We start from the raw sequence: 83,462 nt of genomic DNA, 5'->3' as shown, positions 1-83,462 counted from the left end.
GCGGCCATAGCGGAGGGGAAACGCCCGGTCCCATTCCGAACCCGGAAGCTAAGCCCTCCAGCGCCGATGGTACTGCACTCGACAGGGTGTGGGAGAGTAGGTCACCGCCGTACATATTTTGCGAATGCCTCGCATCACGACTCCTTTCGGGGGGTTGTGGTGCGGGGCATTTCGCGTTTCCGGGGCCGGATGCGGGCTGTCGGCGGCCCTTCCCGGGGTTCGTCCCGGCGGGTGCACACCCGGCCGACCGGGCGCGACGACTGTGACGGTACGCACGGATACGAACGGTTCCGGTGGCGTTATAGTTGCGTAGTGCAACACGAACCGGCCGGCGCTGTCGCCGCCGTACACGAAGAGCTCGTTCAGCTGGTCCGGCAACTGATGACCGGAGACCGTCCCGACGAGGGGACTCCGACCTTCGCGCAACATTCGGTGCTCGCATACATCGCCCGCAATTCCGGCTGCCGCGCCACCGAGATCGCCGACGCCTTCGGTGTCCACCGTTCGACCGTCTCGCGCCAGGTCAGGGTGTGCGTGGAGTCCGGCTGGGTCCGTTCCGAGTCAGGTCCGATCCGCAACGGACACCCGCTGTGCGTCACCGATGCCGGCGCGAGCGTCCTCGCGGAGGCCGACCGTCTCCGGCGCGCCGAGGTCGACGAGCGCACCCGCTCGTGGTCGGATGACGAGACTGCAGAGTTCGCCCGCATGCTCCACCGGTTCCGCCTCGGCTCGCCCACGGCAAGTCCTACCCCGTCCACACCACCCGAGACCGTCGGAGATGACACCAGTGCGTGAGTACAAGTCCAACGCCACCTTCACCATCGCCGACGACGATGCCATCGTCCGCACGGTCTTCGCCCACGCCGGCAGGGACCCTGAGCTGGTCCTGTTCTCCCGACCGGTCGGCGAGCAGTGGGCGGACGTCACCGCCGCGGAGTTCGAGCGACTGGTCACGGGGGTGGCCAAGGGCCTGATCGCGTACGGCGTCGAGCCCGGCGACCGGGTGCTGCTGCTGTCCGCGACCCGGTTCGAGTGGACGCTGTTCGACTTCGCCATCTGGGCGGCCGGCGCGGCCTCGGTGCCGATCTACGACTCGTCCTCGCCGGAGCAGATCTCCTGGATCGTCGAGGATTCCGGCGCGACGGTCGCGATCGTCGAGACTGCGGCGCACGCAGTCTCTTTCGACGCTCCGGCCGTGCGACTGCTGCAGATCGAGGACGGCGCGGTCGAGGCATTGGTAGCAGCCGGACATGCCGTCGACGACGACGAGGTTCATCGCCGTGTCGACGCAATCCGCGCCGACGACCTGGCGTCGCTGGTGTACACCTCGGGCACCACGGGCAGGCCCAAGGGCTGCGTCCTGACGCACCGGAACTTCCTGTCCGAGGTGCGGGGCATCCTCTCCGCCTCCGTCGGCGAGGTGGCGAAGCCGGGCAACCGGATGCTCACCTTCCTTCCTCTCGCCCACGTGCTGGCCCGCGCGGTGTCGCTGGCAATGTTCGAGGCGGGTGGGGCGCAGGCACACTGGTCGAACTTCGGGACGATCGTCGGCCAGTTCGCCCGGTTCCGTCCGCACACGATTCTCGGCGTGCCCCGCGTGTTCGAGAAGGTGCGCGACGCCGCCGCGCAGTCCGCGGCCGACGGCGGCGCCGTGAAGAAGGCGGTGTTCGCGTTCGCGGAGTCCACCGCGGTGGAGTACAGCGAGGCGCTCGACCAGGGCGGCCCCTCGCTTCTGCTGCGGCTCAAGCACCTGGTCGCGGACCGCCTCGTCTACGCCAAGCTCCGCGCGGTGCTCGGCGGCGAGTGCTGGTGGGCGATCTCCGGCGGCGGCGCCCTGATGCCGCGCCTCGGGCACTTCTACCGCGGCATCGGGGTACCGATCTTCGAGGGCTACGGGCTGACCGAGACCACGGCCGCCCACTGCGTCAACGTGCCGGGTGCCCAGAAGATCGGCAGCGTCGGACAACCGATGGGCGGCAACAGCGTCCGGATCGCGGCCGACGGCGAGATCGAACTGGCCGGCGGCGTCGTGTTCGGCGGCTACTGGCGCAACGAGCTGGCGACCGCCGACGCATTCGACGGCGACTGGCTCCGCACCGGCGACCTGGGCGAGCTCGACGACGACGGCTTCCTCACCATCACCGGACGGAAGAAGGACCTGCTGGTCACGGCCGGCGGCAAGAACGTCTCGCCCGGGCCGCTCGAGGACCGGATGCGCTCGCACGCCCTGGTCTCGCAGGCCGTGGTGGTGGGCGACGCCCGTCCGTTCATCGGTGCGCTGATCACGGTGGACCCGGAGGAGTTCGGCCGCTGGCGTTCCGCGCACGGGAAGGCGGACGGCGAGAGCCTCTCCGACCTGCGGCGGGACCCGGAACTTCTCGCAGACCTGCAGAGGGTCGTCGACGACGCCAATTCCACTGTCTCGCACACGGAGGCGATCAAGAAGTTCGTCGTGCTACCCCGCGACCTCACCGAGGAAGACGGCGACCTCACCGCGACCCTGAAGATCAAGCGCAACGTCGTGTCCGAGCGGTTCGCCGACGACATCGACGGCCTCTACGCCTGACGCGCCGCACGGCGGCCCATCCGCGCGGGTGACCTACCAGAGCCGGAACGCGCTGTCGGACACGGTGAATCCATGGTCCTGACGCTCACACGTGACACCGGTGCGCTCGTCCACCGAGCAGGTGAACCCCTGGATCTTCAGGGTGCTGCCGTAGGGGAGGACACGGGCGGGGCCGTCGAACCGATGGAAGGCGGGATCGCCGAGGTGCACGAATTCGCCGGCGCGGTCTGAGGTCACCCGGACGGCGTTGGGCGCGAGCGGGGTTCCGCCCGCGCCGAGACGGCCCACGTGCGGCGCGTCGGCGGGGAAGGTGCCGTGGCAGCCGGCGACCGGGGTGGCCGCGGTGATGATCGCGCACTCGAACTTGGTCGACGGGCTGGTGAAGTAGTACGTCCCGGTCTGTTCGCCCGCGTAGTCCGCGACCTGCGCCGCAACGGGACTGGTGGTCGGGACCACCGTCGTGGTCGAACGCGGGGCAGCCGACGTGGTGGTCGGGCCGGTGTCGGTGGTGGTGGGAGGGATCGGGATCGGAGGATCTCCGCCGGAGTCGTCGCCGCATGCCGACACCAGCATCGATGCGGCCAGCGCCGCCAGTACCCATCCGGCTCGAGAAACACCCATGGCCGCCATCGTAGGTCCGGCTACCGGTGGGCCTCGAACTGCTTCACCGCCCGCCACAGCGGCGAGCCCGGCGGCAGTGCACCGTACAGACCGCCGGCCGCGCGCCGGGTCCGGTCCAGCAGCACCGGGAACCGGGCCTACCCGAACTCCGCCCGGAACGCGGCGACCAGGTCCGGCAGCACGGCGACGGCGGCGTCGGGGTCGGCGTCCAGGGCCTGCAGCGCGACCACCACGTCGGTGACGCCGAGAGCGATCTGCGCCGCGGCGTTCGCGATCGTCGACGGCAGGTCGATGCCGCCGTCCGGGCTCCGCTCGACGGTCAGGCGCCCACGCACCTGCAGTTCCTCAGGGTCCCGACCGGCCGCGGTGAAGGCGTCGTGCAGCAAACCGATTCCGGCGGCGAGGTCGTCGTTGGTGGCGCCCATGATGGGAATCCAGCCGTCGCCCCAGGTGGTGAGCCGGCGCACCACCGGCTTCGACAGGGTGCCGGACACCCAGACCGGGATGCGCCGGCCGACGGCGGGGCGCGGCGAGCAGTAGGCCTCGGAGAACGAGATGCCCGGGCGGTCGACCGCCGCCGGTGCGCCGTCCCACAGCGCGCGGCAGACGGCGAGGGTGTCGTCGAGGAGCGGACCACGCTTGGCGAAGTCGAGCCCCGCGGCCTCGTACTCCTTTGCCTGCCAGCCGGTCCCGACACCGAGGTCGAGGCGACCGCCGGACAACAGGTCCAGGGTGGCGGCCGTCTTCGCCAGCATCGCACCACCCCGCAGGGCCGCGATGACGATGCCGGTGCCGAGCCGGATCCGGCTGGTCTGGCCGGCCACGAGGGCGAGCACGGTCATCGGCTCGAGCCACGCGGCGTCCGGGTCGGTCGGGAAGGGACCCCACGAGTAGGCGCTGGTGTCCGGGCCCATCACCACGTGGTCCGTGACCAGCAGGCGGTCCACGCCCGCGGCGTCGGCCGCGCGGCACACCGCCAGCAGGTGCTCGAAATCGTCGGTGGCGAGCAGGTTCCCGAAGTTCGGGACGTTCAGGCTGAGCGTGGGCACGACAGTCCTTCCGAGGTGGTTCACGGGTTGAGGGGGCGGTTGGTCCAGCCGCCGGCGGCACGGGGCACCCAGCCGCCGGAGGCGTGGGTGCCGCCGTCGACGTGGATCGTGCTGCCGGTGACGAACCGGGACAGGTCGGAGGCGAGGAACAGGGCCGCGCCGGCCACGTCCTCGGGTTGGCCGGGGCCGCCGAGCGGCGACCAGTTCGGCCACAGCGCGCGCTGCTCGGTCGGTACCAGTTCGTCGTAGGGCACCTGCACCGACTCGATCAGGTCCGGCGCGACGGCGTTGACGCGGATCCCGGCCGGCCCGACCTCGGCGGAGAGCGACCTGGTGAACTGCATGAGCGCGGACTTGTAGGCGGAGTACACGGTGTGCCCGGGCATCGCCCGGTGCGCCTCGACGGTGGTGAGGTTGACGATCGACCCGCCGCCGCGGTCGGTCATCCCCGGCAGCACCGCGTGGGTCAGCCGCAGGGCGTGGCCGAGGTTCACCTCGTGCAGGTCGTGCCACAGGTCGGGGCTGGTCGCCGCGAACGGGTGGGGCGCGCGCAGGTAGTGCCCGACGTTGTTGACGAGGATGTCGGGGCGGTGCGCGACCAGCGGGCCGTGCGCCGACTCGTCCCGCACGTCGCAGCGCACCGACACGAGCGAACCGCCGGCAGCGGCGTCGAAATCGAGGTCGCGGACGGGGTCGACGTCGGCGACCAGCACGTGCGCCCCGTGGGCGGCGAACGACCGGGCCACGGCCGCGCCGATGCCGGCCGCGCCGCCGGTCACGACGGCGCGGCGGCCGACGAGCATGGCGCCTGGACTGAACGCTGCGCGAGATGACATGGGAGTCATTTCACGCTGTCGGCGGCCGGGACTGTGAGGGGAGTCTCGCCCAGCGGGAGGACGGCGTCGGCTGGGGAGGGTTTCCGCTGGTCGGCGGCGTGACGGGAATGTCGGTGCAACCGAGATGTCACCCCGCCTTGGTACGTTGGCGGAGGATCGACAGTGGAGCCAGGCGAAGGACCAGAAAACTTCCCCAGCCACCAGGAGGCGGCCGTGCGGACCGAGCTGGACACGAGCGCGACAGGCGAGCAGACGTTGACCGTCCGGACCCGGGACGGCGACGTCCGCGGCTACGTCGACGGCGGGGTCTACAGCTGGAAGGGCATCCCGTACGCGTCGGCCGGCGCGGCGAGGCGATTCCGGGAGGCACTGGCGCCCGAGCCCTGGGAGGGCGAGCGGGACTGCCGGGAGTTCGGTCCGACCGCGCCGCAGGCCCGGGCGATCCAGGTCCCGATGGAGCCGGGTATCGGAGCCGACGAGGACTGCCTGTCGGTCAACGTGTGGGCGCCGCGCCCGGACGGCACACCGAGGCCGGTGATGGTGTGGATCCACGGCGGTGCCTACTGCGTCGGTGCTTCCTCGCAGCGGCTCTACGACGGTCGTCGACTCGCCGAACTCGGCGACCTGGTGGTGGTCACGCTCAACTACCGGCTCGGGGTGCTCGGCTTCCTCGATCTGTCCTCCTTCTCCGACGGCGACCGCCACTTCGAGACCAACGTCGGGCTGCGCGACCAGGTGGTGGCGCTCGAGTGGGTGCGTGACTGCATCGCCTCGTTCGGTGGGGACCCCGGGAACGTGACGCTGTTCGGGGAGTCCTCGGGCGCCGGTTCGGTCACCACGCTGATGACCTCGCCGCGGGCCGAGGGGCTCTTCCATCGCGCGATCGCGCAGAGCTCGCCGGCCACGTCGGTGTACGGCGCGGACCGGGCGGCGAGCGTCGCGGCCCGGTACCTGGAACTGGTCGGGGTGGACGCGGCGGACGCCGACCGGCTCTTCGAGCTGCCGGTCGAGGACCTGATCGCGGCGGGGGACAAGCTGCTCGGCACGGTCTCGACCTCGGTCCCGGGCACCCTGGCGATGGCACCGGTGGTCGACGGAGACCTGGTGCCGCGGTACCCGGTTTCGGCCTTCCGGAAGGGATTCGCGCACCGGATCCCGCTGATCATCGGCACCAACAAGGACGAGGCGTCGTTGTTCCGTCTGTCCCGGTCACCGATCATGCCGGTGACCTCGGACGCGGTGAACCAGATGTTCACCGCGATCGCCGCGGACCATCCGAACCTGCCCGCGATCCGGGTGGCCGACATCATCTCGGCATACCCGGACTGGTCGAAAACCAGTGGTGTGCTGGCGGTCTCGCGGGACGCGGCCTTCCGGATGCCGTGCCTGTGGATCGCGGACGCGCACAGCCGGCACTCGCCGACCTGGGTGTACCGCTTCGACCAGGCCACCCCGATGCTCCGCGCCGCACGGGTCGGCGCCACTCACGCGACCGAATTGCCGTACGTGTTCGGCACGTTCGGCGCCTTCGCCCCGGACCCGACGTTCTGGCTGGGCGGACGGAAGGTCGCGCTGGAGGTGTCCGGGCGGGTGCAGCGGCGGTGGCTGGCGTTCGCGCGGTACGGCGTGCCGGCGGCGCTGGACGCCTCCAAGCACTGGGCGCCCTACCGCGAGGAGGACCGGGCCACCCTGCTGATCGACAAGACCGACACCCTGGCCAGTGATCCGGACCGGGGGCTGCGCGAGGCGTGGGGCGAGCGGGTGATGGCGTTCCGCTGACCTCGCCGGACGGGGTCGCCGCTCGCCAGGTGAAGTAGCGTCGTACACATGAGCAAGATGGACGAGGTCGGCGAACGCGAGTCGTGGCGCTGCTGGTTGTGTGACGAGCCGGTGGATCCGGACATGTCGGTCAACGACCCACGGGGCCCGAGCATCGACAGCATCAACACGGCAAAGAAGGGCAAGGGCGGCCCGGAGCGCCTGGCGCATCGCGCCTGCAACACCAAGAAGGGCGCGGTGAAGCCCGTGGTGCCCTGGTCGGACGCGTTGTTCGTGATCGATCCGGCGCCGATCATCGGCGTGGTCGAGCAGCTCACCCGCAAGCCGGGTCGGGTGGCCGTGGCCCGCTGCCCCTCGAAGTCCGACGCGCAGGACGCCTCCGACTGGCTGCTCGACCGGCTCTCGCGGCTGGCGCCGGAGCTGACGCTCGAGACGAAGATCGAGCCGGGCGGCGGCGGGTTCCTGCTGGTCGTCAGCCGCTGACCCGAACCCGTCGGCCGCGGCCGGACGCCGGCGCCTCACTCTCGGTACGAATGGGCCACCTCGGATTCGACGACCTTCGCGTCGAGTTCGCGCAGCGCGGGCAGGCCGAAGCAGACCGCCGCGATCCCCACCACCGGGACGGCGAGCACGAAGAACGTGGTGCGGATGCCGACCGAGTCGATCAGCGGGCCCGCCAGCAGGTAGCCGAGCGGTCCGGCCGCGTACGCCGTCGAGGTCATCACGCCGACCACCCGGCCGCGCATGTGCTCGGGGCTGCGGGTCTGCATGGCGTAGTTCGCGATCGGCCCGACGGGGCCGAACACCAGCCCGACCATCAGCGCCAGGGTGAGCAGCACCCACAACGGGGGCAGGAACGCCATGCCGACCATGCACAGTCCCAGCGCGGTGACGGCCAGCAGCATCAGCGTGCGCCGGCGGACGTGCGCGGCGAGCGCTCCGTAGGCGAGTGCGCCGATCACGCCGCCGACGGCCATCGCCATCAGCACCCAGCCGAGTTGGGCGGGTTGGTCGAGTTCGGTGAAGTACGCGGGGAACAGCACGCTCTCGACCGGCATGTACAGCGCGACGACGGCCATGTCGACCACGGCGAGGGTGCGTAGCAACCTGTTGTGCCAGACGAACTTCAGCCCGTCGAGGGTCCCGGTCCACATCGACTCCGGCCGGGTCTCGCGGTCGGGCTTCCCGGCGCCGTCGAGGCGCAGGAACGCGATGGTGACGATCGACGCGAGGAAGCAGGCCGCGGTCACCCACAGGGTGTTCACGGCGCCGACCGTCGCGATCAGCACGCCGCCCACGCCGGGGCCGATCAGGTACGCGACGTTGTAGTTCGCCTCGTACAGGCTGTTCGCCCGGTCCAGCGACCAGCGGGCCTCCTTGGTCGCGGCGGGGAGCATGGACTCGCGGGCCGCGATGCCGGCCGGGTCGAAGGTCGCGCCGAGCGCTGCCAGGGCCGCGAGCACCGGCACCGACAGGCCCGCGGTCGCCGCCATCAGCGGGATCAGCGACACCGAGACCGCGGACAGGAAGTCGGAGACCAGCGAGGTGCGACGGCGGCCGAACCGGTCCACCACGGTCCCGGAGAACAGGCTCGACAGCAGCAGCGGCAGGGTGGCCGCGCCCGCGACGATCGCGGCGTCGGTGGCCCGGCCGGTGCGCTCGAGCACCAGCCACGGCAACGCGACGATGGTGATGCCGTTGCCGGTCGCCGACAGCAGCGTCGCCAGGTTGATCAGGGCCAGCGGACCGAATCGGCGGGCGGCGGTGGCCGTCGTCGCAGTCATGTCGGGGTTCCTTCAGGACGGGGGAGACATGACCCGACGCTAGCGGTCCCGCCGCGGCCGCGCGACCGACTTTTCGTCAGTGCGTATCGGGCTGCACGCCGAGCCGTTCGCACGCCGCCTGGTAGAGCGCGACCACCTCCGTGCGGATCGAGCCGCGATCGGTGACCGGACCCAGCCACGGCACCCGCACCGTGGTCTCGACGCCGTCCACCTCGGCCGCCCACTCGCCGGCCTCGGTGTCCAGTCCGGTCATCCGGGCCGCGGTCGCGGACGGCTCGCCGAAGGCGCGCACGATGAGCAGGTTGTCGGCGGTGTGGTCGCCGTTCATGTGGCCGGTGACGGCGGCGATGACGGAGTCGTCGAAGGAGGTCATGGTCGGAGCCTAGGTCGGTGCGGGCCGCGGAACCGCACCGACCTCGCCTGCTACAGCCGCACAGACCCTGGCTCAGCCGTGCCGGCGCAGCGCTGTGCGGGTCGGGACCGCGATTGCGACCAGCCCCAGCAGGACGGTGATGCCGACGATGGCGGCGTAGACGGCGGGGGAGACCGCCGGCACCGGCTGCCCCGACACCCCGATGCTGACGCCGACCAGCGGCGGCACCGCGATCGCGGTGCCGACCACCGACGCGATCGCGGTCACCATCACGGCCTCGGTGCGCATCATCGCCCGCACCTGCCGCCGGCTCGACCCGACCATGCGCAGCAGCGCGAACTCGCGGCCGCGTTCGGCCGTCGCCATGACCAGCGTGTTGACCACCGCGACCGCCAGGTACGCCAGCAGCACCGACAGCGCGATCAGGCTGGTCCAGGACTGCGCGTCGCGCTCGGCCGCACCGGCGGCGCCCAGCCCGTCCCGGTCGGTGGTGACGAATCCCGCCGCGGTCAGCGCCGCGTCCGCCTCGGACTGCCGGCCCGCTTCGGTGCGGACGAGCACGTAGTCGTCGAGGCCGTCGGTGGTGTGGGCGCGGACCGTCTCGTTCGGCAGCGTGACGTCGCCGAAGCCGAGGCCGCGCCCGTAGGTGGCGACCAGCGTCGGCGCGATCGGGGTGCCGTCGCCGAGGCGCAGCGGAACCGCGTCGCCCACCCGCGCGCCCGCCGACTGCGCGGCATCCACGCTCAGCGCCACCGTGTCCGGGCCCGTGAGGGCCGCGATGTCACCGCTGACCACCTCGAGGTCCATCGTCGACGGAGTCGACGCCGGGTCGACGCCCTGCACCGCGTACGGCAGGGTGCTGGCGGTGTCGCCCTCCTGGCGGGTGAAGTACGCCTGGCTGCGGGCCACCGGATTCGCCGCCCGCACCCCGGGTGTCCGGGCGATCGCGTCGACGGAGTCGGGCGACAGGCCGGCGGCCCCGCCGGTGACCATGAGGTCCGCGGTGACGCCCTCCCTCGACTGGACGCCGGCCTCCGCCGCCACCGTGCTCTGGACGAAGATCTGCACAGACCCGATCGCGATCGCCAGGGCGAGCGGGGTGATCGCGGAGGCGAGGCGCCGGGCATTGCCGCGGGTGTTCGCGGCCGCCAGGAACAGGGCCGGCGAGCCCGAACGGCGCAGCGGACCGCCGAGCACGGCGATCGCGCCGGTGACCAGCCGCGGTCCGAGCAGCGCCACCGAGATCATCAGCAGCACAGCCGAACTCCCGGCGCCGGCCAGGGCCGCCTCGCCCGGCACCACTGCGGGCAGCAGCGAGACGGTGAGCCCGGCGGCGGCGAGCGCGAGTCCGGTGACCACCCGTCCGCGACCGAGGCCGGCCGGGGTCACCGACGCCTCCTGCAGGGCCTCGACCGGGTTGATCCGGGCCGGCCTTCGCGCCGCGACGGCTGCGGCCACGCGTGCGGTCGCGACGCTGAGCACCACCGCCGCGAGCGTCGGCAGCGGGCTGAAGGCCAGGGCGAAGTCGGCCGGCAGGATTCCCGCGCCGGCGAACCGCGCCCGCAGCCACGCGGCGAGCAGGAACCCGGGGAGGGCGCCCGCCGCGGCGGCGGCGACCGCGACCAGCATCACCTCGCGGCCGACCAGTCGGTGGATCTGCCCCGGCGTCGCACCGACCGCCCGCAGCAGCGCGAACTCCCGCCGGCGCTGCTGGATGGACAGCGACAGGGTGCTCGCCACCACGAACATCGCGATCAGCACCGCGGTGCCGGCGAAGGAGGCGCCGATCATCGCCAGTTCCGTTCGTGCGCCGCCGGAGTCGAGGAACTCGGCGTCCCCGCGTGCCCGCCCGGTGTACACGTCCACCTCGGGCAGGTGTTGGCGGATCGTGTCGGCCAGGGCCGCCGCCGAGATGCCGTCACGGCCGGTCACCCCGACGGCCGCGACCCGGTCGGGGTGCGGCGAGAGCGCGGCGGCCCGCTGGTCGGTGAGGAAGACGTGCGCGGCACGGTCGGGGCTCGTTCCCGCGCTGGCCGCCGCGACACCGACCACCGTGTAGTCGGCGGTGATCCCGCCGTGCGCCAACGGAACCCGGTCGCCGACCCGGGCCGGCTGGGCGTCGTCGACGACGACCTCGCGCGGGCCCTCCGGCGCCCGACCGTCACGAATCTCGTACGGCGTCAACGCCGCCGAGCTCCAACCGTGGGCCTCGACCGGCCGGCCGGACCAGGTCAGCGGGACCGTGACGTCGGCGACGGCCCGCGCCACCCCGGGGATCGCGGCCAGGTCCGCGGCGGTGCCCGCCGCCAGCGGCGCCCGTTCCGCGAACGGCTGGTCGACGTCCTCCCTGACGTCGAGGCTCTGCCGGCCGCCGACGACGACGTCGGCGCCCGCGTACCGCTGCGGCTCGACACCGCCGCGGATCCCGGACTCGATCAGCACCCCCAACCCGGTCACCAGCAGGGCCGCGAAGAACACGGCGACGAACATGCCGGCGAACCCGCCGCGATGGCGCCGAATGTTCGCCCCGGCCAGCGTCGTCACCGACGACCTCCGCACGGTCACCACTCCCCGAGGTGGGTCATGTGGTCGGCGACCTGCTGCGCGCTCGGGCGGTCGAGGTGACCGACGAAGGCGCCGTCGGCGAGGAAGAGCACCCGGTCCGCGTGGGACGCGGCGACCGGGTCGTGGGTCACCATCACCACGGTCTGGTCGAGTTCGCGGGCGGTGCGGCCCAACAGTTCCAGTACCTGCCTGCCGGTCCGCGAGTCCAGCGCACCGGTCGGCTCGTCGGCGAAGACGGCGTCCGGCCGGGTCACCAGCGCGCGGGCGATGGCGACCCGCTGCTGCTGACCGCCGGACAGTTCCGCTGGTCGTCGCCCGCGGAAGTCGGCGAGACCGACGGCACCGACCACGAAGTCGAGCCAGCCGTGGTCGGCCTCCCGGCCGGCGAGGAGCAGCGGCAGGGTGATGTTCTGCTCCACCGACAGTGCGGGCAGCAGGTTGTAGGCCTGGAACACGAAGCCGACGTGATCGCGCCGGAACACGGTCAGGGCCTTTGGCTTCAGCCGGGAGATGTCGGTGTCGCCGAGCCACACCGACCCGGTGGTCGGCCGGTCGAGGCCGGCCGCGCAGTGCAGGAAGGTGCTCTTGCCGGAGCCGGACGGACCCATGACCGCGGTGAAGGCGCCGCGGGGCAGGGCGAGGCTCACCCCGCGCAGCGCGGTGACGGCCGCGGCACCGGCGCCGTACTTCTTGGTGACGCCGTCGAGGCGGATGGCGGTGGGCGGGCCCGGCACGGGACGCGCCGCGGCGGTCGGCATGGCTTGTGTCATCATGGGCACCAACGCTATTGGCGGCGTGGGCGGGTCTCGATCCGGCGGACTACCGGATCGATGGTGTAGCTGGCTGTACCGACACGGCCGAGCTGGTGCGGCATGCTGGGGCCATGACTACGAGCGCACGACTGCGGCAGTGGGGGCGCGCGCTCGCCTACCTGGTGGTCGAGGGCGTCGCCGGGACGGTGTCGCTGCTGATGCTGATCGCCGGGCTGGTGCTGACGCCGTTCCTGCTGCTCGGACCCGGCTGGTTGGTCGCCCCGACGGCGGTGCGGGCGCTGCGCGGGTGGACGGCGCTGGCCCGACGCAGGGCGGGACGGTTCGCTGGGGAGCCGGTGGGCGAGCCGTACCCGCCGATCCCGGCCGACCCGACGTTCGAGGACCTGCGACGACTGGTCAGTGCGCCGTCGACGCTGCGGGACGCGGGCTGGGTGGCCGTGCACGCACTGGCAGCGCCGGCCGCGGCGCTGCTCGCCGTCGGGCTCCCGGCCGGCGCGCTGAACTCCCTGCTCGTCCCCGCGTACTGGCAGGCGATGCCGGCGGACGAGCCGGTGAGCAACCTGTACCCGGTGACCTCGTGGTGGGGCGCGGCGGGGATGCCGCTGATCGGCCTCGGGTACGCCGCGCTCGCGCTGTGGCTGGTGCCGGCGATGGCGCGCGGGATGTGCGCGGTGACGCTGCGACTGCTGGCCCCGACCCGGGAGTCTCAGCTGGCGCAGCGGGTGAGCGCGCTGACCGCGAGCCGCGCCGCGGCCCTCGACGCGCACGCCGCGGAGCTGCGACGGATCGAGCGGGACCTGCACGACGGCGCGCAGAACAAGCTGGTGGGGGTGGTGATGCTGCTCGGCATCGCGGAACGGTCCCTGACCACGGACCCGGAACAGGCGCTGCCGCAACTGCGCCGGGCGCAGGACGCCGCCACCGATGCACTCGCCGGGCTGCGCACCCTGGTCCACGACATCTACCCGCCGATCCTCGACGAGCTCGGTCTCGACGGCGCGCTGTCGGCGCTGGCCGGCCGGTGCCCGGTGCCGTGCGCACTCGACGTCGACGGCCTGCGCCGGGCACCCGCGGCGGTGGAGTCGGCCGCGTACTTCGTGGCGGCGGAGGGGCTGACGAACGTCGCCAAGCACAGCGGGGCGGGCACGGTCACCCTCACCGCGACCACCGACGTCGGCCTTTCCGGAGAGGTGCTGCGGATCGTGGTGGCCGACGACGGCGGCGGCGGCGCCACCGCGCGTGCGGGCGGCGGGCTGGCCGGGATCCGGCGTCGGGCAGAGTCTTTCGAGGGAAACGTGGAACTGGTGAGCCCCGACGGTGGGCCGACGACGTTGGAAGTGGAGTTGCCGTGCGGATCGTGATCGCGGAGGACGACGCGCTGCTGCGGGAGGGCCTCGCCCTGCTGCTGCGCAGTGAGGGATTCGATGTCGTTGCGGCGGTGGACAATGCGGACGGCTTCCTCGAGGTGCTGGACTCGGTGGACGCTGCGGTGCTCGACGTGCGGATGCCGCCGACGTTCACCAACGAGGGGCTGCGGGCGGCGGCGGAGGCCCGGCGGCGTCGACCGGGGTTCCCGGTCCTGGTGCTCTCCGCGTACGTCGAGGACCGGTACGCCGGCGGGCTGCTCGCGGACGGCGCCCACGGCCTGGGCTACCTGCTCAAGGAGCGGGTCGGCAAGGTTGCGGAGTTCGTCGATGCCCTGCGGCGCGTCGCGGACGGTGGCACCGTGATGGACCCCGAGGTGATCTCGCAGCTGATGAGCCGGCGCCGCGCCGACGACCCGATCCGCTCGCTCACCCGGCGCGAGTCCGAGGTGCTCGGACTGATGGCGGAGGGCCTGGACAACACCACCATCGCAGCAAGGCTGGTGGTCAGCGAGACCGCGGTGAGCAAGCACATCGGAAACATCTTCGCCAAGCTCGGGCTGTCCGCGGCCGACAGCGGGCACCGCCGGGTGCTCGCGGTGCTGGCTTACCTGCGGGGGTAGCCGTACGGTCGGGTGGTCGTCCCGAACGAGGGAGTGCCATGTCCGATCATCGAGGCCTGCCCGGCGTCGTATCCGATGCCGGCGTCGAGCGCCAGAGCGGCGTCAGGAAGACCCGGTGGGACCGGCTGCGCCACGAGTGGCACCACCGGCTCGACCCCAGCGAGCAGTCGGCGGTCATCTCCTGGGCCGCCTTCACCGCGACGTTCGGGTCGGTGCGGGTGCTGACCCACTGGATCCGCGCCGGGCACGGGCCGGCCGGGGGCGGAATCAGCCTGGGCGGACGACACTTCCACCACTACAACATCGGCATCGCGCTGCTCGGCGCGGTCGGCGCGGTGGCCACCCGCGGCTCAGAGAAGGACCGGCGGCACCCGGCGGTGGCGATCGCCTACGGCTCGGGCGGCGCACTGATCGTCGACGAGCTGGCGCTGCTGCTCGACCTCGAGGACGTGTACTGGGCCAAGGAGGGCCGCACCAGCGTTGACGCCGCCGTCGCGGTGATCGCGGCAGGGGCGACATTCTTTGCCGGACTGCCGTTCTGGCCGTCCGCAGGGAAGGTGCTGGGCGCGCCGGTCGACCGGTGAGGCCGGGGTCGGTCAGGCCCGGTTCGAGGCCGCCGAGGACCTGGCCTGACGCCGGGCCCGTCACCAGCCGGCGGGCAGTGCCGTGAAGTCCGGCGCCCGGCCCTCGGCGAAGGCGGTGAGCGCCTCGAGATTGGCGGGTCCACCCATGAGTTCGCGGAAGCACTCGTTCTCCCGTTCGCGGGCCGCGTCGATCTCGGCGCGCAGCGGCGCGGTCATGGTCCGCTTGACCGCGATCAGGCTCGAAATCGGCTTGGCCGCCAGCACTTCGGCGTGCTTCCGGGCCTCCGGAAGGAGGTCGTCGGGCTCACAGACCCGCCACACCAGGCCCATCTCCTTGGCCTGCGCCGCGTCGATCCACTCCGAGGACATCAACACCCACGCCGCGTTCTGCCTGCCGATCAGGGTGGGCAGCAGGTAGCTCGACGCGGCCTCGGGCGCCACGCCCAGCCCGGTGAACGGGCACTTGAGCCGCGCATCGCTCGACATGAACGCCAGGTCCGCGAACCCGAGGACGGTTGCGCCGATGCCCAGGCCGATGCCGTTGACCGCGCAGATCAGCGGCTTGGGGAACTCCACCAGGGCGTCGAGCAGTCCGGGGAACCCGTGCTTGCCGGGTTTGAAGTCCGGATCGGTTGTACGTGCGTGCATCTCGCGAAGGTCGGTGCCGGCGCTGAACGCCCGGCCGTTGCCGGTCAGCAGCACCACCGCTACGTCGGGGTCGGCGGCCGCGTCGAGCAGCGCCTCGGTGGTGGCGTCGTAGAGGGCCTCGTCGAAGGAGTTGAGCGCGTCGGGGCGGTCGAGGGTCAGGGTCCGGACACGCTTGTCGTCCGCAATGAGGAGGCTCATGTCAGCATGCTAGAACGCGTGTCAGTTTCTCGGAAGGGTTCGGCGGGCGGGCTGCGGCCGAAGCGTCCCCGCCTGATCTGTCAACCCTTCCAACCAGCGGAAAACTATAGCTAGCCAGCGGGGACTGCGGATCCTAGTTTTTGGGGCACTGAACGACACGCCTTCGAACAGGAGCCCCGTAGATGTCCCGCACCCGCCGACTGCCCCGAGCGCGCGCCGCGCTCGCGATCCTTCCCGTCGTCGCGTTGGTTGCCGCGTGCGGTTCGGGCAGTGACGACGCCGCCGCAGCGGCCGCACCCGGCGCCGAGCCGACCTTCGTCCTCAAGGTCACCGACCCCGGCAACGCCGGCCCGCTCGCGGTCGGCAAGCGCGACGGCACCTTCGACACGGCGCTGGCCCCGCTCGGCGCCAGGATCGAGTGGGTCAAGGCGCCGCCGGCGTTCAGTGCGAACCTCAAGCTCTTCAACGCGGGCCAGCTCGACGTCTCGGGCGGCGCCTACAGCCCGGTCGTCGGCGCGCTCTCCAAGGACGTCGCCGTGCGGATCATCGCGGTGGCCGACCCGGTCGACCAGGACCAGAGCGGCATCATCACCTCTCCCGGCGCGGGGGTGAAGGAGGTCAAGGACCTCGTCGGCAAGCGCATCGCGGTCAACCCCGCGGGCAAGGGCGAGTACATCACCCTCAAGGCGTTGCGGCAGGCCAACATTCCGCTCGACCAGGTCGAGCGGGTGCCGCTGCAGCCGTCGGACGCGGCGTCGGCGTTCTCCACCGGCCAGGTCGACGCGTGGGCCTCGTTCAACGACCCGTACCAGGAGGCGAAGGCCCGCGGCGGCGTCGAGATCGCGACCGAGGCGACTATCGACTCCAAGGACAACACCATCGTCGCCTTCCGCACCGCGGTGCTCGACGAGCGTCCCGACGTCGCGGCGAAGTACCTCGAGACGCTGCGGACCCTCACCGAGGGACAGCGCCGCAACCCCGAGGACTACCAGAACGTCTTCGAGAAGGCCGGCCCGCGGGCCCTGTCCGGCGACCGGCTGGCCCGGGCGGTCGACCTCGGGCGCCGGGCGTCGGTGCCGCACTACCCGACCGCGGACGACGCGGCGGACCTGCAGGAGGTCGCGGACCTGTTCTTCCAGAACGGGGTGACCACCCGCGCGCTCACCGCGAACGATGTCTTCTACCCGTTGCAGGACAAGCTCGCCCAGAGCCCGTCCGCGCCGAAGACGTCCGCGCCGGAGCCGTCCGCGCAGAACCAGTCCGCCCCCACCAAGGGGAACTGACATGGCCACCCTGACCGCGCCCCGCGCGCAGGGCGGGACCACGGCCTCCGGTCGCGGCGCCGCCGCCGGGCAGCTCGAGCTGGAGGAGCCGCGCTACCGGGTCGGCCGCAGTCGGCCGCGCTGGGTGTCGATCCCGCTGCGTTTCCTGGTCCCGGCGCTGATCGTCGCCGTCTGGTGGATCGGCTCGGCGACCGGCGCCGTGCCGGAGGAGATCCTGGCCGGACCGCCGAAGGTGTGGTCCGCCTTCACCGAGCTGTACCAGACCGGGCAACTGGTGGACTTCTCGATCGCGTCGTTCAAGCGTGCGGCCGTCGGTGTGTTGTTCGGCGTGGTGATCGGGCTGGTGCTCGGTGTGCTGGCCGGGCTGTCCAGCCTCGGTGAGGAGATCGTCGACTCCACCATGCAGATCAACCGGGCCATCCCGTTCCTGGCGCTGGTGCCGTTGTTCATCGCCTGGTTCGGCATCGACGAGACCTTCAAGGTGCTGCTCATCGCGGTGGCCACCGTCGGGCCGATGTACGCCTACACCTACCTCGGGGTCCGCAACGTGGACCGCAAGATGGTCGAGGCCGCACAGAGTTTCGGGCTGCGCGGCTGGCGGCTGGTGGTCGGCGCGATCCTGCCCGCCGCGTTGCCGGGGGTGCTGATGGCGCTGCGGATCTGCCTGTCCATCTCCATCACCGGGCTCATCGCCGCCGAGCAGGTCGGCACCCGCGAGGGCATCGGCTACCTGGTGACGCTGGCGCAGGAGTACAACCGCACCGACTACATGGTGCTGTGCGTGGTGCTCTACGCGGTGCTCGGGCTGATCTTCGACGCCGTCGTGCGGGTCATCGAGAAGTACGCGATGCCGTGGCGCGGACAGGTGGCGGTCCGGTGAGCACCGACACGCCCCTGCCGCCGTTGGCGATCCGCGAGCGCACCGCGACCGCGGCCAGCGCCCGCCGGGCCGGCGAGCCCGTCGCCGTGTCCCTGCGCGGGGTCCGCAAGGCCTTCGGCGACAAGACCGTCCTCGACGGCGTCGACCTGGAGATCCACCGCGGCGAGTTCGTGGTGCTGCTCGGGCCCAGCGGCACCGGCAAGACCACCCTGCTGCGGCTGCTCACCGGACTCGAAAGGCCCGACGCCGGAAAGATTCTGGTCCCCGGGCAGCGCACCACCGTCTACCAGGAACCGCGGCTGATCCCGTCCAAGCGGGTGCTGGCCAACGTCACCGTCGGCCAGCGGCGGACCGCCGAGAACCGGGCCCGCGCGGTACGGGCGCTGGCCGAGGTGAACCTCGAGACCAAGGCCAGGCAGTGGCCGGCCACCCTCTCCGGCGGCGAGGCCCAGCGGGTCGCGCTGGCCAGGGCGCTGGTCCGGGAGCCGGAACTGCTGCTGCTCGACGAGCCGTTCGCCGCGCTCGACGCCCTGACCCGGTTGCAGATGCAGGACCTGGTCGGCGACCTGGTGGCCCGGCACCGGCCCGCGGTGCTGCTGGTCACCCACGACGTCGACGAGGCCGTGCGCCTGGCCGACCGGGTGCTGATCCTCAACGAGGGCCGGTTCGCCGTCGACGTGGACATCGACCTGGCCCGGCCCCGTGACCGCACCGATCCCGAGTCGCTGCGTTACCGCGCCGCGTTTCTCGCCGAACTCGGAGTCGGCCGCGCCGCCTCCACCGAAACCACCTAGGAGCACGTGATGACCGCAGTAGCCGACACCTCCCTCGACACCCTCTGGTACACCCGCTGCCCCGTGCCCACCGCGAGCGGCCTCGCGCACAGCCTCGGCTGGCTCGCCGATGCCGCCGCCGACTCGGGGGCGCGCCTGGACGTGCTGCAGGACGCCGGCCCGGAACTGGCGGCCGCGCACTTCGACCACCAGCTGCCCGGGCTGGTCCGCGAGGGAGGCAACGTCCCCGCGATCGCCGCCCGCGCCCAGGGCTCGCCGACCCGGCTGATCGGGCTCACCTGGATCGACGAGGCGCAGGCCATCCTCGTCGGTCCCGGATCCGCGGTCGCGGGGCCGTCCGACCTGGCGGGCCTGCGGATCGGCGTCCCCGCCTGGGCGCAGGACCAGGCGCGCAGCTTTCCGCGGGCGATGGCCCTGCACGGCTTCGCGAATGCGCTGCGCCTGGCTGGCCTGACGCTGGCCGACGTGACCGCAGTAGAGGTGGACGCCGAACGGAACCCGCAGGTGCGCAGCGCGGTTCGGACCGAGCGCGGCACCACCACCTGGGGCGTCGACGAGCTGCTGCGCGGCGACGTGGACGCGATCTACGTCAAGGGCGCCCGTGCCCAGGAGGTGGCCCGCGAGCACGGACTGCGGGTCGCGGTGGACCTCGACGCCACCGACTCGAAGCGGCTGCGTGTGAACAACGGCACCCCGCGACCGATCACCGTACACGCAGACCTGCTCGAGTCCCGGCCCGAGCTGGTGGTCGGGTTCCTGGCGCAGAGCCTGCGCGCCGCGGACTGGGCGGCCGGCAACCTCGACCGGGTCCGCGAGGTCCTCGCCCGCGAAACCCTCTCCGGCCCCGAGGGGGTCGCGGCCGCCTACAAGGAGGGCTTCCACCTGAGCCTGCACCCGTCCTTGTCCGACGAGCGGGTCGAGCTGATCGACATCCAGAAGCAGTTCCTATACACGCACGGCTTCCTGGCCGCGGACTTCGACCTCGAGTCCTGGGTGGCCCGCGAGCCGCTCGAGCGTGCCCGCGAACTGCTGGACTTCGGAAAGGCGGCGTCATGACCGAGTTCATCTGGCAACTTCCCTCCCGCGGCGACGGCCGGCACGCGGCGCCAGGCACCCGCAACCGCGGAGGCTTCGGCGGACCGCAGGTGCCCACCGTGGCAACGGACCTGCGCCCCGGCAACTTCGGGCCCTTCGACGATCTCGGCCAGATCGTGCTGGCCGCGGAGCTCTCCGGCCTGGACGGGGTGCTCGCGCCCTACGACCCGCTGGGGGAGGAGTCGTGGATCGTCGGCGGCGGGGCCCTGCGTGACACCCGGCACGCCCGGGTGATCGTCGAGTTCCAGCCGGCGTTCGGAACCCCGGTGTACGCGGCCAAGGTGTCCGCGACGCTTCAGCGCTTGTCCGCCGGACGGTTGGGGTGGCGGATCCAGGTGGAGACCGACGAGGCCGACGCCCGGGCACGGGGCGACCGGGTCACCGGCGCCGATCGGTACGCCCGCGCCGCGGAGTTCCTCGCCGTGGCCCGCGGCGTGTGGAACGAGTCTCCGCTCGCCGGTGCCGGATTCGCGGGCACCGACTTCCACTTCACCGGTGAGTACTTCGACGTCGTCGACGGTGGGTTCCGCGGGATCCTGTCCGGTCTGCCGTTCCCGACGGTGTACCTGTCCGGTTCCTCGGACGAGGCGTTGGACCTGTCGGCGAGCCACGGCGACGTGCACCTGTTCACCGAGACGGTCGACGGTCTCGGCGACCTGGTCGGCGCGCTGGCCGAGCGGGCCGCCGCGCGGGGGCGCACCGTGCGCGCCGGGCTGGAGCTGCCGGTCATCGCCCGTGAGAGCGAGGACGAGGCCTGGGCGCGGGTCGAGCGGCAGTGGCGCGAGGTCCATCCCGACAGTCCCGTCGCCCACGAGCTCGACCTCGGCGACGGACGCTGGGCCGGGTTCACCGAGCTGGGCTACGACGAGCCGATCGGACTGGTCGGCAGCTACGAGCAGGTGGCGCAACGGCTCTCGGCCTACGTCGATGCCGGCATCGACAGCTTCGTCCTCACCGGGCGCCCGCACATCGAGGAACTGCACCGCGCCGGCGAGCATCTGCTGCACCTGGTGGACCCGGCCGGACGCACCATCGCAGGACAGGAGGCCACCGCATGAGCACCGACTTCTACTGGCGGATCGGGATGGAGGGCGACCACGCGTCGCTGCGCACCCCGCGCCGCTACAACCGCGGTCACGCGAACGGCTACGGCCCGGGCAACATCGCGCCGGCGATCCGGGGCGGCGAACTGGACGGCTACGGGTACATCGACCACATCGCCGCCGTGGCCAAGGCGTCCGAGTCGGCGGGGTTCCTCGGCGGGTTGCTGCCGTCGTTCCCGGTCACCGAGGACCCGTGGGCGGTGGCGTCGGCGCTGGCCCGCGAGACCACCACCTACAAGTTCATGGTCGCCTTCCAGCCGGGATTCCTGCATCCCGTCCAGGCGGCGCGGATGTCGGCGAGCCTGCAGCGGGCCACCGGCGGCCGGCTGGTCTACAACATCATCAGCGGCGGCGGGGGACCGGCGCAGCTGTGGTGGGGCGACAAGGTCGACCACGACGACCGGTACGCCCGCACCAGCGAGTTCCTCGACGTGCTGCGCGGCGTCTGGGACGGCGACCCGTACCAGCACGCGGGCCGGTTCTATGCCACCGACGGCGCCGCACTGCCTCCGGGCCTGGCCGGTCAGCCGTTCCCGGAGGTGTACTTCTCCGGGTCGTCGGCCGCGGCCGTGGGTGCTGCCGGGCGGCACTCGGACTACTACCTGTCCTGGCTCGAGCCGTTCGCGGATCTGCGCGCCAAGTTCGACGGGGTCCGCACCCACGCCGAGAAGCTCGGGCGGACACCGAAGTTCGCGGTCCGGATCGACGTCGTCGCCCGGCACACCGAGGAGGCGGCCTGGGCCGAGGTCGAGAAGGGCTGGGCCTTCGTCGACCGCGACGCGGCGAACAGGGCGGCGCAGGGCGACTCGGTCGGTGCCGCCCGCATCAAGGGCTGGGTGCCGGAGAGCATCACCGGCTACCGCGATCTCGAGGTGCAGCCGAACGTCTGGGCCGGGTTCAGCCTGATCCGCGGCGGCCCCGCCTTCGGTCTGGTCGGCAGCTACGAACAGGTCGCGCAGCGCCTCGACGAGCTGCGCGAGCTCGGCGCGGACGCGTTCATCCTCGCCGGCAACCCGCACCTCGAGGAGGCTTACCGCGTCGGCGAGGAGGTCCTCCCGCTGTTGCAGGCGACTGCGCCAGTGAGTCCTCTCGGTCCCCCCGGGGGCCAGACGGACTCGCGGCTCCTCATTCCCTGACCCACCCTCGACTACACCAGGAGAAACCCATGACCACCACCGAATCCCGTATCTCCGAGACCGCCGCCGCCTTCGTGGCGAGCGCCACCCGCGACGCGGAGAGGGCATTCCGGGTCTTCCGCGAGACCGGCACCGTCTCCGCCAACAGCACCGTCAACTTCGTCGAACGGGTGCCGGGCGAGGAGATCGCCGTCGCCCTCAACGAGCCCGGCCCGTGGGCGGACGACCGCACCGTCGAGCCCGTCGTCGCCACCTTCGACGGCGAGGTGCTCGCCGGCCGCGGCTCCGCCGGCTTCGTCACCGGCTACGCCAAGGTGTTCCGCGAGCACCCGGAGATCACCTCGATTGTGCACGTGCACACCCCGTGGCTGGGCGGCTTCGCGCAGACCCACAAGAGCCTGCCGATCCGGTACGCGGCCTCGCAGCGGCTGACCCTGTCCCGCGAGATCCCGCCGCACATCGACCGCAGCGTCGGCGCGGGCGAGTTCATCCTCGAGCAGTTGGTCCGCGACCCCGACCTGGTCGCGATCTTCGAGGCCAACGGCGGCGTCAACGTCATCGGCCGCGCCGGGCTGCTCGACCTCGCGAAGTTCGTGGTCCTGCTCGAGGAGGGCGCGCAGTACCAGGCCATCGGCGGTAGTCCCCCTGCCGAGAAGGCGCACCGGCACGCACCGCACTTCCCGTCTCGACCCAGGAGCAATCCCATGACCGTTCGCGTCGGCTACTTCCCGCACAACAACTCCCTGTTCGTCCTGCGGCACCGCGGGATCCTCGAGCGCGCCCTGCCCGACGTGGAATGGGTTGACCTGCGCGACCTTCCGGAGCCCGTAACGGTGGACGTCAGGACCGCGCTGCCGAGCCTGCACTCGGACTGGTTGTTCACCGAGGGCGGCTACGACGTCATCGGCACCGGCTTCACCCCGCCGCTCACCGCGCTCGCCAACGGTCGCGACGTGGTCTACGTCGGGATCTCGGGGCCGCGGATCGAGAACGGCCGCCTGGTCACCCTCGCCGGTTCCGGCATCGATACCGCCGCTGACCTGTTGGGCAGGCGCGTCGGCATCGCGCACGGGTCCTGGCAGACCAGCCTGCTGCTGCTCGCCCTCGACCGGGTGGGGCTGACGTGGGCGGACGTCGAGCCCGTGGACACCGGTGTGCACGAGGGCGGGGCCGCGCTGGTCGCCGGGGAGCTGGACGCCTGGGTCGGCGCGTACCCGGGCCTGGCTGCGGTCGAGAACGCCCACGACGTGCGCACGCTGGTCGACACGGAGTCGCTGTTCGGTCACCAGTCGCTGTGGTTCACCAGTGGCGACTTCGCGGAGCACAACCGCGAGGCGCTCGGGGCCGTCGTCGAGGCGCTGCAGGAGTCCGACGCCTGGATCGAGGCGAACCCCCGCGAGGCCGCCCGGTACTTCGTCGACGACGCCGTCGCCCGCGGCGGGCAGGCCGACCTGGAGACCTGGGAGCGGGCACTGCGCGGTCGCCCGTGGGGCATCGACCCGGTGAGCGAGTCGTTCCTCCGTCTGACGCGGTGACCGGTTCGGCGGGAGGGCAGACCGCACCGCCCGTCGAATCGATCTCGCCGAGGCGCGCCCGAGGCCGGCGTCGGTACCGTCGTGTGTAACGGTAGTGATCAGGCGCGCGCCCCGTCGGCGGCACGCCATTGGTCCGGCACAGCGGAGAAGGCGGTCAGTTCATGAAGAAGTACGTCCCCACCTGGCACGACGACGAGGTCCGTGCCCTGTCCGAGCTCGCGCTCGGGTTCTTCGAGCGCGAGGTGGTAGCGCACAACGAGAAGTGGGACGCCCAGCACCGCATCGACCGCGACGTGTGGCGCACGGCCGGTGAGCTCGGCCTGCTTCTCTGCTCGATCCCGGAGGAGTACGGCGGTGGGGGCGGCACCTTCGCCCACGACCTCGCCGTCTTCGAGGCCCAGGGGTACGCCGGCGACCTCGCCTTCGGCGTCTCGGTGCACAGCGGCATCGTCGCGCACTACATCGCCGAGTACGGCTCGGAGGAGCAGAAGCGGGCGTGGCTGCCGGGGATGGCGACCGGCGAGATCCTCGGCGCCATCGGCATGACCGAGCCCGGAGCCGGATCCGACCTCAAGGCGATCAAGACCACCGCCATCCGTGACGGCGACGACTACATCGTCAACGGGTCCAAGACGTTCATCACCAACGGCTCGTCCGCCGACGTGATCGTGCTCGCCGTCAAGACCGATCCGAAGGCCGGCGCCAAGGGCGTGTCCCTGCTGATCGTCGACCTGCGGGACTGCCCCGGGTTCGTGGTGGGGCGGGTGCTGGACAAGGTGGGCCAGCAGGGCGCCGACACCTCCGAGCTGTCGTTCACCGACGTCCGGGTGCCGGCCGCGAACCTGCTCGGCGACGCCGAGGGGCAGGGCTTCGGGCAGCTGATGACGCAGCTGGTGCAGGAACGGCTGATCATCGGCGCGCAGGCCGCCGGCGCGATGAAGCGCGCGGTCGAGGAGACCGTCGCCTACACCAAGTCGCGGCAGGCGTTCGGGCAGAGCCTCTTCGAGCTGCAGAACACCGCGTTCGAGCTGGCCGAGTGCCAGACCATCGCCCGCACCTGCGAGGTGTTCCTGGACCACTGCGTCCAGTCGCACCTGGCGGGCGAGCTCGACCCGTCCGAGGCGGCGATGGTGAAGTACTGGCTCACCGACAAGCAGTGCGAGGTGATCGACCGCTGCGTCCAGCTGCACGGCGGCTACGGCTACATGCGCGAGTACCTGATCGCGCGGATGTACCAGGACGCCCGCGTGCAGCGGATCTACGCCGGCGCCAACGAGGTGATGAAGTCGATCATCGCGCGGTCGCTGTGACCCGGTACGCCGAAGACCTGACGGTCGGCGAGGTGATCGAGCTGGGCTCGCACACCGTCAGCGAGGCCGAGTTGCTGGACTTCGCCGCCGCGTGGGACCCGCAGGACTTCCACGTCGACGAGGCCGTCGCCGCGGACGGCTACTTCGGCGGACTGATCGCCAGCGGCGTGCACACCATGGCTGTGTACCAACGACTCTCGGTGCTCGGCGCCTACCGGCACTGGAGCGTGATCGGCGGCCGCGGGCTGCGCGACGTCCGGTTCCTGCTTCCGGTCCGGCCCGGCGACACGCTCACCGGCACCATGACGATCGACGCGGTCGAGCTCGACGACCGCGGCCGCGGGCTGGTCACCACCACCGGTGACCTGCTCGACGCGGACGGGCGTGCGGTGTTCAGTCTGCTCACCGAGGCGTACCTGCGCCGCCGCTCCTGACGCCGTCGCCCGGACCCAGGTGCGTCTAGCCGCGCAGGCCCCGGAAGAACGCCCGCACGTCGCCGACCAGTAGGTCCGGCACCTCGAGCGCGGCGAAGTGCCCGCCCTCCTCGAACTCGCTCCAGTGCACCAGCGTCGGGTTCGCCTTCTCCGAGACGCTGCGGACCGGGCGGACGATGTCGTGCGCGAACACGGCCATTCCCAGCGGCGCGAGGCCGGTCGGTCCGCCGCCGCCGGGACCGCCGGACTCGAAGGTCAGCCGAGCCGAGGAGCCGGCGGTGCCGAAGAACCAGTGCAGCGACACGTTGGTGAGCAGGGTGTCGTCCGGGAGCGGGTGGGCGGGGTCGGTCCACTCCCGGACCTTGTCGGCGATCCAGGCCAGCTGCCCGGTCGGCGAGTCGGTCAGTCCGTAGGCGACGGTCTGCGGGCGGGTGGCCTGCATCCGCATGTAGCCGGGGGCGTTGGCCAGGAACTTCCGGATGACCTCCACGCGTGCGACGTCGTCGTCGGACAGCCCGTCGGGGTCGACGGGCCCGTGCGGCAGGTAGTTCACATGCACGCCGACGGCGGCGTCCGGCGCGGCCACCGCGAGCTGGCGGGAGACACCGGATCCCCAGTCGCCGCCCTGTGCGCCGTACCGCGGGTACCCGAGTCGCCGCATCAGCTCCGCGAACGCGCGCGCGACCCGGGCCGTGTCCCAGCCGCGGTCACGGGTGGGGCCGGACGGACCGAATCCGGGGATGGACGGGATCACCAGGTGGAACGCGTCGGCCGGGTCGCCGCCGTGCGCCCGCGGGTCCGACAGCGGGCCGACGACGTCCAGGAACTCGATGACCGACCCCGGCCAGCCGTGCGTGAGGATCAGCGGCGTCGCGCCAGGCTCGGGGGACCGGACGTGCAGGAAATGCACTGTGGCGCCGTCGATCTCGGCGACGAACTGCGGGTGCGCGTTGATCGCGGCCTCGTGGGTGCGCCATTCGTATCCCTCTCGCCAGTACTCGGCCAGTTCCTTCATCCGGTCGAGCGGGATCCCGTAGTCCCAGCCGGCGCCCGAGACCTCGTCGGGCCAGCGGGTGCGGGCGAGGCGCTCGTGCAGGTCGTCGACGGCGGACTGCGGGATCTCGATCCGGTACGCGGTGACGGTCTCGGTCGGAGCTGACATGTCGACCTCCTGAAGTAATCGTTGGTGTCGCCAACGTTAACACTATTTGTTGGTGTCGCCAACGGTAACTAGGATGGTGCTCATGCAGCCCTCCGACGACGCCCCGCCGACCGCCCTGCGCAGTTCCCCGAGCTGGCTCGTCAGCCAGGCCGGCATCTACGCGCAACGGCTGCTCAACGAGCGGATGGCGTCCGGCGAGGCGCACCGCCACCACCTCTCGACCCTGGCCGCGCTGGTGGAGGACGGCCCCCTCAGTCAGGCCGCGCTCGGCCGCCGCTGCCACCTCGACCGCAGCGACGTCGCGGCCATCGTGAGCGAGCTGGCCGACCGGGGGTACCTCGCCCGGGAGCCGGACCCGGCGGACAAGCGCCGCAACATCGTCACCGTCACTCCGGCCGGTGTGCGGCACCTCGAACGGCTGCGGAGCCTGGCGTCCGAGGCCCAGGCCGATCTGCTCGAGCCGTTGACGGTGGGCGAGCGTGATCAGTTGACCTCGCTGCTCGGGAAGCTGGTCGAGCATCACGCGGAGCTGCGGGGCGGCGGCTGGGCGTAGCGGCCGGGTGGGGCGCGGGCCACCCGTACTACCGGCCCGGTCAGCTCCCGAACCGGTAGTGCAGGTGAACCGTGCCGCCGCCGAACCGGCGTTCCGCCACGAGTTTCGAGCCGCGCCCGGACGCCGTCGGGCAGCGCCCGGGTCCCGCCGCCCACCAGGACGGGCACGAGGAACAGGTGACACTCGTCGACCAGTCCCGCCCGGATCGCCTGTCCGGCCAGGCCCGGGCCGCCGATGGAGAGGTCCCGCGCCGCCGACGCCTTCATCCGGCGGACCGCGTCGGGGTCGAACTCCCGCTCGACCCGGGTCCTGGCGCCGGGCGCCGACTCGAGCGTCGTGGAGTAGACCACCTTGTCCGCCGCCCGCCAGATCCGCGCGAAGTCCCGTATCTCGGCCGGCTCGTCCGGGCCGGTGGGCGCGGTCTCCCAGTAGCGCATCGTCTCGTACATCCGGCGCCCGTACAGGTTGGTGCCGACCGTCCTTTCGAGGTCGTTGACGGCGCCGTGCACCTCCTCGTCCGGTGCGGCCCAGTCGAAGTTGCCGTCCGCGTCCGCCGTGTAACCGTCGATCGAGGCGATCGCCGAATAGATCAGCCTGCCCATGGTTGGCTCCCTTCTCGTCCGTCCAGTGAACCAACGGATGCGCTCTCGCGCGCGGATCGGTGGCAGGATCTACGGATGTGACCACCGCGAACCTGACCCGTGACGAAACCGCAGCGCGCTCGGCGGCGATTACCGTCCGCGCCTACCGTGTGGAACTGGACCTCGCGGCCGCCCCCGACCAGGCCCGGCCGGGCTTCGCGACCACCACCACCCTCGAGTTCGACGCGACCGCCGCGCAGACGTGGATCGACTTCCTCGGCCTGTCCGTGGAGTCGGTGACGGTCAACGGCGAGACCGTGCCCGTGGAGTACGACGGCGCCCGCATCGCCGTCCGCGGACTGGGCCCGTCGAACGTGGTCACGGTGGCCGCGACGGGCGAGTACAGCCGTTCGGGGGAGGGGCTGCACCGCTTCCATGACCCCGTCGACGGGCAGACCTACCTCTACACCCAGTACGAGCCGGCCGACGCGCGCCGGGTGTTCGCCTGCTTCGAGCAGCCGGACATGAAGGCGCCGTTCACCTTTGCGGTCACCGCCCCGGCGGGCTGGGAGGTGGTCTCGAACCGGACCGCCGCCACCCGCGAGGTCGACGACACCCGGCAGGTCGTCGAGTTCGAGCCGACCCTGCCCATCTCCACCTACCTCACGGCGGTTGTCGCAGGTCCCTACGCCCGCGTCGAATCCTCCTGGACCCGAGGTGATCTCACGGTTCCGCTCGGCGTGCTGTGCCGCGCCTCGCTGGCGCAGTACCTGGACGCCGACACCGTCCTCGAGGTGACGGCGCAGGGCCTCGACTTCTTCGCCGAGCAGTTCGACTACCCGTACCCTTGGGGCAAGTACGACCAGGTCTTCGTCCCCGAGTACAACCTCGGCGCGATGGAGAACCCGGGGCTGGTCACCTTCACCGAGGCGTACGTGTTCCGTGGCGCCGCCACCGCCGCGCAGTACGAGGGCCGGGCCAACACGATCCTGCACGAGATGGCCCACATGTGGTTCGGCGACCTGGTCACGATGGTGTGGTGGGACGACCTGTGGCTCAAGGAGTCTTTCGCCGACTACATGGGCGCCCTCGCCAGCGCGGAGGCCACCCGGTGGACCGACGCGTGGGTGGCGTTCGCGAACCGCCGCAAGGCCTGGGCGTACTCGCAGGACCAGCTGCCGACGACGCACCCCATCGTCGCGGACATCGTCGACCTCGAGGCGGCCAAGCTCAACTTCGACGGCATCACCTACGCCAAGGGCGCCAGCGTCCTCAAGCAACTGGTCGCCCACGTCGGTCGCGAGGCGTTCTTCGAGGGCTCGCGCCGCTACTTCCGCGCGCACGCGTTCGGCACCGCGACGCTCGAGGACCTGCTGGCCGAGCTGTCGGCGACCTCCGGCAGGGACCTGACGGCGTGGGCGCAGGCCTGGCTGCAGACCAGTGGCGTCTCCACGTTGACGCTCGAGCGCCGCGGCAAGCGGCACGAGATCGTCCAGACCAACCCGCGGCCGCACACCCTCGCCGTCGGGCTCTACGACTTCGACGACGCCGGCTCGCTGGTGCTGACCGAGCGACTGGAGGTGGACATCTCCGGTGTGCGCACCCCGGTCGAGCTGACCGAGACGCCCCTGGTGCTGCTCAATGACGGCGACCTCACCTACGCCAAGGTCCGGCTGGGCGGGTTCTCGCTCCGCACCGTCGAGGCCTCGCTCGACCGCGTCGTCGACCCGCTGGCCCGCGGGCTGGTCTGGTCGGCGCTGTGGAACGCCACCCGCGACGGCGTGCTCCCCACCGAGCGCTACCTGACGATGGCCCGCACCTTCGCGCCCACCGAATCCAACATGGCACTGCTCACCGCGGTGCTGGCGAACGCGTCCTACGCCGTCGGGCACTACCTTCGCCCCGAGGCCCGCGACCGGTGGCGCGGCGAGTGGCTCGAATCCTCTTGGGCCGCAATGTCCGCCGCGGAACCGGGATCGGGGGAGCAGCTCGCGTGGGCCCGGGCGGTCGCGGCGGCGGCCACCGTCCAACGCGACCGCGCCGCGGACGTGCGCGCGGTGCTCGACGGCGGGGCGACGGTGCCCGGGCTGCGGCTCGACCCCGACCTGCGCTGGTCCCTGTGGACCGCGCTCGCCGCGACCGGGGACGCGGACACCGCGGACCTCGACGCCGAGCTGGCCCGCGACGACACCGCGTCGGGCCGCACTGCGCACCTGAAGGCGATGGCGGCGCGCCCGGACGAGGACGTGAAGGCGCAGGCCTGGGCGTCCGCGTTGGAGGACAGGTCGCTGACCAACGACCACCTCGACGCGGTCATCGGCGGCTTCCGGGCCGGCGCCCGGCGCGACCTCATCGCCCGGTACGACGGCGAGTACTTCGACTCGATCGGTGACGTGTGGGCATCGCGCAGCATCGAGATCGCCCGCCGCATCGTGGTCGGACTGTTCCCGGCCGCGGACTCCCTGCGCGCGGTCGACGCCTGGCTCGACGAGCATGCGGAGGCGCCCACGGCGCTGCACCGGTTGGTGCTCGAACAGCGTGACCACCTGGCGCGGGACCTGCGCGTGCGGGGAGTCCGCCGGTGAGGCACGGCCGGCCCCGGTAGCCGCCTGTCGGCGGGGGCCGGTTTCGTCGACACCGGCGGCCGGTTTCTGCCGCACGTGCCTCGCGGATCGAAAGATCCGCGGCGGCGAGAGATGAGGAGCAGTCGCCGTCGGACGACCGTCGGCGCGACGCTCCCTCCCGACACAGGAGCGTCCGGACAGATCCAGGGGGGATCATGCAGGACAGGGGATTCGGCGTCCGAAATCGGCGCCGACGCGTGCAGCGGTTGACGGTGGCGGGGGCGGTTCCGCTCGCGATCACGATCGGGTGGACCGGGGTGGCGGTCGCCGCGCCGACGGAGCAACCCGGCGTTTCGGTGCCGGAGGAGTCGCAGCCCGGTGTGGTCACGGCCGAGGCCGACCAGCCCGGAGTGGCGCCCGCCGAGGAGCCCGCACCGGAACCCGAGCCGGCGCCGCGTCAGTACTGGGTGGCGCCGCCGACGGAGTACCAGCAGATCGAGTACCAGCCGTACCAGGCGCCGAGCATGTACGACGTGCCCGTGTACGAGGAGCCCGTGCGCGACGAACCGCAGGTGCTGCACCTGCCGGCGGCGGTGGAGCCGGTCGCGCCGATCCAGGCGCCCAGGAACATGCTGCGCGCGGGCGACTTCATGGTCGACCAGCAGACGGTGCGGCTGAGCGACGACGACCTCGAGCGCACGAACAACCAGTTCGCCATCGCGGAGTCGCAGGTCGCGACCTTCTGGAAGTCCGTCGGCTTCGAGCCGGAGCGGGCGCAGAAGGTGGCGGCGGCGACCACCGCGGGCGCGGCGAGCGGGGCGCTGGCCGGTGGCACTGCTCTGGGTGCGCCGGCGGCGGTGGTGGGTGCGGTACCCGGCGCAGTCGTCGGCGGCGTCGTGGGCAGCTTCACCGGCGGCGCGCTCGGCACGGTCTTGGTTCCGGGAGTTGGCGCCGTTCCGGGCGGTGTGGTCGGGAGCGCAGGCGGTGCCGCTATCGGGGCGGCTGCCGGTGCAGCGGTAGTCGGCATTCCGGCCGCTGTCGTCGGAGGCACCGTCGGCGGGCTCGTCGGCGGCGCGGCGGGTACCGCGTTCGGCGCCGGTGACGTCGACGGCGAGCCGCTCGTCGACCTGACCCCGACTTCCACACCGGAGCCGGCCGCGCCCGCTCCGGTCGTGATCGACACCGCCGCGGTCACCGCTCAGACCCGGGCGGTCGTGACGCAGGTCGAGGCAGGGCCCGGTGGTCCCGAGGTGGTCGAGGGCGTGCGCGTCGTCGCCGACGCGGCGCCGCAGGTGGCCCGCGACGTGGCCGGCGCCGTGACCGGTCGGGTCGATGTCGCACGGACCGCGGCGATCTCGGTGCCCGGCGGGCTCGAGGGCGTGACCTCGCTCGAATCGGCCGTCGTGAATTCGCCGGTCGGCCCGGTGGGCGGCCAGGTCGCGGACGTCCTGACGGCCGTGCGCGCGGGCCTGGCCTAGCGGTCACGGCGGGTAGGGTCTCCGGCACCGTGGGTACGCGTCCCACCTGGCAGAGCGCCCGCGACGACTGGTTCGCGGGCGCGGAGCCCACGCCGGATGTCGGGGGCGCTGGTGCACGCGAAACGGCGAGCATAGAAGCGCCACAGGCGGATTCATCGGGCGGGCCCGAACCCGAGTGGATGCCGCCGGCCGAGGGCGAGCTGACCGCCTACGTCGACGGGTCTGTGTCCGGGCCGCCGCCGGCGCCCACTCGTCGGCGGCGGCGGGGCGCCTCGGTGGCCGCCGCGGCGGCGATCCTCGTCGTCGGTGGCGCGTTCGCCGTGGTGACTCTCGGGGACTGGGCCGGCCCGAATGGGGACTCCGTGGTCGCGGCAGCCAAGCCGTCCGGGGCGGGCGTCGACGCCGGCGTCCGCGAATCCGGCCAGGCGGCAACGGTTCCCGCCTCGGCGGAGGACCTTTGGTGTGCGGGACTCGCGCCGGGCGAACCCGCCACCATGGACTCGCCGGATCCGGGGGCGGCCGCGATCGCGGGGTTCGAGGACGCGTACTACGGAGCCCGGGACGGGGCCAAGGCCCGGACCTTTGTGGCAGAGAATGCGCGGGTCGGATCCGCGGAGGTCCTGACCCGGGGAATCGCCGAGTCGATCCCGGTCGGCACGACGCACTGCGTCGTGGTCAAACGGACGGGGGAGGGAGCCTACGCGGTCGACCTGTTCGAGCGTCGCCCAGACGGCGCCACCACGCGGTACCGGCAGGTGGTCACCACTGTCGGCAAGTCCGGGTCACCCACGGGCGAGGTCATCACCGGAATCAGCAGGCGAGAGGGGCAATGAGAGATGAAGTCTTGATGAGCTGCGATCGGCGCGGTGGAATTCGGCCTCGGGGGTGGGGGCGGCTGGTGATCACGTGCGGACGACAGCCTGTTCGCCCCGCGGTCCGAACAGGTGCAGGATCTCGACTGCGTTCGAATCCCCGGGGCCGAACCAGTGCGGCTCACTGGTATCGAACTCGGCGACTTCGCCTGGGCGAAGGATGAATTCGCGCTCACCGAGGATGAGGCGCAGTTCGCCCGCCAGGACGTACAGCCACTCGTAGCCGGCGTGGGTCACCAGCTTCGGCTCGCGGGGGGCGAGCACCTCCTTGAACACCTGCACGCGGCCCGGAAATTGCGTCAGCGGTACCAGGGTGGTGCCGCGGCGTTTGCGGATCGGGGTGAGGTGGACACGGGGATCTCCCGTGGCAGGCGCGGAGATCAGCTGTTCGATCGCGACGCGATGTGCGCGCGCGAGCGGAATCAGCAGGTCGAGGGTGGGCCGGCGCTTGCCGGACTCGAGCCGGGACAGCGCGCTGACGGAGATCCCGGTCTCGGCCGACAGGGACTCCAAGGTGAGGCCTCGGTCGTTGCGCAGCCTGCGCAGCCGGGGGCCGATGTCGTCGATGATCCGTTCCACGTCGCCGTCCACGACCACCATTTTGCGGTCTTCGCAAAATCACTGGGCCGTCGGAGGGCCACGCCGCGACCATTCGGGGATGGACAGACAGCGCCGGGTACGGCAGATGACGAACGAGACGACACTCCTCGCCCCACCGGGGTTGAGCCCGCGTCGACAGTGGACGGTGCTGGCGGTCTGCTGTTCGAGCATGTTCGTCGTGGGGATGGACACGACAGTCGTCAACGTTGCCCTGCCCGCGATCGGGCAGGACCTGGGCGCGGACGTGCGCAGCCTCGAGTGGATCGTGGATGCGTACACCCTTGCCCTTGCCGGCCTCCTGATCTCTTCCGGGGCGCTGGCCGACCGATTCGGACGACGGCGGGTGTTCCAACTGGGATTGGCGGTGTTCGCGGTCGCCTCGTTTGCCTGCGCACTCGCCCCTTCGCTCGGCGCGCTCGCCGCGGCCCGCGTTGTTCAGGGCGCGGGCGGATCGATGCTCAGCCCCGTGGCCCTTGCAATCGTCGTGAATGCGTTCTCCGATCCGAAGCAGCGGGCACGGGCCATCGGTGTCTGGGCGTCGGTCTTCGGGCTCAGCATGGCGGTGGGGCCCGTCGTGGGTGGTGCGCTCATCTCGGTTTGGGGTTGGCGAGCGGCGTTCTGGATCAACGCGCCGATCATCGTGACCGCTCTGGTGCTGAGCGCGGTGTTCGTGCCGGAGTCGCGAGCGCAGCAGCCCCGGAGCCTGGACGTCCCCGGTCAGGCCCTGCTCGCGGTCATTGTCGGTGTGTCCGTCGGCGTGCTGATCGAGGGGCCGCGAATCGGTTGGGCTTCGCCGGCGGCGCTGGCCGCGTACGCCGGCGTCGCCGGTGCGGCAGTCGCGTTCGTCAGGCTCGAATCTCGCCGACCCGAGCCGTTGATGGATCTGCAATTGTTTCGCAGGCCGGCCTTCACCAGTGCGGTGGTGGGGGCGGTGGCGGTGTTCGTCGCGCTGAACGTGACGTTGCTGATCAACACGCTGTATCTGCAACATGCCCGCGGATTGACGCCACTGGCCGCCGGCACGGCCACCCTGCCCCTCGCCCTCGGGGCGACCGTGTGTGCACCACTGTCGGGCCACCTGGTCGGGCGCCTCGGACCGCGACCACCCCTCGCGCTGGCCGGCGGCTTCATCACGGCCGGGGGACTGTTGCTTCTCGCTCTCGACAGCGGCACCGGAGTCATATGGCTCCTGACGGCCTATCTGCTCATCGGCATCGGTTTCGGTTTCGCCAATGCCCCGATCACCAACACCGCGGTCGGTGGGCTCCCGCCGGATCGCGCCGGTGTCGCCGGCGCGATCACGTCCACTGCTCGCCAGTTCGGGGCGGCGGTCGGTATCGCCGTCGCAGGCAGCATTGTCTCCGGCGTCGGTCCGGCGCAATTCGCACATGCGTCAGGCCCCGCCTGGCTTCTCGTCATCGCCTGTGGGCTCTTCCTGTTCGTCGTCGCGCAGGCATCGCGCCCCGTCGCGGACTCCGTCTCCGGTTCGGGTCGGTGATGCGGAGGGCGTGCTGTCAGGGATCGCCGGAGTCGCGGCCGGCGTGCTGGAGGATCTCGGGACCGGTCAGTTGCGGGCGGATCGGATCGACCACACGAGCATCGTCATGGTGAGTGGCGTTGACAGACATCGGATTTCCTCCTGGATTCGGGGACTCGCCCGATCTTCGGCGGGATGGTCGACCAGCTCATCCCGATGAAGCGCCCGCAGACCGTCGAGGACGTCGCCGGACCCGTCGCGTACGTGCTCTCGGCCGAGGCGGCCAACGTCAGGGACGTCCGAATCGGTCCAGGGGCCGGTGGGAGACGAATGACCGTCGAATGCCGGTCGGCGAGAGAGATGTTCGATGCGACGTGGCGTCGCAGCCGCTCCCTCACGCACTCTCGGTGAGTCGGTTCGCCGGCCACGGATTCCGGGGCGGGGAGCTGTTGCGTTTTCAAATCCGGCGCTAGCTCACGAGTCGGGTGGCCTCGATCTGTTCGCTGACCGGGTCGCTCGAGCCAACGGAGCCGTTCCCGCCGGTCTCGCCGGGAGCCGCGCCGCCGGCGGGTTCGCGCACGTAGGCGTACATCTGCGACGGGGAGGTGGACGTGCCGCCGAAGTAGAACCCGGCGTACCACTTGCCGGTGCTGGTCGGGTTGGCGGGACAGGACCGGGGCAGCATGGCCGTCGCGTGGATGTCCCGGCCGCGGATGGTGCCGTCGACGGCGAAACGGTAGACGGACCCGTCGATCTGGATCGAGTACCGCAGCGGCGCATTGGCCGCGAGGTCGTCGTGGGAGAGGGTGACGAGCGCGCTGTCCGGGTACTGGTGCACGCCGTCGGCATTGGCGTACGGCACCAGTTCGAGCACGCGGGGCGAGGTGTCGGTACGCCACCGCCACCCGAACATGGCGCCGTTGCGTGCCAGGTCGATGTCGCCGCAGTCCGAGAAGCCGGGCAGCTTGTTCCAGTCGAACTGGTCCTCGGGCTGGGTGGGCGCGGTGAGCACGTACTCCGCCGTCGGGGTCAGCACGAAGTCGTACGTCCGCGAGGCCCCGCCGGGGCTGACCCAACCCGCCAGCGGGCCGGCAACCCCGGCGGGGCTGCCCACCGTCGCGCTGTGCGCGCCCCGCTCGATGGTGTAGCTCGACCAGCCGGGGGGCGTGCCGGGGGCCAGGCAACCGCTGAGCCCGGTGGCCATCGCCAACACTGCCGCGGCGATGCCGACCTTGCGGACGATCGTGCGGCTCACGGCTGCCCCTTCCGGTTTCGTCCGGCCACCCTCCCACACGGTCCCCGCCGGCTGCGCCGTTTCCGCGCAGGCCCGTCGCGGACGGTCAGGACCGGACGGTCCGCAGCTCCCGCTTGAGCAGCTTGCCGCTCTGGTTTCTCGGCAGCTCCTCGACGAACACCACCCGCTTGGGCACCTTGAACGGCGCGATCCGCTCCTTGACGTGCGCGATCAGCGACTCGGACGTCACCTCGCCGTCCTCGCGCAGCACCACGACCGCGGTGATCGCCTCGATCCACTTCTCGTCCGGGGTGCCGATGACCGCGACCTCCGCGACCGCGGGGTGCGTGTAGATCGCGTCCTCGACCTCGCGTGAGGCGACGAGGATCCCGCCGGTGTTGATGACGTCCTTGATGCGGTCCACCACCGTGATGAAGCCCTCGGCGTCACGGGTGACCAGGTCGCCGGAGTGGAACCAGCCGTCGCGGAACGCCTCCGCCGTCGCCTCCGGGTTCTCCCAGTAGCCCTGGCACAGCTGCGGCGACCGGTAGAGGACCTCGCCGGCGACGCCGTCGGGGACGTCGTTGCCCTCGGCGTCCACCACCCGGGTCTCCACGAAGAACACCGCACGCCCGCAGGACGACGGCCGGTCCTGGTGGTCCTCGGGGCCGAGCACCGTGGCGAGCGGCCCGATCTCCGACTGCCCGAAGCAGTTGTAGAACCCGAGATCCGGGTACTTCTCGCGCAGCCGGTTCAGCACCGTCACCGGCATGATGGACGCGCCGTACTGCGCCTTCTTCAGCGACGAGAGGTCGCGGGTGTCGAGGTCCGGGTGGTTCGCCAGCGGCACCCACACCGTCGGCGCGAGGAACAGCGACCCGATCCGGTCGGCCTCGATGCGGCGCAGGATCTCCGGGATGTCCGGTGCCGCCATCAGATTCACGGTCGCGCCGACCGACAGGTACGGCATCATGAACACGTGCATGCCCGCCGAGTGGTACAGCGGCATGCAGATCAGCGGGTTGTCGTCGGCGGACAGGCCCAGCGCGATCACCGACGACACGTACTCGTGGACGAGCGCACCGTGGGTCATCATGGCGCCCTTGGGCTTCGAGGTGGTTCCCGACGTGTACAGCAGCTGGGTCAGGTCCGTCGACGAGGCCTGCTGCGGCAGCTCCGGCACCTCGCCGCCGCTGCCGACCGCGACCAGTGATCCGTCCGCGTCACGCAGCGCGAGCACATGCTCGACGGCGAGGTCCGGGCGCACCGAGTCCAGGGTGCCGGAGAGCGCGGGGTCGACCAGCACCGCCCGGGCACCGGACTGCGAGACCAGGTAGCGCAACTCCTCGCCCTTGAGCGCGTAGTTGACCGGCACCTGCACCAGTCCCGCCCGCGCGCAGGCGAGGAATCCGATCACGTACCCGTCGGAGTTGGTGCCGTACGCGGCGACCCGGTCGCCGTGCTCGAGTCCGAGCGAGAGCAGGTGGCCGGCCGCGCGGGTCACCGCGGCGTCGAGCTCGCGGTAGGTCCAGCTGCGACCGTCGAAGGTCAGCGCCGTGCGGTCGGGGAACTTGGCGGCCGAGCGGCGCAGCACGCCGTCGACGGTGTTGGTGCGCGGGTCCATGCTCATGCGCGCCAGATTATAGGACGTCCAACTATTTAGGAAGGGTTCCGAAGGGACTCGTGTCAGGCCGACGCCCGGATCATGTCGGCCGCCTTCTCCCCGATCACTACCGACGGCGCGTGGGTGTGGCCGCGGATGAGGGTCGGCATGATCGACGCGTCCGCCACCCGCAGCCGGTCCACGCCGCGCACCCGCAACTGGGGGTCGACGACGCTGCCGTCGTCCTTGCCCATGCGGCAGGTGCCCGCCGGGTGGTACAGGGTGTGCGAGTTCCGCTCGAGCGCGACCGCGAGCACCTCGTCGAGGGGCGTGTGCGCCGGCAGGTCGGGCCGGACCATCACGCCGAGCCGGGACCTCAGCGCGGGGGCCGCGGCGAGGGCGGTGCACAGCCGCAGACCCTCGAGCATCGCGCGACGGTCCGCGCCGCCGGCGTCGCTGAGGTAGCGCGGGTCGATGACCGGCTTGTCCTCCGAGAACGCCGACCGCAGCGTGATCTCCCCGCGGCTCTGCGGCCTGAGCACGATCGTGCCGATCACCGCGGCGTGCCCGGTGGCCGGCACCAGGCCCTCGTCGAAGTACGGGGCGGGGGCGAAGATCATCTCCAGGTCCGGCAGCGTGAGTTCCTCACGGCTGCAGGCGAACCCGTACGCCTCGCCGACGTTCGAGGTGAGCATCCCGCGCCGCCGGGCCAGGTAGTTCGCCAGTTCGGGGAGCCTCTCGGCGGCGAACAGCGAGTCGGCCTCGACGCGGTAGCCGAGCATCGAGACCAGGTGGTCGGCGAGGTTGCGCCCCACCTCCGGCAGGTGGTGTCGCACCGCGATCCCGTGCCGGCGCAGGTGCTGCTCGTCGCCGATGCCGGAGAGCATCAGCAGCTGCGGCGAGTTGATCGCGCCGCCCGCGAGGACCACCTCCCTGCGGGCCCGCACGGTGCGGCGCGCGCCGTCCTTCTGGTACTCCACCCCGACGGCGGCCGTGCCCTCGAAGATCACCCGGGTGGCCTTGGCCTCGGTGAGCACCGTCAGGGTGGGGCGTCGGCGTGCGGGCACCAGGTAGGCGTCGGCGGTGCTCCACCGGGCGCCCCGCTTCTGCGTCACCATGGTCTGCGAGAAGCCCTCGGGCCGAGCGGTGTTCGCCCGTTCCACCGGGTACCCGCACTCGCGCGCGGCCTCGAGGAACGCCGCGGTGAGGAGGCGTGGGCTGCGCTGCCGGCTCACCGAGAGCGGTCCGGAGGTGCCGGCGTCGACGGACGCCGTCCCCTCGACGTTCTCGATCCGGCGGAAGTACTCCACGACGTTGTGGAAGGCCCAGGACCGGTCGGCCAGGTCGGCCCACTCGTCGTAGTCGGCGGCGAAACCGCGGATCCACATCATCGCGTTCATCGACGACGACCCGCCGAGCATCTTCCCCCGCGGCCAGTAGACCCGGCGGCCCCCCAGGCCCGGCTGCGGCTCGGTCAGGTAGTCCCAGTCGAGTTCGCTGCGGAACAGCTTCGAGAAGGCCGCGGGGATGTGGACGAATCTGTTCTTGTCCGGCGGCCCGGCCTCGAGCAGGACGACGTCCTTGTGCGGGTCGGCGCTGAGCCGGCCGGCCAGCGCGGCGCCGGACGACCCCGCCCCGACCACGACGTAGTCGGCGACCGACTTCTCGCTGTTCATTTGTTGGCCTCCACTTCGAGAAGTACTGGGGAGAACCGTCTATCCACTTTGCAGCTAGCCCCGCAGCGCCGACGCGAAGATCGCCGGCAGCTTGGTCCACGACGGCGCGCCCGCGAAGCCGGTCAGCAGTCGCCCGGTGCGGGCGGCGGTGCGATTGCCGACGAACCACGGCGGCTTCGGCGAGATCGACGCCTCGCGGTGCAGCAACGACCGCGGCGACGGCCGGAACGGTCCGCGGACCACCGTGCGCTCCGGGCTGTCGATGAGCAGGGCGTTGTGCACCACGCCGATGCCGCTCTGCACGTCGTCGAGCGTGTGGCCGGGGAAGGCGCCCCAGGTCGCGGTGGCGGTGAGGTACCCGACGCCGGTCCAGGCGTTCACGGCGATGGTGCCGTACCGCAGGGACTCGAGCAGCGAGTCGAATCCGTTGCCCATCGCGTCGATGGTGCCGGGCTCGGCGATGATGTTGACGCCGAGCGTGCCGACGAACTGGTCGTTGACCATTTCCGCTGCGCGGGTGGCGAACTCGGCGCCGTCGTGCGGCAGGTCGATCACCCCGAGGACCGGGGCGAAGTATTCGGTCTGCAGCAGCGGGGTGCACTCGTCCGGCGGCAGACCGCTCACCAGGACCCGGCCGCCGCGCTCGCCCAGTTTCTCGGCGCGCGGGAAGGTTTCGGTCGCCGCGGCCACCCGGCTGTCGCTGCCCGGGTAGTAGGGCGCGCGGGCGGGGGCGCGGTCGACGGCCTTCCGGAGCGCCGCGACGAACTCGTCACGCTGGGGCCATGCCGACGAGAGCACCACCACCTGCGCCGCGACGCAGTTGTAGCCGCCGTTGTGCAGGCGTTGCGTCGCGACGTGCTCGGCCTGGAACTCGATGTCGGACCGGCTCCACTCGCCGGGCAGCACGATGGTCGGCGACACCCCGCCGAGTTCGCTGGAGATGGCCTTGTCGAGCACCGGCTCGCCGGCGGCCTTGCGGCGCGCGCCGTCCTCCCCGGTGCCGAACACGATCGCGTCGTGGGTGAGCGCGCTGCCCGTCATGTGCACGTGGTCGACGAGGCGGTGCCGCGTCAGGTACGTCCCGACGTCCGCGCCGCCGGTGAGCAGGCGGACCACGCCGATCGAGACCAGCGGTTCGAGCACCCGCTCCAGCACGGGCAGCAGTGGGTCGGTGATCGGGTTCAGCTTGAGCGCGACCACCCGGTTGTGGGCGATCAGCTCGTACAGCGTGTCGAGCGGGGCGATGGAGGTGATGTTCCCGGCGCCCAGCACCACGCCGACGCCGTTGGTCCGGGTCGGGTCCAGCTCGGCGAGTCCGGCGTCGCGCTGGGCCGTCGCCTTGTCGATGCCCGGCTGCAGCCACACCTCGGCGCTGAACCCGCTCAGCAGCAACCGGTCGAAGATGCTGCGGGGCAGCACCCGGACGGTGGTGCGGCCGCCGGGGGCGGTGCCGAAGTCGGCGTCGGCGAGCGGGCTGGCGCCGGACTCGAGGGCGGCGAGGCTCGACGACAGCGCGGTGAGCGAGGTGGCCATCGGGTACGGGCCGGACATCCATTCCTCGCCGACCAGCGGGGAGTCCGGGTCGAGCCGCTTGATCGCGACCGCGGCGGCCACCCAGTCGGCGGCGTTCGCCACCGTGAGCTCCCGCACCCGGTCGAGCAGTCTGCGGCGCTCGCTCAGGGGCAGGCCGGCCCAGGTCTTCTCGCCCTCCACCAGGTCGGTGAGGGCCTGGTCGACCTCCGGGTAGGCGGTCGGGGTTGCGGGATCACTCACTGCGGACTCCTGTCTCCGGGGACGGAAGCCCCCGAGGACGTCCGTCCGGTCGAGGGCGTGGGACGACCACGCCCTCGAAGGACCTACAGTTCCGATCTTCGTCGCTTTGGCAGTGATGCGCCATGGATCGGCGCAGCGGCTACCGCCGCGCGACGAACAGCGCGGGCTCGGTGCCCGGCACCTGCGCGACCTGCTCGCGGGTCACCAGGTGCCGCAGGTGCGCGGCCGCCTCGGACAGCGCCATGCCCTTGGCCATCGGGTGGAAGTCCGTCCACGGCCGGTACCACTTCATCCGCTGGGCCACCTCCCACACGGTGATCTGGTCGTCGGCGAACGCCTCGTACAGGTGGTCGAGCCGCTCCTCGTGGTGCTCGATCAGCTCCACCGCCCGGCCCGCGACGTCGTCGATCGGCAGGCCGTGCGCGCCCAGGCCCCGGGTGACGTCCATCGACTGCACGCGGCGCAGCGAGTCCAGGAACTCGGCGAGGCCGTCCCGCTCCTCGAGCGGGTAGACGAAGTTCCCGACGTGCGGGGTGGTCTTCTGCAGCACGTGGTCGCCGGTGAACATCACGTCGGCGTCCTCGAGGTAGAAGCACACGTGGCCCGGCGTGTGACCGGGTGTGAACACCGCGCGGAGCCCGCGGCCGGTCAGCGCGATGACCTCGCCGTCCTCGAGCTTGCGGTCGGGTGCGGCCTCGGGGCCGACCGGCGCGTCGCCGCCCGACGCCTCTTCGAACGCGGCGAGGTCCTCGGGTTCCGCGCCGGCCCGGGCCAGGTTCGCCAGCTGGTAGTCCATCCACTCCTGGTTGCGGCCCTCCGACATCTTCTCGAACATGTCGTGGTCCGACTCGTGCATGGCGATCCACGCGCCGGACGCCTCCCGGACCCGCCCGCAGAGGCCGGTGTGGTCGGGGTGGAAGTGGGTGAGCACCACGCCCTCCACCTCGGAGACCGAGTGCCCGATCGACTCGAGGCCGGAGGTCAGGCCCTGCCAGCCCTCGTCGTCGCCCCAGCCGGTGTCGACCAGGACCAGCCCGCCGGGGGACTCCATCGCGTAGACAAGGGTGTTGCCCAGGGGATTGTGGGACATGGGAACGGGAATCTGGAAGATGCCATCGCCGATGGCCGTAGCTTCGCTCATCTGAGGTACCTCGTGACTAGTTAATATCGCTAACCCTTTCCGTCATCATGACCTCTCGGGCGTCGCGGTGGGAGGCGGGGTCCCGCGTCGCGGGAAACTTGCTGGACCCGGGCCCGTGCGCCGCGTCGGCCTGCACGACGGTGGGCTCCGGACCTACTGTGGGCGGAAGGCACCCGACGACTCCGGAGTACCGCATGCGAATCGCGCTGTTCGCCACCTGCATCGGGGACACGATGTTCCCGGACGCGGCCAAGGCCACAGCCCTGCTGCTCACCCGCCTCGGACACGAGGTGGTGTTCCCGCCGGGGCAGACCTGTTGCGGGCAGATGCACGTCAACACCGGGTACCAGCCCGACGCGCTCCCGCTGGTGGAGAACTACGCCGAGAACTTCGGCGACAGTTCCGTCGACGCGGTTGTCGCCCCGTCCGGTTCCTGCGTGGGGTCGGTGCGCCACCAGCACCAGATCGTCGCCGAGCGCTACGGCAGCGTCGGCCTGTGCGGGCGGGTCGAGACCGTCAAGGCGAAGACCTACGAGCTCTCCGAACTCCTCGTCGACGTGCTCGGGGTCACCGACGTCGGCGCCCACTACCCGCACCGCGTCACCTACCACCCCACCTGCCACTCGCTGCGGATGCTGAGGGTCGGCGACAAGCCGCTGCGCCTGCTCCGGGCGGTCCGCGAGATCGACCTCGTCGAGCTGCCGGAGGCCGACGTGTGCTGTGGGTTCGGTGGCACGTTCGCGATCAAGAACGCGGAGACGTCAACGGCGATGCTGGGGGACAAGATCCGCAACGTCGCGGCCACCGGCGCCGAGTTCTGTTGCGCCAGCGACTCGTCGTGCCTGATGCACATCGGTGGCGGCATGTCCCGGCTGCAGATGGGGACCAGGACGGTGCACCTCGCGGAGATCCTGGCGTCGGTCGGGCCGGTGACGGCATGAGGGGTGTCGCGCTCGGCCTGCCGCCGTTCCCGCCCCGCGCGCCGAGGGGCGCCGGGTTCCTGCGCGGCACCGAGACGTTCCCGGCCGCCGCGCACCACGAGCTGGCGAACGCCCAGCTGCGCCGCAACCTCGGCAAGGCCACCCACACGATCCGCGCCAAGCGCCTCGCGGTCACCGGGGAGCTGCCGGACTGGGAGGCGTTGCGGGACGCGGGATCCGCGATCAAGACCGACGTGATGAACCGGCTGCCGGAGCTGCTCGAGCAACTCGAGGCGGCGGTGATCGCGCGCGGCGGCGTCGTGCACTGGGCGGCCGACGCGGACGAGGCCAACGACATCGTCACCCGGCTGGTGCGCGCGACCGGCTCCGACGAGGTGATCAAGGTCAAGTCGATGGCGACGCAGGAGATCGCGCTCAACGAGCACCTCGAGGCCCGCGGCATCCGCGCGTACGAGACAGACCTGGCGGAGCTGATCGTGCAGCTCGGCCACGACAAGCCCTCGCACATCCTGGTGCCGGCGATCCACCGGAACCGCGCCGAGATCCGCGAGATCTTCCTGCGCGAGATGGCCGACGTGGACCCTGATCTCGACGACGACCCGGCGCACCTCGCGGCCGCCGCCCGGAAGTTCTTGCGGCACAAGTTCATGACGGTGCCGGTGGCGATCTCCGGGGCCAACTTCGGGATCGCCGAGACCGGCACCCTCGGTGTGGTCGAGTCGGAGGGCAACGGCCGGATGTGCCTGACGCTGCCGCGGACCCTGATCACGGTGATGGGCATCGAGAAGGTGGTTCCGGAGTACCGGGATCTCGAGGTGTTCCTCCAGCTGCTGCCGCGCTCGTCGACGGGCGAGCGGATGAACCCGTACACGTCGCTGTGGACCGGCGTGAGCACCGGCGACGGCCCGCAGGCCTTCCACCTGGTGCTCCTCGACAACGGCCGCACCGCCGCGCTGGCGGATCGGGTGGGCCGCGCCGCGCTGCACTGCATCCGCTGCTCGGCGTGCCTGAACGTGTGCCCGGTCTACGAGCGCACCGGCGGGCACGCCTACGGCTCCACCTATCCGGGGCCGATCGGCGCGGTGCTGACCCCGCAGCTCGCCGGCATGGACGGCGCCGACGACCCGAACTCGACGCTGCCGTTCGCGTCGAGCCTGTGCGGGGCGTGCTTCGACGCCTGCCCGGTCAAGATCGACATCCCGTCGTTGCTGGTGGAGTTGCGGCACCAGAAGGTGGAGCAGTCGGGTTTCGGCGTCGAGGCCGCCGCGATGAAGGCCGCGTCCTACGCGATGACGAAGGCTCGGCGGTTCACCGCGGCGCAGAAGGCAGTCGGCCTGGGTCGGCTGCTGGCGGGGAAGAAGGGCAGGATCTCCACCCTGCCGCCGCCGCTCAGCGGGTGGACCGCCACCCGCGACATCCCGGCGCCGCCGAAGCAGACCTTCCGGCAGTGGTGGGACTCCGAAGAGGGGCGCGCGGAGATCGAGGCCGCGCGACGGGAGGGGCGGTCGTGAGTTCACGTGAGGTGATGCTGGCGCGGGTGCGGGACGCGTTGACGTTGGCGCCGCCGGCGGCGCTGGAGATCCCGCGCGGGTACCGGACCGGCCGGACCATGCCCGACGAGCAGCGCCGAGCCCTGCTGGTGGACCGGCTCGTCGACTACAAGGCGCAGGTCCACACGTGCGAGGCGGGGGAGTTGGCGTCTGTGCTGGCCGGGGTGCTCACCGAACTCGGCGCGACGCGGGTGGGAGTGCCTGCGGGACTGGACGAGTCGTGGCTGGCCTCGTTCGGCGGCGAGGTGGTGGTGGACTCGGCGGACGTGCCGGCGCCGGAGCTGTCGACGCTCGACGCCGTGGTGACGTCCTCGACGGTGACGTGCGCGGAGACCGGGACCATCTTCCTCGACGGCAGCCCCGATCAGGGCCGGCGGGCGCTGACCCTGGTGCCGGACGTGCACGTGTGCGTGGTCGCGTTGGCCAGCGTCGAGGTCGGGGTGCCGGAGGCGTTGGCGCGGCTGGTGCCCGAGCGCCCGACCACCATGATCAGCGGGCCGTCGGCGACCTCGGACATCGAACTCGAACGGGTCGAGGGGGTGCACGGCCCCCGGAACCTGCACGTGGTGATCGTCGGGTGAGGGGGGTGGTGCGTGCGCCGCCCGCGCATGACAGTCGGGCGTATTCCAAAACGTACGACACGCCGAGAACGTACGAAACGCGGAAAACGTACGACACGCCGAATCCGTACGGATTGAGCGAGTCGTACGTTCTCGAGCCGCGGCGAGGTCGTCGTGTCCGGCAGGAGCCAGGAGCCAGGAGCCCGGGGCCGGACGGCCGGGCGCGCCGGGCGCCGTGGGCCGGACGGCGCTGCGGCCCTTGCCGAGCAGGCCGTGGGTGGACGATGTTCAGGCGGCGTTGTCGAGACGGTGCCGCGCGGCGGTGATGTCGGTGGTGACGTCGGTGACTGCGGCCCACAATCCCGAGAAGATGCCCTCCCATGAGGGATCGTCCGGGCAGAGATCGCGCATCACCCGCTCGAGCAACTCGGTTGCGAAGAGCATGAGATTGGTTGTCTTCTGCCACAACAGCTCTGACGCTTCGTCGGGCTCTGAGTAGCCAGTGAAACGCGGGTCCAAGTCTCGCGGCGGCAGGGACTCCACCATCGCCTTTCTCGCGACTTCGATCATGGCGAGAGTGCTGGACAGGGTGTCGTTCGCGGGCTCCTTCTCCGGGGCCGTGGGGCTGTCGAGGCCCATGAGTGCCAGTTCGAGTCCCAGGTCCGCCTGATTGATTCGGCAGGACCGGCGGTGTGCGAACGCGACCATTTCCGTCGACGAGGCAATGGCGATCCTCGCCCGGGTGACGGCCCACTCCGGATTCAGTGCAGTGACGGCGAGGTTGACCAACTGCTTGCCCATGCCCTCGAGTACGTGCCAGGCCGAGTTGCCCCGGCCCATCTTGGCCAGCACGGCGACGGACACTGCTTCCTCGATCAGCCTTCGGTACTGCCCGATGCTCACTGTCATCTGAAAGCCACTGTCGGCAAACCAGTTCGGGTCGGACGGCATGAGTTCGTCACGCTCGTTGTCGACCACCGCGGTGAGGTCCTTGCACACCTTCGCCTGGAGCGTGGTGGCCACGACGAGCAGTGCCTCGGCCGGGTAGTCGTCGGTGAATTCCTCGTCCGGCATCTCGTCGACGATCGCGCCGTAGAGTTCGGCACCGGACTGGGTCAGAGGGTCGTTCATGATTGCTCCTATTCGCTGTGAAATTGGCACAGATATGACCTGATGGAAATTCGTAATTTGGCCGATTGCATTCCGCGGCGTGCACCCCGCGCTTGCCGACATGACGCTAGCGCAACGTGGGTGCCGTTGTCCGCGAATTCTCGAGAATTGCCCATCGAGGCCGCGTTGACGCCATCGCTGCAGGTGGAGGCGTCATGGAGAGGAATTATCCTCGAAATAGAAGGTCAATTTTAAGCCGTTGAAAGATCTGCAATTAATTGCCGATCCTTCTTTTGGGAACTGAATCAAACTGGCTTCAATTGCTTGGGAAATATTTCAACATCGTTCTTTGGTTCGATCTTTAACGGGAGGCCGGGTCCGGCCGTGGAGTCCTGCGGGTAGGCGGTCGCGTAGTAGGGGCGCCTGCGAATGACGGTTCCACGTCCGTTGATCTGCTCGAACAGCGAGAACTGCTTGCCTTCTTCGGCGGGTTCGCGCCGGACGAGAATTCACATTCGGGCAGGTCAGGTGCCCATTTAATCTCGGTGCGTGGCGGTCCTGCACTTCGACCGATCCCACACTTGGGGGGTATCGCGCGCGGTTTCGGCCAGCGCATACTGGGGACATGACCGTGGTGCGGAAGGTCGAACCGCTGCGCTCGAGTGTGTGCGACGCGGCACAGGGATCCGCCGACAGCATCGAGTTCCGGCACGCGGTTCTCGACGCGATTCGCGCCCGAATCCCCTACGACGTCGCCCTCATCGCAACGGTCGATCCGGCGACGCTGCTGCCGACGTCACAGACGACTATTGGCGTCGACTCCGTGCCGAGTCGTGCCGTCGAGACTGCCGCCCGGTTGGCACACGGCCCGCCGCCTTACGGGAACGCCATCGGCAAGCTCGCCCGCGATCCTGTCGGGGTCGAGACGATTCGCGATGCCGTCGACGGGGATCTCCGTTCCACGTTGCCCTACGTCGAGATCCTCGAGCCGTTGGGGATAGACGATGAGATGCGGTTCGTCCTTCGCGGGCGCGACGGGCTCTGCTGGGGTTGCGGGACGGTGATGCGCGGCCCCGGAAGGCGGTTCAGCCGCGAGGATGTACGGCTTCTCGCCGGTGCTGTCCGCGCGATCGGCGACGGGCTTCGCCTGTCGTTGATCCGGCAAGCGCCTCGGGTGCCGGCGGAGGTACCGGGTGGTCCGTCGGTTGTGATCCTCGGGCAGGACGACGAGGTGGAGTCGGCGACGGCACCGGCGCTGGCATACCTGGATCGGATGAGCGACGAGTGCGAAACCCGGATGGTTCCCATCCTGTTCGCGGCGGAGCGCTTGCGAAACTCGGGCGCGGCGGCCGCTGTCACGCGGGCCCGAACGATCGACGGGGAATGGGTCGTCGTCCGGGCCGGGAAGCTCGACGGCCGTGGTCCGGCGGGGCGCGTGGCCGTCACACTGGAACCGGCCGGACCCGCGGAGATCGTCTCGCTGCTGGCCGCCATTCACGGCCTGACGTCCCGGGAGGCGGAGGTACTCGACCACATCCTTGCCGGCAAGACGCGTGTCGAGGTCGCGCATCGGCTCTTCGTCAGCCCGTACACGGTGCAAGACCACCTCAAGAGCATCTACGCGAAGATTGGGGTCAACAGCCGCCAGGAACTCGTTGCGCAGTTGTTCTTCACCCATCACCTGCCGCGTTACAACTCTCCGGTCGGGCCGGACGGCTGGTTCGCCGGTGCAGGATCTGTGTGATGCGGCCTCGTCCGGACGCATGAAGGTGGTGCCGTGCCCGACATTCTGTTCGTCACGCTCGACGGCGGCGGAAACGTGCCGCTCACGTTGAGAATCGGCCGAGAGCTCCTGCGCCGCGGAAACCGCGTTCGTGCCCTCGCTCACGAGGCGCTTCGCATCACCGTCGACAACGCCGGACTGGAATTCCGGGCCTATCGGAACTCGCCCCCGTGGACTCCGCACGAAATCCACGGCACGTGGAAGCTGGTCACCGGGATGCTCGCTGTGATGACGAACCCCGGGATCGGGCAGGACCTGCTCGACACGGTGCGGGAGGACCCGGCCGACCTCGTGGTGATCGACTGCATGCTGTTCAATGCGCTCGACGCGGCGGCGCGGGAAGGCCTGCGCCATGTCGCCCTGTTCCCCACGTTCTTCGGGTGCCTGGACGAGATGCTCCCACGCAGCCCCTTCGGGATCGGCGCCCGGCTCAGGGGACTGCGACCGCACCGCCTCTGGCGGCAGGCCGACCTGGCACTGGTGTGCTCGGACCGCGAGCTCGACCCGGCGGGCAGACGGGCCCACGACGGCAATCTGGTGTGGACCGGTGCGGTGCACGATGCGAAAGGCCCAGCGGTGGGCCGTGTTCCGCCATTGGTGCTGGCCAGCCTCAGCACGGGCGGGTTCCCGGGCCAGCGCCGAGTCTTGCAGAACATCCTCGACGCCGTCGAGAGTCTGGATGTCGAGCTGGTGGTGACGACCGGTCCCGCGGTCGATCCGACAGGACTGCGCACACCCGCGAATACCACTGTCCACCGCTATATTCCGCACAACGAACTGATGCCGACGTGCTCCGTCGTGGTCGGGCACGGCGGCCATGGAACCACCTTCCGTGCCCTCGCGCACGGCCTGCCGATGCTGATCCTGCCGATGTCCCCACTGACCGACCAACCGACGATCGGCAAGACGGTGGCCGCGTCGGGGGCCGGCAAGGTGCTCCGGAAGACGGCGCACCCCCGTCAGATTCGAGACGCCCTCGACGAACTCCTCCGGGTGGAGAGCTACCGGGCTGGGGCCGCCGCGCTCGGCGCCCGAATCCGCGCCACCGACGGGGCCTCGGCCGCGGCGGATCAGCTCCTGACGCTGATCGAGCGCTGATCACCGGTGACCCGGCGCGGCCGCGGGTGAGGGAGTCATTCGTTCTCAGCCTTGGGCGGCGTGGGGTTGTGCGCCCCACCGGATCGCGGCGGCGGCAGCGAAGTCACCGGCGTGCGCGAATCCGGCGAGCAGGACCAGCGATCCGCTCGGGATCCGGCCGGCCCGGTTCTCCACGTCGAGGGTGACCGGGATCGCGGCGCCGAAGAGGTTCCCGCAGGAGTCGAACGTGTCCGGGTGCTGCGCCGGGGTCAGTTCCAGTGCGTCGCGCCAGTTCCGCAGGAACAGCCGGTTCGGCTGGTTGGTGACGAAGGTGTCGACCTCCGTGGACCTCACGCCGATGTGATCGCAGACCGCGTGTGCCACCTCGGGGACCAGACGGTTGCCGCGGGCGAAGACCCGGGTGACCTTCGATTCGGTGAAGGAAATTCGCAGTTGCCCGGTGCCAGGTTCCCAGTACTTGCGGGGCGGGTCGATCGCGGCGGTCATGTCCCCGGCGTACTGCGGGTAGTGGCGGCACTCGACGTCGAGGACCGGGGCCTGATCCGAGATGCACATCAGCCCGACTCCGCAGCCGTCGCCGGGCACCGCCGCCTGCGCGAGCGGGCGGACATCGGGTTGGGTGAAGACCTGACCGGCGCTGTTCTGCACCGTCACGATCAGCGCCGTGTGCGCGGTGGAGTTGGTGGACAGGATGGTCCGGGCGAGGTCGATCATGTACACGAACGCGGCGCAGCCACCGTTGTGCAGGTCGAGGATGCACTTCGGGGTCATGTCCATCCGCCGCGCCAGGTCGGCGCCACAGCCGAGCACCGGCAGGTCCGGCAGCTGGGTGTGCGTGAGCAGCACGTCGATTCCCGCGATCGCCACCGTTCCGTGGCGGTCGATCAGCGGGGTGAGGGCACGTTCGGCCATGTCGACGGCCGACTCGCCCGCGCCGACGTGGTGGCGGTGGGTGGGGGCCCGGAACATGACGTTCTGCGCCATCCGGTCCGAGCGGGCGTACCGGGCGAAGTAGTCGGCGCCGACCGGGGGGCCGGGGAGGTAGCTGGCGACGTCGATCAGGCTCACAGGGCGCGTCGGTCGTGTGATCATGTGGCGCTCAGCTCATCCAGTCGGGTGTGACGGGCAGGCCGTGGCGGGCCCGGTATTCGCACAGGGCGGTGAGATTGTTCAGTTCCAGTCGGTGACCGGCGGCGAACATGTCCCAGAAGTCGCCGACCCAGGGTTTGCGGTCCGGGGGAGCGGTGTCCGGGTACGGATTGGTGTCGTAGAACGGATGGTGGCAGTTCGTCCACAGCACAACCGATCCGGGCTTGTCGAGGACGGATTGCGCGTCGACCACCCGCAGCAGGTAGATCATCCACAGGTGGCGGCCTTGGTCCCAGGCGCAGTGGTAGTCGACGGTCATCGCGTCCGCATTCGCCACCGTCCGGGTGTAGATGGCGGTGTCGGTTCCGAGTCGGTCGTGAGCCGACCACAGTCCGGGCTATTCGGTCGGGGCGAATCCGCGGAGGCTGTAGGTCCACTCCTCCAGGCTGCGGGTGTCGGCCAGGTAGTCGTACACCTCGCGGGGTGGCGCGGCGATGTAGCCGTTGACGGTGCAGTACTCGCCGAAGACCTGCTCGTGCGGGTACACCGACCGCAGCATGTCCAGGATGATCGGGGTGGTCGTGTCCTTGTCGGAGGTCTCGATCCGCAGCACCCCGGGGATCACCCGGCCGGGAAGGTCGCTGAGGGCGGGAAGCGGTGTGGTCACGGTGTTCCTCCTCGACTGTGGGCTCGTTCCAGGAAGGGCAGGAACGGGGGGATCTCGTCGGCGTCGCAGTCCACGGCGATGAAGGCCGGCCCGCTGGTCGTGGTCGCGGCTTCGAGCGCGTCGAAGAGCTGGTCGAGGGTGCGCGCCGGGAGCGATGGCACCGACGGGAACATCGCGCCGACGCCTTCGGCGAGCATCGAGGGCCGGAACCGGTTGAAGCTGTAGCGGTCCCGGTAGAACAGCTGCTCGCGGGTGACGCACATGGCGTGGGCGTTGTTGTTGAACACCACGAAGGTCACCGGCAGGTGGTGTTCGATCGCGGTGTGGATTTCCATTCCGTGCATCAAGAACGCGCCGTCCCCGGCGATGACGAAGGTGCGTCGCGGGGGCTCTCGGGTCGCTCCGCAGGCTCCGCTCCCGCGGGCGAACGCGGAGCCGATCGCGGCACCGAAGCTGTAGCCCATCCCGCCCATGCCGAGCGCGACGACGAACCGACCGCCCCGGGTAACCGTCAGGTGGTGCACCACCGCGGCCCCGGTGTTGCCGGCGTCGGCGAAGACGTCGGACCCGGCGGGCATCATCGCGGCGATCGCCTCGACGGCCTCCCGATATCGCACCCCGGTCCCGGCGGACACCGGGACCTGCAGCGGAGCCAAACCGCCGTGCACACCGGCATCGGGTGTGGACGGCGGCGACAACACATCGGCGAGTTCGGCCAGCGCCTCCCGCAGGTCGAGGGTGGTCGCGTGCGTGGTGGGCAGATACGGTGGCTCGGCGCCGAGACTGGCAACCGGGACCGCCAGGGCGGCGTCCAGGCCGGTGCGGGCCGTGGCCGGCATCCGGGTGCCGATCAGCAGGCACAACGCGCAGTGCCGCACCGCCTCGACCAGTTCGGTGTGCCCCATGCTGCCGGCGACACCGCTGAAGCCGGGCTGGTCGGCCGGGTAGACGTCCTTGGCGTCCGGGGCAACCCCGACGGCCGCGTCCACCGCGGCGGCGAGCGCCCGCAGGGGTTTGCGGGCGTCGTCGCGTGCCACCTGGTCGCCGGCGATGAGCACGATCTTGCCGGTACGCCGCGCCGCCGCGAGCAGGTCCCGGATCCGGGCGAGGGCGACCGGGTCGTGACCGGATCGGCGGGGCGGCGGGCGGAAGGTGAACGCCACGTCGACGGTGGCCTGCTGGATGTCCTTGGGCAGCAACAACACCGCGGGCCCCCCGGACCGTGCCGCGCCGACCGCCCGCTCCAGGTGTTCGGCGAGGCCGTCGGGCCGCTCGACGCGGGCGCAGTAGCGGGAGATCTCGGTGAACAGCCGGACCGCGTGGATCGAGCCGGCCTTGCCGCTGGAATCCTGGAACGCGCCGGTGCCCTCGAGCGTGGTGGGCGGCTGTCCGATCAGGGCCAGCACCGGCACCCGGGCGGTGTAGGACTCCGCCAGCCCGGCCACCAGGTTCATCGCACCGCCGCCGGAGGTCGCGGCCACCACCCCGAGCCCGCCGGTGGTGCGGGCGTAGCCGTCGGCCATGGTGGCCGCCGCGAACTCGTGCTTGGCCACCACCGCCTGGACGCGGCGTTCGGTGACGAACAGTGCGTCGTAGAGGTCCTCGATGTTGGCGCCGTCCACCCCGAAGATGTGGCGCACCCCCAAGTCGGCGACGGCGTCGACCAGGATGTCGGCGACCCGACGGCCGCGCTGTTCCGGGGGTGGGGCTCCGGTATCCATGATGATCCTCCGGCAGACGGATGGGGCGGGTGCCGAGATGCACGGTGGTGCGGCGCACTAGGCAAGACGTGTGGGTGTCACGATTTCTGGCGCAGGGTCATTCCTGCGAGGGCGATGTCGAATTCCTGAGTCAGCTGGTCGAATCGGACGGTGTAGACGGTGGGGTAGTAGCCGGTGTGCTGGTAGGCCAGCGGCTGCTTGATGTCCTCACGAATCGCCGGTTTCGTCAGCATCCATGCGCGGGTCATCATCGGTTCCATGAAGGTGTAGTTCCCGTCCCAGGACCCGTTGACGAACGTCTGGGTGAAGTCGTAGATGCCCGGGATCATCCCGGCGGTCGCGTCCAGCCAGTGCACGCCCATGAACGGCACCGCCAGCTGGGATGCGAGCGGGCCGGGCGGGGTGATGTAGTCGCGGGGGATGTACTTTCCGTCGGGCAGGTGCGCGGCGCGGTCCGCGTAATCCGGTGCGGCAGGATCGATCTCCTCGATCGCGGACATGTCGGTCATGTAGAAGTGCATGTCGAAATGCGGTTTGCCGAACAGGATCTCGGGTTCGTGTCCGTGCGGGTTCCAGTTGAGCATGACGTGGTCGAACACGGTCGCCGACGCCTGCTCGGGTAGGTCCAGCATGAACATCGCACCGGTGTCGGGCAGTCCGTCCAGTGCGGTCGCCGACATCCGGATACCGATCGCGTTCGGCTCACCCTTCGTGTCCACGGTGGTGTAGGTCCTCACCGCCCCATGGCCGACGCTCCGAGACGAGCTGAAGTACGTGCGGCCGTCCTCCGGTCCGGCGGCGGCTGCGCTGCACGCAGCCACGGTTAGGCAGGCCGCGAGGGCCAGTCCCAGGGAGCGGAGCATTTGATGATGTCGCATGATGTGGCCACCTCGTCGAGGTCAGTGCGGGACCCTTCGAGGGTCCGCACAGGCATTGCGCGTGGTTTACGAACCATGGTGATCCGTGCATCCAGTGTGGGACGGCGGTGCGTCTCCGGACCATCCCTCACGTGGGGGATACCGGGCCGGGTTCAGCCGGCGAACAGCACCGCGGCCTGCGCCGGCAGCACGGCGTCGCCGCGGCGGCGGAAGATCTCGGCGGGTCGACCGTTGCCGGGGTTCGACCACTCCCCGGTGTTCTCGAGCGCCTTGCTGACGTGCCGCCGGAACGAGTCCTTCTGCAGGTCCCGGTCGAACACGGCCTCGTAGAGTTGGCGCAGTTCGAGCACCGTGAAGGTCTCGCCCAGCAGTCCGGCCGGATCGACCTGTGTCGCGTACCGCTCCCGCAGGTCGTCGACGGCCAGTCGCACCATGTCGGCGTGGTCGAACGCGAGGTCCTGGGCGGCCCTCCCGTGGTGAATCGGCACGAGGGTGGCGTCGGCCGGAAGGTCGCCGGCCGGGATGGCGGTGGCGTGCGCCATCGACAGCACCCAGCCGCGGTCGTCCCGGGCGGGATCGTCGAACATGGCCAACTGGTGGAACCGTGTGCCCGGCAGTGCGGCCTTGTCTCGCAGCGCGCGTTCGGCGGCGTCGGTGAGCAGTTCGCGCTCGTGCAGGAACGTGCCGGGCAGTGCCAGCGACCCGAGGCGGTGCTCGACGACGAGCACTTGCAGCGTGCCGGAGGAGTAGGTCAGCACTGCGACATCCACCGCCACCGACGGGCGTGGGTAGTCCTGCAGGGACTTGCCGCTCGGTACTGTCGATTCGGTCACCGTTGCATCTTATCTCAATAATGATCTATGGTTAGCGCACAGTTGATCAAAGGGGAACTCATGAACGTGAAGTTGTCGACGCAGCAGGCTGATCGTGCGGCGGGGGTGCTGATCGCGACCGCGGCCGGTGACGCGCTCGGTGCCGGGTACGAGTTCACCCACCCGGAAGCCGGCGCCGCGATCGAGATGATCGGCGGCGGCCCGTTCGACTGGGCGCCGGGGGAGTGGACCGACGACACCTCGATGGCGCTCGCCATCGCCGAGGTCGCGGCCACCGGCGCGGACATCGGCCGCGGCGATGGGCTGGGTGCCGTTGCGGCGCAGTTTGTTCGGTGGTTCGACTCCGATCCGGCCGACATCGGCAACCAGACCAGGGCGGTGCTCTCGCGGCGTCCGGCGGACGCCGCCGCCATGCAGGCACGGGCCCGCGAACTGACCGGGCGCAAGGGCGGAAACGGGTCGCTGATGCGCACCGCGCCGGTCGCGCTGGCCTACCTCGATGATGAGGCCGACTGTCTCGATGCGGCGGCGCAGATCGCCTCGCTCACCCACGGCGACCCGCAGGCCACCCAGGCCTGCCAGCTGTGGAGCCACGCCATCCGGCATGCCGTCCTGCACGGCACCTTCGACGGGGTCCGCGACTACCTCGACATCGCCCCCGCGGACGTCGCGGCGTACTGGGGTCCGCTGCTCGACCAGGCCGAGCAGGGCACGCCCGAGGACTTCGCGAACAACGGGTGGGTGGTGCACGCGCTGCAGACGGCGTGGTGGGCGATCACCTCCACCGACAGCTCCGACGACCGGCACCTGCGGCGCGCCCTGGTGGCGGCGGTCCGGGCCGGCGGGGACACCGACACCACCGCCGCCATCGCGGGCGGCCTCCTCGGGGCACGCTGGGGTGCGTCCGCGGTGCCTGCCGGCTGGCGCCGAATCCTGCACGGCTGGCCCGGATACACCGCGCCGGACCTGGAGCGGCTGGCCCTCGAGACCGTCGGCGGCGGATGCGACGACAGCGACGGCGTCACCGACCTCCTGGCGCAGTCGTGACCATCATCGACGTCGTCGAAGGCGACATCACCCGCCTGCGCGTGGACGCCGTCGTCAACGCCGCCAAACCGTCGCTGCTCGGCGGCGGCGGGGTCGACGGCGCCATCCACAAGGCCGGAGGCCAGGAGATCCTCGCCGCCTGCCAGCTGTTGCGCGCCACCACGCTGCCGGACGGCCTCACGGTGGGCGCCGCCGTCGCCACCACCGCCGGACGGCTCCCCTCGGGGACGGTGATCCACACCGTGGGCCCGCGGTACTCCCAGGGCGAGGACCGGTCGGCGCAGTTGCGTGCCGCCTACACCCGCAGCCTGGCCGTCGCGGATGCGGTCGGTGCCCGGACGGTCGCGTTCCCGCTGATCTCGGGCGGCGCGTACGGCTGGCCGAGGGCGGACGCGGTCCGGCAGGCCGTCGCGGCGATCACCGCGGCGAAGACCGACGTCGAGGTCGTGACGCTCGTGGCGTACGACAAGGACATCGCGGCGCTGATGCGGCGGGCGGTGGAGTAGGCATCCGCGACGGCGTATGTGGGACCGGTGTGTCGGCGTGATGTGATACTTCTAAGCCGATCGAGAGTCGACTACAGGGGTAGGGGGTGCGCGGGTTGCTGACACTGCACCGCGCCGAGCGCTCCGACACCCTCGCCGCGGCGCTGGCCGAGTTGCTGGCGGATCCGCTCGCGGACCCGTTCGCACGCGAGGTGGTCGCGGTGCCGGCCAAGGGCGTCGAACGCTGGCTCACCCAACGACTTTCGATGACGCTCGGTGCGCGCGACGGCGACGGGGTGGCGGCCAACATCGAATTCCCGTCGCCCTCCCGGCTGGTCGACGCGGCGCTGGCCGCTGCCACCGGAGTCGACGCCGACGCGGACCCGTGGCACCCCGCGCGGGTGCTGTGGACGCTGCTCGCGGTCATCGACGACAGCCTCGACCAGCCGTGGTGCGCGGTGCTGGCCCGGCACCTCGGGCACGGGGCCGACGGCGACGAGCACCGCGCCGGGCGCCGCTACGCGACCGCCGCGCACCTGGCCGGGCTCTTCCGCAGCTACGGCGCACAACGCCCCGGCATGCTCGTCGCCTGGGCGGAAGGCCGGGACGTCGACGCCGCGGACGAGAAGGCCGAGCCCCTCGACGACGACCAACTCTGGCAGCCGCAGCTGTGGCGTCGGTTGCGTGAGCGGATCGGTTCGCCGAGCCCCGCCGAACGCCTCGACGGCGCGTGCGCCCGGCTGCGCGCCGAACCGGACCTGCTCGACCTCCCCGGCCGGCTGTCGCTGTTCGGGCCCACCCGGCTGAGCACCGACCAGATCGCGGTGCTGTCCGCGCTGTCCGCGAACCGTGATGTGCACCTGTGGATTCCGCACCCCAGTCCGGCCATGTGGACGGGATTGGACGGCGCCACGCCGCCGACGCTCCGGGCCGACGACGACCGCGCGCTCGCCGCCGGTCACCCGCTGCTCGCCAGCCTGGCCCGCGACGTCCGGGAGATGCAGGCCCGGCTCGCCGGACTCGACCTCGTCGACGTCCACCACCCCGCGCCGGCCCCGCCCGCCGACACCCTGCTCGGGCGGATCCAGGCGGACCTTGCCGCCGACCGTCCGCCGGTGGCGTTCCCTCTTGCGGCCGACGACGCCTCGCTGCAGGTGCACGGCTGCCACGGCCCTGCCCGGCAGGTCGAGGTGCTGCGCGAGTGCCTGCTGCACCTGTTCTCCGACGACCCGACGCTCGAGCCGCGCGACGTGCTGGTGATGTGTCCCGACGTGGAGGCCTACGCCCCGCTGGTGCGGGCCGCGTTCGGTCAGGACCCGTTCGGCCAGAACATCTTCGGGCATCCGGGTCACCGGCTGCGGGTCCGGTTGGCCGACCGCGCCCTGCACCAGACCAACCCGGTCCTCTCCGTCGTCTCGACGCTGCTCGACCTCGCCGACGCCAGGGTCGCCGCCAGCGCCGTGCTGGACCTCGCCGCCACGGACCCCGTCCGGCGTCGCTTCCGATTCGGCGACACCGACCTGGAACGGCTGCGGGAATGGGCCGGTGCCGCCGGCGCCAGGTGGGGGATCGGGCCCCGTCAGCGCGGCGCGTTCGGGCTCGGCGACGTCAAGCAGAACACCTTCGGCACCGCGCTGGACCGGATCCTGCTCGGCGCCGCCGCGGACGAGTCCGACGCGCAGTGGCTTTCACTGGCGCTGCCGCTCGACGACGTGGAGAGCAACGACATCACCCTGGCGGGTGGGCTCGCCGAGTACATCGACCGGCTGGACGTGGCGCTGCGCGACCTCGCCGGTCCGCAGACCGCCGCGCAGTGGTCGGCCAACCTGGCCCGGGCACTGGACCTGCTCGTCGACGTGAGTCCCGCCGACGCGTGGCAACTCGGGCAGGCGCGACGCGAACTGGCCGGCGCCATGGAGCACAGCGCCGAGGGCGGCGACCCGACGCTGCGGCTGGCCGACGTGCGGGCCCTGTTCGCGACCCGGCTCGCCGGCCGGCCCGGCCGGACGAACTTCCGCACCGGGGAGCTGACCGTGTGCACCATGGTCCCGATGCGGTCGGTGCCGCACCGGGTGGTGGTGCTGCTCGGGCTGGACGACGAGGTGTTCCCCCGCGGCGTCGGCGACGACGGCGACGACGTGCTGGCCCGCAGTCCCCGGCTGGGGGAACGCGACCCGCGCAGCGAGGACCGCCAGTTGCTGCTCGACGCGATCATGTCCGCGACCGAGCGGCTGCTGCTCTTCTACACGGGCAAGGACCCGGTCACCGGGTCCCGCCGCGCCCCGGCGATCCCGCTCAGCGAGCTCACCGACGTCGTCGAGCAGATGGCCGGCGTCGACGCGACGGAGTCGGCCGTGCGGCACGGGCACCCGCTGCAGCCGTTCGACCCCCGCAACTTCGCACCCGGGTCGCCGTTCAGCTTCGACACCGCCGCCCTCGCCGGGGCCCGCGCCGCGCAACACCCCGCCGCGGCCGAAACCGGCTTCCTGCCACGGCCGCTCGACCCGCGGCCGAAACCGCCGGCAACCGTCGACCTCGCCGACCTGATCGCCTTCCTGGTGCACCCCACCCAGGCCTTCCTGCGGCAGCGACTCGGTCTGCGGGTGCCCGACCTGGACGAGGACCTCGCCGACGCCCTCGACCTCGAACTCGACCCGCTGGCGAAATGGAATGTGGGGGAACGGATGCTCGCGGCGCGGCTGGCGGGGGTGTCGGTCGAGGAGTTCCGGGACGCGGAATGGCGCCGCGGCACCCTGCCGCCCGCCCGGCTGGGCGGGCGGGTCCTCGCCGACATCGAGGGGCAGGTGCACTCGCTGTTCTCCGCGAGCCGACGGGACGGCCGGGCCACCACGGTGGACGTGGACCTCGACCTCGGCGGCGGGCGCCGGCTGACCGGCACCGTCGGCGGCGTGTACGGCGCCGTCGTGGCGCGCAGCACCTTCTCCAGGCTCGCCCCGAAGCACCGGCTGCCGGCGTGGGTGAACCTGCTCGCGCTCGCCGCGTCCGGACCGCCCGCCGACGGTGAGCGGTGGCGGGCCGTCACCACCGGCCGCGGCAGGGGCCGGACGCCGGTGCAGCAGTCCACACTGGTCGCGCCCGACGATGCCCTCGGACACCTGGTGCGCCTGGTCGCGCTGTGGGACCGCGGGCTCGACGTGCTGGCGCCGATCGCCACCGCGTCGTCCGCGGCCTACGCGGAGCTGAGGTTCCAGGGCCGGTCCGTCGAACAGGCGATGACCTTCGCGGGCAAGGAGTGGGGCGGCGACTTCGGTGACGGCAAGGACAGACACATCGGCTACGTCTACGGGGACTCCGCGCCGCTGAGCGTCCTCACCGCACGCCCGGCGCCGTCGGGCAGCCCGGAGCCGACCGTCTTCGGGATGGCGGCACGGCAGCTGTGGGAGCCACTGCTGTCCGCCGAGACGCTGGAGACGCCGTGAGCCCCACCAAGTTCGAACTGCTCGGGCCGCTGCCTACCGGCACCACCGTGCTCGAGGCCAGTGCCGGCACCGGCAAGACCTACGCCATCGTGGGCCTGGCCGCCCGCTTCGTGGCCGAGGGCCACGCCGACCTCTCCGAGCTGCTGCTGGTCACCTTCAGCCGGGCCGCGACCAAGGAGCTCCGCGAACGCGCCCGCGACCGGTTCGCCACTGCCGCAACGGCTCTGGCCGACCCCGCGGTCGCGCGCGCCGGGACGGACGAGCTCGCCGCGCACCTGGCCGCCGGCACGCCGGACGAGGTCGCGTCGCGTCGACGGCGGCTGCTGCAGGCGCTCTCGGACTTCGACGCCGCCACCATCGCCACCACCCACAGCTTCTGTCAGCGGGTGCTCGACGGGCTCGGCATCGCCGGCGAGCGTGACCCCGACGCGGTGCTCGTCGAGGAAGCCGACGACCTCATCGCCGAATCCATCGGCGACCTGTACCTGCGCATGTTCGGCGCCGCCGAGACCCCCAGCCTGGACCCCGGCACCGCCCGCAAGGCCGCCCGTGCCGCCATCTTCGACCCGCAGGCCGTCCTCGCGCCGGACGGGGCGGAGGGCACCCCGGCCGGCGACGCCGTCGAGTTCGCCGCCGCGGTCCGTACGGAGATGGACGTCCGTAAACGTGCGGCGGGGCTGCGCGACTTCGACGACCTGCCGAAGCTGCTGCATCGCGTCCTCACCGACCCCGAGCACGGCGAGGCCGCCTGCGACCGGGTCCGCGGGCGGTACCGGGTGGTGCTGGTCGACGAGTTCCAGGACACCGACCCGCAGCAGTGGGGGATCCTGGGCAGCGCCTTCCACGGGCACTCGACGCTGGTGCTCGTGGGAGACCCCAAACAGGCCATCTACGCGTTCCGCGGCGCCGAGGTGCTCGCCTACCTCGCCGCCGTCGATGCCGCGAACAGCAAGCAGGAGCTGACCGTCAACTGGCGCAGCGACTCCGGACTGCTCGACGCGCTGGGCTACCTGCAGCACGGCGCGGCACTCGGGCACGACAAGATCGTGGTGCACGCCGTCGAGTCGGCCAAGCCGGAGTCCCGGCTGGCGGGGGAGACGCCACTGCGGCTGCGGTACCTGCCCCGCGGCGGAGCCGGACCCGTCGGCAAGAGCGGCTTCCCGTCCGTCGGTCCGCTGCGCTCCCGTGTCGCCGCGGACCTGGCCGCCGACATCGTCGCGCTGCTGGGCCGCGGCGCGCCCCTCGCGGTGGAGGGCGGTCCCCGGCCGGTCGCTCCGGGGGACGTCGCGGTGCTCGCGGGCACGCACGCCCAGATCACCCTGGTCCACGACGCCCTGGACCGGGCCGGGGTGCCGTCGGTGCTGGCCGGCGGGCTGAGCGTGTTCGTCACCCCCGCGGCGCAGCACTGGCTGTGGCTGCTGCACGCCCTCGAACAGCCACACCGCGCGGACCGGGTGCGTCTGGCCGCGCTCACCCCGCTGGTCGGACGCACGGTGGCCGAGTTCGACGCCTTTTCCGACACTCGCGGCGACGACGTGGTCGCCGAGGTCGGCGGGAAGCTGCGGGAGCTCGCGCAGGTGTTCACGCACTCCGGCTTCGCGGCGCTGTTCGAGCGGCTCTCCGGCTGGTGGGAACTCGAGAAGAGGCTGCTGTCCAGGCAGGGCGGCGAACGCGAACTGACGGACCTGCGGCACGTCGGGCAGTTGCTCAACGCCGCCGCGGTCGAGGAGAACCTCGGGCTGACCGCGCTGACCCGCTGGCTCACCGACCGGATGCGCGACCCCAAGTCGGGTGGCGTCGACCGCAGCCGTCGACTCGACAGCGATGCCGCGGCCGTGCAGATCTGCACCGTGCACGCCAGCAAGGGCCTCGAGTACCCCGTCGTCTACGTGCCGTTCGGCTGGGACGCGGCGAAGCGGCCGAACCCGGACACCCTGCTGCTGCACGACCGGGACGGCCGCCGGATCCTCGACGTCGGCGGCGAGGACAGCGACGGCTACCGCGACCGCAAACGGGTCCACGACGAGGAGGAGTCCGGCGAGTCGCTGCGACTGCTGTACGTCGCGATGACCCGGGCCAAGTGCCAGCTGGTGCTGTGGTGGGCGCCCGCCTACTCCACGGGCGGGGCGCCGCTGCACCGAATGCTGCTGGGCCGCAAGCCCGGTGAGCTCGAGGTGCCGCAGCGGGTCAGCATCCCGGCCGACCCGGTGATCGCCGACGAGCTCAGCCGGTGGGCGGCCGGGGCGCCGGTGCTGTCGACGGGCGCCGGTGCGGTCGCGGTCGAGGCTGTCGGCGCCGACCCGATCCCCGGCGCGTCGTGGACCCCGCCGCGCGGCGAACCCGGGCCGCTCGACGCGGCACGGTTCGAGCGGGTCCTCGACGACCGCTGGCGCCGCACCTCGTACAGCGCGCTGACCGCCGCCGCGCACGACGCGCCCGGTGCCGGCAGCGAACCGGAGGAGACCGAGACCGTCGACGAGCCGGACACACCGCCGCTGGTGCTCGCGGGCGACGCCGAGACGGCGGGGATCGCGTCGACGATGAACGACCTGCCCGGCGGCGCGGTGTTCGGCACCCTCGTGCACGCGGTCCTCGAGATCGTCGACACCGGCGCGTCCGACCTGGCCGCCGAACTGTTGCGTTGCTGCCGGGAGGCCGTGGCGGCGGAGCTGTCCGCGGTGGATCCCGTCAAGCTGGCCGACGCGCTGCTGCCGGTGCTGCGGACCCCGCTCGCTGACGGGGCCGGGCTCACCCTCGCGGACCTGTCGCCGCGGGACCGGTTGCCGGAACTCGAGTTCGAGCTGCCGTTGGCCGGCGGCGAGGACGCCCAGCCGGGGGTCACCCTCGACGGACTGGCGGCGTTGCTGCGCACCCACCTGCCCGCCGGCGACGCGCTGCACGAGTACGCGGACCACCTGCTGACGCTGGACCGGCCGGAGCTGCGGGGGTTCCTCACCGGCAGCATCGACGCGGTGCTCCGGCTCGGCGACGCGGGCCGGCAGCGGTACGTGGTGGTGGACTACAAGACCAACCGGCTGGCGCAGGGGGATCACCTGACCACCGCGCACTACACCCGCGACGCGATGGCCGCGGAGATGATGCGCGCGCACTATCCGCTGCAGGCGCTGCTGTATGCCGTTGCGCTGCACCGGTACCTGCGGTGGCGGCTGCCCGGCTACGACCCCGCCGTGCACCTGGGCGGCACCCAGTACCTGTTCGTGCGCGGCATGGTCGGACCCGACACCCCGCCCGGCTGCGGCGTCTTCGACTGGACCCCGCCGCCGGCGCTGGTCACCGGGCTGTCCGACCTGCTGGCCGGCATCGGGACGGCCTCGACTCACACGGGGGTGACGGCGTGACCGACGCACGGGTGGCGCAGCGCGGCAGGGGCCTGCTGCGGGCGTTCAACGACGCGAAGATGCTCTCCGCCGCGGACGTGCACGTGGCGCTGCGGCTGGCCGCTCTCGCCGGGGAGCACGACGAATCGGTGGTGCTGGCGACGGCGCTGGCGGTGCGGGCGGTGCGGTCCGGGTCGGTGTGCCTGGAGCTGAACAAGATTCGCGACTTCCCGGTCGAGGAGATCTGGACCGGCGACGACGCGGACGACGGCGCCGAGCCGATCGACACCGCGACGCTGCCGTGGCCGGACGAGGACGCCGTCGCCGCGGGGCTGCGCGCCAGCCCGCTGGTGCGCGGAGGCCCGAACGGCCCGCTGCGGCCGCTGCGCCTGGTCGAGTCCCCGGACGGCGAGCTGCTGTACCTGGACCGGTACTTCCGGCAGGAGCAGACGGTCCGGCGACTGCTCGACGAGCGGGCGCAGACCCATCCCGACGTCGACGAGGCCCGGCTGCGCGAGGATCTGGACGCGCTGTTCCTCGACAAGGACGGTGCGCCGACCGCGGCCCCGGACCGCCAGCGTCTCGCGGCGGCCGTCGCGGCGACCCACCGCACCTCGGTGCTGGCCGGCGGGCCGGGCACCGGCAAGACGCACACTGTCGCGCGGGTACTGGCGCTGCTGGCGGGCCAGTCGGGGGAGCGGCTGCGGGTGGGGCTGGCGGCGCCGACCGGCAAGGCCGCGGCCCGGCTGCAGGAGTCGGTGGCCGCGCAGGCCGCGTCCATGGACCTGAATACGGACCTGGCGGCGATGACGCTGCACCGGATGCTCGGCTGGCGGCCCGGCGGCAAGTACCGGTACAACGCGGGCAACCACCTGCCGTACGACGCGATCGTGGTGGACGAGACGTCGATGGTGTCGCTGACCATGATGTGCCGGCTGCTCGAGGCGGTGCGCCCGGACACCCGGCTGGTACTGGTCGGCGACCCGGACCAGCTGGCCTCCGTCGACGCCGGTGCGGTGCTCGCGGACCTGGTGGCCCGCCCGGCGACCGGCGCCGAGAACCCGGTGCTGGTGCGGGCGGTGGGCGCGGACCTGGACGCGCCGGGCCACGACGACGAGCCGGCACTGAGCGCGGCGGAACGGGACCGGTTGCGCGGCGGCGTGGTCCGGCTCAGCCGCGGTCGACGTTTCAACGAGACGATCGGCGCCCTGGCGGACGCGGTGCGGGACGGACGCGAGGACGACGTGATCGCCGTCCTGCGGGCCGGGGGCGACGCCGTCTCGTTCGTCGGACCGGACGACTGGGACGCGGTGCGCGGCGACGTCGTCGCCACCTCGGCGGCGGTGACCGCGGCGGCGCTGGCCGGCGACGCGAAGGCCGCGCTCGAGCACGCGGAGTCGCACCGGCTGCTGTGCGCGCACCGCGGCGGCGAGTTCGGCGTGAGCTGGTGGGCCCGGCGGTCGATGGAGTGGGTGGCCGAGGCGTCGGGACACGCGCTGGACCCGAGCCGCTGGTACCCGGGGCAGCCGCTGCTGGTGACCGCCAACGACCACGACACCAAGATCTACAACGGCGACACCGGCGTCGTGGTGCGGCGCGGCGACGGGGAACTGGTGGCGGCGTTCGCGCGCGGCGAGGAGCCGTTCCTGCTGCACCCGAGCCGGCTGGCGGCCGTGCAGACCGTGTACGCCATGACGATTCACCGCAGCCAGGGCAGCCAGTACGACACGGTGTCCGTGGTGGTGCCGGGCGAGGCGTCGTCGCTGCTGACGCGGGAGTTGCTCTACACCGCGATCACCCGGGCGCAGAACCACGTCCGGATCATCGGGACGGAGGAGTCGGTGCGGGCCGGGGTGCGCAAGCAGGTTCTCCGCGCGAGCGGGCTGCAGCTGGCGGAGGTCAGGTCGGTCTGACGTCTCCTTGCTCCGACGGGCCGGCGGGCGTCTACACCGGGTCGTCGAAGAGGGTGGCCTCCGGCGCGGCGTGGCCGGGACCGGTCGCGTCCTTTGCGGCGTCGGCATCCTCGTCGTCGAACAGTTCCATCTGCCCGGGTACCTGCGGGTGCGAGGGCGGCCCGGCCGGGGCGGGCAGTGCGACGAGGCGAAGCGCGGCGCGCAGTGACTCCAGGGTCGCCGCCCAGGCGTTGGCCTCGTGTTCGCACGCCGCGACGTCCGCCACCTCGCCGTCGGCGCGCGCGGCGTCCGCGGAGTCGACCCACTCGATCTGCTGCTCGGACGTGATGCGCATGAAGTCGAGGATGGTGTCGCGGTCGCGTCCGCAGATCTCGGCGACCGACGCCGCGTCCAGGGTGCCGGAGCCGTTCGGGTCCAGCTGCATCAACGTCAGCAGGGCCGGCGGGAGCGGCTCCGGCGCTTCTGCCTCCGCTTGGTCGGCGTCCTCGTCGTCGAGGTAGGCGTCGTGGTCGAAGTCGTCGGCGGCGGACGCGTCCGGTGAGTCGTCGTCGGAGTCGTTGCAGCCGAACAGGACACCGTCGAAACGGTCCGCGAACTGCTCGTCGAAGTTCTCGAGGAATCCGGTCAGCCGAGTGAGCATGTCGCGCAGGTGTTCCGGGACGAAGGGGGACGCGACGATGTCGATCGTCGCGTTCACCTGGTCCTCGCGGAGCACCACCTTGACGTAGGGCGCGCAGGCGTTGAGGTCCCCGATGAGTTCCGAGGTGCGGGTGCGCCCGCTGATCCGGGAGAGCAGCGGCACCCAGATCCGCAGGATCCGGTCCTGTGCGCGCGGGATCAGGAAGACCAGCCGGGACCCGATCCGGATCACGTAGTCGCCGTCCTCGTCGAGGGTGGGCGGGTTGCCGGTCAGGTCCTCCGCCACCGCGGACACGATCTCGCGCAGATGCGCGTCGTCGCGGGGGACGACGGCCGTCATCGGGTCGTGGTAGCCCGGCTGCTGGACCGTCTCCTCGGCGGAGATGAACGCCAGCGTGGCGGGCCGGCCCGTCGTCTGGGCGGCGAGGAAGCCCGGGTGCGGCACGTCCCACACCTCGCGCAGGACGGTCACCGAGCGGGCCGCCCAGTCGTCCAGCTCGTTCGCGGGCAGGCCAGTGTAGTGGGGGTCCGTCGCCGCGTCGAGCGGCGGCTGCCAGCCCAGGTCGGCGAGCAGGGCCTCGCCGTCCGCCGTCATCGTGAGCAGTGCGCCGTGACCGCTGTTGTGGGGCACCTCGCAGGCGAGGAACCCGTCGCCCCGGCCCAGGAAGTCCAGGTACGCGGGGTTGTCCGCGATCGCGCCCGCCGGCGTCAGCACCAGGCGGTCGCCGTCGCGCATTTCCCGGAGGTGTGTCGCGAGGCTGGCCGCGAAGTAGGTCCACGCGTGTTCGACGGTCTGGTCGAAACCCTTGAATTCAGACATGGTCTCCACCTCATTCTGATCCCCGATGGCCCAGTGCATTCGGCGCCGCCAGCGTCACGTGTTGTGACCAGAACACGTTAGCGCGCAGTGCCGACACGGTGGGGCATAGTGGCGCGGTGATTGGAGCGTGCCTCGAGTCGCCGGACGTCACCCGGCTCGGCAGGGACGGTGACGACTTCGTGGCATGACGGTGGCGCCGCGGCCGACTGGCCGTGACACTGGACCGCTTCGGTCGAGGCATGAAGAAGAGTCCTCCTGCCCGACAACTCGTTCCGCTGCTCGCGGTGGCGGCGCTGTCCGCCGCCTGCGCCGCCACCGAGGGCGCCGTCGCGGTCGTGGCGCCGCCGCCGGCCGCCGCGCATCCAGGGGAGACCGGCCGGATCGCCGACGGCGACCGCGTCACTCCGTTCGACGTGCAGGTGCCCGCCGTCGGCCGCCTCGATCCCGCATTGCTGACGGCGATCCAGGCGGCCGCGCGGGAGGCCCGGGACGACGGGGTGAGTCTGTTGGTGACCTCGGGCTGGCGTTCCGCCGACTACCAGCGTCAACTGCTCGGCGACGCCGTGTCCGTCTACGGCAGCCTCGACGTCGCGCGGCGTCTCGTCAGCACGCCCGAGCTCTCCCGGCACGTCGCGGGCACCGCCGTCGACATCGGCCCGACTGCGGCCGCCGACTGGATGATCCGCTACGGCGCCACGCACGGGTTGTGCCAGGTGTACGCCAACGAGATGTGGCACTTCGAACTGATCGGGTCCGCAGACGGCGGCTGCCCGGAGCAGCTGCCCGACGCCTCGGCCGGGTGACGCGTGCGACAGCCCTGTCACGACATCGTGACAATCCGTGTCCGGGGTGGCGCGCTGTTGCGTTGGCGTCGTGACAGGGCGTCGGCAGCCTCGGTGGCATGAACATTCTCAACCGCCGTGTCCGTGTCCGGTTCCGGCCCCAGCGGCTGTCGGCCGCGTTCGCGCTGGGCGTCGCCGGCCTTCTCGTATTCGGGCTCGCCGTCCGCACCACCGGGGGACAGGTCGTCGACCAGGCCCTGATGGTCCGCGCGTCCACCTCGTCGGCCTCCGGGTTCTCCGCCGTGTTCGCGGGGATGATCGTCCCGTTCCTGCTCGTCGGTGGCGTGCTCGTCGTGCTGCTGGTGATGATGGAGGAGCAACCGGTGCGGCTGGCCGCGCGGGTGGCGGTCGTCACCGGCGGACCGATCGTGACGGCCTGGTGGCTCAAACGGTCGCTGGACCGGCCGAGCCTGGACGGGCTGGTGATGCACAACTCGTTCCCCAGCGGCACCCTCACCGCGGTCGCCGCCGTGGGCTGCACGGCGGTGCTGGTGACGCCGCGGCGGTGGCGGCCCGTGGTGCTGGTGAACACGGCGCTGCTCACGATGGGTACCGCGGTGACGGTGGTGGTGCTGCGCTGGCACCGGCCGAGCGACGCCCTGGGGGCGTTGCTGATCGTCGGCTGCTTCACGCTGATCGCGTCCGCGGTCACCACCACCCATGCGTCCGACAGCGTTCCCGAGCCGCTCAGCCCGCTGGCCGATCCCCGCCAGGAACGGCTGACCGTCGACGGCCGGTGGTGAGCGTGCCGGGGGTTCGGTGTGTGGGCGGCGGTAGCATCGTGACCAGCGGCAGGAGCGCACTCGACGAAGGTGGCCGACACGTGGCAAGCATTCTCCTCATCGAGGACGACCCGGCCGTGGCCGAGGCCATGCGGCTCGGGCTGAGCAGGCTGGGGCATCACGTCCGGCACCTGGCGGACGGCAACACCGACCTGTCGCCGGAGATCGCCGAGACCGACCTGATCCTGCTCGACCTCGGGTTGCCCGGCGCCGACGGCTACGAGATCTGCCGCCGGGTGCGTGCGATGAGTGCGGTGCCGATCGTGATCCTGACCGCCCGCTCCGACGACGTCGACACCGTCGCCGGCCTGGAGGCGGGTGCCGACGACTACGTGGTGAAGCCGGTGACGCCGCGGGTACTCGACGCCCGGATCAAGGCGGTGCTCCGGCGCACCGTCGTCGCGGACCCCGCCCCGTCGCCGGCGGCCGAACCGCCCGCTCCCGCTCCCGCGCCCGTCGCCGCGAGCGGTGCGGTCCTCGACATCGACCGGCGGTCGCTGCGGGTGCGCCGCAACGGCGTCCCGATCGCCCTCACCCCGACCGAGATCCGGCTGCTGCTGGTGCTGTCGGAGAATCCCGGGCAGGTGCTCAGCCGCCGGCAGTTGCTCGCGTCGGCGTGGGACCAGGACTACCTCGGCGACTCCCGGCTGGTGGACGCGGCGATCCAGCGGCTGCGTGCGAAGGTCGAGGACGACCCTTCCGAGCCTCGGATCGTCGAGACCGTCCGCGGGTTCGGTTACAGATTCATGCCGTCCCTGTGAGATTCGGGCTCGGGGGACTCAAGGCCCGGTTCGTCCTGGTGTTCGTGATCGCGGTGGCCGTGGTGGCGGGGTCGACGGCGGTCGCGTTGGCGATCGCCGCGCGATCGTGGGTGTACACGAATGCGCAGGACGTGGCGATCGCCGAGTTCCGGGACGACATGGCCCCCCTGTACGGCGCGCAGGTGGACACCACGGACCCGGCCAGGCTGGAACGGTTCGTCCCGGGCGACGTCACCGCAGTGGTGGACGGGCAGGTGGTGCGCCGGGGTTCGGTCGATCCCTCGCAGATCAGCGCGAGCTTCGCCGCGGGACTCGACTCGGTGCGGCTGGTGCGGTTCCAGCGGCTCGACTCCCAGCGGATCCTGCTGGGCATGTCGTTCGAGGTGGCGAACACCGCGTACCCCGGGGCGGGGCCGGAGCGGGAACTGGTGAAGGCGTACGCGATTCGGCCGCTCGTCGGGGTGCAGGAGAAGTTCGACAGCCTGATCCGGATCGTCGCGGTGACGCTGACGGCCGGGATGGTGATCTGCGGGCTGCTCGGCTGGTGGATCGCCTCGACGCTGGTGCGGCCGCTGCGCCGGCTCGACGACGCCGCCGCGCAGGCCGCCGCGGGTGACCTGGACGTGCGGCTGCCGGAGGTGGGCGTCACGGAGCTGGCCCGGGTGACCGAGACGTTCAACGAGATGATGCGCCAACACGGTTCGGCGATCACGCGGCTGACGGCGTCGGAGTCGCAGTCGCGCCGGTTCGTCGCGGACGTCTCCCACGAGCTGCGGACCCCGTTGGCGGCGCTGGTGCCGGTGGGGGAGATCCTCCGCGAGGAGGCGGACCGGCTGCCCGCGGACACCGGCGCGGCTGCCCGGATCGTCGGCGAGGAGATCGACAAGCTGGCGCGGCTGGTCGAGGACCTGATCGAGATGTCGCGGCACGACGTGGGCCGGGCGCGGCTGGACCTGGCGGACGTGGACCTGACGGAGTTGGTGCGCGGCACGCTGACCGCGCGGGGCTGGGAGGACCGGGTCCCGGTGTCGGCGTCCGTGCCGGTGCCGGTGCGAGGGGACGCGCGCCGGCTGGAGATCGTGGTCGCGAACCTGGTCGGGAACGCCCTACGGCACGGCGCCGACCCCGTCGAGGTGCGCGTGCGGCGGGAGGCCGACGAGGCGGTGGTCGAGGTGCGTGACCACGGGGTCGGGGTGCCGGAGGAGCACCGCGCTGAGATCTTCGAGCGGTTCTTCAAGGTGGACACCGCGCGTGGGCGCAGCGAGGGCAGCGGGCTCGGGCTGTCGCTGGCGCTGGAGAACGCGCGGCTGCACCGCGGGACGATCGACGTCCGGCGGGTGGCCGACGTCACCGTGTTCACGCTGCGGCTGCCGCTCGATCCTCCGACGGGGCGTGAGGTGACGAGCGGGCCGCGCGACCGGTGACCCGCGCGGAGTCCCGGTCGCGCGTGGCCGTTGCTTACTTGCTGGCGTTCACCGCGGTGATGTCGAGGTGGCCCTCGTCGGTGTCGCCGCAGTCGCAGTCGCAGTCGTCGCCGCAGCCCCCGCAGCCGCCGGCGTAGGAGTCGTCCTCGGTGTCGCAGTCGAGGGTGCCGCCGAACCGCGCCGCGAGCTCGTCGTCGAGGTCGTGGGTGAGCTCGTGCATCTCGTCGACCAGGTTGATCAGGTGCTGCGGGGCGAACGGCTCGGCGTCGAGGATCGTCGAGACCAGCAGGTGGTCGTCGCTGAACACGAAGCGCAGGCGCGGCCACTCGAGCGCGAGGTCGGTGAGCGCCTCCGCGGCGCGCGCCCGGTCACCGAGGCCGGTGAGGATCGAGGACCACACGTGCAGCTGCGGGCCGTCGTCCGCGACCGTCACGTACACCACGAAGCCGTGGACCGGGATCGCGATGTCGCCGTCCTCGTCGACGTCCGGCTCGCTGCCCAGCAGCTCGGCCAGGGTCCGCAGGCACAGCGCGTGCAGCTGGTCGTGTCCGTCGGTGGCCACCGCGAGCTCGCCGTCGATGCGCAGCAGCTGGTCCTGGGAGTCGAGCTCGGTCATGGTTCCCCTGTCCGGCGCCGGTCCGGGATACGGGCCAGTCGTCGATGTCGGTGGTGGGCGTGTGTGGGTCCACGGTATCGCGGGGGCCGGTCGAGGCGGGGGTCGGGCGAGGTGACGGGCTGGTGAACGAAAGGGGAGGTGGGCCCGGTGCGGTCCGCACGCTCAGGACAGGCGCAGCCGGATCCGGTCGAGGTGCTCGCGGATGCGGCGGTGGCCGTCCTCGCTGACGGGGATCGGTGTCTCCGCGCCGTCGAGGCTGCGCCGGAAGATGTCGACCAGTGGCAGGTACTTCTGCGACAGCCGCTCCCGCTTACCCTCGTCCGCAATGTGGTGGACGCTGCCCGCGTTGTCGACGTAGTCGGAGAACTTGACCAGGAACACCTGCGGCTTGCCGAGGACGCCCTCGACGTGGTCGGCGTAGAGGCGGTTCTTCTCGGCGCCGGACAGGCCGGCCGGCTTCGGGGAATTCGTCACGGCCTTGACGATCTCCGCGACTTCCGCGCCGAATCGCTCGCCGAGCAGCTCGAGCGCGGCGTTTTGCAGCCCGACGGCGTCGAGGTCCTCGTCTGGAGAACCTCCCAAGATGTGGATGAGGTCCGCGGGGTGGTCCTCGACGGTGTCGTGCAGGGCCGCCGCGGCGAGGGTCGCGGGGTCGGTGCAGCCGTAGCGGATCAGTCGCAGGGTGTTCCGCAGCGGATGCGCGATATATGGCTCGATCGGCCGCGTGGCGTTGCCCGGTCGGGTGTCGTCGAGATGCACGACCTCGGCCACGTCCATCGCCTGGCACAGCAGGTCCGTCGGGATCTGCTGTGCGGCAGCTTCCTTGAGTATCGCGAGGGCGAGCAACGCCGCATCCATGTCGGAGAGGTCGAGTTCGCGGAGCGCCGCGGTGGTGGTCAGCTGTCGTGGGGATGCCGTCATACAGGTCCTTGCTTGTCACTCGTCGGGTAGGTCAGGTCGGATCGTCGAATAGCGTCGGCTCGGTCGGGTTGCCGAACATGTCCGGCCGGTGGGGCTCCGGCGTCGGATCGGGTGCGCGGTGTCGGCCAGGCGAGTCGACCAGTCGCAGAGCCGCCCGCAGGCACTCGGTGGTCAAGGACCAGCCTTTGGCCTCGCTCTCGCAGAGTTCGAGGTCGTCCTGGTTGGGGGACCGGCGCGCCGCCTCCGCGTGGCCGAGCCACTCGGCCTCCTGCTCGGAGCTGATGTGGATGTACTCGAGGAGAGTGTCGCGGTCGTAGCCGCAGGCCTCGGCGACCCGCCGTGCGCCCAGGGCTCCGGCGGCGTCCGGCCCGAGGTCGATCACCGCCATCAGGCCGGGAGGGAATTCCGGTTCACACTCATGCTCGACCATCTCCTGTGGGTGCCGGAAGGTGACAGTGCCGAACCGGGCCGCGAACTTCTCGTCGAATGTGGCGAGGAACGCAGGCATGCGTCCGAGCATGTCTTCCAGGTGCCGTGGGACGAACGGCTGCGCCATGACGTTGATCGACGCGCACAGTCGGTCCTCGACGAGGACGAACTTGATCAGCGGCCACTCGGCGTTGAGCTCGGCGACGATCTCCGCGGCGCGGGTTCGGTTGCTGATCCAGTGCAACAGGGGAACCCAGATCTGCACGTAGGGCTCGGCCGGGTGTGCCTTCACGAACACGGCCATCTTCTCGAACCTCAGCTCGAAGTCCCCGTAGGCATCGACGAACGGAGGATCCTCGGAATACCGGGCGAGGAACTCGCCGACGAGTTCGCGGAGGTGGTCGCGATCGCGCGGGAAGACGATTCCTTGGGCCGCTTCGGTATTGGGTTGCGGGTCCGGTGCAGCAGGGAGGTCGTCCCGGGAGTAGTTGGCAGTGAACGGAAGTTCGGCCGGTCGGCCCGCACTGCCGGCCCGAAGGAAACTCGGATGCGGCACGTTCCACACCTCACGCAGCGCCGTCACGGACATCGCAGCCAACTGGTCCGCCCGTCGTCGCGGCTGGGCGACCCAGTAGAAGCGGAGTCCCTCGCCGTCGCTCGACCGATCGGAAAGCGCCCAGCCTAGGTCGACGAGTCGAGTCTCGGCAGCGGCGGTCGGTGCGTGCCGAGTCTCGGAGACGCCATTCGCGGGCACCCAACACGACACTCGGTCGTCGTTGACGAGGAAGCGAACAAGTGCGGCGTGGCCGTCGCCGGTGCCGGGTCCGAGCGACTGCAGGACGAGGGAGGCAGTGGTGTCCATTGCGCCGAGGTGGTCGGCGAGGCCGGACTGGAAGTGCTGCCAGGCGTGATCGACGGAGTCGTCGAAACTGTCGAAGTCGGACATGAGCCACCCTCTCGCGGTCGGACCGCGGTCGCCATCGTCACCGAATCCGTCCCCCGACGTGGTGCGCAATCACGATATCGCGGGGCACTGACAAATCAGTGCACTCCCGACTTCCGGGTTGCCGCAACCGGCCTTCCGTCACGGCTGCAGGCACCGTGACGGAAGGTTGGATTGTTGCCCAGGCCGCAAGGTTGCGGTTCGGGACTGCCCCCGGTTTGGTTGACATCTGATCTGTGAGGATCACTCCTCACGATGGAAGGATGCTCCCCATGCCGAAACCGTTCCCCGAGGAGTTCCGCCGCGACGTCATCGCCGTCGCCCGGAAGGGTGAGGCCCCGCTGCGTCAGATCGCCAAGGACTTCGGAATCTCCGAAGGGTGCCTGCACCGCTGGCAGCTCGTCGACCTCAAGCGCAGTTGTTGGCTCGGCATACAGGTGGTCGTTGGCGGCCGGCGGGCGGCCAGCTCGGCAGATCTCACCGTATTGCTCTTGAGCCAACCTGCGTACGCCTGACCGAAAATAGGAACCGGGCACGCGCTGATTCGCGCCGGGTTCGAGGTAGCGGCTCCCATTCTTGAAGGCGACGGGAACTTCGAACGGAGAAAAATTGGTGATCGTGCAGGAGTAGCGGTCGCCGATCTTCGAGACCGCGCCGACGATCCCGGTTCCGAAGTACTCCGGGGTCTCGATCGCACCACCGGAACGGCGCTTTCCCCGGTAGTAGACGAACTGTTCACCGGGCTTGATCAGGTTTTGGTACCGCGCTGGGTACTCGTAGACTTCGCCCGCAACATCGGCGTAGTCGTGTCCGGAGAGATTCACTTCATTCTGTGCGAGGACGAGCGGCATTTGTTCCCTTTCGGGGATCGAAGGCGGTTTGGTGAATCCAGGCCTGCTACCGGAACTTGAGGGTGAACGGCGGCGAGAGGTCGGGGGATAGGGGTTTGAGCTCATGACGTTTGTGTCGCCTGCGTGGAGTCGAGGCGCTGGTAGCCGACTTCTGTCGCAGCGCGGGGCGATGGTAGTTGCAGGGGATGTTCTGGATCTTGAGGGCGGTGGCTGGTTGGCTTCTAGCGTCCATTCGCGCGGGTAAACGAACTCTGTGCCGAGATGGAGAAGCCGTCGACGATCGAGTGGAGGTAGACGTATTCGGCCCTGGCAACTGACCCGGTCGCGGAGGCTGTACTCGCTGCTGGCGCGGTGGATATTCACCATGTGGAGGGCATTGGCTGGAGATCGCGGCCGCGGCGGTGGTGTGGGCAAACGGACGGTCCGCGTCTCGCTGCGGAGTCGAAGGCTTTGAGTGGGTGTCAGTGGGGATTACGCGTGAGACACGCGGGTTTCCCCAGAGTTCTTGGCGAGTTGTCGCAGTTCCCATTTGCCGACGGAGGACTGCGCGATGAGTTACCGACGCGCAGTTGCCGATTCACCAACCTCATGGACCACAACATGTAGTCCCCGTTGGTTCCTGGGAAATCAGCAGGTCACATCGCCTGCAGCGGTGGGGTCGACCGTCCCCGCCGGCGTGCGGAGCTGTCGGCGGTGCGCTATAGAATCCGGCACCATGAGTGCTCTGCAGTACCCGTCCTTCGACGTTGCGAACCCCCGTATCGTGGATCTGTTCGCCGGGCCGGGTGGGCTGGATGTGGCCTCGCACTGGCTTGGCGTTCCCGTCGAGGGCGTCGAGTGGGACGTGAACGCGTGTGAGACTCGAAAGTTGGCCGGACTTCTCACGACCGAGGGCGATGTCCGTGACTACGGACCGGAAGACTTTCCAGAGGCGAATGTGCTGGCCGGCGGCCCGCCTTGCCAGACTTTCACGGTGGCTGGCTCGGGGACGGGGCGTGGGGCGCTCGATGTGGTTCTCGCGCTCGTCGAGATGTTGGGGGCGGGCAAGGGAGACGAGGTCAAGGCCGTACTTGAAGGTCTCGAGGACGAACGCACCGGCCTGGTCCTCGAACCACTGCGGTGGGCGCTAACGGCACTCGACAACGGCCAGCCGTACGAGGCGATTGTTCTCGAACAGGTCCCGGCGGTGCGACCGGTCTGGGACGCGATGGCGGACGTGTTGGGACGGCATGGCTACAACGTTGATGTGGACGTCCTCCGCACAGAGGAGTTTGGTGTGCCGCAGACCCGTCGTCGGGCTCTTCTCGTTGCTCGGCTCGGGGAGCGGGTGGCACTTCCGCCGCAAACGCATCGTGAGTACCGAAAAGGCGTAGCTCGTGACTCAGGGCACGAGTTTCTCAAGCCATGGGTGACGATGGCGGATGCTCTCGATCACCGCGGCCGATTCGAAGTGATATCAAACTACGGTTCGGGGGGCATCCCCACCGCTCGCGGCCGTAGGGAATCTGACCAGCCGGCCTTCACGGTCACCGGCAAGATCTCGCGAAACAAGGTCGTGAACAAGGGTGATGGCAGCATCGGCAGGTTTTCATCGAGTGAGGCCGGCCAGCTGCAGACCTTCCCCGCTGACTATCCCTGGTCTGACACCGACACCGCCCAGCAGATTGGCAATGCAATACCGCCTCGGCTTGCCGCGCACGTCCTCGCTGCTGCACTCGGTGCGGCTGAGCCGTTGAGCGCGAACTTCTTGGAAGAAGCGGTCAAGGGAAGCTGGTGGACGCAGCGACGTTCGTTCTCGGAACAGGTCGTTTCCGTCGGATAGTCGCCGCCGTGGCCCACAACTTTCTGAACACGTGAATCGAAACGTGAGCAAGGCGGGACGGCGGTCTTCGAACAGGCCCGCGGGCTGCCGTACTTGAGCGCCCGCCGGTGGGTCTTGCTGAACCTGAGGCGCGAAACTCAGAGTTGCTGAGGGCGTCGGTGATAGTACCCCGGTGCACATCTTCGCGTGACGGATGGGTTCCACCTCAAGGCGTCGGTCCTAGGGGCCAAAATGCTCCGCATACTGTGCATTTCGAGTCAGTCGAATGAATGACTGCCACTTGTCGGTGGCATGTGGCAATGTTCGTGGGCTCGGCACCGGGCGCCCGAAATGTCTGTGACAGCGGGCGCTCGATGCGTGACATTCCGCAGGCGGCACACGGTCGGGGGCGGTTCGTTGAAGACCGTGATATAGGGGTAGACAATTGGCAGAAAATTGGGCGGGGCCGAGCGGGCCGCTGGCCGACCATGTGCGTGAGCAGACCGAGCAGTGCCTCGCTGCTTATCGGGCAAAGCCCAACTTGATCGAGCAGGACGCTGGGATCGAGCTTTCCAACGTCGAGGGTGGCTACGGGCGCAAACAGCTTCACGAGCTGGTGCAGAACGCCGCGGATGCGATGGTCCAAGGCCACGGCCGGATCGCACTGGTCCTGTCGAAGGGAGTTCTCTACTGCGCGAACGAGGGTATGCCGCTGACTCGCATCGGAGTTGAGACTCTGATGGCTTCACACATCTCCAGAAAGCGTGACGAGGAGATCGGAAGGTTCGGCCTGGGGTTCAAGTCTGTTCTCGGGATCTCCGACGCGCCGGAGATCATCAGCCGGGACGTCTCCGTCCGGTTCGACCGCGCAGCGAGCGAAGAGATGGTCCGCAACATCAATCCAGGGGTGCCGCGTACTCCGGTTCTGAGGATCGGCTTCCCTTTCGATCCCATTGAGGCAGCCGGGTCGGACTCGCTCCTCGCGGAATTGATGGAGTGGGCATCCACTGTCGTGCGGCTCCCGCTCAAGGACGACATGGACTGGCTCGGAGAGAAGTTGCTGGAGTTCCCGGCTGAGTTTCTGCTGTTTGCCGAGCATGTGGATCGGATTGATCTTCGAAACGAGGATTCCGGGGTCCGGCGGGTGTGGAATGCGGAGCGCAGTGGAAGCCGTATCTCGCTTGTCGCCGGTGAGGAACGAGACGACTGGGATGTCTTCCGCGCCCGGCATCAGCCGAGCGAGCTGGCCCGCAAGGATGCTGGTGAGATTTCGGGGCGTGGTCAAGTCGATTTGGTGTGGGCAGTGCCGCAGAAGCGTCGCACGCGGGTCGGTTCCTTCTGGTCATACTTCCCGACGAACTCGCAGACCACACTTGCGGGGATCGTGAATGCGCCGTTCAAGACCAACGAGGACCGTCACGACATCCTCGATGGGCTGTACAACCTCGAGATTCTCGCCCTGTTGCCTGACTTAGTCAGCGCAAACTTGGGTGAACTCGTCGACTACCAGGATCCGGGATCGGTCCTCGATCTCCTTCCGAGCCGTGGGCGTGAGCGCCGCTCCTGGGCAGAGGACGCGATCAACGAGCCGATCATGAAGGCTGTTGCACTTGTGCCGTGTTTGCCCGACATGGACGGGCACCTGGTTCGACCGGGAAAGGTCAAGCTTCAGCCTGCATTCTTGTCTGAATTCGCCTCCTGGAAGCCTCGCTGGGAGGCAGTGGACGGGCGTCCGTCTGACTGGGTGCACGGATCCGTCGATCGCACGACCGAACGTCGGGCTAAGGCGGAACGCCTGCTCACGTCGGCTGGTTCGAAGGCGCGGGGTGTGGGGGAGTGGCTCCACGATTTGGCGGCGAGCGCAGGGGTCGTGGGGTCGCAGGAAGCTGTCAAGCTAGCGGTGTTGGTCGATCGTGAGGCCGCCGACCACATGGTCGAGATGCGAAGGTCGTCGTTCATTCTGGCGGCTGACGGGTCTCTGCGGACCCCCAGCGCCGGCACGATCTTCCTCCCCGAGTCTGGGGACGAGCAGGGCGCTGCCTACGTCCACCCTGATGTGGCGGCCAACCCTGATGTCGCTCAGGCGTTGGCAACGTTGGGCATCGGGCGGCTCGATCAGCTCGGACGCCTCCGTGCCCAGGTGGCGCGCATGCGCGACGCGACGGTTACCGGCCCGATGGTCGAGGAATTGTGGAATCTCACCCGTGGTCTGCCGGTCCAGGAGGCCGGGACTGCCCTGGCGATCGGCTTTGGTGACGGTGGCACACCCGTCCGGACGTTGGCCCGAAGGGCACAGCGGATCGGTCGTGTTCTGTTGCCGGGCTTGATCGTTCCGGCGGACGGGACACGGGACGGTGCGTTTGCCATCGACACCGCCTTTCATTCGAGGGATCTTGCGTTGCTCCGCCACCTCGGAGCGGTCTCGGAGCCGCCGCTGGAGCGGCCGGAGAAGGACGAAGCATGGTTCGGGGAATGGGAAGTTGCGGCCCGCTCCAGGTACGTGGAGTGGCTTGCTGACCGGGGAACCAGGGTTACCGCGGCCAGGGTCCGAATTGCTACCGGTGTGACCGCTCGCGGTCTCGATCTCGCGGCAGAATTGAGCGAGCAGGGGCGGCTCGCTCTCACGCTCTACGTCCTACGTGTTTCCTCGGCTTCATGGATTCTCGATTCCACGAGCAATGGCGGTCAGTCGGCCATGCCGTTCGCCAATCCCGCGGTCTGGTGGATGAAGCGCCACGGCGTCGTTGAGACTGCGTTCGGCCTCCGGCCTGTCGCGGACGCGTTCGCGAGGATTCCTGGCGTAGCCGACGAGCTGCTGCCAGTTGCGAAGGTTTCGCCGGACCAGTCTGTGGTGCTTGGGCTGAGGGAGCAGCTCGGCACTCAGGAATGGGAGCGAATTTTGTTGCGCCCATGGCGTTTCCTCGATCAAGACCGACTGAACCGGCTCTACGCGTGCGCCGCGGATCTAGCCGCGCCGGTGCCGGAGGAGATCGGTGTGACCCATGCCGCGGCGGCGACATTGGTGTCACCGGAGCAGGCATATGTGACCGTCACGCGGGCTGATTACGACGCGCTCACGGACAGTGGGTATCCGGCGGTGCTCGCGGAGAACGAACGACAGATGTCGGCGCTGATCGAGCGTTGGGGACTGGTCGATGCCCGGGCCGTGATCAGTCGGAAGGTGCTCACCGCCGTGTCGGGCGATGCAGTGCTGCTCGGAGACAAGTTCCCCGGTATCCGGGCCTTTCTCAGCCCTGTACCCGAGGTTGACTTGACTCCCTGCTCGGAGATTTCCGTCGAGCTGGTAGCCGAGGGCATGGCCGGCTCGAATGTGACCGAGCACAGCATGCTTCGCGACGGAGATCGCACGGTGTACTTCCGGGACGACCTCACTGACGAGGAGCTCTTGACTCGCGTAGCCCGTGAGCTGCGCCTGCTCATCACCGACGTCGACCAGCGAAAGATCCACCAGATCGGCGCCCGCAGCGAGGCAAGTCAGCTGAAGAAGAAGGTCAAGGCGGAAACCGACGAGAACCGCAAACTGGTCATGCTGGCCGGTGTCGATGCCCTCGAGAACGAAATTCCGCGTGGCGCCAAGGCGCTCGCCGAGCGTCGCAGGGGCAAGAAACTGACGGACGACGAGGTTGCGGGGATGGCTCGGGCGTCGCGGGGTGCGAGTTTGCTCAGCCGGCTGGCGCCGGCGATCGAAGAGAACGGGGTTCTGCTCCCCAAGCTGTCGGGGGGCGTGCAGGCATCGGCCGCGGTCAAGGAGCTCGGGCTGTCCGCTGACTTCGCCGGCGCGCGAGTGTCTGCTCCCGCAGCGCGATTCCAGGTGATTGGACCGGTCACGCTGCCGCCGCTGCACGACTACCAGGATCGTGTGGTTGACAACCTCATGGAGGTCCTCGGTCCAGATGGGTTGAACCGCGGAATCGTGGCACTGCCCACCGGATCCGGAAAGACACGCGTTGCGGTCGAGGCGCTGATTCGCTACATCAAGGAATCGGACACCGAACCGCTGATCGTGTGGATCGCGCAGTCCGACGAACTCTGCGAACAGGCCGTCGACACATGGTCGTACACGTGGTCGGCCGTTGCGCCGGCAGGTGCGCGTCTCACCATCAGCAGGCTGTGGGGTGCGAACGACGCCGCGCCGGCGGAGGACGGTGCACATCTCGTGGTGGCGACCGATGCGAAGCTGCTCTCACTCAGCAGACGGGGCCAGCACGAATGGTTGACCGACGCCGAGGTCGTGTTGGTCGACGAGGCTCACACGTCTGTCTCGAAGACGTACACCGAGTTGTTCAAGTGGCTGAAGCGCGGAACCAAGGAACGTGATCGCACACTGATCGGCTTGTCTGCGAGCCCATACCGTGGCCGGAACGAGGATCAGACCAAGGGCCTGATCAACCGCTACGACTCGAATCTGTTGACGGATGGAGTCTTCGAGGGCGACCCGCACGCGGTTTTGCAGGACATGGGAGTCCTCGCGAAGGTGCGGCATCAGGAGCTGGAGGGGATGACCCTGACTCCGGGAAAGTCGCGCCGTCCGTCCGATTCGGAGGCGATGCACCTCGACGACTACCGAATCGACCTCAACGAGGTTGCTGCGGACCACGATCGGAACAAGGGAATTCTCGACTCGTTGGAGGCACTGCCCAGCGAGATGACGGCGCTCGTGTTCGCCGCCTCGGTACAGCACGCTCAGGTGCTTGCTGCCGTTCTCGCGAACGGCGGAATTCCAGCTGCGGCGATCGACGGCTACACCCCCGCGCCGGAACGCCGACGGTTGATTCAGAAGTTCCGGGACGGCGAGATCCGGGTGCTCACCAACTACAACGTCCTTTCCCAGGGATTCGACGCACCGAAGGTGGGGGCCGTGTACGTCGCGCGCCCGACGTTCAGCCCCAACCGCTACCAACAGATGATCGGTCGAGGTCTTCGCGGACCCGAGAACGGCGGATCCGAGGAAGTGCTCATCGTGAACGTGCGCGACAACATCGATGCCTTCGGGACACAGTTGGCGTTCCATCATTTCGACGGGTTGTGGAGGCGATAGTGGAAACTGAACACTTGGAACTGAACGACGAGCAGCGAGCCGTCGTCGAAGCCGGCATCGACGAACGGCTGGTGGTGATTGCCGGCGCCGGACAAGGCAAGACGGAAGTGGTCGCGGCCCGGATCGGGTTCCTCGTCGAGGAGGAGCAGCTGTCGGCCTCGACCGAGATCCTCGTTCTCAGCTTCTCCCGTGCCGCCGTCTCCGCGGTGCGGACCAGGCTCGAGACCCGGGAAGTCGCTGCGGCGAACGTGCGGACCTTCGACTCGTTCGCCGGCCAGATCCTGCTCGACGCGGACGTCGAGCCGGTCGGCTCGTTCGAGGCGCGCATCAGGCAGGCCACCCAGGTCCTGAACGAATCCGATGAGACGCCTTTCGAAGTCGAGTCACTTCGGCACGTCGTGATGGATGAGGTGCAGGATCTCGTCGGCGACCGCGCCGATTTCGTGCTTGCCCTCCTTCGCCAGCTGGAACCCGACGTCGGGATCACCGCATTGGGCGACCCGCTGCAGGGAATCTACGACTTCCAGCTCGGTGATTCGAAGAGCAAGACATCGTCGCAGCAGGTCTTCGAGGCACTGGGGTCGGAGTTCGGTGCGACGACAGTCGGGCTCGGAGAGAACTACCGTGCCCGAGGTGCCGATCCCCAGAAGGTCGTTGAGCTGGGCAACCAGCTGCGCGGCATGTCGGATGCGAGCGAAGCCGAAGACGTACTGGACGAGTTCGAGTCGAGTTTGCTCTCACTGGGGGAGCTCGAGGAATGGGCCGACATGCTGTCGGTCGACGGCGCCACTACCGCAGTCCTATGCACAACGAACGGCGAGGTGCTCCGGGTCTCGAAGTACCTCAACGAGAACGGTATTCGTCATGCGGTCCGACGTCAGGCGCAGGACTTCGGTGCCGCCAAGTGGGTAGCCCAGGCTCTGGGCTCGCTGGATGGGACGGTCGTTCGACGGTCCGAAGTCGAAGAAGCCCTCGAGCGGATCCTCGGCGAGGAGCGTGGTGACGACGCTTGGTACCTCCTGAAGGCCGCGGAAGGAAACGCGAAGCAGACCGACGGCCTCAACGTGGCCCGGATCAGGTCCTTGGTCAAATCCGGCGCGGTCCCTCTCACACTGACCGAGCCTGATGCCAGCAACGTCATCGTGTCCACGGTGCACAGGGCGAAGGGCCTGGAGTTCGATAGGGTCTTCCTCGTCGACCGCCCCTACACACTCGAGGACGAGGACCCCTGGTCTGCGGTCCGAGCGCGGTATGTGGCATTGAGTCGGGCACGTGACGAGATTTTCAGCTGCGAGCTTCCGCGGTCGCGGGCTGTGTTCGGCGAAGCAGCGCGGGCATCCGGACGTCTCGTCGAACGAGTCCACAGTGGGGGGACACGCAAGCGGACGCGAGCCGTCGAGTTCAAGTACGCCGATGTCGAGACCGACATTCCCGTCGGTCTCGACGGTGTCAGCGCGCGAAGTGTTCAAGAGAACCTCAGCGCGTCGGACTTGGTGGGGGTGCGGCTTGAGGCAAACCTCGATGTCGGGCAGTCATCGGTCGATTCACCCATTTATGTACTCGACACGGAGGACGGTAGATCGGTCGGACGGACGAGTGAGGCCTTCAGTGAAGCATTTGTGAAGGCGTTTGGGCTTCGCGGCGGAAAGTTCCCGGCAACGCTGCACGGGCTGTCGCTGGTGTCGGTCGAAACCGTCGCAGGAGATCCGCGGCGGTCCCAGGAATTGGACGTCAGCTTTTCTGGATTGTGGCTCGCTCCGAGAGTCATCGGTCTAGCACAACCGGATTGGTCAAACATGGAGGAGATTTCGTGAGTTCATCTCGGGACACGTCCCTGGACGAGAAGTACCGGTTTCGCTCGGAGATGGTGGACGAGCTGGCCCTCGACGTGATCGGGCCGGGCGGAGGCGAGAACGAGGTCATCTCCGAGGCGCCGCTCGACCGCTACATCATCGGTGCGCTGTGGCCCGCCGATGATCTGCGGCAGGAGACGCCTGAGCCGGACGGTGTCGAGGCGGGCGACAAGGAGCCCACCGAGGACAGTCCGGTTGCGCAGGCGCTGATGCGGTATCCCTCGTCAGTGGGCCTGACGTTCTCGGTTCGCCTCGCGGATGCAACTGACATTGTGATCGGCATCGAGGGTGCCCGATATGCTGTTGTGGCCGTTGACGGCGAGGACACGGAGACCAAGAAGAAGCGCTCCAACGACTGGCAGCGGTACCCGCTCGAGCTCGAGCCGGTCACGGTGTCGATCGCGGAGCCCGGGCTGTGCGGGCCGAAGGAGGCCGTGGTCGACGGGCTGGAACTGTACGTGTACGTACGCCCCCCGCGGGACGGCATCTCGACGGTATCCGTCGCGCTCCGCAACAGGAATCGCGCGGTCAAGGGTGAGCTTCGGGACGACAAGGCGTGGTTCCAGATTGGTCTCAGCGTTTCCACTTCGGTACCCGCGATCGTGGACCGGACCAACCACGTCAATGTCGGGAACGACCCCGACCTCGACACCTCGGCGCTGTTGTACCGCAACATGCGTACGTTCGCCATCGGTCACGGCTGCGCGGTGGAATGGGACACGGCCGCCGTTGTCGCAGGGGCGGTAGCCACCGTCGCGACGACCTTCCTCCCGTCGTATGAGGTGTCCCGGGCTCGTCCCGGGCTCCTCGACGAGTCCGTGAACCTGAGAATGTCGTTCCTGGCGGCCGGGTCAGACGACGAGATCATCGCCAGCTTGTGGGCCTTGGCGACGCGCTACCGTGAGTGGATCAAGCGGCTCGAGGGCGACTTGACCTCCGGTGATGCGGACGTCCGCGACGAGTTGCTCGACACCGCCTTCGGTCACGTCGGCGCCGCGCGGACGGCAGCAGACCGGATCGAGGCGGGCATCGACCTGCTCCGCGATGACCCGGTCAGCATGCGTGCGTTTCGCCTGTCGAACCAGGCCATGCAGTTGCAGCGGGCCCGCCAGGACTGGGTGCGCAAGGGTGCCAAAGGCACGGTGGGGGACGGCGCCGAGGACAGGTGGTACCCGTTCCAGCTCGCCTACATCCTGCTGAACCTGCCGGGCCTGGCCGATC

At 70.5% G+C, this 83,462-nt stretch carries 63 protein-coding genes, 1 rRNA gene and 4 pseudogenes (1 of these 68 only partly in view); 42 read left to right on the top strand and 26 right to left on the bottom strand.

Annotation, left to right across the window (positions count from 1 at the left end):
• The 3 genes from rrf to AC1DWC_RS03485 form a co-directional block, all read left to right on the top strand.
• Positions 1–113 (top strand): 5S ribosomal RNA (rrf, locus tag AC1DWC_RS03495); the annotation flags it as partial.
• A gap of 199 nt (positions 114–312) precedes the next feature.
• On the top strand, positions 313–795 hold the full coding sequence (locus tag AC1DWC_RS03490) for a MarR family winged helix-turn-helix transcriptional regulator (protein ID WP_477906182.1): 483 nt from the start codon (positions 313–315) through the stop codon (positions 793–795).
• Positions 788–2,566, top strand: a complete 1,779-nt coding sequence (locus tag AC1DWC_RS03485; protein ID WP_477906185.1) for an AMP-dependent synthetase/ligase — start codon at positions 788–790, stop codon at positions 2,564–2,566. The genes AC1DWC_RS03490 and AC1DWC_RS03485 overlap by 8 nt, the downstream gene beginning before the upstream one ends.
• A 33-nt stretch (positions 2,567–2,599) precedes the next feature.
• Here the strand turns inward: AC1DWC_RS03485 and AC1DWC_RS03480 are convergent, their stop codons facing one another.
• The 3 genes from AC1DWC_RS03480 to AC1DWC_RS03470 all read right to left on the bottom strand — a co-directional run bounded on the left by AC1DWC_RS03480 (position 2,600) and on the right by AC1DWC_RS03470 (position 5,072).
• Positions 2,600–3,187, bottom strand: a complete 588-nt coding sequence (locus tag AC1DWC_RS03480; RefSeq protein WP_477906181.1) for a hypothetical protein — start codon at positions 3,185–3,187, stop codon at positions 2,600–2,602.
• Positions 3,188–3,324: 137 nt separating this feature from the next.
• Positions 3,325–4,236, bottom strand: a complete 912-nt coding sequence (locus tag AC1DWC_RS03475; RefSeq protein WP_477906180.1) for a TIGR03619 family F420-dependent LLM class oxidoreductase — start codon at positions 4,234–4,236, stop codon at positions 3,325–3,327.
• A gap of 20 nt (positions 4,237–4,256) precedes the next feature.
• Positions 4,257–5,072, bottom strand: coding sequence for an SDR family NAD(P)-dependent oxidoreductase (locus AC1DWC_RS03470; RefSeq protein WP_477906179.1), 816 nt, complete (start codon positions 5,070–5,072; stop codon positions 4,257–4,259).
• Positions 5,073–5,297: 225 nt separating this feature from the next.
• Here AC1DWC_RS03470 and AC1DWC_RS03465 point away from each other — a divergent pair, with 225 nt between their 5' ends.
• Both AC1DWC_RS03465 and AC1DWC_RS03460 read left to right on the top strand, forming a co-directional pair.
• Positions 5,298–6,851 carry a carboxylesterase/lipase family protein gene (locus tag AC1DWC_RS03465; RefSeq protein ID WP_477842596.1) on the top strand — a complete coding sequence of 518 codons (1,554 nt, stop codon included), beginning with the start codon at positions 5,298–5,300 and terminating at the stop codon, positions 6,849–6,851.
• A gap of 48 nt (positions 6,852–6,899) precedes the next feature.
• Positions 6,900–7,334, top strand: a complete 435-nt coding sequence (locus AC1DWC_RS03460) for a hypothetical protein (protein ID WP_072845769.1) — start codon at positions 6,900–6,902, stop codon at positions 7,332–7,334.
• Between the two features lie 35 nt (positions 7,335–7,369).
• Here the strand turns inward: AC1DWC_RS03460 and AC1DWC_RS03455 are convergent, their stop codons facing one another.
• The 4 genes from AC1DWC_RS03455 to AC1DWC_RS03440 all read right to left on the bottom strand — a co-directional run bounded on the left by AC1DWC_RS03455 (position 7,370) and on the right by AC1DWC_RS03440 (position 12,346).
• Entirely contained in the window at positions 7,370–8,635 is a 1,266-nt protein-coding gene (locus AC1DWC_RS03455; protein ID WP_477906178.1) for an MFS transporter, read from the bottom strand.
• A 76-nt stretch (positions 8,636–8,711) separates the two neighbouring features.
• Complete coding sequence (locus tag AC1DWC_RS03450) at positions 8,712–9,008, bottom strand: DUF2470 domain-containing protein (RefSeq protein ID WP_477906177.1); 297 nt, start codon at positions 9,006–9,008, stop codon at positions 8,712–8,714.
• 72 nt (positions 9,009–9,080) lie between these two features.
• Entirely contained in the window at positions 9,081–11,573 is a 2,493-nt protein-coding gene (locus tag AC1DWC_RS03445; RefSeq protein WP_477906176.1) for an FtsX-like permease family protein, read from the bottom strand.
• Positions 11,570–12,346 (bottom strand): ABC transporter ATP-binding protein, encoded by a 777-nt coding sequence (locus tag AC1DWC_RS03440; protein WP_477906175.1) that lies wholly within the window; start codon positions 12,344–12,346, stop codon positions 11,570–11,572. The genes AC1DWC_RS03445 and AC1DWC_RS03440 overlap by 4 nt, the downstream gene beginning before the upstream one ends.
• A gap of 110 nt (positions 12,347–12,456) precedes the next feature.
• On the opposite strand from AC1DWC_RS03440, the gene AC1DWC_RS03435 reads away from it, so the two are divergent.
• The 3 genes from AC1DWC_RS03435 to AC1DWC_RS03425 are packed head-to-tail and all read left to right on the top strand — an operon-like array spanning position 12,457 to position 14,917.
• Complete coding sequence (locus AC1DWC_RS03435; protein WP_477906173.1) at positions 12,457–13,707, top strand: sensor histidine kinase; 1,251 nt, start codon at positions 12,457–12,459, stop codon at positions 13,705–13,707.
• Positions 13,695–14,333 carry a LuxR C-terminal-related transcriptional regulator gene (locus AC1DWC_RS03430; RefSeq protein ID WP_477906171.1) on the top strand — a complete coding sequence of 213 codons (639 nt, stop codon included), beginning with the start codon at positions 13,695–13,697 and terminating at the stop codon, positions 14,331–14,333. Before AC1DWC_RS03435 ends, AC1DWC_RS03430 begins: the two co-directional genes overlap by 13 nt.
• A 38-nt stretch (positions 14,334–14,371) precedes the next feature.
• Complete coding sequence (locus AC1DWC_RS03425; protein ID WP_477906169.1) at positions 14,372–14,917, top strand: hypothetical protein; 546 nt, start codon at positions 14,372–14,374, stop codon at positions 14,915–14,917.
• Between the two features lie 60 nt (positions 14,918–14,977).
• Here the strand turns inward: AC1DWC_RS03425 and AC1DWC_RS03420 are convergent, their stop codons facing one another.
• Positions 14,978–15,763, bottom strand: coding sequence for an enoyl-CoA hydratase/isomerase family protein (locus AC1DWC_RS03420; RefSeq protein ID WP_477906167.1), 786 nt, complete (start codon positions 15,761–15,763; stop codon positions 14,978–14,980).
• Positions 15,764–15,945: 182 nt separating this feature from the next.
• Between AC1DWC_RS03420 and AC1DWC_RS03415 the strand changes: the two genes are divergently transcribed.
• From AC1DWC_RS03415 to AC1DWC_RS03370, 10 genes and pseudogenes are all read left to right on the top strand, one after another.
• Complete coding sequence (locus tag AC1DWC_RS03415; RefSeq protein WP_477906165.1) at positions 15,946–17,046, top strand: NrtA/SsuA/CpmA family ABC transporter substrate-binding protein; 1,101 nt, start codon at positions 15,946–15,948, stop codon at positions 17,044–17,046.
• A gap of 1 nt (position 17,047) precedes the next feature.
• Positions 17,048–17,926: an ABC transporter permease gene (locus tag AC1DWC_RS03410; RefSeq protein WP_477906163.1), complete on the top strand. Its 879-nt coding sequence runs from the start codon at positions 17,048–17,050 to the stop codon at positions 17,924–17,926.
• On the top strand, positions 17,923–18,720 hold the full coding sequence (locus tag AC1DWC_RS03405; RefSeq protein WP_477906161.1) for an ABC transporter ATP-binding protein: 798 nt from the start codon (positions 17,923–17,925) through the stop codon (positions 18,718–18,720). Before AC1DWC_RS03410 ends, AC1DWC_RS03405 begins: the two co-directional genes overlap by 4 nt.
• 9 nt (positions 18,721–18,729) lie before the next feature.
• A complete protein-coding gene (locus tag AC1DWC_RS03400; RefSeq protein WP_477906159.1) occupies positions 18,730–19,776 on the top strand; it encodes an ABC transporter substrate-binding protein in 1,047 nt (348 codons plus the stop codon).
• Entirely contained in the window at positions 19,773–20,873 is a 1,101-nt protein-coding gene (locus AC1DWC_RS03395; protein ID WP_477906158.1) for an LLM class flavin-dependent oxidoreductase, read from the top strand. The genes AC1DWC_RS03400 and AC1DWC_RS03395 overlap by 4 nt, the downstream gene beginning before the upstream one ends.
• A complete protein-coding gene (locus tag AC1DWC_RS03390) occupies positions 20,870–22,054 on the top strand; it encodes an LLM class flavin-dependent oxidoreductase (protein ID WP_477906156.1) in 1,185 nt (394 codons plus the stop codon). Before AC1DWC_RS03395 ends, AC1DWC_RS03390 begins: the two co-directional genes overlap by 4 nt.
• Positions 22,055–22,083: 29 nt before the next feature.
• Positions 22,084–22,695, top strand: a pseudogene (locus AC1DWC_RS03385) (class II aldolase/adducin family protein); the annotation flags it as partial.
• Positions 22,696–22,758: 63 nt separating this feature from the next.
• A pseudogene (locus AC1DWC_RS03380) lies at positions 22,759–23,574 on the top strand (ABC transporter substrate-binding protein); the annotation flags it as partial.
• Positions 23,575–23,750: 176 nt separating this feature from the next.
• Positions 23,751–24,899, top strand: a complete 1,149-nt coding sequence (locus AC1DWC_RS03375; RefSeq protein WP_477906155.1) for an acyl-CoA dehydrogenase family protein — start codon at positions 23,751–23,753, stop codon at positions 24,897–24,899.
• Positions 24,896–25,333, top strand: coding sequence for a MaoC/PaaZ C-terminal domain-containing protein (locus AC1DWC_RS03370; protein WP_477906153.1), 438 nt, complete (start codon positions 24,896–24,898; stop codon positions 25,331–25,333). The genes AC1DWC_RS03375 and AC1DWC_RS03370 overlap by 4 nt, the downstream gene beginning before the upstream one ends.
• A 25-nt stretch (positions 25,334–25,358) precedes the next feature.
• Here the strand turns inward: AC1DWC_RS03370 and AC1DWC_RS03365 are convergent, their stop codons facing one another.
• The gene (locus AC1DWC_RS03365; protein WP_477906150.1) at positions 25,359–26,495 is read right to left on the bottom strand and encodes an epoxide hydrolase family protein; all 1,137 of its coding nucleotides are present in this window, start codon (positions 26,493–26,495) and stop codon (positions 25,359–25,361) included.
• 82 nt (positions 26,496–26,577) lie between these two features.
• Here AC1DWC_RS03365 and AC1DWC_RS03360 point away from each other — a divergent pair, with 82 nt between their 5' ends.
• Positions 26,578–27,048: a MarR family winged helix-turn-helix transcriptional regulator gene (locus AC1DWC_RS03360; protein WP_477906148.1), complete on the top strand. Its 471-nt coding sequence runs from the start codon at positions 26,578–26,580 to the stop codon at positions 27,046–27,048.
• Here the strand turns inward: AC1DWC_RS03360 and AC1DWC_RS03355 are convergent.
• Positions 27,015–27,650, bottom strand: a complete 636-nt coding sequence (locus tag AC1DWC_RS03355; RefSeq protein WP_477906146.1) for a dihydrofolate reductase family protein — start codon at positions 27,648–27,650, stop codon at positions 27,015–27,017. The two genes, AC1DWC_RS03360 and AC1DWC_RS03355, sit on opposite strands and share 34 nt — an antisense overlap.
• A gap of 77 nt (positions 27,651–27,727) precedes the next feature.
• On the opposite strand from AC1DWC_RS03355, the gene pepN reads away from it, so the two are divergent.
• The 3 genes from pepN (at position 27,728) to AC1DWC_RS03340 (ending at position 32,504) form a co-directional block, all read left to right on the top strand.
• Positions 27,728–30,214, top strand: a complete 2,487-nt coding sequence (gene pepN / locus AC1DWC_RS03350) for an aminopeptidase N (RefSeq protein ID WP_477906144.1) — start codon at positions 27,728–27,730, stop codon at positions 30,212–30,214.
• 194 nt (positions 30,215–30,408) lie between these two features.
• Positions 30,409–31,671, top strand: coding sequence for an insoluble domain protein (locus AC1DWC_RS03345; RefSeq protein ID WP_477906142.1), 1,263 nt, complete (start codon positions 30,409–30,411; stop codon positions 31,669–31,671).
• A gap of 179 nt (positions 31,672–31,850) precedes the next feature.
• Positions 31,851–32,504 (top strand): DUF8176 domain-containing protein, encoded by a 654-nt coding sequence (locus AC1DWC_RS03340; protein WP_477906140.1) that lies wholly within the window; start codon positions 31,851–31,853, stop codon positions 32,502–32,504.
• A 69-nt stretch (positions 32,505–32,573) separates the two neighbouring features.
• Here the strand turns inward: AC1DWC_RS03340 and AC1DWC_RS03335 are convergent, their stop codons facing one another.
• Positions 32,574–33,134, bottom strand: a complete 561-nt coding sequence (locus AC1DWC_RS03335; RefSeq protein ID WP_477906138.1) for a helix-turn-helix domain-containing protein — start codon at positions 33,132–33,134, stop codon at positions 32,574–32,576.
• A gap of 154 nt (positions 33,135–33,288) precedes the next feature.
• On the opposite strand from AC1DWC_RS03335, the gene AC1DWC_RS03330 reads away from it, so the two are divergent.
• Positions 33,289–34,641, top strand: a complete 1,353-nt coding sequence (locus AC1DWC_RS03330; protein WP_477906136.1) for an MFS transporter — start codon at positions 33,289–33,291, stop codon at positions 34,639–34,641.
• Positions 34,642–35,089: 448 nt separating this feature from the next.
• Here the strand turns inward: AC1DWC_RS03330 and AC1DWC_RS03325 are convergent, their stop codons facing one another.
• The 5 genes from AC1DWC_RS03325 to AC1DWC_RS03305 all read right to left on the bottom strand — a co-directional run bounded on the left by AC1DWC_RS03325 (position 35,090) and on the right by AC1DWC_RS03305 (position 42,047).
• Complete coding sequence (locus AC1DWC_RS03325) at positions 35,090–35,875, bottom strand: hypothetical protein (RefSeq protein WP_477906134.1); 786 nt, start codon at positions 35,873–35,875, stop codon at positions 35,090–35,092.
• Between the two features lie 85 nt (positions 35,876–35,960).
• Positions 35,961–37,484 carry an acyl-CoA synthetase gene (locus tag AC1DWC_RS03320; RefSeq protein WP_477906133.1) on the bottom strand — a complete coding sequence of 508 codons (1,524 nt, stop codon included), beginning with the start codon at positions 37,482–37,484 and terminating at the stop codon, positions 35,961–35,963.
• 56 nt (positions 37,485–37,540) lie between these two features.
• Positions 37,541–39,133 carry a GMC family oxidoreductase gene (locus AC1DWC_RS03315; RefSeq protein WP_477906131.1) on the bottom strand — a complete coding sequence of 531 codons (1,593 nt, stop codon included), beginning with the start codon at positions 39,131–39,133 and terminating at the stop codon, positions 37,541–37,543.
• Between the two features lie 54 nt (positions 39,134–39,187).
• Positions 39,188–40,906 carry an aldehyde dehydrogenase family protein gene (locus tag AC1DWC_RS03310; protein ID WP_477906129.1) on the bottom strand — a complete coding sequence of 573 codons (1,719 nt, stop codon included), beginning with the start codon at positions 40,904–40,906 and terminating at the stop codon, positions 39,188–39,190.
• A 139-nt stretch (positions 40,907–41,045) separates the two neighbouring features.
• Entirely contained in the window at positions 41,046–42,047 is a 1,002-nt protein-coding gene (locus AC1DWC_RS03305) for an MBL fold metallo-hydrolase (protein WP_477906127.1), read from the bottom strand.
• 194 nt (positions 42,048–42,241) lie between these two features.
• Between AC1DWC_RS03305 and AC1DWC_RS03300 the strand changes: the two genes are divergently transcribed.
• The 3 genes from AC1DWC_RS03300 to AC1DWC_RS03290 are packed head-to-tail and all read left to right on the top strand — an operon-like array spanning position 42,242 to position 45,119.
• Positions 42,242–42,988 (top strand): (Fe-S)-binding protein, encoded by a 747-nt coding sequence (locus AC1DWC_RS03300; RefSeq protein WP_477906125.1) that lies wholly within the window; start codon positions 42,242–42,244, stop codon positions 42,986–42,988.
• Positions 42,985–44,499 carry a lactate utilization protein B gene (locus AC1DWC_RS03295; protein WP_477906123.1) on the top strand — a complete coding sequence of 505 codons (1,515 nt, stop codon included), beginning with the start codon at positions 42,985–42,987 and terminating at the stop codon, positions 44,497–44,499. Before AC1DWC_RS03300 ends, AC1DWC_RS03295 begins: the two co-directional genes overlap by 4 nt.
• Positions 44,496–45,119: a LutC/YkgG family protein gene (locus AC1DWC_RS03290; protein ID WP_477906121.1), complete on the top strand. Its 624-nt coding sequence runs from the start codon at positions 44,496–44,498 to the stop codon at positions 45,117–45,119. The genes AC1DWC_RS03295 and AC1DWC_RS03290 overlap by 4 nt, the downstream gene beginning before the upstream one ends.
• A gap of 267 nt (positions 45,120–45,386) precedes the next feature.
• Here the strand turns inward: AC1DWC_RS03290 and AC1DWC_RS03285 are convergent, their stop codons facing one another.
• Positions 45,387–46,229: a hypothetical protein gene (locus AC1DWC_RS03285; protein WP_477906119.1), complete on the bottom strand. Its 843-nt coding sequence runs from the start codon at positions 46,227–46,229 to the stop codon at positions 45,387–45,389.
• Positions 46,230–46,833: 604 nt separating this feature from the next.
• On the opposite strand from AC1DWC_RS03285, the gene AC1DWC_RS03280 reads away from it, so the two are divergent.
• Positions 46,834–47,952, top strand: coding sequence for a helix-turn-helix transcriptional regulator (locus AC1DWC_RS03280; RefSeq protein ID WP_477906117.1), 1,119 nt, complete (start codon positions 46,834–46,836; stop codon positions 47,950–47,952).
• A 33-nt stretch (positions 47,953–47,985) separates the two neighbouring features.
• On the top strand, positions 47,986–49,089 hold the full coding sequence (locus AC1DWC_RS03275) for a glycosyltransferase (protein ID WP_477906115.1): 1,104 nt from the start codon (positions 47,986–47,988) through the stop codon (positions 49,087–49,089).
• 45 nt (positions 49,090–49,134) lie between these two features.
• Here the strand turns inward: AC1DWC_RS03275 and AC1DWC_RS03270 are convergent, their stop codons facing one another.
• The 5 genes and pseudogenes from AC1DWC_RS03270 to AC1DWC_RS03250 form a co-directional block, all read right to left on the bottom strand.
• The gene (locus tag AC1DWC_RS03270) at positions 49,135–50,181 is read right to left on the bottom strand and encodes a 3-oxoacyl-ACP synthase III family protein (protein ID WP_477906113.1); all 1,047 of its coding nucleotides are present in this window, start codon (positions 50,179–50,181) and stop codon (positions 49,135–49,137) included.
• Between the two features lie 7 nt (positions 50,182–50,188).
• Positions 50,189–50,791: pseudogene (locus AC1DWC_RS03265) on the bottom strand (SRPBCC family protein).
• Between the two features lie 50 nt (positions 50,792–50,841).
• Complete coding sequence (locus AC1DWC_RS03260; protein ID WP_477906111.1) at positions 50,842–52,566, bottom strand: thiamine pyrophosphate-binding protein; 1,725 nt, start codon at positions 52,564–52,566, stop codon at positions 50,842–50,844.
• 77 nt (positions 52,567–52,643) lie between these two features.
• A complete protein-coding gene (locus AC1DWC_RS03255) occupies positions 52,644–53,285 on the bottom strand; it encodes a DUF5602 domain-containing protein (protein WP_477906109.1) in 642 nt (213 codons plus the stop codon).
• A gap of 311 nt (positions 53,286–53,596) precedes the next feature.
• The gene (locus AC1DWC_RS03250; RefSeq protein WP_477906108.1) at positions 53,597–54,277 is read right to left on the bottom strand and encodes an NUDIX hydrolase; all 681 of its coding nucleotides are present in this window, start codon (positions 54,275–54,277) and stop codon (positions 53,597–53,599) included.
• A gap of 66 nt (positions 54,278–54,343) precedes the next feature.
• Between AC1DWC_RS03250 and AC1DWC_RS03245 the strand changes: the two genes are divergently transcribed.
• From AC1DWC_RS03245 to recD, 5 genes are all read left to right on the top strand, one after another.
• Positions 54,344–55,324: an ADP-ribosylglycohydrolase family protein gene (locus AC1DWC_RS03245; RefSeq protein ID WP_477906184.1), complete on the top strand. Its 981-nt coding sequence runs from the start codon at positions 54,344–54,346 to the stop codon at positions 55,322–55,324.
• Positions 55,321–55,830 (top strand): O-acetyl-ADP-ribose deacetylase, encoded by a 510-nt coding sequence (locus AC1DWC_RS03240; protein ID WP_477906106.1) that lies wholly within the window; start codon positions 55,321–55,323, stop codon positions 55,828–55,830. Before AC1DWC_RS03245 ends, AC1DWC_RS03240 begins: the two co-directional genes overlap by 4 nt.
• A gap of 95 nt (positions 55,831–55,925) precedes the next feature.
• Positions 55,926–59,249: an exodeoxyribonuclease V subunit gamma gene (gene recC / locus AC1DWC_RS03235; RefSeq protein WP_477906183.1), complete on the top strand. Its 3,324-nt coding sequence runs from the start codon at positions 55,926–55,928 to the stop codon at positions 59,247–59,249.
• The gene (locus tag AC1DWC_RS03230) at positions 59,207–62,608 is read left to right on the top strand and encodes a UvrD-helicase domain-containing protein (RefSeq protein ID WP_477906104.1); all 3,402 of its coding nucleotides are present in this window, start codon (positions 59,207–59,209) and stop codon (positions 62,606–62,608) included. Before recC ends, AC1DWC_RS03230 begins: the two co-directional genes overlap by 43 nt.
• Positions 62,605–64,500 carry an exodeoxyribonuclease V subunit alpha gene (gene recD, locus AC1DWC_RS03225; RefSeq protein WP_477906102.1) on the top strand — a complete coding sequence of 632 codons (1,896 nt, stop codon included), beginning with the start codon at positions 62,605–62,607 and terminating at the stop codon, positions 64,498–64,500. The genes AC1DWC_RS03230 and recD overlap by 4 nt, the downstream gene beginning before the upstream one ends.
• A 31-nt stretch (positions 64,501–64,531) precedes the next feature.
• On the opposite strand, the gene AC1DWC_RS03220 is transcribed toward recD, so the two are convergent.
• Positions 64,532–65,959 (bottom strand): T3SS (YopN, CesT) and YbjN peptide-binding chaperone 1, encoded by a 1,428-nt coding sequence (locus AC1DWC_RS03220; RefSeq protein ID WP_477906100.1) that lies wholly within the window; start codon positions 65,957–65,959, stop codon positions 64,532–64,534.
• Positions 65,960–66,198: 239 nt separating this feature from the next.
• On the opposite strand from AC1DWC_RS03220, the gene AC1DWC_RS03215 reads away from it, so the two are divergent.
• From AC1DWC_RS03215 to AC1DWC_RS03200, 4 genes are all read left to right on the top strand, one after another.
• A complete protein-coding gene (locus tag AC1DWC_RS03215; protein WP_477906098.1) occupies positions 66,199–66,762 on the top strand; it encodes a M15 family metallopeptidase in 564 nt (187 codons plus the stop codon).
• Positions 66,763–66,860: 98 nt separating this feature from the next.
• Entirely contained in the window at positions 66,861–67,544 is a 684-nt protein-coding gene (locus AC1DWC_RS03210) for a phosphatase PAP2 family protein (protein WP_477906096.1), read from the top strand.
• A gap of 80 nt (positions 67,545–67,624) precedes the next feature.
• Positions 67,625–68,344 carry a response regulator transcription factor gene (locus AC1DWC_RS03205; RefSeq protein ID WP_477906094.1) on the top strand — a complete coding sequence of 240 codons (720 nt, stop codon included), beginning with the start codon at positions 67,625–67,627 and terminating at the stop codon, positions 68,342–68,344.
• Positions 68,341–69,768, top strand: coding sequence for a sensor histidine kinase (locus AC1DWC_RS03200; protein ID WP_477906092.1), 1,428 nt, complete (start codon positions 68,341–68,343; stop codon positions 69,766–69,768). The genes AC1DWC_RS03205 and AC1DWC_RS03200 overlap by 4 nt, the downstream gene beginning before the upstream one ends.
• Positions 69,769–69,802: 34 nt before the next feature.
• Here AC1DWC_RS03200 and AC1DWC_RS03195 read toward each other — a convergent pair whose 3' ends face one another.
• From AC1DWC_RS03195 to AC1DWC_RS03185, 3 genes are all read right to left on the bottom strand, one after another.
• Positions 69,803–70,384, bottom strand: coding sequence for a T3SS (YopN, CesT) and YbjN peptide-binding chaperone 1 (locus tag AC1DWC_RS03195; protein WP_477906090.1), 582 nt, complete (start codon positions 70,382–70,384; stop codon positions 69,803–69,805).
• Between the two features lie 162 nt (positions 70,385–70,546).
• Positions 70,547–71,305 carry an HD domain-containing protein gene (locus AC1DWC_RS03190; RefSeq protein ID WP_477906088.1) on the bottom strand — a complete coding sequence of 253 codons (759 nt, stop codon included), beginning with the start codon at positions 71,303–71,305 and terminating at the stop codon, positions 70,547–70,549.
• A 31-nt stretch (positions 71,306–71,336) separates the two neighbouring features.
• Positions 71,337–72,680, bottom strand: coding sequence for a T3SS (YopN, CesT) and YbjN peptide-binding chaperone 1 (locus tag AC1DWC_RS03185; protein ID WP_477906086.1), 1,344 nt, complete (start codon positions 72,678–72,680; stop codon positions 71,337–71,339).
• Between the two features lie 269 nt (positions 72,681–72,949).
• Here AC1DWC_RS03185 and AC1DWC_RS03180 point away from each other — a divergent pair.
• The 5 genes and pseudogenes from AC1DWC_RS03180 to AC1DWC_RS03160 form a co-directional block, all read left to right on the top strand.
• A pseudogene (locus AC1DWC_RS03180) lies at positions 72,950–73,072 on the top strand (transposase); the annotation flags it as partial.
• Between the two features lie 1,171 nt (positions 73,073–74,243).
• Positions 74,244–75,350 carry a DNA cytosine methyltransferase gene (locus tag AC1DWC_RS03175; protein ID WP_477906084.1) on the top strand — a complete coding sequence of 369 codons (1,107 nt, stop codon included), beginning with the start codon at positions 74,244–74,246 and terminating at the stop codon, positions 75,348–75,350.
• Between the two features lie 424 nt (positions 75,351–75,774).
• Positions 75,775–80,388 carry a DEAD/DEAH box helicase gene (locus AC1DWC_RS03170; protein WP_477906082.1) on the top strand — a complete coding sequence of 1,538 codons (4,614 nt, stop codon included), beginning with the start codon at positions 75,775–75,777 and terminating at the stop codon, positions 80,386–80,388.
• Between the two features lie 14 nt (positions 80,389–80,402).
• Positions 80,403–82,202 (top strand): UvrD-helicase domain-containing protein, encoded by a 1,800-nt coding sequence (locus AC1DWC_RS03165; RefSeq protein WP_477906080.1) that lies wholly within the window; start codon positions 80,403–80,405, stop codon positions 82,200–82,202.
• Between the two features lie 50 nt (positions 82,203–82,252).
• Positions 82,253–83,462, top strand: partial view of a helicase-related protein gene (locus AC1DWC_RS03160; protein ID WP_477906078.1) — the beginning only. The gene runs 1,970 nt beyond the window's last position; the window shows 1,210 of its 3,180 coding nt (coding positions 1–1,210); its start codon is at positions 82,253–82,255; its stop codon lies beyond the right edge, outside the window.

This window comes from Rhodococcus sp. P4_C10 (assembly GCF_056402135.1).
This window is presented reverse-complemented; position numbering and strand designations above follow the sequence as displayed.

What these genes read in the sequence shown, in the direction of transcription:
- AC1DWC_RS03425 (WP_477906169.1), top strand. Translation starts at nt 14,372, where the DNA reads ATGTCCGATCATCGAGGCCTGCCCGGCGTCGTATCCGATGCCGGCGTC.
- AC1DWC_RS03315 (WP_477906131.1), bottom strand. Translation starts at nt 39,133, where the DNA reads ATGAACAGCGAGAAGTCGGTCGCCGACTACGTCGTGGTCGGGGCGGGG.
- AC1DWC_RS03415 (WP_477906165.1), top strand. Translation starts at nt 15,946, where the DNA reads ATGTCCCGCACCCGCCGACTGCCCCGAGCGCGCGCCGCGCTCGCGATC.
- AC1DWC_RS03440 (WP_477906175.1), bottom strand. Translation starts at nt 12,346, where the DNA reads ATGATGACACAAGCCATGCCGACCGCCGCGGCGCGTCCCGTGCCGGGC.
- AC1DWC_RS03295 (WP_477906123.1), top strand. Translation starts at nt 42,985, where the DNA reads ATGAGGGGTGTCGCGCTCGGCCTGCCGCCGTTCCCGCCCCGCGCGCCG.
- AC1DWC_RS03410 (WP_477906163.1), top strand. Translation starts at nt 17,048, where the DNA reads ATGGCCACCCTGACCGCGCCCCGCGCGCAGGGCGGGACCACGGCCTCC.
- AC1DWC_RS03420 (WP_477906167.1), bottom strand. Translation starts at nt 15,763, where the DNA reads ATGAGCCTCCTCATTGCGGACGACAAGCGTGTCCGGACCCTGACCCTC.
- AC1DWC_RS03340 (WP_477906140.1), top strand. Translation starts at nt 31,851, where the DNA reads ATGCCGCCGGCCGAGGGCGAGCTGACCGCCTACGTCGACGGGTCTGTG.
- AC1DWC_RS03450 (WP_477906177.1), bottom strand. Translation starts at nt 9,008, where the DNA reads ATGACCTCCTTCGACGACTCCGTCATCGCCGCCGTCACCGGCCACATG.
- AC1DWC_RS03220 (WP_477906100.1), bottom strand. Translation starts at nt 65,959, where the DNA reads ATGTCTGAATTCAAGGGTTTCGACCAGACCGTCGAACACGCGTGGACC.
- AC1DWC_RS03320 (WP_477906133.1), bottom strand. Translation starts at nt 37,484, where the DNA reads ATGAGCATGGACCCGCGCACCAACACCGTCGACGGCGTGCTGCGCCGC.
- AC1DWC_RS03480 (WP_477906181.1), bottom strand. Translation starts at nt 3,187, where the DNA reads ATGGGTGTTTCTCGAGCCGGATGGGTACTGGCGGCGCTGGCCGCATCG.
- AC1DWC_RS03260 (WP_477906111.1), bottom strand. Translation starts at nt 52,566, where the DNA reads ATGGATACCGGAGCCCCACCCCCGGAACAGCGCGGCCGTCGGGTCGCC.
- AC1DWC_RS03375 (WP_477906155.1), top strand. Translation starts at nt 23,751, where the DNA reads ATGAAGAAGTACGTCCCCACCTGGCACGACGACGAGGTCCGTGCCCTG.
- AC1DWC_RS03175 (WP_477906084.1), top strand. Translation starts at nt 74,244, where the DNA reads ATGAGTGCTCTGCAGTACCCGTCCTTCGACGTTGCGAACCCCCGTATC.
- AC1DWC_RS03395 (WP_477906158.1), top strand. Translation starts at nt 19,773, where the DNA reads ATGACCGAGTTCATCTGGCAACTTCCCTCCCGCGGCGACGGCCGGCAC.
- AC1DWC_RS03455 (WP_477906178.1), bottom strand. Translation starts at nt 8,635, where the DNA reads ATGACTGCGACGACGGCCACCGCCGCCCGCCGATTCGGTCCGCTGGCC.
- AC1DWC_RS03435 (WP_477906173.1), top strand. Translation starts at nt 12,457, where the DNA reads ATGACTACGAGCGCACGACTGCGGCAGTGGGGGCGCGCGCTCGCCTAC.
- AC1DWC_RS03300 (WP_477906125.1), top strand. Translation starts at nt 42,242, where the DNA reads ATGCGAATCGCGCTGTTCGCCACCTGCATCGGGGACACGATGTTCCCG.
- AC1DWC_RS03460 (WP_072845769.1), top strand. Translation starts at nt 6,900, where the DNA reads ATGAGCAAGATGGACGAGGTCGGCGAACGCGAGTCGTGGCGCTGCTGG.
- AC1DWC_RS03400 (WP_477906159.1), top strand. Translation starts at nt 18,730, where the DNA reads ATGACCGCAGTAGCCGACACCTCCCTCGACACCCTCTGGTACACCCGC.
- AC1DWC_RS03215 (WP_477906098.1), top strand. Translation starts at nt 66,199, where the DNA reads ATGAAGAAGAGTCCTCCTGCCCGACAACTCGTTCCGCTGCTCGCGGTG.
- AC1DWC_RS03280 (WP_477906117.1), top strand. Translation starts at nt 46,834, where the DNA reads ATGACCGTGGTGCGGAAGGTCGAACCGCTGCGCTCGAGTGTGTGCGAC.
- AC1DWC_RS03390 (WP_477906156.1), top strand. Translation starts at nt 20,870, where the DNA reads ATGAGCACCGACTTCTACTGGCGGATCGGGATGGAGGGCGACCACGCG.
- AC1DWC_RS03360 (WP_477906148.1), top strand. Translation starts at nt 26,578, where the DNA reads ATGCAGCCCTCCGACGACGCCCCGCCGACCGCCCTGCGCAGTTCCCCG.
- AC1DWC_RS03270 (WP_477906113.1), bottom strand. Translation starts at nt 50,181, where the DNA reads ATGATCACACGACCGACGCGCCCTGTGAGCCTGATCGACGTCGCCAGC.
- AC1DWC_RS03365 (WP_477906150.1), bottom strand. Translation starts at nt 26,495, where the DNA reads ATGTCAGCTCCGACCGAGACCGTCACCGCGTACCGGATCGAGATCCCG.
- AC1DWC_RS03195 (WP_477906090.1), bottom strand. Translation starts at nt 70,384, where the DNA reads ATGACCGAGCTCGACTCCCAGGACCAGCTGCTGCGCATCGACGGCGAG.
- AC1DWC_RS03190 (WP_477906088.1), bottom strand. Translation starts at nt 71,305, where the DNA reads ATGACGGCATCCCCACGACAGCTGACCACCACCGCGGCGCTCCGCGAA.
- AC1DWC_RS03470 (WP_477906179.1), bottom strand. Translation starts at nt 5,072, where the DNA reads ATGTCATCTCGCGCAGCGTTCAGTCCAGGCGCCATGCTCGTCGGCCGC.
- AC1DWC_RS03210 (WP_477906096.1), top strand. Translation starts at nt 66,861, where the DNA reads ATGAACATTCTCAACCGCCGTGTCCGTGTCCGGTTCCGGCCCCAGCGG.
- AC1DWC_RS03345 (WP_477906142.1), top strand. Translation starts at nt 30,409, where the DNA reads ATGCAGGACAGGGGATTCGGCGTCCGAAATCGGCGCCGACGCGTGCAG.
- AC1DWC_RS03305 (WP_477906127.1), bottom strand. Translation starts at nt 42,047, where the DNA reads ATGAGCGAAGCTACGGCCATCGGCGATGGCATCTTCCAGATTCCCGTT.
- AC1DWC_RS03285 (WP_477906119.1), bottom strand. Translation starts at nt 46,229, where the DNA reads ATGAACGACCCTCTGACCCAGTCCGGTGCCGAACTCTACGGCGCGATC.
- AC1DWC_RS03355 (WP_477906146.1), bottom strand. Translation starts at nt 27,650, where the DNA reads ATGGGCAGGCTGATCTATTCGGCGATCGCCTCGATCGACGGTTACACG.
- AC1DWC_RS03185 (WP_477906086.1), bottom strand. Translation starts at nt 72,680, where the DNA reads ATGTCCGACTTCGACAGTTTCGACGACTCCGTCGATCACGCCTGGCAG.